This window comes from Streptomyces albus subsp. chlorinus, assembly GCF_013302895.1.
In the GTDB taxonomy this organism is placed as follows: domain Bacteria; phylum Actinomycetota; class Actinomycetes; order Streptomycetales; family Streptomycetaceae; genus Streptomyces; species Streptomyces chlorinus.
Genome location: NZ_VJOK01000001.1, coordinates 5830671 through 5946013, shown reverse-complemented (window position 1 = coordinate 5946013; position 115343 = coordinate 5830671). Strand labels below are relative to the sequence as shown.

At 73.9% G+C, this 115343-nt stretch carries 82 protein-coding genes and 2 pseudogenes (1 of these 84 only partly in view); 36 read left to right on the top strand and 48 right to left on the bottom strand.

What is annotated here, in order from left to right:
* Positions 1 to 301, bottom strand: partial view of an aconitate hydratase AcnA gene (gene acnA, locus FM076_RS25815; RefSeq protein WP_173873300.1) — the start only. Its footprint begins 2444 nt before the window's first position; 301 of the gene's 2745 nt are visible here — the first part of the coding sequence; the start codon lies at positions 299 to 301; the stop codon falls past the left edge of the window.
* A gap of 312 nt (positions 302 to 613) precedes the next feature.
* Positions 614 to 1141 (bottom strand): DNA-binding protein, encoded by a 528-nt coding sequence (locus FM076_RS25810; protein ID WP_173873299.1) that lies wholly within the window; start codon positions 1139 to 1141, stop codon positions 614 to 616.
* A 206-nt stretch (positions 1142 to 1347) separates the two neighbouring features.
* On the opposite strand from FM076_RS25810, the gene FM076_RS25805 reads away from it, so the two are divergent.
* Positions 1348 to 2877 (top strand): helix-turn-helix domain-containing protein, encoded by a 1530-nt coding sequence (locus FM076_RS25805; protein WP_173873298.1) that lies wholly within the window; start codon positions 1348 to 1350, stop codon positions 2875 to 2877.
* A 152-nt stretch (positions 2878 to 3029) separates the two neighbouring features.
* On the opposite strand, the gene FM076_RS25800 is transcribed toward FM076_RS25805, so the two are convergent.
* The 12 genes from FM076_RS25800 to FM076_RS25740 all read right to left on the bottom strand — a co-directional run bounded on the left by FM076_RS25800 (position 3030) and on the right by FM076_RS25740 (position 16816).
* Positions 3030 to 3917 (bottom strand): hypothetical protein, encoded by an 888-nt coding sequence (locus FM076_RS25800; protein ID WP_243274641.1) that lies wholly within the window; start codon positions 3915 to 3917, stop codon positions 3030 to 3032.
* A 245-nt stretch (positions 3918 to 4162) separates the two neighbouring features.
* Positions 4163 to 4435, bottom strand: a complete 273-nt coding sequence (locus FM076_RS25795; RefSeq protein WP_173873296.1) for a DNA-binding protein — start codon at positions 4433 to 4435, stop codon at positions 4163 to 4165.
* On the bottom strand, positions 4432 to 5160 hold the full coding sequence (locus tag FM076_RS25790; protein ID WP_173873295.1) for a hypothetical protein: 729 nt from the start codon (positions 5158 to 5160) through the stop codon (positions 4432 to 4434). Before FM076_RS25790 ends, FM076_RS25795 begins: the two co-directional genes overlap by 4 nt.
* 12 nt (positions 5161 to 5172) lie before the next feature.
* Positions 5173 to 7197, bottom strand: coding sequence for a hypothetical protein (locus tag FM076_RS25785; protein ID WP_345945229.1), 2025 nt, complete (start codon positions 7195 to 7197; stop codon positions 5173 to 5175).
* Positions 7187 to 7462 carry an S-type pyocin domain-containing protein gene (locus FM076_RS25780; protein WP_243274639.1) on the bottom strand — a complete coding sequence of 92 codons (276 nt, stop codon included), beginning with the start codon at positions 7460 to 7462 and terminating at the stop codon, positions 7187 to 7189. Before FM076_RS25780 ends, FM076_RS25785 begins: the two co-directional genes overlap by 11 nt.
* 217 nt (positions 7463 to 7679) lie before the next feature.
* Positions 7680 to 8309 (bottom strand): hypothetical protein, encoded by a 630-nt coding sequence (locus FM076_RS25775; protein ID WP_345945228.1) that lies wholly within the window; start codon positions 8307 to 8309, stop codon positions 7680 to 7682.
* A gap of 251 nt (positions 8310 to 8560) precedes the next feature.
* A complete protein-coding gene (locus tag FM076_RS25770; RefSeq protein WP_243274638.1) occupies positions 8561 to 10648 on the bottom strand; it encodes a hypothetical protein in 2088 nt (695 codons plus the stop codon).
* Positions 10649 to 10734: 86 nt separating this feature from the next.
* Positions 10735 to 11658 carry a hypothetical protein gene (locus FM076_RS25765; protein WP_173873292.1) on the bottom strand — a complete coding sequence of 308 codons (924 nt, stop codon included), beginning with the start codon at positions 11656 to 11658 and terminating at the stop codon, positions 10735 to 10737.
* 148 nt (positions 11659 to 11806) lie between these two features.
* Positions 11807 to 12463 (bottom strand): Crp/Fnr family transcriptional regulator, encoded by a 657-nt coding sequence (locus FM076_RS25760; protein WP_173873291.1) that lies wholly within the window; start codon positions 12461 to 12463, stop codon positions 11807 to 11809.
* A 173-nt stretch (positions 12464 to 12636) separates the two neighbouring features.
* The gene (locus FM076_RS25755; RefSeq protein ID WP_173873290.1) at positions 12637 to 13638 is read right to left on the bottom strand and encodes a Gfo/Idh/MocA family protein; all 1002 of its coding nucleotides are present in this window, start codon (positions 13636 to 13638) and stop codon (positions 12637 to 12639) included.
* Positions 13639 to 14098: 460 nt separating this feature from the next.
* Complete coding sequence (locus FM076_RS25745) at positions 14099 to 15019, bottom strand: sugar phosphate isomerase/epimerase family protein (RefSeq protein WP_173873289.1); 921 nt, start codon at positions 15017 to 15019, stop codon at positions 14099 to 14101.
* Positions 15020 to 15493: 474 nt separating this feature from the next.
* Positions 15494 to 16816 carry an FAD-dependent oxidoreductase gene (locus tag FM076_RS25740; protein ID WP_173873288.1) on the bottom strand — a complete coding sequence of 441 codons (1323 nt, stop codon included), beginning with the start codon at positions 16814 to 16816 and terminating at the stop codon, positions 15494 to 15496.
* A 417-nt stretch (positions 16817 to 17233) separates the two neighbouring features.
* On the opposite strand from FM076_RS25740, the gene FM076_RS34735 reads away from it, so the two are divergent.
* Positions 17234 to 18514 (top strand): cytochrome P450, encoded by a 1281-nt coding sequence (locus tag FM076_RS34735; protein ID WP_173873287.1) that lies wholly within the window; start codon positions 17234 to 17236, stop codon positions 18512 to 18514.
* Between the two features lie 121 nt (positions 18515 to 18635).
* Here the strand turns inward: FM076_RS34735 and FM076_RS25730 are convergent, their stop codons facing one another.
* Positions 18636 to 19907 (bottom strand): MFS transporter, encoded by a 1272-nt coding sequence (locus FM076_RS25730; RefSeq protein ID WP_173873286.1) that lies wholly within the window; start codon positions 19905 to 19907, stop codon positions 18636 to 18638.
* Positions 19908 to 19975: 68 nt separating this feature from the next.
* On the opposite strand from FM076_RS25730, the gene FM076_RS25725 reads away from it, so the two are divergent.
* Positions 19976 to 20542 carry a CGNR zinc finger domain-containing protein gene (locus tag FM076_RS25725; RefSeq protein WP_428815019.1) on the top strand — a complete coding sequence of 189 codons (567 nt, stop codon included), beginning with the start codon at positions 19976 to 19978 and terminating at the stop codon, positions 20540 to 20542.
* A gap of 57 nt (positions 20543 to 20599) precedes the next feature.
* On the opposite strand, the gene FM076_RS25720 is transcribed toward FM076_RS25725, so the two are convergent.
* From FM076_RS25720 to FM076_RS35380, 3 genes and pseudogenes are all read right to left on the bottom strand, one after another.
* Positions 20600 to 21010, bottom strand: a complete 411-nt coding sequence (locus FM076_RS25720) for a RidA family protein (RefSeq protein WP_345945226.1) — start codon at positions 21008 to 21010, stop codon at positions 20600 to 20602.
* A 269-nt stretch (positions 21011 to 21279) separates the two neighbouring features.
* The gene (locus tag FM076_RS25715; RefSeq protein ID WP_173873284.1) at positions 21280 to 22461 is read right to left on the bottom strand and encodes an acyl-CoA dehydrogenase family protein; all 1182 of its coding nucleotides are present in this window, start codon (positions 22459 to 22461) and stop codon (positions 21280 to 21282) included.
* Between the two features lie 42 nt (positions 22462 to 22503).
* Positions 22504 to 22621: pseudogene (locus tag FM076_RS35380) on the bottom strand (acyl-CoA dehydrogenase); the annotation flags it as partial.
* Positions 22622 to 22999: 378 nt separating this feature from the next.
* Between FM076_RS35380 and FM076_RS25710 the strand changes: the two are divergent.
* Both FM076_RS25710 and FM076_RS25705 read left to right on the top strand, forming a co-directional pair.
* Positions 23000 to 24742 carry an AMP-binding protein gene (locus FM076_RS25710; RefSeq protein ID WP_173873283.1) on the top strand — a complete coding sequence of 581 codons (1743 nt, stop codon included), beginning with the start codon at positions 23000 to 23002 and terminating at the stop codon, positions 24740 to 24742.
* Between the two features lie 5 nt (positions 24743 to 24747).
* Positions 24748 to 25632, top strand: a complete 885-nt coding sequence (locus FM076_RS25705; RefSeq protein ID WP_173873282.1) for a PaaX family transcriptional regulator C-terminal domain-containing protein — start codon at positions 24748 to 24750, stop codon at positions 25630 to 25632.
* 19 nt (positions 25633 to 25651) lie between these two features.
* On the opposite strand, the gene FM076_RS25700 is transcribed toward FM076_RS25705, so the two are convergent.
* The 3 genes from FM076_RS25700 to FM076_RS25690 form a co-directional block, all read right to left on the bottom strand.
* Complete coding sequence (locus FM076_RS25700; protein WP_243274637.1) at positions 25652 to 25927, bottom strand: DUF3099 domain-containing protein; 276 nt, start codon at positions 25925 to 25927, stop codon at positions 25652 to 25654.
* Positions 25928 to 26176: 249 nt separating this feature from the next.
* Positions 26177 to 28483 carry a bifunctional salicylyl-CoA 5-hydroxylase/oxidoreductase gene (locus FM076_RS25695; protein WP_345945445.1) on the bottom strand — a complete coding sequence of 769 codons (2307 nt, stop codon included), beginning with the start codon at positions 28481 to 28483 and terminating at the stop codon, positions 26177 to 26179.
* A gap of 55 nt (positions 28484 to 28538) precedes the next feature.
* Positions 28539 to 29366: an enoyl-CoA hydratase family protein gene (locus FM076_RS25690; RefSeq protein ID WP_173873281.1), complete on the bottom strand. Its 828-nt coding sequence runs from the start codon at positions 29364 to 29366 to the stop codon at positions 28539 to 28541.
* Between the two features lie 314 nt (positions 29367 to 29680).
* Here FM076_RS25690 and FM076_RS25685 point away from each other — a divergent pair, with 314 nt between their 5' ends.
* The 10 genes and pseudogenes from FM076_RS25685 (at position 29681) to FM076_RS25640 (ending at position 43240) form a co-directional block, all read left to right on the top strand.
* Entirely contained in the window at positions 29681 to 30883 is a 1203-nt protein-coding gene (locus FM076_RS25685) for an AAA family ATPase (RefSeq protein ID WP_173873280.1), read from the top strand.
* Between the two features lie 176 nt (positions 30884 to 31059).
* A complete protein-coding gene (locus tag FM076_RS25680) occupies positions 31060 to 31395 on the top strand; it encodes a nucleotide pyrophosphohydrolase (RefSeq protein ID WP_173875008.1) in 336 nt (111 codons plus the stop codon).
* Between the two features lie 104 nt (positions 31396 to 31499).
* Complete coding sequence (locus FM076_RS25675; RefSeq protein WP_173873279.1) at positions 31500 to 31958, top strand: DUF6099 family protein; 459 nt, start codon at positions 31500 to 31502, stop codon at positions 31956 to 31958.
* Positions 31959 to 32544: 586 nt separating this feature from the next.
* Positions 32545 to 35358: a hypothetical protein gene (locus tag FM076_RS25670; RefSeq protein WP_173873278.1), complete on the top strand. Its 2814-nt coding sequence runs from the start codon at positions 32545 to 32547 to the stop codon at positions 35356 to 35358.
* Positions 35355 to 37127, top strand: a complete 1773-nt coding sequence (locus FM076_RS25665; protein WP_173873277.1) for a hypothetical protein — start codon at positions 35355 to 35357, stop codon at positions 37125 to 37127. Before FM076_RS25670 ends, FM076_RS25665 begins: the two co-directional genes overlap by 4 nt.
* A 130-nt stretch (positions 37128 to 37257) precedes the next feature.
* Positions 37258 to 38181: an LLM class F420-dependent oxidoreductase gene (locus FM076_RS25660; protein WP_173873276.1), complete on the top strand. Its 924-nt coding sequence runs from the start codon at positions 37258 to 37260 to the stop codon at positions 38179 to 38181.
* A pseudogene (gene mmuM, locus FM076_RS25655) lies at positions 38178 to 39126 on the top strand (homocysteine S-methyltransferase). The gene FM076_RS25660 and the pseudogene mmuM overlap by 4 nt, the downstream one beginning before the upstream one ends.
* A gap of 39 nt (positions 39127 to 39165) precedes the next feature.
* On the top strand, positions 39166 to 40407 hold the full coding sequence (locus tag FM076_RS25650) for an arginine deiminase (protein ID WP_173873275.1): 1242 nt from the start codon (positions 39166 to 39168) through the stop codon (positions 40405 to 40407).
* 96 nt (positions 40408 to 40503) lie between these two features.
* On the top strand, positions 40504 to 41508 hold the full coding sequence (gene argF / locus FM076_RS25645) for an ornithine carbamoyltransferase (RefSeq protein ID WP_173873274.1): 1005 nt from the start codon (positions 40504 to 40506) through the stop codon (positions 41506 to 41508).
* Positions 41509 to 41761: 253 nt separating this feature from the next.
* On the top strand, positions 41762 to 43240 hold the full coding sequence (locus tag FM076_RS25640) for an amino acid permease (protein WP_173873273.1): 1479 nt from the start codon (positions 41762 to 41764) through the stop codon (positions 43238 to 43240).
* Between the two features lie 40 nt (positions 43241 to 43280).
* Here FM076_RS25640 and FM076_RS25635 read toward each other — a convergent pair whose 3' ends face one another.
* Entirely contained in the window at positions 43281 to 44390 is a 1110-nt protein-coding gene (locus FM076_RS25635) for a DUF5954 family protein (protein ID WP_173873272.1), read from the bottom strand.
* Between the two features lie 409 nt (positions 44391 to 44799).
* Here FM076_RS25635 and FM076_RS25630 point away from each other — a divergent pair, with 409 nt between their 5' ends.
* Positions 44800 to 45195 carry a hypothetical protein gene (locus FM076_RS25630; RefSeq protein ID WP_173873271.1) on the top strand — a complete coding sequence of 132 codons (396 nt, stop codon included), beginning with the start codon at positions 44800 to 44802 and terminating at the stop codon, positions 45193 to 45195.
* A 129-nt stretch (positions 45196 to 45324) separates the two neighbouring features.
* Here the strand turns inward: FM076_RS25630 and FM076_RS25625 are convergent, their stop codons facing one another.
* A complete protein-coding gene (locus FM076_RS25625; RefSeq protein WP_345945224.1) occupies positions 45325 to 45897 on the bottom strand; it encodes a VanZ family protein in 573 nt (190 codons plus the stop codon).
* Between the two features lie 72 nt (positions 45898 to 45969).
* Between FM076_RS25625 and FM076_RS25620 the strand changes: the two genes are divergently transcribed.
* Positions 45970 to 46842, top strand: a complete 873-nt coding sequence (locus FM076_RS25620; protein WP_173873269.1) for a PP2C family protein-serine/threonine phosphatase — start codon at positions 45970 to 45972, stop codon at positions 46840 to 46842.
* Positions 46843 to 46853: 11 nt separating this feature from the next.
* The gene (locus FM076_RS25615) at positions 46854 to 47921 is read left to right on the top strand and encodes an MASE1 domain-containing protein (RefSeq protein WP_173873268.1); all 1068 of its coding nucleotides are present in this window, start codon (positions 46854 to 46856) and stop codon (positions 47919 to 47921) included.
* A 462-nt stretch (positions 47922 to 48383) separates the two neighbouring features.
* Here FM076_RS25615 and FM076_RS25610 read toward each other — a convergent pair whose 3' ends face one another.
* From FM076_RS25610 to yhfZ, 8 genes are all read right to left on the bottom strand, one after another.
* Complete coding sequence (locus FM076_RS25610) at positions 48384 to 49697, bottom strand: phosphopentomutase (RefSeq protein WP_345945223.1); 1314 nt, start codon at positions 49695 to 49697, stop codon at positions 48384 to 48386.
* Entirely contained in the window at positions 49694 to 50857 is a 1164-nt protein-coding gene (locus FM076_RS25605; RefSeq protein ID WP_173873267.1) for an alanine racemase, read from the bottom strand. The genes FM076_RS25610 and FM076_RS25605 overlap by 4 nt, the downstream gene beginning before the upstream one ends.
* Before the next feature lies 1 nt (position 50858).
* Positions 50859 to 52106, bottom strand: a complete 1248-nt coding sequence (locus FM076_RS25600; protein WP_173873266.1) for an aminotransferase class V-fold PLP-dependent enzyme — start codon at positions 52104 to 52106, stop codon at positions 50859 to 50861.
* 1 nt (position 52107) lies between these two features.
* Entirely contained in the window at positions 52108 to 53079 is a 972-nt protein-coding gene (locus tag FM076_RS25595) for a phosphotriesterase family protein (protein ID WP_173873265.1), read from the bottom strand.
* Positions 53080 to 53108: 29 nt separating this feature from the next.
* The gene (locus tag FM076_RS25590) at positions 53109 to 54509 is read right to left on the bottom strand and encodes a YhfT family protein (RefSeq protein WP_345945222.1); all 1401 of its coding nucleotides are present in this window, start codon (positions 54507 to 54509) and stop codon (positions 53109 to 53111) included.
* A gap of 40 nt (positions 54510 to 54549) precedes the next feature.
* Positions 54550 to 54906 (bottom strand): DUF2620 domain-containing protein, encoded by a 357-nt coding sequence (locus FM076_RS25585; RefSeq protein WP_173873264.1) that lies wholly within the window; start codon positions 54904 to 54906, stop codon positions 54550 to 54552.
* 108 nt (positions 54907 to 55014) lie between these two features.
* Positions 55015 to 55389: a PRD domain-containing protein gene (locus tag FM076_RS25580; RefSeq protein ID WP_173873263.1), complete on the bottom strand. Its 375-nt coding sequence runs from the start codon at positions 55387 to 55389 to the stop codon at positions 55015 to 55017.
* Positions 55390 to 55639: 250 nt separating this feature from the next.
* Positions 55640 to 56584: a GntR family transcriptional regulator YhfZ gene (gene yhfZ / locus FM076_RS25575; protein ID WP_173873262.1), complete on the bottom strand. Its 945-nt coding sequence runs from the start codon at positions 56582 to 56584 to the stop codon at positions 55640 to 55642.
* A 94-nt stretch (positions 56585 to 56678) separates the two neighbouring features.
* Here yhfZ and FM076_RS25570 point away from each other — a divergent pair, with 94 nt between their 5' ends.
* The 8 genes from FM076_RS25570 to FM076_RS25535 all read left to right on the top strand — a co-directional run bounded on the left by FM076_RS25570 (position 56679) and on the right by FM076_RS25535 (position 68460).
* Positions 56679 to 59624, top strand: coding sequence for a SpoIIE family protein phosphatase (locus FM076_RS25570; RefSeq protein ID WP_428815016.1), 2946 nt, complete (start codon positions 56679 to 56681; stop codon positions 59622 to 59624).
* Positions 59625 to 59776: 152 nt separating this feature from the next.
* On the top strand, positions 59777 to 61678 hold the full coding sequence (locus tag FM076_RS25565; RefSeq protein WP_173873261.1) for a helix-turn-helix domain-containing protein: 1902 nt from the start codon (positions 59777 to 59779) through the stop codon (positions 61676 to 61678).
* Between the two features lie 231 nt (positions 61679 to 61909).
* Complete coding sequence (locus FM076_RS25560; protein WP_173873260.1) at positions 61910 to 63298, top strand: diaminopimelate decarboxylase; 1389 nt, start codon at positions 61910 to 61912, stop codon at positions 63296 to 63298.
* A gap of 242 nt (positions 63299 to 63540) precedes the next feature.
* Positions 63541 to 65073 (top strand): amino acid permease, encoded by a 1533-nt coding sequence (locus tag FM076_RS25555; protein WP_173873259.1) that lies wholly within the window; start codon positions 63541 to 63543, stop codon positions 65071 to 65073.
* A gap of 67 nt (positions 65074 to 65140) precedes the next feature.
* Positions 65141 to 65947, top strand: coding sequence for a DUF1266 domain-containing protein (locus tag FM076_RS25550; protein ID WP_173873258.1), 807 nt, complete (start codon positions 65141 to 65143; stop codon positions 65945 to 65947).
* 203 nt (positions 65948 to 66150) lie between these two features.
* Entirely contained in the window at positions 66151 to 66456 is a 306-nt protein-coding gene (locus FM076_RS25545; RefSeq protein WP_173873257.1) for a hypothetical protein, read from the top strand.
* Positions 66457 to 66503: 47 nt separating this feature from the next.
* Complete coding sequence (locus FM076_RS25540) at positions 66504 to 67763, top strand: nucleotide sugar dehydrogenase (RefSeq protein WP_173873256.1); 1260 nt, start codon at positions 66504 to 66506, stop codon at positions 67761 to 67763.
* 163 nt (positions 67764 to 67926) lie between these two features.
* Entirely contained in the window at positions 67927 to 68460 is a 534-nt protein-coding gene (locus FM076_RS25535) for an EF-hand domain-containing protein (RefSeq protein WP_173873255.1), read from the top strand.
* A gap of 84 nt (positions 68461 to 68544) precedes the next feature.
* On the opposite strand, the gene FM076_RS25530 is transcribed toward FM076_RS25535, so the two are convergent.
* The 7 genes from FM076_RS25530 to FM076_RS25500 all read right to left on the bottom strand — a co-directional run bounded on the left by FM076_RS25530 (position 68545) and on the right by FM076_RS25500 (position 76048).
* On the bottom strand, positions 68545 to 69441 hold the full coding sequence (locus tag FM076_RS25530) for an alpha/beta hydrolase (protein ID WP_173875004.1): 897 nt from the start codon (positions 69439 to 69441) through the stop codon (positions 68545 to 68547).
* Between the two features lie 235 nt (positions 69442 to 69676).
* Positions 69677 to 70378: a DUF6917 domain-containing protein gene (locus FM076_RS34180; protein ID WP_243274636.1), complete on the bottom strand. Its 702-nt coding sequence runs from the start codon at positions 70376 to 70378 to the stop codon at positions 69677 to 69679.
* Positions 70375 to 71319, bottom strand: coding sequence for a Gfo/Idh/MocA family protein (locus FM076_RS25520; protein ID WP_173873254.1), 945 nt, complete (start codon positions 71317 to 71319; stop codon positions 70375 to 70377). The genes FM076_RS34180 and FM076_RS25520 overlap by 4 nt, the downstream gene beginning before the upstream one ends.
* On the bottom strand, positions 71316 to 72506 hold the full coding sequence (locus FM076_RS25515) for an Ldh family oxidoreductase (RefSeq protein WP_345945220.1): 1191 nt from the start codon (positions 72504 to 72506) through the stop codon (positions 71316 to 71318). Before FM076_RS25515 ends, FM076_RS25520 begins: the two co-directional genes overlap by 4 nt.
* Positions 72503 to 73906, bottom strand: a complete 1404-nt coding sequence (locus FM076_RS25510) for a M20/M25/M40 family metallo-hydrolase (RefSeq protein WP_173873253.1) — start codon at positions 73904 to 73906, stop codon at positions 72503 to 72505. The genes FM076_RS25515 and FM076_RS25510 overlap by 4 nt, the downstream gene beginning before the upstream one ends.
* Positions 73903 to 74793, bottom strand: coding sequence for a sugar phosphate isomerase/epimerase family protein (locus tag FM076_RS25505; protein ID WP_345945219.1), 891 nt, complete (start codon positions 74791 to 74793; stop codon positions 73903 to 73905). Before FM076_RS25505 ends, FM076_RS25510 begins: the two co-directional genes overlap by 4 nt.
* A gap of 124 nt (positions 74794 to 74917) precedes the next feature.
* Positions 74918 to 76048 carry a Gfo/Idh/MocA family protein gene (locus tag FM076_RS25500; protein ID WP_173873252.1) on the bottom strand — a complete coding sequence of 377 codons (1131 nt, stop codon included), beginning with the start codon at positions 76046 to 76048 and terminating at the stop codon, positions 74918 to 74920.
* Positions 76049 to 76307: 259 nt separating this feature from the next.
* Between FM076_RS25500 and FM076_RS25495 the strand changes: the two genes are divergently transcribed.
* The 8 genes from FM076_RS25495 to FM076_RS25460 all read left to right on the top strand — a co-directional run bounded on the left by FM076_RS25495 (position 76308) and on the right by FM076_RS25460 (position 87637).
* Entirely contained in the window at positions 76308 to 77537 is a 1230-nt protein-coding gene (locus tag FM076_RS25495) for a DegT/DnrJ/EryC1/StrS family aminotransferase (protein WP_345945218.1), read from the top strand.
* A 59-nt stretch (positions 77538 to 77596) separates the two neighbouring features.
* On the top strand, positions 77597 to 78691 hold the full coding sequence (locus tag FM076_RS25490; protein ID WP_173874999.1) for a DegT/DnrJ/EryC1/StrS family aminotransferase: 1095 nt from the start codon (positions 77597 to 77599) through the stop codon (positions 78689 to 78691).
* A gap of 359 nt (positions 78692 to 79050) precedes the next feature.
* The gene (locus tag FM076_RS25485) at positions 79051 to 80046 is read left to right on the top strand and encodes a UbiA family prenyltransferase (RefSeq protein WP_173873251.1); all 996 of its coding nucleotides are present in this window, start codon (positions 79051 to 79053) and stop codon (positions 80044 to 80046) included.
* Positions 80043 to 81386: an FAD-dependent oxidoreductase gene (locus FM076_RS25480; protein ID WP_173873250.1), complete on the top strand. Its 1344-nt coding sequence runs from the start codon at positions 80043 to 80045 to the stop codon at positions 81384 to 81386. Before FM076_RS25485 ends, FM076_RS25480 begins: the two co-directional genes overlap by 4 nt.
* Before the next feature lie 11 nt (positions 81387 to 81397).
* On the top strand, positions 81398 to 82990 hold the full coding sequence (locus tag FM076_RS25475) for an AMP-binding protein (protein ID WP_173874998.1): 1593 nt from the start codon (positions 81398 to 81400) through the stop codon (positions 82988 to 82990).
* A 14-nt stretch (positions 82991 to 83004) separates the two neighbouring features.
* Positions 83005 to 83889, top strand: coding sequence for a class I SAM-dependent methyltransferase (locus FM076_RS25470; protein WP_173873249.1), 885 nt, complete (start codon positions 83005 to 83007; stop codon positions 83887 to 83889).
* On the top strand, positions 83886 to 85895 hold the full coding sequence (locus FM076_RS25465) for a CoA transferase (protein WP_173873248.1): 2010 nt from the start codon (positions 83886 to 83888) through the stop codon (positions 85893 to 85895). The genes FM076_RS25470 and FM076_RS25465 overlap by 4 nt, the downstream gene beginning before the upstream one ends.
* The gene (locus tag FM076_RS25460) at positions 85892 to 87637 is read left to right on the top strand and encodes an AMP-binding protein (RefSeq protein ID WP_173873247.1); all 1746 of its coding nucleotides are present in this window, start codon (positions 85892 to 85894) and stop codon (positions 87635 to 87637) included. Before FM076_RS25465 ends, FM076_RS25460 begins: the two co-directional genes overlap by 4 nt.
* Here FM076_RS25460 and FM076_RS25455 read toward each other — a convergent pair.
* The 4 genes from FM076_RS25455 to FM076_RS25440 form a co-directional block, all read right to left on the bottom strand.
* Positions 87616 to 88101, bottom strand: coding sequence for a peptidase inhibitor family I36 protein (locus FM076_RS25455; protein ID WP_173873246.1), 486 nt, complete (start codon positions 88099 to 88101; stop codon positions 87616 to 87618). The genes FM076_RS25460 and FM076_RS25455 overlap by 22 nt on opposite strands.
* Positions 88102 to 88272: 171 nt before the next feature.
* The gene (locus tag FM076_RS25450; protein ID WP_173873245.1) at positions 88273 to 88566 is read right to left on the bottom strand and encodes a DUF397 domain-containing protein; all 294 of its coding nucleotides are present in this window, start codon (positions 88564 to 88566) and stop codon (positions 88273 to 88275) included.
* 18 nt (positions 88567 to 88584) lie between these two features.
* On the bottom strand, positions 88585 to 88794 hold the full coding sequence (locus tag FM076_RS25445; RefSeq protein ID WP_173873244.1) for a DUF397 domain-containing protein: 210 nt from the start codon (positions 88792 to 88794) through the stop codon (positions 88585 to 88587).
* Entirely contained in the window at positions 88776 to 89618 is an 843-nt protein-coding gene (locus FM076_RS25440) for a helix-turn-helix domain-containing protein (RefSeq protein WP_173873243.1), read from the bottom strand. Before FM076_RS25440 ends, FM076_RS25445 begins: the two co-directional genes overlap by 19 nt.
* A gap of 188 nt (positions 89619 to 89806) precedes the next feature.
* Between FM076_RS25440 and FM076_RS25435 the strand changes: the two genes are divergently transcribed.
* Both FM076_RS25435 and FM076_RS25430 read left to right on the top strand, forming a co-directional pair.
* Complete coding sequence (locus FM076_RS25435) at positions 89807 to 90178, top strand: hypothetical protein (protein WP_243274635.1); 372 nt, start codon at positions 89807 to 89809, stop codon at positions 90176 to 90178.
* Positions 90179 to 90192: 14 nt separating this feature from the next.
* Positions 90193 to 90465 carry a hypothetical protein gene (locus FM076_RS25430; protein WP_173873242.1) on the top strand — a complete coding sequence of 91 codons (273 nt, stop codon included), beginning with the start codon at positions 90193 to 90195 and terminating at the stop codon, positions 90463 to 90465.
* Positions 90466 to 90688: 223 nt separating this feature from the next.
* Here FM076_RS25430 and FM076_RS25425 read toward each other — a convergent pair whose 3' ends face one another.
* The 6 genes from FM076_RS25425 to FM076_RS25400 all read right to left on the bottom strand — a co-directional run bounded on the left by FM076_RS25425 (position 90689) and on the right by FM076_RS25400 (position 115336).
* The gene (locus tag FM076_RS25425) at positions 90689 to 91213 is read right to left on the bottom strand and encodes a phospholipase (protein WP_173873241.1); all 525 of its coding nucleotides are present in this window, start codon (positions 91211 to 91213) and stop codon (positions 90689 to 90691) included.
* A gap of 377 nt (positions 91214 to 91590) precedes the next feature.
* Positions 91591 to 92418 (bottom strand): DUF1963 domain-containing protein, encoded by an 828-nt coding sequence (locus tag FM076_RS25420; protein ID WP_173873240.1) that lies wholly within the window; start codon positions 92416 to 92418, stop codon positions 91591 to 91593.
* Positions 92419 to 92624: 206 nt separating this feature from the next.
* Positions 92625 to 93185: a DUF664 domain-containing protein gene (locus FM076_RS25415; RefSeq protein ID WP_173873239.1), complete on the bottom strand. Its 561-nt coding sequence runs from the start codon at positions 93183 to 93185 to the stop codon at positions 92625 to 92627.
* Positions 93186 to 93454: 269 nt separating this feature from the next.
* Positions 93455 to 94462 (bottom strand): RICIN domain-containing protein, encoded by a 1008-nt coding sequence (locus tag FM076_RS35090; RefSeq protein ID WP_173873238.1) that lies wholly within the window; start codon positions 94460 to 94462, stop codon positions 93455 to 93457.
* Positions 94463 to 94955: 493 nt separating this feature from the next.
* Positions 94956 to 95669 carry a hypothetical protein gene (locus FM076_RS25405; protein WP_173873237.1) on the bottom strand — a complete coding sequence of 238 codons (714 nt, stop codon included), beginning with the start codon at positions 95667 to 95669 and terminating at the stop codon, positions 94956 to 94958.
* Positions 95670 to 99895: 4226 nt separating this feature from the next.
* On the bottom strand, positions 99896 to 115336 hold the full coding sequence (locus FM076_RS25400; RefSeq protein WP_207730275.1) for a type VII secretion system-associated protein: 15441 nt from the start codon (positions 115334 to 115336) through the stop codon (positions 99896 to 99898).
* Between the last annotated feature and the right edge of the window lie 7 nt (positions 115337 to 115343).

Here is a 115343-nt window from a genome sequence, read left to right as displayed (position 1 = left end):
CCTCGCGCATGGTGGCCAGGTCCACGACGCAGGGCACGCCGGTGAAGTCCTGCATGATCACCCGGGCCGGGGTGAACTGGATCTCCTGGCTCGGCTGCGCGTTCGGGTCCCAGTTGCCCAGCGCGCGGATGTGGTCGGCGGTGATGTTGGCGCCGTCTTCCGTGCGGAGCAGGTTCTCCAGCAGGACCTTCAGGCTGTACGGCAGCCGGGCGGAACCCTCTACTTTGTCCAGCTTGAAGATTTCGTACGACTCGTCGCCCACCTGCAGCGTGCTGCGGGCGTCGAAGCTGTTCGCCGACACGACAGTCTCCTTAGTGCCTTGTGTGCATCGGCCGCCGGTGCGCTATGGTGAGCGAGCCACGAAGTTAGGTAAGCCTTACCAGGCTTGCCCGTCCGTCCCGTACTCGCCCAGCGACAGCGACCGCGACGTATGCCGTCGCCAGTTATCTCGATGTCGAGATAACTCTAGTACACGACCGCCCGCCGGTCATGCCTGCCCCCGAGTGCCCCCGCCGGGGCCCACCGACACCACGACCGTCCGGTCATACGACCACCCGGCCACACGACCACCCAGCCGAAAGACCACCCGGCCGCGAGGACGCAAGGCGAGGCGTCACCCGTCCTCCCCGTCCGCGCGTGTCCGCTCGACGAGGCGTTCATAGCGCTGACGGGCCGCCTGAGGCGTGCCCAGTCCGAGACCGAAGGCGATCCGCGGCCAGGTCATACCGCGACCGCGCGCCATCCGCACCAGCCCCTCCTCCAGTTCGTCCAGCTCCCCCCGCACCCGGGGGACGAGGGTCAGCGCGGCGGTGATGTCCGCCTCGTCCACCTCCGGCTCCCCCTTCTCGGCACGCGCGGTACCACTGAGCAGGAACGCGACAAGCCGCACCGCCTCGTGCGCGGCGAGCACGGAGGGGTGCGCCTGCCGGGCCCGCTGCGCGTCCGTCGCCGCGTGCCGCTCCGCGATACGGAAGAGCGCGGCATGGGCGCGCCGGGCCCGCGCCTGTTCGGGACGGGGCGGGGAAAAGGGGTCGAGCGGACCCCCGTCCTGACCCTGCCCCTGATGCCGGCCCTGACTCTGGCCCCGGCCCTGCTTCCGATTCGGACGCCGGCTCCGGGGGCGCTGATTCGCAGTGGACATACGGGAAGCATGAAGGGGGCATGCACGGTTGTCAACACCAAGTTGTGAACGTTTCGTTTGCGCGGTTTCGTGCTCACTAACGCCCGTGCGCACACATCACCGCCACCCCGCAACCCGGACGCGGCATTCGGGCGGTTCCGCCCGGGTCCCGCGCGTCACAGCCACCCCGATGAGAAGCTATCTCACATCTGAGATAGTCTCCTCGCATGACCGACGACTACCTCGGCCGTATCGGCCAGTTGATCCGCGATGCCCGCCAGCACCGGGGCATGACGCAGTCACAACTCGCGGAAGCGCTCGGCACCAGCCAGAGCGCGGTCAACCGCATCGAGCGCGGGAACCAGAACATCAGCCTTGAGATGATCGCGCGCATCTCGGAAGCGCTGGACAGCGAGATCGTCTCCCTCGGCTACTCGGGCCCGATGCATCTGCGCGTCGTGGGCGGACGGCGGCTGGCCGGCAGCATCGACGTCAAGACGAGCAAGAACGCGTGCGTGGCGCTGCTGTGCGCCTCGCTGCTCAACTCGGGCCGTACGGTGCTGCGTCGGGTCGCGCGGATCGAGGAGGTCTACCGGATCCTGGAGGTCCTCTCCTCCATCGGGGTGCGGTGCCGGTGGATCAACGGCGGCGCCGACCTGGAGATCGTGCCGCCGGCCGAGCTGGACCTGGACTCCATCGACCAGGAGGCGGCGCGGCGTACGCGGAGCATCATCATGTTCCTCGGCCCGCTGCTGCACCGTATGGACCGCTTCCGCATCCCGTACGCGGGCGGCTGCGACCTGGGGACGCGGACGGTCGAGCCGCACATGAGCGCGCTGCGCCACTTCGGTCTCGCGGTCACCGCGACGGAGGGCGTCTACCACGCGGAGGTCGAGGCGGGTGTCGCACCCAAGCGGCCGATCGTGCTGACCGAACGCGGGGACACCGTCACCGAGAACGCTCTGCTGGCCGCGGCCCGGCACGACGGCGTGACCGTCATCCGCAACGCCTCGTCCAACTACATGGTCCAGGACCTGTGCTTCTTCCTGGAGCAGCTCGGCGTGCGCGTGGAGGGCATCGGTTCGACGACGCTGACCGTGCACGGCGTCCCGGTCATCGACACGGACGTGGACTACTCGCCGTCCGAGGACCCGGTCGAGGCCATGAGCCTGGTGGCCGCAGCCGTCGTCACCGAGTCGGAGCTGACGGTGCGCCGGGTGCCGGCCGAGTTCATGGAGATCGAGCTGGCCGTCCTGGAGGAGATGGGCCTCGACTTCGACCGCAGCGAGGAGTACGCCGCCGACAACGGGCGCACCCGGCTGACGGACCTGACGGTGCGGCCCTCCAAGCTGGAGGCACCCATCGACAAGATCCACCCGATGCCGTTCCCCGGCCTCAACATCGACAACGTCCCGTTCTTCGCGGCCATCGCCGCCTCGGCCCAGGGCAAGACCCTCATCCACGACTGGGTCTACGACAACCGCGCCATCTACCTCACCGACCTCAACCGGCTCGGCGGCAGGCTCCAGTTGCTCGACCCGCACCGGGTGCTGGTCGAGGGTCCGACCCGCTGGCGCGCGGCCGAGATGATGTGCCCCCCGGCGCTGCGCCCCGCCGTCGTCGTCCTGCTGGCCATGCTGGCCGCCGAGGGCACCTCCGTCCTCCGCAACGTCTACGTCATCAACCGCGGCTACGAGGACCTCGCGGAACGCCTCAACGAGGTGGGCGCCCAGATCGAGACGTTCCGGGACATCTGAGAGGCGGGTGCCGCCGCATCCCCTGTTGGCCTGCGCACCTGCGGGCCCGGGGCCGAGGGCCCGTGGGACGTCCGGTACTCCGGGCCAGGAGTGGGTCGAGGACCGCCAGGGTTGCCCTGGCGGTCCTCGACCCGACCCGGAGCCCTGACGGCTCAGGACTCCTTCAGGGCCAAAGCCTGCCTCTGCAACTCTTCCAGCACCGACACACTCTGGAAGAGGGTCTGGAGGGACGTGGTGATCAGGCGGGCGGGCCTGCGCAGCCGGCGGCTGGAGGCACCGAGCATGTTGATCAATGCCATCACCTCCTGGAACGAACCGTCCACGGCCTGCGCCTCCCAGGGGGCCATGACAACCTGCTCCAGCACCTCCTCCGCGTCCTGCGGCCATTCCGAGCGCGGCGTGCTCCCTGCCCATTCCAGAAACGCCCGGAACGCGACGGTGCTGGCACCCATGCGCTCCGCGAAGCGCTCGGTCGCTGCCGAAAGGTCGTCGGCCGGTCCCTCGATGGCTTTGGCCATGCGACTGACCACGACCATCTTGGTGCTCATCGAGGCCCCGGGATGACTGACCCGGGCCATGTCCTCGCCGATCAGAGCCATCATCTCCCCGATGTCCGTGACAGCGGTCTCCACGTCGGCCATGTCACCGGCGAGGGCTTCCAGTTGCGCCTCCGCTTCGACGACGAGATCGAACAGCCCGGGGGCGTTCTCGTCGTCCTCGGCGACAGCTTCCGCGCCGGGCCCGGGAACCGGTCCCGCAGGCAGCGAGGGGGCGGCGCACCCGCCCATCGCCTCCGCCAGTACGCTCGTCAGCTGCTGCCGGGCGAGGGCCGTCTCGGCGGGGTGCGACGGAAACGGGATACGAGGCTCCGCCGTTCCAGGGCCCGGGGGCCGGCCGGTTGCCTCCGTGACATGGACGGTGCACCGGCCAAGGGCGTGTCGCACTCCGAGCCCGAAGGACAGCTCCGCGTCGGATCCGCCCAGGTCCGCGACCACCACGTCCACCTCCGTGAGCATGCGCAGCAGCTGGTCCCTGGGCAAGCCGGCCTCCGCGAGGCTGTCAGCTCGCAGAAAGGTGAGCCCGAGCTGTTCACACGCGGGACGCACGAGGTCCTCATAGAGGATGGAGGACCGGTTTCGTTCGTCCGGGGGACGCTGTCCAGGCGGGTGGGCACTGTGCGTGGTGCAGAGGGCGAGGCAGGTGGGCACAACAAGCTCCTTCACATCTGGTCCGTGAAGCCCTGCAGCCGGACGGGCAGCCGGCAGGGCGAAGGGGGAACGGGTGGTCAGTCGAAGAGAGTGAGCGCCACCCCGTCGGCGATCTCGTCGGCGAAGACGGGACGCTCCTCGATGCCCAGCGCACACAGGAGATCAACCGTGAGCACCCGGTGGCGCCGGCCGACCCGGACCGTGGGGCAGGGGAAGGCGTCCTGCGCCACCAGCCGGTAGGCGGTACCCAGGCACATACCGAACGCCCTGGCCGCCGTCCGCAGGTCGACGCTGACCGGAAGGTTGAAGATCTCGCGGAAGGTGAGGGGTGTCCTGGGGCGGTCGGTCATCGGCTCCTCCCCACGCGCCGCAGGGAGACCTTGGCGACCTGGCGGCCCCGGCCCGCATACCCGACACTCGTGGCTGTGCCGGCCACGCCCCACTTCTGGGCAAGCGCGCCGAGCCGCACGCCCTCGACGCGATGGGCGGGGACGGTGATCCGCACGGTGGCCGAGAGCCCGGAACGGTGAGGGACTGGGTCGTAGTCCGCCTGCCAGTACCCTTCGGCGTCGATGTCGTGGAGAGCACCGTTGGCGCTCTCCACGTCGTCCACGGCCACTTCGCGCCGCGCCCGGTGCCACACAGTCCACGCACGCGAGCAGGCCGCACGCAGCACCGTTCCGCCGGGGTCGGGGTCCTCTGCTCCGGTCGCCGCCAGCTCTTCGAGGTAGCAGGTGACCAGCTCGGCCTCGACGTCTTCCCGTTCGGCGCGAAAGCTCCGGGTGATCTTGAAAGCGGTCCGGCGAAGCCCCGGGAGTCCCAGCCACACGACCGCCGTCGGCCAGTCGGATCCGTCGGCGTCGACGCGGAGGCGCTCCGCGATCTGACGCCACAGCGCCGCACGTGCCGGGGGGCACACGGAACGGTCGTACAGCAGACCGCGGGCCCGGGCCAGGGTCAGCGGGGTCCCGGCCCGTTCCGTCCCGTCGAAGAGGCGTAACGGGGGCGACGGATCGCTGCCGGCGCACTGCCGCTCGACGGCGGCGAAGATCCCGGAGTAAGGGGGAAGTGACATCGGTCCTCCTGCTCAATCGGTGTGCGTGGCCGGTGTTCTGCCGCGCCACGCGGCCAGTGCCCGGGCCGCCGGCTCCTTGCCGGGCATCGTGTCCGGACCCCTTTCGACGGACAGAAGCCAGCGCAGGAACCCGGGCTGCCGGGAAGCCACCAGGCCGTCGAGGAGTGCGCTCAGCGCCCGGGCCCGGTCCGCCCCCTGGTCCGCCTCCGCGCACCAGGCGAGAAGGACGTCCCGCATGTCCGCGAAGGTGACCGGCTCGTTGAGGGCGTGCCCTGCCAGCTGGACCGTGCTCGATGCCGACTCGGCGTCGGTGAGGATCCGGTCGCTCCACCAGGCCAGGTCCGTGCTCGCCATCACGGGAAAGGCGAGGGCCGCCAGCAGGCCGGGGACGCCGTCCGACTCCGTCCAGTCACGCATGCGGCACAGGACTCTCGTCCTGGCTCCGGAGTCGCCGGCTTCGAAGCGCTGCACCAGAGCTGCCGCGACCGTGCCGAAGACGGAGATGTCGTCCGTGTCGTCGCGCAGTGTCTCCATGAGTCGTTGCAGCAGTCGCAGCGCTTGCTCTTCCGTGATCCGTCCCCGCTCCGGGTGGCACGCGTAGGCCACTGCCTTGCGCAACGGTGCCTCGGCGGTGACACTCCACTGTTCGAGCAGGTCATCCGCTGTCCGTGCCGCCACCGGGTCATGGCCGGCGGTGGCCAGGCACCATGCGGCCACCTGGGGGGCGGAGAGGGACGGGGCCGAGGCCAAATCCTCCAGGAGTTCCATGGACCGGCCGCCTGTCGCCACCGCCATGGCGGCGACCGCACGGCCGGCCCGTTCGATCTGGTCTGCTTCATGGCTGGGACCGGCGAGCCAGGTGTGCGCGAGGGGCACGAGGTCCGTGTGATCGCGGCAGATGATCTCCCACACGGCTTCGCCCACGGCAGGCCGGATGAAGGACACCGTGTCCGTGACCCCCTCCTCGGCGTGCCGCACATGGTGCGCGCCCAGGAGCCGCAAGGTCTCGGACAAGGGCTGACGGGCAGCGCCGACGGTGTGGCCGTGCGCACACCGCGCGGCGGGGTCCTGCTCCTCTCGCTGCCCCCTCAGTCGCAGCAACTCCCCGGCCTGTTCCGTCACAACGCTGCGGTGAAGCCCCCCGTAGACGCTGAGGGAGAGCAGGTGGGCGAGGAGAGCGGGGTCCGCCTGGGCCCGGGCCACGAGGTCGGCGCCCTCCGCCTGGGCCACATGACGGAGGACCTCGGCGCCGGAGGCCCCGCCCTCGACGCCCATCCGCAGGACGGCTTCCGCTACCTGTGCCGCGTGGCGGGGTGGAAGCCCCTGGGGCAGCAGCTCGTCGAGTCGGCCCGGTTCCAGGGCGCGCAGCCACTGGTCACACGCCTTTTCGTCGGAACAGCCGTCCGAGAGATGTGCGGTGAAGACCTGCCGAGGGTCCGGCGGGTGGTGGCGTACCACCGGCACGCTCAGGTGGTCCGCCAAGGCGCCGGCCAGCCCTGGGGCATCCGCCAGGACGATGACCAGTCGCGCTGCCGCCTCGGCCAAGGGCGCCTCCAGCCGGGACAGGTCCCATGCCCGGAGCGCGAACGGGTCCGGGGGCTCCATCACCAGGTATCCGTGCACGCCTTGGGCCCTCGGCCCCCACCGGGAGAGGTTGACAGCCCCGTCCACCTGCACGAGCACGGGTTCCTCACTGCCGTGAGCCAGCAGGTTGAGGGCGTGCGTCTCCCGTCCGGTACCCGGCTCTCCGAGGAGCACCGCGATGCCGGAGTCGAGCGCGGCGAGTGCTTCGTCGAAGCAGGGCGGCCGCACGAAGCGCCGTCTCACCGACTTCAGATACGTGGCCCGGACAGGGCCTTGCCGCATCGGTCCCGTGGCCGCGCCACTCCTCGTCGCAGAGGACACGACCTGTCGTTGGCCGCCCGTCACGACGCCGGTGTTGACGGTGCCGTGCGGAGCGACGACCACCATCTCCCGGCCGGCCAGGGCCGCTACGAGGCCATCGAGGTCACCGGCCCGGGAGATCTCAGCCGTCACTGTCGGCTCCCTCGCCGAAGTGGCCGGGGAACCTGATGGCCGTGACATGCTGGCCACCGTGGACGGTGCCGGTGTTGATGATGCCGCGTTCGGCCTTCAACACCCTCGCAGGGGGAACTTCCGTTTCATGGCCGGTATCCGGTGCCGCGCGGTGCGCAGCCACCGCCTCGGCGGTCTCCTGCGGCTCGGCGGCCTCCTGCGGTCGACGGAACTCGATTACCTCGTCCGTACTCCGAATCTCTTCTGCTCGCATGTCGCCCTTCAATGCTTCGGACGCCCTGAAATCCGTTCGGGCGCCCCGCTTCCTGGACGAGTCGAGAATCCCGCATATCCGCCTGAGGCACCGCTCCTGAGGCCCAGAAAAACAGTGACCGCAGCCACACTTTGAAGAGCGTTGAGGGCCGCACATGAATGAGCGAGTGTGTTTCCCGCGGAAAGCACACTCGCTCATTGATTCGATTACAGAAGAATTGCCGTCGCCGTCAGGCGGTCTCGCCGGGTACCGGACGTCCGAGTGCGGAGAGCCGGTCGCGCAGGAGGCAGGAAATCTCTTTGCGCTCCTGGTCGGTCAGCGTGCCCAGCAGTACCGCCAGTTCCTCCTGCCAGTCGGTGCGCGGAGGGCTCAGCAGATCCTGGTGATCGACCGCCCAGCTCAGTACCTCGCGCACCTGGTCGGGATGCCTGAGCAGCCAGAGCGCCGCCAGTGAGGCCGGCCCGGCGTGCAGCGCCTGGAGGCAGAACTCGTACTCGCCGCGGCGGCTGGGCGTCCAGGAGTAGCGGACTCCCTCACCTTCCTCCTGGCCGAGGAGCAGTTCCTCGCCGGTCTCCCGGAGCCGGACGTCGAACACCCGGTAGCTCAGGCCCGTTTCCTCCAGGCGCTGCGGCATGCTGAGGTGCTGCATGATCTCCGGGGCCCCGAGTCCGCTCCCGGCCACCTCCTGCGCCTCGGCCAAGTGGCGCAGCGCGCTGGTGAGATGGGACCGCACGACGTGCCAGCCGTGCACGGTCTTCGCGCGCACGACGCGTACGGGATCGTGGACCCACCACGAGACCCACAGATCCACCGATTCCCTTCCGTACACCGTGGGCAGGCCGACCGCCTGTGTGTCCACGTGTTCGGTCGTGTCGACCCGGAAGACGTCCGTGTAGCCTCCGCGCAAGCCGGGCGCAGCGGCTTCGTCCGGCACGGGCACGTACGCACCGGTGTCCTCCGGGTCCCCGCGATGACCTAGGAAGAAGCAGTTCCCGGCCGCGTCTCTGAGCACGAGCGACCAATCCCTCGCCCCGGACCAGCGATGACCGAGGATTTCCCGCCAGGGCGGCCTGGTGGACCGGACGAAGAGACGCATCTGCGATTCGTCGCTCATACCGCCTCCCGGTGTCCGCCGGCGCGCCACCTGCTGAGCGAAGCCCGCGCCGTGCCCAGCCCGGCCCAGCCTTCCGTGCCCCTCTCCTCCATTTCCACGAACAACCGGAATTCGCCGGATCGCAGGGAACGAGCCAAAGCGGCACACAAGTTTTCCATCGCCCGGAACGGCATTTCGTCCCATCGGCCCTGCTCGGCCCAGCGCAGCAATGCCCGGCAGGTCGTGTCGAACGTGCTGTCCGCGTTCAAGGCGCGGCGGACGGTTTCCACTATCGACGCGGCGTCCGGGGTCTCCTCGGCGAGGTTCCGCATGAACCACTGGGGTGAGTGGAGCAACTGGGCGAACAGTGCGAGCACCTGCTCCGTGTCGCCCCGCTCCGCGTCCAGCCATTCGAGTAGCCGACCGAACACCTTCGCCTCGTTACCGGCCTGGAACAGGCTCGCCAGCGCCACCCGGACGGCCAGCAGGACTTTGTCGTCGTCCACGCGGTCCTCCTCACCCGGGCGGTCCCGCACCCCGAGGAGGAGGGTGTGCAGGAGTTGCAGTGCCAGGTCGGGACGTGAGAGCCCGAACTCCGCACCGCAGGCGTAGGCCACCGTGGTCCTCAGACGCACGTCGACCGCCATGCTCCACTCCTGCAGGCGGTAGCGCACCTCGGCGACCAGCACGGGGTCCTCGGCCGCGATTCCCAGCGCGTTCGCCGCGATGAGGCGGCTGGTCGTGCGCTCGGACTCGGCGAAAGCACGGATGTGCCGCAGTGCGCGCCGTCCGCCTCCCCACTTCGCCGCCCCGCCCACGAACTGGCCGACGGCGCGGGTGAGTTCACTGGAGCGGTCCACTTCCCGCAGCCACTCGATCAGGAGTTCCGACAACTGTCCGTACTCGCGCCACACATGCCTGAGGACCGCCTCGGCCTGCCGGTGCCTGACGAACACGACCGCTTCCACGCTGTGCGCATACGCTCCCTCCGTACGGATCTCGCGTTCCCGCGGGACGGCACGGACGGCATGCAGCAGTTCCGTCAGGGAACGCCGGAAGACGAAGCCGGGGTTGGGCCGGTCGGCCTTCTCGGCTCCTTGTGGGTCCGTCCCCGGCAGCACAGCCGTCAGACGGCCCTCGGACAGCTTCAGCAGCCGGTCGGCCTCCTCCCTGACAAGCCGGTGATCCAACCCCTCGTAGACACAAGCGGCCAGCAAGAAGGCCAGGGCGTCGGGATCATCGCGCAGCTTTTCCATGAGGGCCGGGACTTCCCGCTCGGCCCGGTAGCTCAGCCGCGCCCCCACGTCACCGAGCGCGTCCGCGTCGCCGTCGGCCGCGACGATGGCCGACACCAGTTCCACCACCTCGGCCGGCACCAGCTCCGGCACCAGCAGATCGCCCAGCTCGTGGCGCCCCTTCAACGCTGACAGCAGACGCTCCCGCTCCCGCTGGTCCGGGACCATCGCTTCGAAACAGCTGCCGAACACCCGGGAGGGCGGCGGCGGGACGCACACCGTGGGGCTGACGTGGAGGTCCTGCTCGATGCGGCGCAGCAGGGCCGCGTCGTCCGGCAGCACGATCACCATGTGCGCCCCGGCCTTCTTCAGCAGCGAGCGCACATGGCCCAGCACACCGGGGCCGAGGGGCCGGGACGGGAAGAGGCCGTCCATCAGATAGCCACGTGCCGACGCGTCGGTGGGCTGCCAGCGGTCCAGTTCGGTGACGCTGTCCAGTGCCCGCAGCGGAGCGGTTCCCCCACAGCTGGCCCGCAGGAGGTTGAGCGCCGCGGTGCGGCGGCCGGACCCCGGCCGCCCGGCCAGGAAGAGCGGCCCCTGCTTCAGCTTCTGCAGGGCCGTGCCGAACCAGTCGGGCTGCGCGAACCCGAAGGCGGCGGCCCGTACTTCCGCCTCCGGGATGGGGCCCTCGCGTACCCTGCCTTCCCGCGGTTTCCGCCCCTCAGCGGCGGACCCGTTGTGCACACGTTGACCGCCGTGGACGGAGCCCGCGTTGATGTTCCCGTGCGGGGCGTACACGAAGGGGCCTCTGGCCCCCGCGGAGCCTCTGATGGCGTCGAGCAGCTCGGAGACGTCGTGCTCCGTCTCCATGCGGAGCACTCCGTCGTCGGGCGGGGGTTCCGGCGCGGCCGACGGCGGGCCCGGCAGCTGAGCCGTGCCCGTCCCTTCCCCCGGGGTCACTGTCGCCCCTGGTACTTGTTGCCACGGACCTGGTCCCCCTGGAAGCCGCGGACACGGCCCGCCTTGTTGCCTTCGACGTGATCCCCGGCGACGTGGTAGTTGCCCACGCTCTGCCCACCGTGGACGGTGCCGGTGTTGAGGTTGCCGTTGGGGGCGCTGTTGCTCACCTGCGGAGTCGTCGCCGTGGCCTCCTCGGGCGGATGGACGGCTTCCCGGACGGGCTCCGGAGCGCTGACGCCGTCCGAAAGCTCTTCGTACAGGGGTCCGGACGGGTGGGGTACGTAGATCCAGGCCCGCTGGGAGAACGGCTTGCCGCTGACCGTCGCGGCCACCTCCACGAAGTGGTCGGGATGACGCCCGGTGTACCCGCTGGCGACCGCGTCTTCGTAGCAGCGGTCGGAGAGGATGGCCGCGACGTGGGTGATGTTCTCCTTGTGAGAGGCGAGCACAGCTTTGACCGGGTGCGAGTCGAGCAGCCGGTGCGTGTCGTTGCGCGCTGTCCCGTTGCCGCCGAACTCGTCCCCGGTCTCGGGCAGCGGACCGACGTGCAGACTGACCCGGAGCCGGATGGGCACCGCCCCGTGGGACAGGACGTTGAAGTCGGTCAGTACGTCCTGGAGCGTGTGCAGCAACGGGTGGATCACGAAGGGCATGCGCCTGGGGTCGAACCCGAAGACGTAACCGTCACCGGTCGAGGCGGGGAACGTGCGGCCGTCCCAGATGTCCCTCAGCTCCGCCCTGGACAGCGCGGTCTTGAGGAGTTCGGGTACGGCGCGGCTGACGGCTTCGTGCTCGATCGCCGGGCGTCCCGTGAAGTCCTTTGCGTCCACGGCCAGGATGCCCCGATAGGGAGGCAGCGCACGGCTGCGGGTGTACGGACCGGTGATCTGCTGGGGTAGCGCACTGTCGAACTCGCGCATGTCACTCCTCTGTGAAGCCTGCCCGGCCACGTGGAGACCGGGCGGGAACGCTCGTGCATGTGTCGTCGCGCATGTCGAGCTTCACAGCGGGTGCGGTGGCGTTCCGCTCCACAGGACCAGAAGAGGAGTGACGTGGGTCACTTCGCGCTCAGATGCCGACGCGACTGGCCACCGTCTGGCGCAGCCCTTCCACACTGACCACCTCGATCCGGCTCTTCCCGGCCGTCACCCGGTCCGGCCCGAGCCTTTCCAGTGCTTTGCTGACGGCCTTGCGGCCCACGGCGATGTGCTGGGCCAGTTCTTCCCTGGTGAGAGAGAAGGAGGTGTCTCCGCCGGAGACCTCGACAAGGCGGAGCAGCGCCATGGCGAGCCGTTCGTGTATGTCCCCGTCGTGGACCTCGGTCTGCTCCCGCAGGCGGTTGAAGGCCATCACGGCGAGCGGAAAGGCGAGCCGGTGTTCGTGGACGAAGCGCTGGAAATCCGCGGCGGGCACGATGGATGCTTGGCAATCGGTCATGGCCCACACGTCGGCCAGCCGCACACCGTCGTTCTGGAGCGCCATCTCGCCGAGGATCTCGCCCTCCCCGCGGAAGGCCAGCAACCGCTGCCGCCCGTCACGGTCGGTCCGGACCACCTTCACCAGACCGCGGACCAGCGCGAGCACATGAGTTCCCCTGCCTCCCTGCCGAAGCAGCGCCCGGCCCGACAGAAAGGTTTGCAGCGGATAGCGTGTCAGCCCTGCCCACTCCTTGTGCGGTACCAAGGCGCGAAGAGGTGACACCGAGAGGGAGCTTTCCTCGCTCATGCGGGTCACGCTAGAGGAGAAGCATGCGAGGTAAGCGCGGAACTCCGCATTCCGCGCTTACGCGACAGACGAAGAGGCCGGAATGCTTCCATCCGGCGAAAAGGCTTCCTCTCCGGTGGGAACCCTCACACCCGGCAACCCTGGCCACCAGCGACCCGGGCTGACGCCTGTGGTCAGCCCCTCACATCCGCCACCGCCACCGGCTCGCCCTTGCGGCGGGAGAGGTCGCAGGCCTCGGCGATGTAGAGGGCCTGGAGGGCCTCGCCGGGGGAGCAGGGGTTGGCGGTGCGGCCCGCGGCCAGTTCCACGAAGGCGCCGAGTTCAGCGACGTAGGCGTCGTGGAAGCGTTCCATGAACGTCGTGTAGGGCGTGCCCCGCTGCCACGTCAGGTGCGGCTCGGCGGTGGGCAGCGGGGCGCGGTCGTCGAGGCCGACGACGCGGGTGTCGTGCGAGCCGCACACCTCCAGGCGTACGTCGTAGCCGGCGCCGTTGTAGCGGGTGGCGGTGACGGTGGCCAGGGTGTCGTCGTCGAACCGCATCACCACGGCGCAGGTGTCCACGTCGTCGCCGGCCGCGAAGAAGTCCTCACCGCGGTTGGCGCCCAGCGCGTAGACCGAGACGACCTCGCGGCCGGTGACCCAGCGCAGGATGTCGAAGTCGTGGATGCCGCAGTCCCGGAAGAGCCCGCCGGAGGTCGGGATGTAGGCGGCGGGCGGCGGCGCCTGGTCACTGGTGCAGGCGCGCAGGGTGTGCAGCCGGCCCAGCGCGCCGGAGCGGACGGCTTCGCGGGCGGCCCGGTACCCGGCGTCGAACCGGCGCTGGAAGCCGACCTGGACGGGGACCGTGCCGCTCTCCGCGCGGTCGGCGACGGCGCGGGTGCCGCGGACGTCGAGTGCCACGGGCTTCTCGCAGAAGACCGGCACCTCGTGGTCGAGCGCCTGGTGGATGAGGTCGGCGTGGGCACTGGTCGCGGCGGCGATGACGACACCGTCCAGCCCCCCGGCGTACAGCTGGTCGATGGTGCGGGCGGCGTCCACCTCCAGGGAGGCGGCGAGTGCCTGGGCGCGGGCGGTGTCGACGTCGGCGACGGTGACAGCCGTGACGCCGGGGACGGTCTTGAGGGTCGCGGCATGGAAGGCGCCGATGCGTCCGGTGCCGATGAGGCCGATCTTCATCTCAGGTCCTTGCGGTTGTCTCGGCGGGGCGAGTCGGGGTCAGGTCGAGTCTTGACGAGTCGGGTCGGGTCGGGACGAGCCGGGTCGGGTCGGGTCGGATCTGGGGGGTGGCGGCGCGCCGATCGCCCGCGCACCGCGGTCGTGCTCCCGGCCCCCGGTCCTCCTGTGCCGGGTGCCCCGCGGCGGTGGTGCGTGAGGGCGGCGTCGGCGGGGAGGGGCGGGCCGACAGTCGGCCCCCGGCACCTCGTTCGGTCGGCTCGGTCCGTTCGGTGGCTCGGTCGGCCCGGTCCGCCCGGTCCGCCCGGTCCGCCCGGTCCGCCCGGTCCGCCCGGTCCGCCCGGTCCGCCCGGTCCGCCCGGCGGCGAGCGTCTCCGCCCGCTGACGATCATCATTCAGGTGGGGGGCGAGAGGGGCGTGGCGGCGCCGAGGGAGCGGGGGGCCGTGCCTGTCGTCATGGGCGTCAGGCGCCGCAGGAGCGCAGGAAGCGGCGGGTGCGTTCGGCGATGGGAAAGGGGCGGTCCGGCGGGCAGGGGTACATGTCCTGCTCGACGATGGCGAAGAGGTCCACGCCCAGTTCCTGGGCCGCCTCCAGTACGGGCGGCAGCTCCGGCACGCCGTGCGGCGGCTCGCACATCACGCCCTGCCGCACGGCCGGCCCGAACGGGGTGCCGTTGGCGTGGACCTCGGCCAGGATGTCGGGGTCCACCTGCTTGAGGTGCAGATAGCCGATGCGTTCGCCGTAGGTCCTGATGAGCTTGACGCTGTCGCCGCCGCAGTAGGCGTAGTGGCCGGTGTCCAGGCACAGCCGCACCAGGTCGCCGTCGGTGGCGTCCAGGAAGCGGGTGACGTTCTCCTCGGTGTCGATATGGGTGTCGGCGTGCGGGTGGACGACGATGCCGAGGCCGTACTCCTCGCGCACTTGCCGGGCGAGCCGTTCCATGCCGGCGGCCTGGTGCCGCCACTGCTCGGCGGTCAGCTCGTGCGGCTCCAACTCCTCGGCGGTCTTGTCGTCGCGCCAGAAGGAGGGGATGACGACGAGGTGGGAGGCGTCCATGGCACGGGCGAGCGCGGCCACTCGCGCCACGTGCTCCCAGGTGGCGTCCCAGACGGCCGGGCCGTGGTGCAGCGAGGTGAAGACGGTGCCGGCGGAGACCTGCAGCCCCCGCCGGGCGGTCTCCTCGCGGAGCACGGCCGGATCGGTGGGCAGATAGCCGTACGGACCCAGCTCGATCCACTCGTAACCGGCTTCGGCCACCTCGTCCATGAACCGCTGCCAGGGGACCTGCTGGTCGTCGTCGGGGAACCAGACGCCCCACGAGTCGGGTGCCGATCCGACGCGGAGCCTGTCGAGTACGGGGGTGGCCGGACGCGGTGCGGACATGGGTGCGGTTCTCCTCCCCCCGGCCGGCGGTGACCGGGAAGGCGCTGGTTAGCGATGTCGTCGGCTCAGCCTGCGGGGCCGCGGCGAGCACTGTCAAGACTTCGTCCTGACATAAGGACTTAAGGACTTTGTCAGGCGAACATGTGTACCCGGACCTGGACTTGCCCCCTGAGTTTGTCGGCCCGATCCTGCCGGGCCCGAGCTTGTCGAGCCTCGGCTTGCCCCGCCGAGCTTGCCCCGCCCGAGCTTGTCCCGCCCGGGTGCGTCTCATGGCTCGGGCGGACGTCACCCGTCGACGGCAGGCGTCCCCGTCACGTGAGCACCCGGCGGAGGGCTCCGCGGCTCGGAGCCGTTCGGCGGGAAGCGCGCGGCTCCGCGCGCCCGATCGCGGCGCAGCAAAACGGAGCGGGAGCAGCGGAGCAGCCGTTCGGAGCCGGAGCAGGGGCGCGGGTCGGGGGCGGCAGTTCCGGCGGTTCAGGTGGTCCGGGTGGTTCGCACCGCGTCCCGCAGCGGGTCGTACGGCGACAGGTCGAGGCCCGGTTCGCGGCCGAGGGCGAGGGCGGCGGCGACGGCACCCGCGTACGGGCCCGCCGTCAGCCCGGCCGGGCCCAGCCCGTTGGCGACGACCAGCCCGGCCGGCTCCGGCACCGTACCCAGCAGCGGCTGCCCGTCCGGGGCCGCGGGGCGGAACCCGACCCGGGTCTCCACGAGGGTGGCCGAGGCCAGGCCCGGCGCGACGGCGAGGGCCTGGTTCAGCACCTCGGCCAGGCCCTGCGCGGTGACCCGGTGGTCGAAGCCGGTGCCCTCCTCGCGGGTGGCGCCCGCGACGACGCGGGAGTCGTCGAACGTCAGCAGGTAATGGCCGGTACCCGGCAGGACCACCGGCCAGTGCGTGGTGTCGGCACCGGGCAGCCGCAGATGCGCGATCTGACCGCGCTGCGGGACGACAGGAACGCGGACCCCGACGGGCTCCAGCAGCGCGGGCGACCAGGCACCCGCCGCGGCCACCACCGCGTCGGCCGCAAGCGGTTCGCCGTCCACCCGCACGCCGCGCACCCGGCCGCCGCGGGTCTCGATACGGGCCGTGCCGCGGACCGTCCGCAGCCCGTACCGCTCCGCCGCCGCCACCAGTGCGGCGCACATCCGCCGCCCGTCCAGCCGGGCGGCGCCGGATATGTGCAGGGCGCGGCCGGTGAACCCGCCCCCGCCGGCTGGTGCCGCACCACCGCTCGATGCCATACCGCCGCTCGATGCCGCACCGTCGCTGGATGCCGCACCTCCGGCCGGTGCCCGACCGCCGCTCGGCATCGGGCCGCCGCTCGGCATCGGGCCGCCGCTCGGCATCGGGCCGCCGCTCGGTATCGGACCGCCGCTCGATTCCGTGCTGCCGGACGCGGGGGCGAGGGCGGGGAAGAGGCGGCGGGCCTCGGTGGCGTCCACGGTGGTGACCTCGCCCGCGTGCGGGTCGGCCGCCGCGCGGGCGGTGACCCGCGCGATTGTCCGTGCGGCCTCGTCCGGGTCCGGGGGCAGCAGGAGGAGCGCACCGACCCCGCGGTGGCCGACGTCGCCCTGACCGTCCTCGGCGAGCGCCGCCAGCAGTCGCGGGTAGTGCCCGGCTCCCGCGGTCGGCAGCGGTTCCTCGTCGCGGCCGGTCCAGGGGCAGATGATGCCGGCGCCCGCCGAGGTGGCCCGGCCCTCGCGTGCCGCGTCGACCAGCACGGTCTCCGCGCCCGCGCGCACCAGTTCGTACGCCGTGGCCGCACCGACGATCCCCGCTCCGACGACGACGATCCGCACCCTGCCTCCTCCGGTCTCCCGCGCTGGGCCCCCACACCACCACCCGCCGGTCCGGCCGTCAACGCCCCCGCTCCCGACGGGCCACCCGGCCGACCCGGGTGTAGACGCCCCGCCCCCGCCCCACCCGTTCACGGCCCCTTCCCTCCCCTCCCCTCCCCTGCCCGACCCCGTCCCTTGACGGATCACCCGGCCCACCGGCTCGTCCAGCCCCACCGTCCGGCAACACCCAACGGCAGGCCGCCGGTACGTCAGCCCGCACATCAGCGGCACGTCAGCCCGCGCGTCGGCCCGTGCGCCAGCGGGCACGTCAGCCCGCGCGTCCGCCCCATCCCTGCGGGCGAAGGTCGCGAGGAAGAGGGTTCGCTACGCAGAGTGCTGGAAAGTGACGCATGGTAACCCCTCGGAGGAGGTGGCTCCGTGATCACTGCCGGACCGGGCACGTCGCTCCTGATGGACGCGCGCGTGCGGCTCAGCCCCGCGGCGGAGGGCATCGACACCAGCGGTGAACCCCCGGTGTGGCGGACGGAGCTGCCGGACGGCTCCACGGCATGGGTGGCCACCGGGTACGCCGCCGTCCGGCAAGCCCTGACCGACCCCGTCCTCCGCAAGCCCGTCGCGTACGGCGGCGAACGCTGGCGGCGCCACCTCGCCTTCACCGGACCCCACGTCACCGACAGCATCGTCCGCAGCATGCTCAACGCGGACGGCGACCGGCACCGGCGACTGCGCGCGCTGGGCGCCGTGGCGCTGACCACCGAGCGGCTGCGGGCCGGCCTCGCCCGCGCGGCGCGGCTGGCCGAGGAGCGGCTCGACCGGATCACCGCACGCGACCACGCCGACCTGGTACGGGACTTCGCGCGCCCGTTCGCCGTCAGCACGGTCACCGAACTCTACGGATACCCGCCCGAGTTCGCCCGCCGGGTGCGGACACTGCCGCGCCTGACACCGTCACCCGTCTTCTCCCCCGCCGGTTCCCCCGAACGCCGCCGGTACGGCGCCGAGCGGGAGGCGGTGAGCGAGCTGCTGCACGACCTGGTGGCGGTCAAACGGCGCAGACCGGGCCCCGACGCGGTGAGCGACCTCATCGCCCGCGCCGACGCCGAGGGCTTCGACGACGGCGAACTCACCTCGACCCTCTTCCTGTTGCTGGTGGCCGCCTGCGAGCCGGTCAGCGACTTCCTGACCGCAAGTCTGTACAGCCTGTGGCAGCGGCCCACGCTGCTCGCCGACCACGACCTGGTCACCGCCGGCACCGACGAACTGCTGCGCTTCACCAGCCCCCTGGCCGCCACCATGCCGCGCTTCGCCACCCGGACGACGGAACTGGCCGGCATCGAACTTGAGGCGGGGGACGCCGTGCTCCTCCACCTGGCGCTCGCCAACCGGGACCCGGCACGCTTCGCCCGCCCCAACCGGCTGGAACTGTCCCGGGCCTACGAGCAGGACGTCGTGTTCGCCCACGGACCCCATTACTGCCTGGGCACCCACCTGGCCGTCCCGCTGTGCCGCACCGCGCTGGCCGCCGTACTGCGCCGCCTGCCCGGGCTGACCGCCGCCCGGCCGCTGGAGACCCTGCCCTGGCATCCCGGCTCCACCGGCACCCTCACCCACCTCCACGTCGCCGCGGGCCTCCAGGAACTCCCCGTCACCTTCGAGACCCGGCCGCCGCGCCGGCCGCACCGGGCGGCCTTCGTCTGAGGTCCGCGACATCGGTCCGGTACGTCACCGGTCCGGTACGTCAACCGGGCCGGTACCTCATGGATCCGGTACCTCATGGATCCGGTACCTCATGGATCCGGTACGTGACCGGTCCGGTGCGTCATCGGTCCGGCGTCCTGGCGAGCGTGCGCAGGAGCACTGCGGCGGCGAGTTGGAGGGCGGCGACCGCGAGGACGAGGGCACGGGGCGGCAGGGCGGAGAGGGTACCCACGAGGGCGGCACCGGCCGCGGCGGCCGTCAGCTTGAGTCCGGCGCCGAGGGTGAAGACCTGGGTGCGGACGGACTCGGGCGCGTGGTCCGCGCGGATGCGCAGGGTCGCGGTGAGCAGTGGCCCGTCACCCAGCCCGGCGACGGCGAACAGGACGACAGCCGCCCCGAACGCGGGCATCACCGCCGCTGCCGCCAGCGCGCACCCCGTCGTCAGCAGACCGCCCAGCGCGAGCCGCCCCGGTTCCGGTGCCCCGCGCCACCGGGCGGCCCCGAGCGACCCGGCCAGCCCGCCCACCGCGAACGCCGCCAGGAGCACCCCGCCTCCCTCGGCGTTCCCCTGTTCCACGGCGAGGAGTACGGCGACGACGGGGAGCCCGCCGAGTCCGAGGAAGGCGACACAGGTGGCCAGGGTGACGGCCCGCAGTTGCGGCACCCGCCCCAACGCCCGTACCCCGGCGGCGAGCCGGTGGCGGAAGGGGAGGGGCGGCCCGGAAACGGGTGCGGAAGCCGGTGTGGGGGCCGGCGCACCTGTCGCGGCGGGAGTGGTCGCGGGTCCGCGTGCGGGCGTGGGTGTGGGCGCGGGGGCGGACATGGGTGCGGGGGCGGACGTGGGTGCGGGGGCCGGAAGGAGCAGGGTCGCGGTCAGCGCTGCACCGGCCGCGGAGGCCGCCAGAAGCGCTGTGGCCAGGCCGGGAGAGGTGGCCGCCGCGGTGGCGGTGACGGCGGCCGGGGCCAGGACGGCGGCCGCGTTGTAGGTGGTGGCGTCCAGGGCGTAGGCGCGGGTGCGCGCGGGGCCCTCGGGGACGAGGCCGGCGACCAGGCTGGAGAGGCTCCCGGTGACGACGGGTCCGGCGCTGCCGCCGAGCAGCGCGGCGGCCAGGACGAGCGGCGTCGCGGCGCGGCCCACGGTCAGTCCGAGCACCGCGATGGCCGCCGCGAAGGCGGTCAGCGCGCAGCCGTGGAAGAGGCGCCGGTGGCGGGCGCGTTCGGCCAGGTCACCCACCAGTGGGGCCGCCAGGGCGTGCGGTGCCAGCCAGGCGGTGAGGACGAAGGCGCCCGGTGCGGGGCTGCCCGTGCGCGCCAGCGCCAGCAGGGCGAGCGCCACGCCCACCCCCTCGTCCGCCAGCCGCGCCAGGAAGGCCGTCGTCAGGTAGGCCCTCATCACCGTCCCTCCCGTCCGGCTCCCCGTCGGGCGTGCCGTCGTAACGCCTTATCCATATAATGCGTTACGTGAAGGAGGACGCACAGCCCCCAGGGGGGTTCCGGCCCGGTGAGCGGCTGATCGAGCTGGCGAACGCCGTACGGGACGATCCCGCGCTGTCCCGGGACGGGCTGGCCGCCGTACTGGCGCGGCACGGGGAGACCGAACGGGACCTGGCGAGCCTCACCGCCGCGGAGGCGGAGGCCCTGCGGAGTGCCGTCGTCGAACTGACCGACCGCGTACTTGCCGAGAGCGACACCGACCGGGCGGCCGGCGCGCTCAACGCGCTGCTGGAGCGCTGCGGCGCCCGCCCCCGGCTGAGCAGGCACGACGGCCACGCCTGGCATCTGCACGTGGACCGGGGCGACGACGCGGGCTGGGCCGACTGGTTCACGGCGGGCAGCGCGCTGGCCCTCGCCCGGCTGCTGAGCGAGCGCGGCGGTGTGGCCTGGGGCGTGTGCGCGGCCCCCGGCTGCCGCCGGCTCTATCTGGGCGGCGGCCCGGGAGCCGCACGGCGGTACTGCTCCCGGGCCTGCGCCACCCGCGCACGGGTCGCCGCCCACCGGCGCCGCCGTGCCGCACGGGAAGATCCCTGACGGGATCGGGGGGCGGCCGAGGACGGCCGAGGGACGCCGGGGGCCGAAGGCGGCCGTTCAGGGCAGCACCGCGATGCCGTCCAGTTCGATGCGGGCGTCCTCGTCCCACAGCCGTACCGCGCCGATGACCGCCATCGCCGGATAGTCGCGACCCGCCAGCTCCCGCCAGATCCGGCCGAGTTCGGGGGCGTGGTGGCGGTAGGCGGCGACATCGGTGGTGTAGACGGTGACACGCGCGAGGTCGGCCGGGGTGCCGCCGCAGTCGGTGAGGGCGGCCAGCAGATTGCCCAGGGCGAGGCGGAACTGACCGGGCAGCGTGTCCGCCGCCACCCGGCCCGCACCGTCCAGCGCCGTCTGCCCCGCGAGGAAGACCAGCCGGGAGCCGGCGGCGGCCGTCACCGCGTGCGAGAAGCCGCGCGGCGGGGAGAGCGCGGGCGGGTTGACGCGCCGCAGACGGCACCCGCTCACGGGAGCGCCGCCGTTGGGACGGGAGCCCTGCGAGCGGGCGTCTTGCGGACGAGCGCCCTGGGGACAGGTGCCTTGGGGACAGGTGCTGTCAGAACGGGAGGCGTCCGGACAGGTGCTGTCAGAACGGGAGTCGTCCGGACAGGTGCTGTCAGAACGGGAGTCGTCCGGACCGGAGTCGGCGGGACGGGAGGTTCGCGGACGGGGGCCGCCTGGCCGGGAGTCATCATGCGGCGGGTCCTCAGAGGGCGGGCCGTCGGGGGCGGAGGGTGTCATGCGGTGCTGCTCCCCTTCGTGCTGGGCGGGGGCGGTGTCCGCACGGCGGCCCGCTCCTCGTGGAGCTGCTTGAACAGCTCTCTCGCGATGAGCGACCGCTGCACTTCGCTCGCTCCCTCGTAGATGCGCGGCGCGCGCACCTCCCTGTAGAGGTGTTCGAGGAGATGCCCCCGGCGGAGGGCCGCCGCGCCGTGGATCTGGACGGCGGCGTCCACCACGTACTGCGCGGTCTCGGTGGCCAGCAGCTTGGCCATCGCGGCGCGGCGCGGGAGGTCGCGGCCCGTGCCGCCGCTGCCGTCGTACGCGCAGGCCGCCGCGTACACCAGCAGCCGCGCGGCCTCCGTACGGGTGGCCATCTCCGCCAACTGGTGGGAGACGGACTGGAGGTCGCGCAGGACGCCGCCGAAGGCGGGCCGCTCGGCGGCATGGGCGAGGGAGGCGTCCAGCGCCGCCTGCGCCATGCCGACGGCGAACGCCCCCACGCTGGGCCGGAAGAGGTTGAGGGTGCGCATGGCCACGCCGAAGCCGTGTCCGGGCTCGCCGAGCAGGTCGTCGCCGGTGACGGGTACGCCGTCGAAGGTGAGGGTTCCCAGGGCGTGCGGCGCGAGCATGTCGAGCGGTTCCCCGCTCAGGCCGGGGCGGTCGGCGGGGACGAGGAAGGCGGTGACGCCGCGCGGGCCGGGGTCCGGACCGGTGCGGGCGAACACGGTGTAGAAGTCGGCCCAGGGCGCGTTGGAGATCCACGTCTTGGTCCCGGTCAGCCGCCAGCGCCGGGCTCCGCCGCCGGCCTCCGGTTCGGCGCGCAGCGCGAGGGCGGCGGCGTCGCTGCCCGCTCCCGGCTCGCTCAGCGCGAAGGCCGCCACCGCGCGTCCGGCCGCGGCCTCGGGCAGCCAGCGGGCGCGCTGCCGCTCGGTACCGGCGTCCGCGACGGGCCCGGCGCCGAGCCCCTGGAGGGCGAGGGCGGTCTCGGCCTCCGGACAGGAGTAGGCCAACGACTCGCGCAGGAGGCACAGTTCGAGCGCACTCGTGCGCGGGGCGGGACGAGTGCGGCGGTCGGTCCCGTCCGGGGCGCCGGTGCGGACGGGGCGGTCCGGGTCGTTGTGGTCGTCCGGGCGGCGGGGGCGGCCTTGCTCGTCGGGGCGGCGGGAGCGGTCCGGGTGCGGGTCGGGGCGGTCCAAGCGATCCGGGTGCGGGTCGGGGCGGTCCGGGTGCGGGTCGGGGACCGCACGGGCGAGCAGGGCCCAGCTTGCCCAGCGCGCGCAGCAGGGGCCGGTTGACGCGTCCGGGCTCGCCCGACTCCGCGAGCGGGCGCAGCCGTTCGGCCCCCAGCGTCCGCAACCGGGCGCACCATTCCCGCTGTCCGGGGGTGAGCGCGAACGCCGGTTCCGGGGGCGGGGCGGCCGGCGGGGGCGAGGAGGTTCCCGGGGGTGAGGACGTCCACGGGGGTGGCGAGGTCCGCGGGGACGGTGGCGGCTTCGGTGCGGTGGCGGACATGGCGTCTCCCCTCGGCGCGGGCCGCGCACGGATCCGGTCCGCGGCGCGGACCGCGCTGTCCGGCGTGCTCCTGGAGTCGGTCTCGGCCTCTTGTCTATCGCGGACCATTGACTGCCGTCACCATGACGATACGCTCAACGCCACTCGCCACACCGGCGCCGCGACCGGTGCCGCACCGGCACCGCCGTCCTCCCATGCCGCCCGCGAGGGGGTAGACCGGTCATGAGCCCGACTCCATCCGCGTCATCGACTCCGTCGGCACACGGCGGCACCGCACACGTGGACACCTTCGCCCGGGACCACCTTCCGCCCCCGGACCAGTGGCCCGACATCCTCCTGGACGATCCCGCCCTGCACTACCCCCCGCGCCTCAACTGCGGCGTGGAACTCGTGGACCGCACGGCCGAACGGCTGGGCCCGGACCGCCCGGCCTTCCACTTCGGCGGCGTGCCCTCCACCACCGGTGCGCCGTCGCCGCGCGGCCTGTGGACCTACGGGCAACTGCGCTCCCAGGTGGACCGGCTGGCCCACGTCCTGCGGGACGAGATGGGTGTCGTCCCCGGCAACCGGGTCCTCCTGCGCGGGCCCACCAGCCCCCAGCTGGCCGCCTGCTGGCTCGCGGTGATGAAGGCGGGTGCCGTCGCGGTGACGGTGCTGGCGGCGCAGCGGGCCCGCGAACTGGCCGCCATCTGCCGCATCGCGCGGGTCTCCCACGCCCTGTGCGACGTCCGCTCGGCCGGCGAACTGGCCAGGGCCCGGGTGCCCGGACTGCGCACCGGGCTGTTCGGCGCGGGCGGCACGTCCGATGTGCTGCGGGTGGCCGAGGGCAAGCCGGACCGGTTCGCGGCGGTGCCGACGGCGGCGGACGACGTGGCGCTGATCGCGTTCACCTCGGGCACCACCGGAGCGCCCAAGGGCTGTGCGCACTTCCACCGCGACGTGCTGGCCGTCGCCGACACCTTCGCGGCCCGCGTGCTGCGCCCGCGCCGGGACGACGTGTTCGCGGGCACCCCGCCGCTGGGCTTCACCTTCGGCCTCGGCGGACTGGTGGTCTTCCCGCTGCGCGCGGGCGCCTCCGCGCTGCTGGAGCAGTGGAGCGGAGCGGAGCGGACCCTGGAGGTGATCGGCACCCACCGCGTCTCGGTGCTGTTCACGGCGCCCACCGCCTACCGGGCCATGCTGGCGCGGCTGGAGGACACCTCCTGCGACCTGTCGTCGCTGCGCCGCTGCGTCTCGGCCGGCGAGCACCTGCCCGCCGCGACCTGGCGGGCCTGGTTCGCGCGGACGGGGCTGCGGATCATCGACGGCATCGGCGCCACCGAGATGCTCCACATCTTCCTCTCCGCACCGGACGAGGCGGTCCGGCCCGGCCGCACCGGCGTGCCGGTCCCGGGCTACGAGGCGCGGATCGTCGCCGAGGACGACGCGGGGAGGCTGGTGCCGGTCCCGGACGGCACCCCGGGACTGCTGGCCGTCCGGGGCCCGGTCGGCTGCCGCTACCTGGCGGACGAGCGGCAGCGTGTCTACGTGCGCGAGGGCTGGAACCTGACCGGGGATACCTATGTGCGGGACGAGGAGGGCTACTTCCGTTACGTCGCACGCGCCGACGACATGATCGTCTCCGCGGGCTGCAACATCGCCGGTCCCGAGGTCGAGGAGGTGCTGCTGCGCCACCCGGACGTGGCGGAGGCGGCCGTGGTGGGCCGCCCCGACGAGCGGCGGGGCCAGGTGGTGGTGGCCCATGTGGTCCCGGCGCCAGGAGTGGCGGGGGGCGAGGAGTTGGGCGAGCGGCTGCGGAGGTTCGTCCGCGCCGAACTGGCCCCGTACAAGTGTCCGCGCGAGGTCGTCTTCGCGACCGCCCTGCCCCGCACCCCCACCGGCAAGCTCCAGCGCCACCGGCTGCGGGAGTCGTACGGATCACAGGCGGAATCCCCCCGGGCACGCCCCGAGGCGGATCTAGAGTGACGCACGTGGTACAGAACGCGTCGTCGCAGCTCGCCCGGGTCGTCGGGACCTCGGGGAGCCCGCAGCCCAGGTCCTCCCCCGGCTCCCTCATCCTCACCTTCTACGGCGCCTACGGGCGCGACGTGGAGGCCGCAGGCACCGTCCCCGTCGCGGCCCTCATCCGGCTGCTGAAGACCGTGGGGGTGGACGCCCCGTCGGTGCGCTCGGCCGTCTCCCGGCTCAAGCGGCGCGGGCTGCTGACCGCCGACCGGCCCGGGAGCAAGGTGGCCGCCTACCGCCCCTCGCCCGCCGCCGCGCAGCTCCTCGCGGACGGGGACCGGCGCATCTACACCCGCCCCGAGCCGGACGGCAGCTGGCTGCTGGCCGTCTTCTCCGTTCCCGAGAGCGAACGCGACCGGCGGCACGTGCTGCGGTCGCGGCTGAGCCGGCTCGGCTTCGGCAACGCCGCTCCCGGCGTCTGGATCGCCCCCTCCCATCTGGAGGAGGAGACCCGGCACACCCTGGACCGGCTCGGACTGGCCCCCTACGTCGACCTCTTCCGGGGCGAGCACACCGGGTTCGCCCCGACCGCGCGGACGGTGGCCCGCTGGTGGGACCTGGACGAACTCGCCGAACGGCACCGCGCTTTCCTGGCCGCGCACGATCCGGTGCTGCGCCGCTGGACGCGGCGGACCAGCACCCCGCCCGAGGCCGCCTACCGCGACTACCTGCCGGCCCTGGACGCCTGGCGCCGCCTCCCCTACGCGGATCCCGGGCTGCCGCCGGCTCTGCTGCCCAAGCGGTGGCCCGGCGAACGCGCGGCCAAGGTCTTCTTCGCCCTGCACGAGAGACTGCGCGACGCGGGGTTCGCCTATGTGCGCGAGGAGTGCACGCGCGCGCTGGGCCGGTGACGTCCCAGGCCGCGGCGGCTCAGCGGCGCCCGCGCTCCCGGTCCGCTCCCTCCCCGTCCGCTCCCTCGCCGGGGGTGCCGGCGGAGCGGTCCGGGGGCGGCTCGTCCCACCAGCGGTCGTCGGGCTCGCGGCGGTTGCCGATGATCGCGGCGAACGGCGGGATGACCATGGCCACCGCGCACATCCCGATGGCCGCGGGCACCGACCACAGCCGCACGAACGCCCAGGCGCTGACGAACAGCACCAGGCAGACCGCCATCAGCGCGAAGTACCGCCGCCGCCTGCGTGCGTACATGGTTCACCGTCCCGCCTTCCGTGCGGACACACTTCCACGGTACGGCGGACCGGGCGGCGCGTCAGGCGGGGCGGAGGGCGGGGCGGCACCTGCCCGGGGGCGCACCTGCCCGGGGGCACCTGGCCGGGGGGGCACCTGGCCGGGCGACGTACCGGGGCCCCGCATACCGGGTCGTCGCATACCGGGTGGTCGGCCCGTGCCGCGCCTGCGCCCCGGCCCCGTCCTCCGGCGGGGCCGGCCCGCGCCCGGTCAGAGGGCGAGGCGGGGCTTGGGCGCGTCCGTGCGGCCGGCCGGCGGCCGGCGGCTGCCCGCCCGGTACGGCTCGGGCCACGGTGCGCCCGGCCCCTCGTACCCCTGCTCGGCCGCCGCGTGCAGCGTCCAGTGCGGGTCGTACAGGTGCGGCCGGGCCAGGGCGCACAGGTCGGCGCGGCCGGCCAGCACGAGCGAGTTCACGTCGTCCCAGGAGGAGACGGCGCCGACCGCGATGACGGGGACGCCCAGGGCGTTGCGGATGCGATCGGCGTAGGGCGTCTGGTAGGAGCGGCCGACGTCGGGCCGCTCGTGGGCGACGACCTGGCCGGTGGACACGTCGAGGGCGTCCGCGCCGTGCTCGGCGAAGGCGGCGGCGATCCGCACCGCGTCCTCCCCGGTGGTGCCGCCCTCGGCCCAGTCGGTGGCCGATATCCGTACGGTCATGGGGCGCTCGGCGGGCCACGCCTCGCGTACCGCGTCGAAGACTTCGAGGGGGTAGCGCAGCCGGGCGGTCAGCGAGCCGCCGTAGGCGTCGGTGCGCCGGTTGGTCAGCGGGGAGAGGAACCCCGAGAGCAGATAGCCGTGGGCGCAGTGCAGCTCCAGCAGGTCGAAGCCCGCGCGGGCGGCACGGCGCGCGGCCTCGGTGAACTGGTCCCGGATCGCGGCCAGCTGCACCCGCGTCAGCTCGTGCGGTACCTGGCTGACCCCGGGGCGGTAGGGCAGCGGCGAGGCCGCGACCAGCGGCCAGTTCCCCTCCGGCAGCGGGTCGTCGATCCCCTCCCACATCAGCCTGGTGGACCCCTTGCGGCCGGAGTGGCCCAGCTGGAGGCCGATCGCGGCCGTCGGCGACTGGGCGTGCACGAACGCGGTGACGCGGCGCCACGCCGCCTCCTGCACGTCGTTCCACAGCCCCGCGCAGCCGGGCGTGATGCGGCCCCGCGCCGAGACGCACACCATCTCCGTCATGGTCAGCCCGGCGCCGCCCAGTGCCCGCGCGCCCAGGTGGACGAGGTGGAAGTCGCCGGGCACGCCGTCCCGCGACCTGTACATGTCCATCGGGGAGACCACGACCCGGTTGCGCAGCGTCAGCCGGCGCAGCCGGAAGGGGGTGAACATCGGCGGCGTACCGCCGGGTATCCCCGCCTCCCGCTCGGTCGCCGCGACGAAGCCCGGATCGCGCAGCCGCAGGTTGCCGTGGGTGACCCGGCGGCTGCGGGTCAGCAGATTGAAGGCGAACCGGTAGGGCGGCTGCCGGGTGTACCCGGCCAGCTCCTCGAACCAGGTCAGGCTCGCCCGCGCGGCCCGCTGGGTGGACTGGACGACGGGCCGCCGCTCCGCCTCGTACGCCTCCAGCGCACCGGGCACATCGGGCTGTTCGCGCAGGCACGCGGCGAGCGCGAGGGCGTCCTCGACGGCCAGCTTGGTGCCGGAGCCGATGGAGAAGTGCGCCGTGTGCGCGGCGTCTCCGAGCAGGACGACGCGACCGTGGGACCAGCGCGCGGTGGCGACCGTACGGAAAGCGGTCCACTGCGAGTTGTTGCCGCGCAGCGGACGGCCGCCCAGCGTCTCGTGGAAGAGCCCGGCGCACCACCGCGCGCAGGCCCTCTCGTCCATCCGGTCCAGCCCGGCGGCCCGCCACACCTCTTCGCGGGCCTCGACGACGGCGGTCGAGGCGCGGGGTGCGTACGGGTAGGCGTGCAACTGGAAGAGGCCGTGCCGGCTCTCGGCGATCTCGAACCGGAAGGCGTCCAGCGCGAAGTCGGCGGCCAGCCAGATGTAGCGGCACCGGTGGGCGGTGACGGTGGGGCGGAAGACCTCGGCGTGCGCGGTGCGGGTGGCGCTGTGCACACCGTCCGCGGCGACGACGAGATCGTGGTGGCGGGCCAGCCGGGCGGCGGGCGGCGCCTCGGTGCGGAACACCAGCCGCACGCCCAGCTCCCGGCACCTGGCGTGCAGTACGGACAGCAGGGTGCGGCGGCTCACGGCGGCGAACCCGTGGCCCGTGGAGCGCAGGGTGCGGCCCCGGTGGACGACGTCGATGGCGTCCCAGCGCACCATGTGCCGGCGGAGGGTCCCGTAGACGTCCGGGTCGGCGTTCTCGATGCCGCCGACGGTCTCGTCGGAGAGGACCACGCCGAATCCGAAGGTGTCCTCGGGCGCGTTCCGTTCGAAGACGGTGACCTCGCGGGCCGGGTCCAGCCGCTTGAGCAGCGCGGCGGCGTAGAGCCCCCCGGGACCGCCCCCGATGACGGCGACCCGCAGCGGCGCCCGGCCACCGGACGGCCCTCGGCCACCGGACGGCACGCTGCCGCCGGCCGACACCCCGCCGCTCACCGGCGCCCCTCCCCCCGCCGGTGCCTCACCGGCCCCGCCAGACGGGAGGCCGTTTCCCGGTGAAGGCGGCGTGGAACTCCTTGTAGTCCTCGCCGTGCATCAGCAACGCCTGGGTGGCGGCGTCCAGTTCGACAGCGCCGGACAGCGGGAGGTCCAGCTCCGCGGTGAGCAGCGCCTTGGTCTGCGCGTGGGCGAGCGCGGGGCCGTCCGCGAGTCGTACGGCCAGGTCCCGCGCGGCCCGCGCGGCCCGCCCCTCGTCCACCAACTGGCTGATCAGCCCGATGCGTTCGGCCTCGGCAGCGCGCACCGGCTCCCCCAGCATCAGGATGCGGGTGGCGTGGCCGAGCCCGACCACGCGCGGCAGCAGGTAGGCGGCGCCCATGTCGCCGCCGGAGAGACCGACCTTCGTGAAGAGGAAGGCGAACCGCGCCGTCGGGTCGGCCACCCGGAAGTCCGCCGCGAGCGCCAGCACCGCGCCCGCGCCCGCGGCGGCCCCGTGCACCGCGGCGACCACGGGGAAGGGCGCCTCCCGCAGGGCCCGCACCACCTGTCCCGTCATCCGGTTGAAGTCGAGGAGCCGTCCGGTGTCCATCCCGAGCGTGGCGCCGATGATCTCCTCCACGTCCCCGCCCGAGCAGAAGCCGCGCCCCTCCCCCGCGAGCACGAGGGCTCGGGGGCGGTCGCGGTGGGAGAGTTCGGCGAGCAGGTCGCGCAGGTCGGCGTACGCCTCGAACGTCAGCGCGTTCAGCTTCGCCGGGCGCGCGAGCGTGACGGTGGTGACCCCGCCCTCCTCGCGCACCTCCAGATGCCGCCATCGCGGAGTGCGCGGCGCGGATCCGGTGAACGGGCTCATGCGGGCCTCCGTCGCTCCGTCGGCGTTCCGCCCGCCCAGGACTCGCGGGCCGTCCCGCGCCGAACGTATCACTCCTTCGTGACCGCCGTCACGAGTGCGCGATGGACGGTGGGCAGGACGGGACGCGCCGTGCGGCCCGGTGCGGGGGTGCGCGCGTACGGACGCGGCGGGAGGCGCGTACGGGTGGGGCAGGGGGTGCGTGCACGGGCCGGGCGGCCTTCCCCGCCGAGGGGGCGCACCGCCCTCACCCGATCGGGCGAAGGCGGTGCTGGGGGAACGGTTCGCCACCCGGCGGCCTCCCTACGGTCGCGCACATGGGAGCGCCACAACGCAGCAGGGACACAGCCGGGTTCGACGGCCGGCTCCGGCAGGCCGCGCGGGCGCCGGTCGTCAGCGCGCTGCGCCTGTCGGCCTTCCGCTCGCTGTACGCGCGTACCGTCCCGGTCGGCGCCGTCACCGTGGTGACCGGACCGAGCGGCAGCGGCAAGTCCTCCGTCCTGGCCGCCTGCGAGGCCCTCGCCCGGCTCGGTGGCGGCGAGGCGCTCGAGGACGTGTTCGCGGACCGGGCGGGCGGCCACTCGCCGTACGTACCGCAGCGCGCGCGGCCCGACCCGCAGGGGCGGCGCGGGTTCCGCCTCGGCTGCGTGGTCGACGGCCCGGAGGGGACGCTGAGCTTCGACGTGGCCGTCCAGGCGGTGCCGGAACTGCGCGTGGTGGGCGAGCGGCTGGAGCGTCCGGGCGGCGGCACCCTGCTGACGACCGCGCTGCGGGACCCCTCCCGGCGCGTGCTGGAGGCCACCTGCCAGGCAGGCGGGGCGGCACGCGTGCTGCGCTCCCCCTTCCCCGACGACCGGCTCACGCTGCCCCTGCTGCCCCTGCGGGTGGCGGGGATCACCGAGGAGGAGCGGCTGCTGCTGGACGCCGCGGAACAGGTCGTCGTGGCGCTGCGTTCGGTCTTCGCCTGCGACCCCGACCCCGGTCTGATGCGCCGGCCGGTCGCCGTACGGGACGGACTGCTGCGCGGGGACTGCGCGAACCTCGCCGACGTGCTGCGGCGCACCCGGGCGGAGTGCTCGACCCGGCACGCGGCACTGCTCGCCGCGCTGCGGGAGGGCTGCGCGGGCCCGGTCCTCCAACTGCGGGCCCAGGAGAGCGCGGGCGGTCTGGTGCGGGGCCTGCTGGAGCGGGACGCCACCGGCGCGGCCACCCCGCTGGAGTGGCTGGGGGACGGAGAGCTGCGGTTCGCGGCGCTGGCACTGGTGCTGCTGACGGGACCCGGCGTGCTGTCGGTGGACACGGTGCACGAGGTGCCCGCCGCACGGCAGACGCTGACCGTGCTGGCGGACGGACTCGACCGGGGCCTGGACGGGCGGCAGACGGCCCAGTTGCTCACCTTGGCGCGCCGGATGGGCGAGCGGGGCCACGTCCGGCTGCTGGCGACCGGTTCGGCCGGCGGTCCGCTGGCCCGGGAGGCGTCGCGGGCGGCCGGGGTGCGCCTGGTAGACCTGGGAGCGTGAACGAGACGCACGACACCGGTCGCCACCGCACGCCCCCCACCGCCGAGGGACCCCACGACGCCGGAACCCCGGACACCGACGCCGGAACCCCGGACACCGGCGCCGGGGCCCGGGACACCGGCGCCGGGGCCCGGGACACCGGCGCCGGGACCCCGAACGCCGGCGGCGGAACCCCGCTGACCGTCGCCGGACTCCAGCGGCGGCTGGCGCGGTTCGCGGCCGAACGGGACTGGGGGCAGTACCACACCCCGAAGAACCTGGCGGCCGCGCTCAGCGTCGAGGCGTCCGAACTGGTGGAGATCTTCCAGTGGTTGACCCCCGAGCAGTCAGCCCGTGTGATGGCCGACGCGCAGACCGCCGGGCGGGTCGAGGACGAGGTCGCGGATGTCCTCGCCTACCTCCTCCAGTTCTGCCATGTGGTGGGGGTCGATCCCCTCTCCGCACTGGAAGCGAAGATCGAGAGGAACGAAACGCGTTTCCCGAAGCCCGGAACCGGTCACTCTATGGAGTGACGGAGTTCTCCTGACGAACCTTTTTATCCATAAATTCCCGAAACCCCCTGGCGGAGCTGGCCATTGACAGTCACGCTGGGTAGCGACGAGTAAGGGGGAAACCGATGGACGCAGTACGGCTGATCGCCGCTACCCGGCAAGCGCTCGCGCTCAGCGCGGACGTGGCCGACATCGTGACGGAGGCCTGGCAGGCCCAGGCGCTCGCCGTGGCGGTGGGCAGCCATCTCGCGGTCAGCGGGCCTCCGGCGGTGCGGTCCGAGGCCCTGGGCCTGAGCGAGGTGGGGGCCCGGGCGACCGGGTCCCGGCACCTCACGGCGCCGCGCGCCGGAGGAATGCGCGCCGCGCAGCTGTCGGCGATCGACGATCCCCGGCGCACGCTGGACGACCTGGGCGCGCTGCTGGGCGAGGCGGGGGTCGCCCTGGTGGGCGTCGCGGTGACCGCCGAGGACGAGGCACTGTACTGGCAGTGCATGGAGGCCATCGACGCGGCGGACGAGTCAGGCGACCGGGTCGCCGCGATCCTGCGGACCCTGTCGATGCGCGAACGCGGCAGCCTGGCCTAGCCGGCAGGCCAGGCGGCCCGCCCCGCGCGGGCCGGCGGCGGCGCACACGTGTTGCCCGTCGGCCGTGACCGCTACCGCCGACGGCCGCGCACCGCCGGAGTGGCGGCGGGCAGCTTCCGCCGCTCACGCCGTTTCGGGGCGCGCGGTGGTGAAGCGGGGGCGTGCGGGAGCGCACGTACCTCGCGCGGCATCCGACCGTGCCAGCATGACCGGTCCAAGCAGCGTTCGAGCAGCGGTCGGCCCTGTCCACGACGTTCATGGTGTCCATGACATCCGTTGCGTCGCCCACCTCCACCACGCCACCCTCGTCCCCCGCACTCCCGGCCCACGTCCGCCCCGCGCACCGCGCCGGGCCCCGGGGCCGCCGCCCCCCGGCACCCACCATCCGCGCCCGCCCCGACCACCCGCTGCCGCGAGCACCACCACCGCGCCTCCCCCTCCCCCGGCACACCGGCCCCGCGCCCGTGGCGGCCGTGCGGGCACGGAGGAGCACGCGGGCCCGCCCGAACGAGGCGCAGCCGCGCGGTCGCAGGGGACATGAGCACCCACGCGGCGCGCACGAGACATGGAGGGACGGCGAGCACACGTGACGCTGGTCGTGACATTCACCGGCAGGACCCCGCTGGGTACGGCGGGCACCGGCCTGCCGCACCAGATCTGGTCGTACTCCGTGCAACCGGGCTTCGGGAGCGAACTACGCCTCGGGCAGCGGGTCGCGCTGGCACTCCCGGCGGACGCCGACGTACGCGATCCCCGGCTGTTCCCCGGCGTTCCGGCGCTGGAGGGCATGTTCCTCGAACCCGACGGCGGCCTCAGCCGCGTCCACGCGGGGCGGGTGATCACCACCCCGGGCCCGCAGACCCTCGCGGTCGTCGCCCCGCCCGCCCAGCAGGCCCGCGAACTGTTCCTGGTGACCCGCTCGGGCTCGGCGCCGTGGACGGTGACGCCCTTCGCCACGGCACCCGGCGAGGACGCGGCGAACACGCAGACCCTGCCCGCCCCCGCGCCGGTGCCCCGGGTGCCGCACGGCCGGCCGGTCACCGACTTCGGCGGGACGCTGCCGTACGCCAGCGAGCTGTTCGGCGTCTACCAGCCGCTGCCCGGTTGGCTCGGCTACTCGGCGGGCAGCCGCCTCGCCGTGGCGGCGGGCGGCGCACGGCCCTCGCGGGAGCTGTTCACCGGCGAGGCGGCGCGCGCCCTGGACGCGGCCGGACTCGCGGGGCTCGCCGGCCTCCTCGGTTCCGCCGGTCTGCCGGGACTCGCGGCACCGCCCGGTCTCGCGGCCCTCGCGGCCACGTCCGGGCCCGACGGCGGTCCCGCCCCGCTCGCGCTGCCGCAGCCGCCCACCGAGGGCATCCTCAGCCCGGTCGGCCTGGTGGACCTCTTCCGCGAGTACTTCTTCGAGTTCGACACGTTCCTCGGCGCGCCCGTCGGCCATCTGTGGCTCAGCCCCGGCGGCACCGTCGAGGTGGTGGAGACCGCCACCCGGCGCACCCTCGTCGAGCGCACGGCCGAGCAGTCGGAGGAGAGCGTCAGCCGTGCGGAGGAGAACCTGACCGACCAGACCGATGTCGCGGACGCGGTCAAGGAGGACAACGCCAACGAGACCTCCCTCGGGGTCACCGCCAACGCCGGGGCCAGCTACGTCGGCATCGTGCACGGCGACGTGAGCACCAGCTACAGCACCAAGAACACCACCAACAAGTCCTCCGAGGTCACCCACAAACACAGCAGGACGCAGAGCACCAAGGTCAGCAGCGAGATCCACCGCAACTTCAAGACGACCTTCAAGACGGTGACGGAGACCACCGACACCTCCAGCCGCCGCTACGTCGTGCAGAACACCACCGACCGGCTCGTCAACTACGAGCTGCGCCGCAAGATGCGCAAGGTCGGCGTCCAAGTGCAGCACATCGGCACGCAGATGAGCTGGCAGGTCTTCGTCGGGGACCCGGGGCGCGGCCTCGGTCTCGGGGAGCTGCTGCACGTGGTGGAGGCGCCCGACCTGACGTCGCTGAAGAAGCCGGTGCCGCCGGAGCCGCTGGGCCTCACCCAGACCACCTACACCGACATCTACCCCGTGCAGCAGCACCCCGACAGCCGCAACGGGCCGCACCTGTCCGAGGACTGGACGCTGCAGCAGGGTTTCGACCGGCTCTGGCACGGCCACTCCGACGAGTACCTGGTCGCGCACTTCGACTACACACCGGTGGCGCCCGGCCCCGGGTACACCCTCAGCACGAAGGTGGAGAAGCCGGTCCGGCTGAAGGAGGCGAAGGCGGGCAACGGCAGCGGCACCAAGTTCCTCGCGGACTACGAGGTCGTCGACCACCGCTCGGGCCAGTTCCGGGTCAACTGCAAGCTCGTCAACTTCGCGAACAGCAACTACGTCAGCCTCACCTTCCTCGTCTACTGGGACCCTCCCGCCGAGAACCCGGCCCAGGACGCCTACGAGCGCGAGCTGGCCGAGTACCGCAAGGAGGTGGCCAAGCTCCAGCGCACCGCGTACACCAGGGCCGTGCGGGAGCGGGTCGAGCTGGTGAGCAAGGTGCGCAGGCGCCCGGCGGAGGAACTGCGCAAGGAGGAGCGGCAGTCCGTCTTCGCGAACCTGATCAGCCAGCTCGACCTCTTCCACGGCAGCAGCCCGCACCTCGGCTCCGAGCTGATCCGGCAGATGTTCGACGTCGACCGCATGCTGTACTTCGTCGCGCCGGACTTCTGGCGGCCCGGCGCCGCCTCCACGGCGGGCGAGCGCTCCCGGGGGCGGGTGCCCGTGGCGCCCTACGAGTGGGACCGCATCGACTCAGATCCGCTCGCCGGGGCGACGGTGCCCAGCCACTACTCGCACACCGCGGCCAACAATCCGCCGGAGGCCGCCCACCCGGTGAACCTCCGCAAGCCGGAGTGGCGCATCAACTACCCGCTCACCGAGAACGCCCAGACCGCGCCGATGGGCAGCTCGCTGGGCTGGCTGATCCAGGCCGACGGCGACGAGCGGCGCAACGAGTTCCTCAACTCCGCCTGGGTCAAGGCGGTCCTGCCCATCAGGCCCGGTCACGAGGTGGCGGCGCTCGGCTGGCTGATGGGCGCCCATGTCGAGGGCGAGGCCGCGCTGGGCAAGCCGTACACCTGGCAGACCGGCGACCCGGATGCCTACCGGGGCAAGACCATCGGGGAGGTCCTGGAGCTGCGCGCGCGGGAACTCCAGGAGAAGAACACCGATGTGGCCAACACCCTGCGGTCCGAGAGGGTCTTCGAGACCGGGTTCGACCCGCTGGACGGCGGCTTCCGCCCGGCCGAGCCGTACCAGGTCTTCGACCAGTGGGTGGAGGTGCTGCCCACCGACCAGGTGGTCGCGGTCGAGGTGGAGTACGACCCCAGGACCGGGCAGCAGCGGTGAGGCTGCACCTCTCCTGGGCCGACCAGCCGCACTTCCTGCTCAAGGACACGGTCGCGCAGATCCATCTGGACCCGCCCTTCCCCGAGTGGTGGGCGAGCGGCACGGGAAGGAGCGTGCCGCCCGTCTCGCGCACCCCGACCGGGGCCGTCTTCGAGGTCCCCGCGGGCACGCCGATGCGGCTGGAGGTGCGGGTCACGCCCTCGGCGGGGCGCCTCACCGGCCCCGTCGGCCTGGAGGTCGTCCAACTGCTGCGGCTCACCGGGCAGGGCGCCCCCGTGTACGACGGCCACGCCGTGGGCCGCACGGTCGTGGGGCTCCAGCCGACCAACGCCGGGCAGGACGTGGTGCCGGGGCGGAAGCCCGTCGTGGTCCCGGAGGGCGGCCCGGCCCAGGTCTTCACCGGGCCCCACCCGCTCCTCACCGCGGGGCCCCGCCCGGCGTCGCTGCGCGTCGCCGCGGACTTCGTCGACATCACCGGCCTGTGGTGGGACCTGCACCACCGGCCGACGCTCCGCGGGAACCTGCCGCGTTCGGACCCCGCCTTCAGCCAGTGGCAGTTCAACTCCTGGTATCTGGACCCGGAGTGCGCGGGGGAGCCGACCCGGTTGCGGGTACTGGCGAGCACCTGGGGCGTGCCCTTGCTCTGGTTCGCTGCCCTGCCGCCCACCGCCATGGCCCCGCTCCCAGCACACACCCGGATCGGCGGCGCGGTCTTCTTCCGGCCCGTCAACAGCGCGTACCCCTACGCGTCCGGGAGCGAGAAGGGGCTCACCGACCCGTTGCACGGGCTGGCGGGCATGGACCACCTGGCCCACTATCTGCTCCAGGGGCGCAACCGGAAACAGGCCCCGCGCATCAAGTACTACACCCCGTACGACACCCTGCTCCTGGACCACCTGCGCAGGCTGAAGGAGGACGGGAGGACGCCGGGTCGGCCGAGCGAGCGGATGAGGGGCCTGCCCGTCGCCCTGGAGCACCAGCTGGCGCGCTCCGCCGCCCGGCTGAGGGAAGCCGACGACTCCGAGCAGCGGGTGCTGTTCCTGCCCTGGCCCGCGGCGCGGGGCATCGACGGCGCCTACGACAACGCGATGCGCGCGGGGCTGGCCGGCCACATCACCCAGGCCCTGGCGCTGCTGTGGTCGAGCGGCGCGCTGGGCGGGCGTGGCCAGCCGCTGTCCCTGCGGGGAATCACCCCCCTCGCTTTCCGCGGCGGCCCGGCCGAACCCCTCCGGGTGGACCCGCTGCTGTGGATCGCCGGCTACAGCCGGGGCGGGGAGGCCGCCGACAAGGCCGTGGGGAACAACGCGACCGGTGTCGCCCGGCTGATCTCGGTCGACGACGGCCGTATCGACCGTTACCGGGACGGCCTCGTGCGGGCCGCCACGTCGGCGGCCCGCACGGGGCGGCGGCTGCGGGCGTTCGTGGTCAAGTCGCCGGCGACGGGCCCGGTGCCCCAGGCCCTCCTCGACGCGCTGACCCGCGCGGGGGCGGACGTCACGCTGCTGCCCAGGGGCGACTATGACGCCTTCTGGGCGCGTCCTCTCCAAGGGTCCCCCTGGCAGCGCTATGTCCTCGCGGACTGGGACGACCAGAACGAGGTGTCCGAGGACATGGCCGAGGAGGCCCGCACGGCGGCGCGGGACAAGACCTACGAGAACCAGTACGACGCGATGCGGCACATGCTGGCCGTGGTCGGCGGCCAGGTCTTCGACACCGAGCCGCAGAATCCCGGCAGCGTGGGCTTCCTGGAGGAGTGCTTCGGCCCCTGACCGCCGGGCCGCGCGCCCCGCCCCCTGCCCGTCCCGGTGAAGGGCCGGTGGAGGGGGGCCGGGCCCACTGGCGAGGGCCACTGGCGAGGGGAGCCGCCGGGTCGCCGCGGCCACCAGGCAAGATGGGGGCATGCGACTGCGAATCTTCACCGAACCCCAGCAGGGGGCCGACTACGACACGCTGCTGAAGGTGGCGAAGGCCACCGAGGACCTGGGCTTCGACGCCTTCTACCGCTCCGACCACTACCTGGCCATGGGGGACTCCGACGGTCTCCCCGGCCCGACCGACGCCTGGATCACCCTGGCCGGGCTCGCCCGGGAGACCAGCCGCATCCGGCTGGGCACGCTGATGACGGCGGGCACCTTCCGGCTGCCGGGCACGCTGGCCATCCAGGTCGCCCAGGTGGACGCCATGTCGGGCGGGAGGATCGACTTCGGGCTGGGCTCGGGGTGGTACGAGGAGGAGCACACTGCCTACGGCATCCCCTTCCCGAAGGAGAAGTTCGGGCGGCTGGAGGAGCAGCTGGCGATCATCACCGGCCTGTGGGAGACGCCGGTCGGTGAGAAGTTCGACTACGACGGCACCTACTACCAGCTCAAGGACTGCCCGGCGCTGCCCAAGCCGTACCAGGAGCGCATCCCGGTGCTGATCGGCGGCTTCGGCGCCAAGCGCACCCCGCGGCTGGCGGCCCGGTACGCGGACGAGTTCAATGTGCCGTTCGGCTCGCTGGAGGACAGCGAGCGGCAGTTCGGCCGGGTGCGGGCGGCGGCCGAGGAGCGGGGCCGCGACGCGGACGAGCTGGTGTACTCGAACGCGCTGGTCGCCTGCGTCGGCAGGAACGACGCCGAGGTGGCCCGCCGGGCGGCGGCCATCGGCCGCGAGGTGGACGAGCTGAAGCAGAACGGCCTGGCGGGCTCGCCCGAGGAGGTCGTCGACAAGATCGGCCGCTACGGGGAGCTGGGCAGCACCCGCATCTACCTCCAGATCCTCGACCTCGGCGACCTGGACCACCTGGCCCTGATCGCCGACCAGGTGCAGGCCAAGCTGGCATGACCGCTGCCCCGCCCGGAACGGGACCGCCCCCCGCGGAACCGCCTCCGCTCGCGGAAGCCCTCGCACGCGGCCCGGTGCTCCTCGACGGCGGGCTGTCCAACCAGCTGGAGGCCCAGGGGTGCGACCTGGCCGACGAGCTGTGGTCGGCCCGGCTGCTGGCCGAGGCGCCGGAGGAGATCGAGGCGGCGCACGCGGCGTACGTGCGTGCGGGGGCGCGGGTGCTGATCACGGCGAGCTACCAGGCGTCCTTCGAGGGTTTCGCCCGGCGCGGGATGACAGAAGCACAGGCCGGGGCGCTCTTCGCGCGCGGCGTGGAGCTGGCCCGCGCGGCGGCCCGCGAGGCCGCCGCCGGGCCGGTGTGGGTGGCGGCCTCCGTGGGGCCCCTACGGCGCGGTCCTCGCCGACGGGAGCGAGTACCGGGGCCGGTACGGGCTCGGCGTCGCGGAACTGGCCGCCTTCCACCGGCCGCGGATCGAGGCGGTGGCGCGGGCGCGGCCCGACGTCCTCGCGCTGGAGACGGTTCCCGACGCGGACGAGGCGGAGGCGCTGCTGCGGGCGGCGGCCGGCGCGGGCGTGCCGGTGTGGCTGAGCTACACCGTGGCGGACGGGCGCACCCGCGCCGGGCAGCCGCTCGCGGACGCCTTCGCCGTGGCCGCCGGGAACGACCAGGTGCTCGCGGTCGGTGTCAACTGCTGTGCGGCCGACGAGGTGGACGCCGCCCTGGAGGCCGCCGCGCGCGCCTGCCCGGGGCTGCCGCTCGTCGCCTATCCGAACAGCGGCGAGGGATGGGATGCCGCACGTTCCGTGTGGACGGGGGCGTCCTCCTTCGCGGCGGCGCGCGCGGCGGGATGGGTGGCGCGCGGCGCGCGGCTGGTCGGCGGCTGCTGCCGGGTGGGCCCGGCGGACATCGCGGCGGTCCGCGACGTCCTGGACGCCGCGGGCTGATTCCTCGCGGGCGGGTGGACGCTCCGTCAGGATGAGCCCATGGGATTCCATGTCGACTCCGAGACCGGGCGGCTGCGCCGTGTGATCGTGCACCGGCCGGGCCTAGAGATGAAGCGGCTCACCCCCACCAACAAGGACGACCTCCTCTTCGACGACGTGCTGTGGGTGCGCCGTGCCCGCCAGGAGCACGACGCGTTCGCCGACACGCTCCGCGAACTCGGTGTCGAGGTCCATCTGTTCGCGGAGCTGCTGGCGGAGGCCCTCGATGTGCCCGCCGCCCGAGCCCTGGTGCTGGACCGGGTCTTCGACGAGCGGGAGTACGGCCCGCTGGCCACCGAGCCGCTGCGCGCCTCCTTCGACCGGATGCCGACGGCCGAGCTGACCGAGGCGCTGATCGGCGGCATGACGAAGCGGGAGTACCTGGAGCGGTGCGCCGAGCCGGCCTCGGTGCGCTTCCACGTGATGGAGGAGGACGACTTCCTGCTCGCGCCGCTGCCCAACCACCTCTTCACCCGCGACACCTCGGCGTGGGTCTACGACGGGGTGTGCATCAACGCGATGCGGTGGCCCGCGCGCCAGCGGGAGACGGTCCATTTCGAGGCCGTCTACCGGCACCATCCGCTCTTCGCCGCCGAGGGGGAGTCCGGCGGCTTCCACACCTGGGCGGGGGGCGAGTCCGGGTACCCCTCGCCCTCGACCATCGAGGGCGGCGACGTGCTGGTGCTGGGCAACGGCGCCGTGCTGGTCGGGATGAGCGAGCGCACGACGCCGCAGGCCGTCGAGACGCTGGCCCGCGGGCTGTTCGCGCGGGGGTCGGCCCGTTCGATCGTGGCGCTCGACATGCCCAAGCGCCGGGCCTTCATGCATCTGGACACGGTGATGACGATGGTCGACGGGGAGACCTTCACCCAGTACGAGGGGCTGGGCATGCTCCGCTCGTACACGATCGAGCCGGGGGCGGGCGGCACGGAGCTGAAGGTCTCCGACCATCCGCCCGAGCACATGCACCGCGCCATCGCCGCGGCTCTCGGGCTGGACCGGATCCGCGTGCTGACGCCCACCCAGGACGTGCGTGCGGCCGAGCGGGAGCAGTGGGACGACGGCTGCAACGTGCTCGCCGTGCGGCCCGGGGTCGTCGTGGCGTACGAGCGGAACGTGACCACCAACACCCATCTGCGGAAGGAGGGCATCGAGGTGATCGAGATCCCGGGCAGTGAGCTGGGGCGGGGGCGCGGGGGGCCGCGCTGTATGAGCTGCCCGGTGGAGCGGGACGCGGTGTGACGCCGCGGAGGAAGCCGGGTTTGCATAGAGATTCGTAGGGCCGTATAGAATTACGGGATGACCGGACCGCCGCCGCGCACACGCCAGGGAGCCGACATGGCAGCAGACCTCGCAGGCCGCCACTTCCTCAAGGAACTGGACTTCACCCCGGAGGAGTTCCGCTCCCTGCTCTCCCTCGCGGCCGAGCTGAAGCGGGACAAGCGCGCCGGCTCGGAGCGCCCGCTGCTGCGGGGCCGCTCGGTCGCGCTGGTCTTCGAGAAGTCCTCCACCCGGACGCGCTGCGCTTTCGAGGTGGCGGCGGCCGACCAGGGTGCCCACACCACCTACCTGGACCCCGCGGGCTCGCACCTGGGACAGAAGGAGTCGGTGAAGGACACCGCCCGCGTCCTCGGGCGGATGTTCGACGCGATCCAGTACCGCGGCAGCGGGCAGGAGATCGTCGAGGAGCTGGCGGCCCACGCCGGCGTACCCGTCTACAACGGGCTCACCGACGAGTGGCACCCCACCCAGATGCTGGCGGACGTGCTGACGATGACCGAGCACGCTCCCCAGGGACGGGCCCTGGAGGAGATCTCGTACGCCTACCTGGGCGACGCGCGCAACAACATGGGCAACTCCTACCTGGTGACGGGGGCGCTGCTCGGCATGGACGTACGGATCGCGGCGCCGCGCCCGCTGTGGCCCGAGGAGTCGGTCACGGCGCGGGCGCGCGAACTGGCGGAGCGGACCGGCGCGCGGATCACGCTCACCGAGGACGTCGAGGAGGGCGTGCGCGGGGCGGACTTCCTCGCCACCGACGTATGGGTCTCGATGGGCGAGCCGAAACAGGTGTGGGACGAGCGGATCGCGCTGCTGCGCCCGTACGCGGTGACCATGGAGGTGCTGCGCGCCACCGGCAATCCCCAGGTCCGCTTCCTGCACTGCCTGCCCGCCTTCCACGACCTGGGCACGGCCGTGGGCCGGGAGATCCACGAGCGGCACGGGCTGACCTCGCTGGAGGTCACCGACGAGGTGTTCGAGTCGGAGCACTCCGTCGTCTTCGACGAGGCCGAGAACCGGCTGCACACGATCAAGGCCGTACTGGTCGCCACGCTGGGCTGAGGCGGCGGCCCCGCGCGGACGGCCGGCGGCGGCCGTGTGCGCGTGATCAACGCGGCACACATGTGTGCATAGTCATACGCCACAACGCGGGATCATGCAGGACCGGCCGTTACGATGGAGTCAGCCTCGAAGGGTCCGGGCCACCGCCCGGGCCCTTCCTTGTGGGCTCCTCACGGGCTCCTCGTGGGCCCGGCGGGCGTCCCCGCGCCCGCCCCCCCCGTGCACGACCCCCGCACCGCTTACGGAAGTCCCCATGCCCCGCACCGGCCTGCGCCTGAAGTCCCCCGATCAGATGGTCTCCGAGTCCGGCACCGACCTGGAAGGACACGGCCTCCAGCGCACGATCGGCCCGTTCCAGCTCGTGTGCTTCGGCATCGGCGCGATCGTGGGCACCGGCATCTTCGTCGGCCTGTCCGACACCGTGGCCGAAGCCGGACCCGGCGTCATCGTCTCGTTCGTCCTGGCCGCGCTGACCTGCGTCTTCACCGCGTTCTCGTTCGCCGAGCTGGGCGGCGCGATCCCGGTCTCCGGCAGCTCCTACTCCTACACCTACGCCTCCCTCGGCGAGCGCGCCGCCTTCCTCGTGGGCTGGTGCCTGCTGCTGGAGTACGGCGTCTCCGTCTCCGCCGTCGCCATCGGCTGGGGGCAGTACCTGAACGAGCTGCTGGGCAACACCGTCGGCTGGCGGATCCCCGCGGCCCTGGCCGACGCCCCCGGACACGGCGGCGTCGTCAACGTGCCCGCCGTGGTCGTGATGCTGCTGGCCGCCGTGCTGCTGGTGCGGGGCGTGCGGGAGAGCGCGCGGGCCACGGCCGCCATGGCGGTGATCAAGGTGGGCATCCTCGTGCTGTTCTGCGCCATCGCCTTCACCGCGTTCAAGGCGGGCAACCTGACGCCCTTCGCCCCCGAGGGCATCGGCGGCATCGGGGCCGGGGCCTCGCTGGCGTTCTTCTCCTTCATCGGCTTCGACGCCATCTCCACCGCCGGCGAGGAGGTCAGGAACCCGCGCCGGAACATCCCCTTGGCCATCCTGGTGACCATCGGCTGCGTGGCGCTGCTCTACTGCCTGGTGTCGGTGGCGGCACTCGGCGCGATGCCCTGGGAGCAGGTCGGCGGCAAGCCCGCGGCGCTCTCCCTCATCGTCAACCACGCCACCGGCTCCACCCTCGGCTCCACCGTCATCGCGCTGGGCGCCGTGGTGGCCATCGCCTCGGTGGTACTGGCCGTGATGTACGGGCAGACACGGATCCTGATGTCCATGTCCCGCGACGGGCTGATGCCCAAGGTGTTCGCGCGCGTCTCGCCGAAGACCTCCACCCCGGTGGCCAACACCTGGATCGTCGCCGTCGTCTTCGCCGTCCCCGCCGCCGTCGTCCCGCTGGACGTGGTGCTGGACATGACGGTCATCGGCACCCTGGCGATCATGGCCGTCGTCAACATCTGCGTGCTGGCGCTGCGCCGCTCCCACCCTTCACTCCAGCGCCGGTTCCGGGTGCCGTTCCACCCGGTGACCCCGCTGCTGGGCGTGGCCTTCAGCCTCTACCTGATGTACGGGCTTCCGCTCGTCACCTGGGTCCAGTTCGCGGTCTTCGTCGCCCTCGGACTGGTGCTGTACTCCTGCTACGGGCGGCGCCGCTCCCGCCTGGCGCACACCGGACCCCAGGAGACCACGCCGGAGCCCGCCGCCGCCCCCGCCACCCCTGCGGCGACCGGGGCGACCGGGGCGCGCTGAGCGTGGTGGTGGCGGCGGGCTGCGGCGGGCCGGGCCGCCGCTACTCCCCCGTCCCCCTGCGGCGGGCCAGTTCCTCCTGCGAGAGGCGCTGGAGCAGCTCCATCCGGGCCGTGAACTCGGGGTCGTCCTCCATGGCGTCCTCGTCGTCCGCGAGCCCGCCCTCGGCGCGCAGCCGCTCCTCCTGCACCATGACCGGCTCGTCCGGGTCGTAGTCGCTGGGACGCGGACCCTCGGGTCCGTCGGGGCCGATCCGGACGAAGCGTTCGACGCGGACGAGGCGCAGATGGCGTCCGGCGAAGCGCAGCTCGACGCCGCGCTCGGCGTCGAGCCGGTCGGCCGCCTCCTTGTAGACGGCCCGGGTGGCCTCGTCCAGCCCCTTCATCGCGGGGGCGAGGACGCGCAGCAGCATGGTGAGCGAGTCGCGCGCCTGCTGCGGCGTGCCGCCGTCGCCGGTCTCGGAGCGCCAGGCCCCGCCCTCCTCCTCGGCGAAGAGGAAGACGGGCGGCAGCAGGACGCCGCCCGGGTGGGTGACGGCGGCCCGCCGCGCGTCCTCCCTTACCTGCGGCGGGTCGCCCTCGCGGTGGGCGAGGGCGAGGAGTTCCGCCTTCAGGATGCCCTCGGAGGGCCCGGTGGGGATGACGGTGTCGAGGACGAAGCCCTCGGTGCGGTCGGGCAGCTTGCTCGCGTTGCCCGGCTCGGCCGGGTCCGGGTCCGAGGGGCGGGGCGGCTCGGGACCGTCCGGACCGGAGCGGATGACGTTCTCGGCGCGGACGACCCGGTAGCGCTCGCCCAGCACGGTCATCTCGTCGACGACCTCCCAGTCGAGGCGCTCGGCAGCGGCCTGGCAGGCGTCGCGGGTCTCCTCGTCGCCCGCCTCCTCCGCCTCGTGCGCGCGGCGCCGGAAGTGCGCCGCCAGCCCGTCGCGGGCGGTCTGCGGCGTCGGCGAGCCGCAGGAGGTCATCAGCTGCCAGCCGCCCTGCTCCCGTTCGCGGGCGACGCCGAAGACGGGGCGGAACCCCATCAGCACGGGGTAGCGGTCCCGCGCCAGCCACGCTTCCTCGTCCGCCAGCGCCGCCACGGGCTCCACGGCGGGCGCCACCCTGATCGTCCGGTAAGCCGGCACATCGTCACTGTCATGCTCACCATGCATGCCGCAAGTATGCGCACGACTACCGTACGTGCGGGGCGAGTTGGACACACTTCCCCGTTCCCTACAAATCGCGCATACGTGCGGACGCCTCCGACCGGGCGATGTAAGGGGTGCGGTGACTGTGATCCCCGTACACGGCCTGGGCTCCCGATGCCCGGGCAGGTGCGCGGTTCCGTGCGTGGAAGCGGTTCCGGACGGGAAGTTGGGGAGAGCCGGGTTTCGGTGCACGTACGCGTGTACGCGCGTGTACGGGTGTGTACGGGTGTACGCGTGCGTACGGGTGTACGCGAACTCCCGTGCGCCGGAATGCCTCGCGGGTCGCGTCGCACCGGGTCGCACAAGCCATACAGGGCCCCACGGGGCCGTACGACAGGGCCCCACGGGGCCGTACGGGAGAGCGGAGGGTGACATGCGAACAGGGCTGCTCCGGGCGGTCGGCGTGGCCACGGCCGTCTACGGGCTCGCCGTCACGGCCCGGCCGCAACTGCTGGCCGAACCCTCCGGGCTGGTCGACGCGGAAGGCCGCACGGCCGCCCACACCCGCACCTCCTTGCGCCCCCTGGGTCTGCGCGAGGCGGCGTGCGGGCTCGCCCTCGCCCTGGCCCCGGAGGGCGCCGCGCTGCGCACGGCCGCCTGGCTGCGCCTCGCGGCGGACCTCGGCGACGCGGTGCTCCTGGGTACCACCCTTCCCCGCGGACCCCGTGGCAAGGCCGTGGCCGTCTCCGTGGGCTGGGGCGCCCTTTCGGTGGTGGGGCTGTACGGCGGGGGCACGTCCGGGCGCCGCCCCCGACGATCCGGCGCCTGAGGCCGGCCGGGGTCCCCGGCGACCCGGTGCCGGGAACCGGGCACTGGAGACCGGTGCCGGGGGCCGGGGGGCGGGGGCCGGGCGTTGGAGATTCGGGGGCCGGGGACCCGGCATCCGGCCTCCAGGGCGTCAGCTCCCGACGCCGCGCGCGCCCGGCGCACTTCCCACGCCCCGCTCCCCTCGCGCGCCCCGCTCCCCTCGCACGCCCCGCTCCCCTCGCGCCCCGCGCGGCACGTGGACGGCGCGGCTGAGGCGCCGGCCCACGCACAGGTAGCCCAGGAGCGCGCCGGCCGCGTTGAGGAGCACGTCGTCCACGTCGAAGGCGCGCCCTGTCACCCACAGGCCCTGCACGGTCTCCACCAGCAGCATCACCAGCGCGGCGCAGACGGTGACCTTGGCGAAGCCCCGCATGTGCGGCGCCATCACCGGCAGGAGGACGCCGAACGGCACGCCCAGCAGGACGTTCCCGCCGAGCTGCTGGAGCACGGTGGCGGGCGAGGGCTGGCCGAGGTAGCCGCGGAGGGAGGCGCCGGGCCGCAGGTTGGTATGGGTGAGCCCCTCGGCGCCCGCCCGGGGCTCCAGCGTCGCGCGGGAGAGCAGCGCGGCGAACACCACCATCGCGGCGAAGGCGAGCACCACGGCCAGGACGCGTCCCAGTAGGCGGAGCGGGCCCTGGCGGGGACTTCGTCGACTGGTTGTCATGAGCATCACCTTCCGTCACCGAACGTACGCGCTCGCCGCGCACGGGTACCCGCTCGCGTCTAGGCTCGTCCCATGGGTGGCCGGCGTCGTCACGCCCGTCCGGCGAGTGCCGACGATCTGCTCTCGCAGCTCGGGCGGCTCACCGCCAGGGTCCGGGAGGAGATCGAGGTCCAACGGGCCCGCGTGGAGCTGGCCGAGGCCCTCCAGCGCGGCATGCTGCCCTCCACCCTGCCGACCGCGCCCGGGCTGCGGGTCGCGGCCCGCTACGCGCCGGCCCGCAGCGGCCTGGACATCGGCGGCGACTGGTACGACGGGTTCCGGCTCTCCGACGGGACCCTCGCCTTCTCGGTGGGGGACGTGCAGGGCCACGACGTCGAGGCAGCGGCCTACATGGGCCAGGTGCGGATCGTGCTGCGCGCGGTGGCCGCCATGGGCGCCGCCGACCCGGGCGAGATCCTGCGGACCACCAACGACCTGCTGGTCGCGACGGACAACCCGCTCTTCGCCACCTGCCTCTTCCTGCGCTTCGACCCCCGCACCTGGACCGTGCGCACCTCACGCGCCGGGCACACCGGTGCCGTGTGGGCCCGGGCCGACGGGATGTGCGGCGTCATCGAACACGCCGAGGAGGAGATCGGCCTGCCGCTGGCCGTCATGGCGGGCGAGGCGTACCCCGTCACCGAGTACCGGTTCACCCAGCCCGGCGCGCTGGCGCTGCTGACCGACGGGGTGGTGGAGGGGCCACGCTTCCCGCTGGAGGAGGGCCTGGCGGCGGTGGCCCGGGTCCTGCGGGACGGTGTGGCCGAGGAACCGGAGACGCTCGCCGACCGGGTCATGGAGGTCGCCGAGTGCACCGGGCACAGCGACGACGCCGCCGTCCTGGTGCTCAGCCACGACGGCCCGGAGGCGTGTCAGACGGCCGGTGCGGCGCCCGGCATTGTGTGATGAGCTGTGTGATGAGCGATGTGGCACGCAGCGAGACGACCGCGAACCAGACGCCCGCCCGCTCCCCCGCCCCGGCGGGCGGCGGCCCCGACGGGATCAGGACCAGGCTGCTCGCCGGCTACCTGCTGCGCGTCGTCCTGATCGCGCTGTGCTACTACGCGGGCGGGCTCCTCGGCCTGCTGCGGGAGGTGACCGTCGAGGGCGCCGTCGTCACCCCGTTCTGGCCGCCGACGGGGGTCGCCGTGGCAGGTCTGCTCACCTTCGGCCTGCGGATGTGGCCCGGCGTGACGCTCGGCGCCCTGCTGGTGGTCACCGACATGGGCCCGCTCAGCTGGACGGCGACCGGGTTCGTCGCGGGCAACACGCTCGCACCGGTGCTCTCGTGCCTGCTGCTGCGGCGTGCCGGATTCCGGCCGGAGCTGGACCGGCTCCGGGACGGCGTGAGCCTCGTCTTCCTCGGCGCGTTCCCCGGCATGCTCGTCAGCGCGACCGTGGGCACGATGATGACCGTCGCGGGCGACTATCTGACGCTGGACGACTTCTGGCCCGTCTGGTCGGCGTGGTGGGCGGGCGACGCGGTGGGCGTCCTGGTGGTCACACCGCTGCTGCTCGCGCTCCGCAAGCTGGGCCGACCGCGTGACGGGGCGCAGATCGCGGAGGCGGCGGCGCTGGGGGTGGCGACGGTCCTGCTGGCCGCCCTGGTCACCCGCAGCCCCGTCAGCCTGCTGTTCCTGGTGTACCCGCTGCTGGTGTGGGCGGCGCTGCGGTTCCAGCTGGCGGGCGCCGCGGTGTGCACGGCGATCCTGTCCGTCTCCGCGACGTGGGCGGCCACCGACCGCGTCGGGGTCTTCGCCCGGCAGAACCTCATCGAGGGCATGATCACCCTGCAGGCACTCAACGGCTCCGCGGCGCTGACCGCCCTGCTGCTGGCCGCCGTCACCGCGGAGAAGCGCAACACCCAGCGCAGGATCGCCGCCGCCTGCGAGGACCTCGCCGACATGGTGGACGTACTCGCCCCGCAGGGCCGCGGCCCCCGCTCCTTCCCGGCCGGCGGCCGCACGGGCCAGCGGCAGGGCTGACGGGCCTCGGATGGCCTTGGTTCCGGCCCCTGGGTCGGTCTTGGAACGGCTCTGGGTCGGCCTTGAGACGGCCCTGGATCGGCCTCGGATCGGCCCTGGATCGGCCTCGGGTCGGCCTTGGATCGGCCGTGGATCATCCTCGGACCGGCGTCAGACCATCGTCGGACCGCCGTCGCCCGAGCCGTTCGCCGGGAGGCCATGGGGCCAGGTGGGCGAGAGGCTCCCGGGCCGGCGGGGTACGGGACGCCCCGGCCGCAGCGGTACGTCATTCCGCAGGAACGAGGTTCGAACCATGTCGTCCGGTCCCGCTTCCCGGCAACGGAAACCGACAACGGAAACCGGCAGCGGAAATGCGCCGGTCGCGCGCCGCGGGCAGACCGGTCCGCCGGCGAACCAGCCCCTGCCGGGAGAGGCGAACCAGCCCCCGCTGGGAAAAGGGGCCCCTTCGCTAAAGCCCGTCCCTCACCCCACCGCGGCCTGCTCCGGTATCCGGGTGCCGTTGGCCAGGCCCGTCGGGTCCAGACCGAGGGCGGCGGCGGCCGTCGCGCCCACGTCGGCCAGGCTGTCCGCGTCGGGCAGCCGCTCGACGGCGGGGGCGCCGGGGCGGTGGATGAGCACCGGCACGTACTCGCGGGTGTGGTAGGCGTGGCCGATCGTGGGGTCGTTGCCGTGGTCGCCGGTGACCACCAGCCGGTCACCGGGCCGGTCCAGCAGCGCGACCAGTCCGGCCAGCCCGGCGTCCACCTGTTCGAGTATGCGCGCGTACCGCTCCGGGTCCTGCTGGTGGCCCGCCAGGTCGCTCTCCTGCACATTGGCGACGACCAGCGCCTCCCCGGGCGCGCGGACCGCCTCCAGCGTGTGGCCGAGGACGTCGGCCGTGGGCACGGCGGGATGCCGCACGGCGGACTCGCACGCCAGGATGTCCGCCGCCTTGCCGACGAGCGTCACCGGTATCCCGGCCCGCGCCGCCAGATCAGGCAGCTGGCGGGTGTGGTCGAGCCGCGCGCCCAGGTGCCGCACCTGGAGCCCGCCGTTGCGGTAGAAGCCGCTCGCCGGGGTGTCGAGGCCGACCGTCCCGCCGTCCCCGTCGCGGACGAAGGAGGGCAGCGGGCCGTCCGCGTGGCCGCCCACCGCGATGACCCGCGCCACGGGCGCCACTTCGCGCACCGTGCGGGCGACCGCGAGGATGCCGTCGAACGCGCAGTCGTCCAGCCGTGCGGAGGTGTTCCAGTTGATCCCCGGGTCGGCTTCGAGGTTGTCGTGCACCAGGACGCCGCCGTCGACGACCAGCAGCGGCCTGCCGTCCAGCAGCCCGACCCGGTGGCCGGCCGAGCGCAGCGCCGCGGTGACCTCCTCCAGGTGGTCGGCGAGCCGCGCCACCGTCACCCTGCTGAAGTCCGCCCCCATCATCGTCTGGTGCCCGGCGAAGGTGTCGGCGCCCGGATAGCCGAGCGCCGCCCTGCCGGCGGCGACGGGCTGCCGGGTGCGGCGGGCCAGGTCCGGGTGCGGATGGACCAGGCCGAGACCCAGCGCGCCCAGCACCGGCAGCCGCAGGGGCCGCCCGAACGCCTCGCGCGCGTGGTCGAGGACGTGCCCGCAGGTGTCGGCCCCGGCGTCGCCCGGCCGCAGCGCGCCCGCATCCGGCATGGCGCCGATCCCGAACCCGTCGATGACGACGACGACCGTCCGGCCCCGCCCCTCCCGGCCGCCGGTCCGGCCCGCGGTCCCGCTACCGGTCCCGCTCGCGCGGTCGTGCGCCACGGTGTTCCCGGTCACAGTGCCCTCCCGTGCGCGTCGTAGAGGCCCGTCAGGCGCGGTGTCCCCGCGGAGAGGCCGGCGACGACCGCGACCGTGGAGCGGGTGACGAAGATCTGTGTGCGGAACGCCAGCAGCGCCGTGTCACCGGCACGCACGTCCCCGCCCGGCTCGGGCGCTTCCAGAAGCCGGTAGTAGTCGATGTTCTCGGCGGGCGCGCCCCGGACCGGCAGCCGCAGCCCGGTGCGGGGCAGCAGGGCCGAGTCGATGTGCGAGCGCGGGTAGAAGCCGCCTCCGAACAGCGCCGGCCGCCCGTCGGCCAGCGTGTGGGCGACCTCGGTGACGTACACGTAGGCCGGCCGTTCGGGCTGGGTGGCGTCCCGCGCGTGCAGCGGCGTCGTGCCGGTCAGCGCGTGGCCGGGTTCGCCGTGGGTGGCGCCGAGCCGGGCGAGCAGCGGCAGCCCCGCGACGCAGGTGGCGCTGGGGGCGCTGAGCTTGAGGTCCCGGTGTCCGCGTGCGGCCAGCAGGTCCCGGGCCCGGACCGCGAGGTCGAAGTTGGGCGTGGGCGCCGGGACTCCGGTCTCGGGGTCGCACAGGACGCACGGGAACGCGGTCACCCCGGCGAGCCGGATGCCCGGCAGCCGTTCCGCCTCCTCGGCGAACTTGTCGAGCGCCGCGAGCGGCACGCCGCCCTCCTGCCCCGGGTAGACGCTGCCGGCCGCGCCTTCGAGCCGCACCAGGACGTCCTGGACGAGGCCGAGGCGCTGCGCGTGGGCGGAGACGGCCCGCGCGTTGGCCAGGTCGTAGACGGTGACCGTCTCCGGCCGCCAGGCGAGCATCTCGGGCAGCGCCCGGTGCGGGATCTGCACGAGGTGGCCCAGGTTTCCGGCGCGGGCGCCCGTGGCGTGCAGCAGGCGGGCCTCGCCCGCGTCGATGGCGGCGAACCGGGGGATGGAGCGGGCGACGGCCCGGATCAGCTCGGGGTTGCGGCCGAACTGCTTGGCGACGAACCACAGGGTGAGGCCGACCCGTTCGGCCTCGGCCGCGAGCAGGGCGGCGTTCTCCGCGACGGCGTCCAGGTCCATGACGTAGGTGTCGGGCGGGATCTCACCGCGCCGGTGGAGGTCGGCCGCGGCGTCGGCGAGCCCCGGGTTGCGGGTGAGAAGGCTGTCGAGGAACACGTCAGTCCTTTGTGCGGTGCGGCTGGGGGGCGGGCGCGGGTGCCGGGCGGCCGTCCGGCGCGGGGGTCCCGGGCGGTGGCGCGGGCTGCCGCGGGGTGCCGTCGCCGGAGCGCCCGGCCATGAGCACCTCCAGGGAGCGCCGCAGGATGTCCAGCACGAGATCGGCGCCCGCCCGCATCGGGTTGATCCGGACCACCCAGTCGGCCAGTTCCGGCGCGTCGTCCAGGGTGGAGCTGGACATGCGGTAGAAGAGCGGCGCCACCTCGTAGCGGGAGTTGGAGCCCACGGGGTAGGGCGCGGCACCGAACCGGGCCGCCACCTGCGGCAGTTCCCCGGCCACGGGCGCGGCGAGCCGCACGAGCAGGCACCGGTCCTGCGCGTTGGCGAGGCGTACCCCGGTGACACCGGGCACCTCTCCGGCGGAGAGACGGTCGGCGACCTCGGTGCCGACACGGGACTGCACCGCCCACATCACCGGTACGTGCGTCAGGGCGCGCAGCGCGTCGAGCGCCTGGTGGCCCTGGACCTGGCCGCCGCCGGAGTAGTTGTCGCGCCGCACACGGGCGATCAGGTCCCGGGCGCCGACGACGGCGCCGACACCCTCGGGGCCGTGCAGCTTGAACAGCGAGAAGCAGGAGGCGTCGCCGCCCAGTTCGACCCCGCAGGCGGGTACCCGGAAGACGGCGTAGTTGTCGTCGGTGAGCGTGCGGACGCCCGCGGCACGGCAGGCGGCCAGGACCTCACCGGGGTCGTAGGAGTCGGCGAGACGCTGCCGGGTGTGCTGGACGTACGCCCACCGGAACCGGCCGGAGCCCAGGGCCGCACGCAGCGCTGCGGGGTCGTTGAAGTCGGCCTCGACCGTCTCGGCGCCCAGTCCGCGCAGCGTCACCGCCGTGGTGCGGTAGACGGGCGCCCGGTGGATGAGCAGGGGCTCTCCCGGGCCGACGGCGGCGCTCAGCGCGGCCCGTATGGCACCGGTGCCCGCGCCCTGGACGAGCGCCGCGTCCTCGGCGCCGAAGTAGTCGGCCAGCACGGCCTCGACGCGCGCCGTGGCCCGCGGCCGTCCGAGTCCGGGCACCACGCCGGTGTCCGCGCCGAACAGCTCCTGCCCCTCGAAGTGCGCCGCGGTGGCCTCCAGCAGCCGGAACTGGCGCTGGACGGCGTCCTCCAGACAGACCGTGGCCAGCGGATACGTCTCGGGCAGCGGCGGGGGTGTCGTGCCGGAGGGCGCGGAAGGGGTTGCCGCCATCTCAGATCTCCTCCGGGCTCGCACCGGTCAGGAAGCGCAGGGGGTTGCGCCGGGTCATCAGGTCGATGAGGTCCTCGTCCACCCCCGCCGCGCGGAGGGCGGGGAGGAACGAGCGGAACAGATGGCCGTAGCCCTGCCCGCCCTCGCTCATCAGGTAGCCGTGGCGGGAGATGTCGCAGCTGAGCAGCACCCGGTCGGCGTACCCGGCCTCCAGCAGGGCGAGGAGGAGCCGCAGACGCACCTCGTCGCTCTGGTAGCTCTCCTTGCCGACGGTGTCGAAGGCGATGTACGCGCCCTCCTCGGCGAGCCGGCGGTGGAGGGCCGGCTCGGCGAGCAGGTCCTGGTGGCCGACGCAGATCCTTTGCGGGGCGAGCCCTTCCTTCGTCAGCAGGCCGAGCTGGGCGGCCCCGCCGTGCCCGAGCTGGGCGTGGGTGACCACGGACAGGTCACGGGCGACGGCGGCGCGGGCCGCCGCCCGCAGCGAACGGGCCTCCGGCTCGCTGGGCGTCTCGCCATGGCTGCCGATCTCGCCGAGCACGCCGGGACGGACACCGGTGCCGCCCAGCCCCTCGTCGATCTCCCGCACCAGGATGTCGGCGAGCTGCGCGACGGAGGCGTTCGCCAGGTCCTCGGCCGGGTGGAACGGCTCGTAGTACCACCCGGTGGCGGCGACCACGGCCACCCCCGTCTCCCGCGCGGCCCGCACGAGCGCGTCCGGATCGCGGCCCATGCCGCGGCACGTCAGCTCGATGACGAGCGCGAGGCCGAACGCGTCGCGCAGCCCGGCCAGTTCCGAGCGGATGGCCGGTCCGTGCCGGCGCGCGTCGAGGACGGCGGCCCCGTCGCCCTTGAGGTCCAGGTCCAGGACGAGGTGCTCGTGGGCGAGGGCGGGGCCGCGGACCGCTTCGACGGACAGCGGGCCGGTGACGGTGCGCAGCAGCCGCTCGGGGAGGGGGTGGGGGGTGGTGGCCATGGTGGGACCTTCCTGGTGGCGGCGCGGCCTCAGCCCTTGACGGGGGTGAACAGATCGAGCCAGTGGAGGAGGTTGAGCAGGATGCCGCCGACGAGTACCGCCGCGGGTGCCGCCGCCATCCGGACGACGGGGCGTCCCATCGCCTCGTTGAGCAGGTAGAGCCCGCCCACGACGAGGATGCCGAGCCCCGCCCCCATCGCGTTGGCCGCCATCAGCGAGCCGAACAGGATGGCCAGGTGGAGGCTGTCGGTGATGGCGTTGCGCAGGTACTCGGACGAGTCGCGGACGCTGGGCAGCTTGCCGAGGACCTTGCCGATGGAGGAGAGGGCCAGGACCTCGGCCGCGAAGACGGCGGCGCCGGCTATCACCGCGAGGACGGGGTTCGGCATCAGGTAGCCGATCGGGTAGACCAGGGTGAACCCGGCGATGCCGTAGGCCCCCGAGGCCAGTGCCGTCGTGGCGATCAGCGGGACGAAGCCGAAGACCCGGTAGAAGTCGACCTGTGCGGCCTCCGCGTAGTGCCCCTTGGCGATGAGGAAGCTGGTGGCCTCACCGCCGCCGAATATGTGCATCTGCGCCAGCAGGCACACACCGGCTCCCAGCACCATGAACAGCGGCAGATAGCGGCGCAGCCGGGTCGCGCTGGCGCTGAACAGCGAGGCCATGGGGTCGTCGGCCGCTTCCCGCGACGCGGCGCCGGGCGCCGGCGGGGCGGAGCCGTCCGCCGCGTCACCGGCGGCCTCGCGGTCGGCCCTGCGCTGGGTGAGGTCCCGCCGCACGGCGAGCCCGATCAGCAGCAGGACGCCGACGGCCATGGCGAGGGCACCCGCGAACATCTCGGGCCACAGCTTCATCGTCATGACGACCAGCGCCAGTTCGACGGCTCCGGCCGCCGCTCCCCAGGCCCGCCCGAACTGCTTGGCGATGGCCAGTACCGGGAAGAGCGTGAAGAGGAAGAGGATGGGCGTGGACATCTGCTGCATGGCGGTCAGGAAGTCCACCGGCAGGTCGTGCGCCACCTCGTTGGCGCCGTTGAGCCCGAAGACGACGACCGCTCCCCAGCCGGCGCCCAGCAGCGGCGCGAGCCATTTCCTGGGGGCCAGCAGGCCCAGCACGTCCGTCGGCAGGAAGAGCAGCCAGGGGTTGAGGACGCCGGAGGAGAGGGCCATCGGCGCGCCCAGGCCGAAGATGAAGCCGGCGGAGAGTCCGAAGGAGACCGCCGTGGTGGCGGACCGTGTGGTCCGCTCCTGGACGAAATCCAGCAGGAAGGGACGCACGCCGTCGTTGAAGACGGCCAGCGCCATGTGCGAGATGAACGCGGTCAGCGCGCACAGGAGGATGACGGTCAGCTGCTGGGGCAGCGAGAAGTGCAGTCCGCCTCCCGCGGCCAGCTGACCGGTGGCGCCCACTGCGCTTGCGAGGTCACTCACGGGGTCGCTCCTTCACGCCCGGGTTGTCCGTGCGGCCCGGTCAGGCGCGCGCGGCGACGGCGCGGGCGAGCAGCGGGACGAGGGCCTCGAGCTGGTCCATGGAGAATCCGAAGACCTTCTTGCCCTCGGCGAGCAGCGCCGTGACCTCCTCCTCGGTGGGCACGGACCGGCCGAAGGTGTGGCAGGCGGGCTGCCCCATCAGGCCGACGAGCACGCCGAGCGAGGCGCCGGCGCCGGTGTGGCAGGTTCCGAAGAAGTAGTCGGCCTGTCCGGAGCGGAGCTTCATCGCGGCGTCCATGTCGCTGGAGACGACGGCCTGGACGCCGTCGAGGCCGAGTGCCGTGACGGCCTTGGCGACCTCGTTCTTGCCGACTCCGCCGGTGAGGATGGTGGTCATGGCTGGTGCCTCTCGTGTGCGCCGGGCGGCCGGTGGGTCCGGGGCCTCGGCCGGTGGTGGGTGTGCGGGGACGGGGGACAGGAAAGTGCGGGGTGCGGCCGGCGCGGATCAGCCGGTGACGCGCTGGGCGAGGACCGCCAGGTGCATGGCCAGGAAGTTGACCTCGGATCCGGGCAGGGTGGCGCCGAGTTCGGCCTCGGCCCGCGCGGCGGTGCGGCGGGCCCGCTCGACGGCTGAGGGGTGGTCGGCCAGTTCGGCGGCGACCTGCTCGTCGGTGAGGAACTCCTCGATGGGCTCCCCGTCGAGCAGCCGGGTGAGCGCCATCATCAGATGGCTCGTCAGCATGCCGGCCGTCTCCTCGGTGACGGGCGCGCCCTCGCCGGCGAGCGCGGCCAGCTCGGTCTCGACGAAGTCGGCCACCTCCGGGCGGACCTGGCCGCCATCACGGAAGAGCTGGATGCGGAGTGCGAGCTGGTCGTCCACGGCCTTCCCTCCTCAACTTTCCACAGAACTCGGGATTCTGGATTCTCGGGGCGGACCCCACCCGGCGCGGCGGGTACCGTGCCGGTGCCGGCCCGTGCCGGGGGCGGGGGCGGCCGTCCGGTCGGTACGGCTCGGTGTCGGCGGCGGATCAGGAACGCCTGGGCGCCTGCCCGCTGACGGCGGGCCAGGGCGTACCCCCTGGGAGCGGCGGCCTCGTAGGAGCGAGCGGGCCTGCCGGCCGGCCGCCCGGTCAGTAGGAGGGCATGCGGTCTCCCCTGACGACCTCGGTCTGCAGCTCGGTGACCCGCCCCGGGTCGATGGCGTCCCGTATGGCGTGCAGGGCGGCGACGCTCTCGGCTCTGCCGATGACCGCCGCGCTCGAGTTGCGCAGGGCCAGGTCACGCGTGATCTCGTCGCCCAGCGGGAGCACGTCCACACCCTCCCTGATGCGTCCGTGCACCTCGTCCAGGCTCCAGACGGTGGCGTCCGCCTTGTTCTGCGCGAGGAGGTCGGGCAGCTGCATGTAGGAGCACTCGATCCACTCGATGTCGTCCCGCCCCGCGAACGCTCGTTCGGCGAGTATCCGCTGGTCCTCCGAGGCGTGGTCGACCGCGATGCGGAGGCCGGGCGCCTCCAGCGAGCCCCCCTCCCGCAGCAGCACCCCGTGGGCACCGACGTAGGTGGCCGGGCCGAGATCGACCACCAGGGCGAGGTCCTCGGGATGCTCCTCGATCAGCCGGTCGGCGGCGAGGCGGGAGAGCACCACCAGGTCGGCCTTGCCTTCCAGCAGCGCGGTGGCCCGGCTGCCCGCTCCCCGCATGAAGGTGATGGCGAAGGGGGTTCCGGCCTCCTCGAACGCCGCCCGCAGCCCTGTGGCCAGGCCCTCGTAGCGACGGGAGTAGGGCAGGGGCATGGCGGCGAGCAGGGTGCCGAGCCCGGAGAGCCGCCACAGCACGGAGCGGTCCGATTTCACGAGGAAGGTGCCCAGGTGGCCGCGCGCGGCGGTCTCGATGGCACCGGCCTCCTCCAGCAGCCGCAGCGCGGCCTGGACGGTGCCGTTGCCGCAGCCCAGCTCCTCCGCGAAGTCCCGTACCCGGGGCAGGCGCGTCTCCGGTTCGTACTCCAGCAGGAGGAGCGCGAGCTGGCGGGCCGCCAGGCCGTTGCGGGTCAGGAACCGCTCGTCGTAACCGTTCACGAGGGAACAGTAAACAGAATCCTGGATTCTTGACAAGACCCCTTCTCCGGATCACCAAGCGCCCAGGAGGCAAGAAACTGGTAGAAAAAGGGGCATGCGCGGATATTCTGGGCGCCGAGCGGCTCGGCGTGAACGCCCCCGCCGGGTGGCGCCCGCCTCCGCGCACCCCGAGGGGAAACCGGACCCGGCCACCGGCCGCCCGGACTCCGGCCCCGGCCGGGACTCCGGGGGCCGGCACACCGGCGGGAGCGCGCGGGCGTCCGGGGGCTCGCACGGTACCGGCCCGCCTCCGCCCCCTCCCCCGGAACGGACCCAGCCGCCCGACGAGCCCTCCCGTTTCCCGTTCGGTGCCCGCAGCGTCGCCGGTGAGGTCTTCATCCTCCAGGTGCTGGTGATCGTCGTTCTGATGATCGCGGTGGTGGTGGCATTCGTGCTGCACGCCCGCTGGGACAGCACCGAGCAGGCGCAGGAGGAGTCGCTCGCCGTCGCCAGGACCTTCGCCGAGTCCCCCGGTGTCCTGGAGGCGCTGGACGGCGCGGACCCCACCGCCGCGCTGCAGCCGCGCGCCGAGGCGGTGCGCAAGGCCACCGACGTCTCCTACGTGGTCGTCTGGAGGCCGAACGGGATCAGGGTGACCGCGCCGGAGCGGGAGCTGATCGGCAAGCGCGTCGTCCGCCCCTTCCGCAGCATCGTCGAACGGGCCCGGAAAGGCGACGCCACGACCTCCGAGATCGACGCGGCCACCGGCGGCCGCACCATGAACACCGCCGTCCCGCTCACCCGCCGGGACGGCTCCCTCGCCGGTCTGGTGTCGGTAGGGGTGACCGTCTCCCGGGTGAACCAGGGCGTCAAGAACCAGCTGCCCGTGCTGCTGATGTCGGCCGCCGGGGCGCTCGTCCTCGCCTCCGGCAGCTCCGCGCTGGTCAGCAGGCGGCTGCGACGGCAGACGCACGGCCTGGGCCCCACCCAGATGACCCGGATGTACGAGCACCACGACGCCGTGCTGCACGCCGTGCGCGAGGGTGTGCTCATCCTCGACGACGAGGGCCGGCTCATGCTCGCCAACAGCGAGGCGCGGCGGCTGCTGGAGCTGCCCGAGGACGCGGAGGGGCGCCCGGTCGACCGGCTGGGCCTGGACGCCGGCATGGCGGAGCTGCTGGCGTCGGGGCGTACCGCCTCGGACGAGGTGCACCTCGCGGGCGGCAGGCTGCTGGCGGTCAACGTCCGTGCCACCCGGCCGGGGGAGGGCGCGCCGGGGCGGGTGGCGACGCTGCGGGACACCACCGAGCTGCACGCGCTCGAAGGGCGCGCGGAAGTGGCGCGGGAGCGGCTGCGGCTGCTGTACGAGGCAGGCGTGCGGGTCGGTACGACGCTGGACGTGGTGCGCACCGCCGAGGAGCTCACCCAGGTGGCGGTGCCCCGGTTCGCCGACTACGCCACCGTCGAGCTGCTCGACCCGGTGCCGCGCGGCGAGGAGCCCACCGCGGCCCGTACGGACATGCGCCGCATCGCGGTCAGCGGTATCCGTGCGGACCCGCCGCTCCACCCGGTGGGCGAGGTCACCAGGACGGTGACCACGGCGCGCGGTGAGCCGGAGGAGGAGCGCGTCCACGGGGTACTGGAGGCGGACCTGCGGAAGGCCCGCCAGTGGTGGGAGCAGGACCCCGAACGGGCTCGGCGGATCCTCGGTTACGGCATCACCTCCCTGATCACCGTTCCGCTGCGTGCCCGGGGCGTGGTGCTGGGGGCCGTCGACTTCTGGCGCACCGAGGAGAGGGGGGCCTACAGCGAGGACGACCTGGCCATCGCGGAGGAGCTGGCCGCCCGCGCGGCCGTCAGCATCGACAACGCGCGCCGCTACACGCGCGAGAACGCGATGGCCGTCACGCTCCAGCGCAGTCTGCTGCCGCGCGGGCTGCCCGATCAGGACGCCCTGGAGGTGGCGACCCGCTACCGGCCCACCCGTGCCGGGGTGGGCGGTGACTGGTTCGACGTCATCCCGCTGCCCGGGGCCCGGGTCGCCCTGGTGGTCGGCGACGTGGTGGGCCACGGGCTGCACGCGGCGGCCACCATGGGGCGCCTGCGCACCGCGGTGCTCAACTTCTCCTCGCTCGACCTGGCGCCGGAAGAGCTGCTGGCACACCTGGACGAGCTGGTCGACAGGATCGACCAGGACCAGGCGATGGAGGGCAACGGGGAGGCCGTCACGGGAGCCACCTGCCTGTACGCCATCTACGACTCCGTCTCCGGCCGGTGCACGGTCGCCCGTGCCGGCCACCTCGGACCTGCGGTGGTGCGGCCCGACGGGACCGTCCAGTTCCCCGAGGTGCCCGTCGGGCTGCCCCTCGGGCTGGGGGGCGCGCCGTTCGAGACGGTGGAGCTGCGGCTGGAGAAGGACAGCAGGCTCGTCCTGTACACGGACGGGCTCGTCGAGGACCGCGACCGGGACATCGACGACGGGCTCGCGCAACTGGAAGAGGCCCTGTCCGGCCATCCTGGACGCTCCCCGGAGGTGACGTGCGGCGCGGTGCTGGACGCGCTGCTGCCCGCCGAGCCGAGCGACGATGTCGCCCTGCTGGTGGCCCGTACCCGGGTGCTGGATCCCGCGCGGGTCGCCCAGTGGGACGTGCCGCGCGACTCCGGCGCCGTGGCCCCGCTGCGCGCCCAGGTGACCCGGAAGCTGGCCGAGTGGGGACTGGAGGAGGTCGCGTTCACCACCGAGCTGATCCTCAGCGAGCTGGTGACCAACGCCATCCGCTACGGCAGCGAGCCGATCCGTGCCCGGCTGCTGTACGAGCGCCACCTCACCTGCGAGGTGTCCGACGGCAACAGCACCTCCCCGCATCTGCGCCGTGCCGCCGCGACGGAAGAGGGCGGGCGCGGCCTGTTCCTCGTCGCGCAGCTGGCCGAGCGCTGGGGCACCCGCTACACCACGCACGGCAAGGTGATGTGGACCGAACAGAACCTCCACAACGGGGCGTCCCCGCAGGACGAGGACGAGGAGAGCCTGCTGGACCAGTGGGACGACGAGCCGCTGTGAACCGGCGTAGGCCGAGTCTCACTTGTGCGTCCACGGGTGTGCGGGAGCGCGTAGGAAAAGTGCGTCCCTCCGGGCGCAGCAAAAAAGCCGTTCTTCCGGGCGTGGCAAAAGAGCCGTCCCTCCGGGCGCACGGCATGCGGGACACTTGAGCCATGCCCGGCAGCATCCCCTCGCACGAGCCGTCGCACGAGCCGCACATCCCCGCCGCCACGGCCCCGGAAGCGTGCCCGTCCGGAGCGCCGGACGGCGGGGAGGCCGCCCCTTCCCCCACCCTCGCGGGGCTGCTGGCGACGGGCGCGGGCGAGGTGCTGGAGCTGGTGCGCGCGCCCCTCGGCACCGGAGTCCCGGTCCGTGGGGTGGGTGTGTTCGACGCCGGGGAGACCTTCGCGGCGCGCGGCCAGGTGCTCATCGCCGCGGGCGTGGACGACTCCTCCGACGTCGCTCCCATGGTGCTGCGTTCCGCGGCGCGGGCGGGTGCCGTGGCCGTGATCACCCGGCGCGGCGCCCAGGGCCCCTCCCGGCGGCTGCTGGAGGTGGCCGACGAGACGTCCACGGCCCTGCTGACCAGGGCGCCGTGGGTCGAGTGGACCGAGCTGATCGGCATGCTGCGGGCCGGGCTCGCGCACCGGGGCGGCCCCGCCGGTGCGGAGGCGCCCACCGATGTGCCGCTGGGCGACCTGTCCGCGCTGGCCCGCGCCCTGGCCGAGCTGGTGGGCGGCGCCATCACCATCGAGGACCCGGACTCGCGGGTGCTGGCCTACTCCCCCACCGAGAACGGCGCCGACCCGCTGCGCCGGCTGACCATCCTCGGCCAGCAGGTCCCCCGCTGGCGGCTGGACGAGCTGAGTGCCAGCGGCTTCCTGCGCGCCCTGTGGTCGAGCGACGATGTGGTCCACCGTCCCGCCGAGGAGCGCTTCTCCGAGCGCCTGGCCATCGCCGTCCGCGCGGGCGAGGAGGTGCTGGGCTCCCTCTGGGCGGCGGCCGACGGCAGCCCGCTGCCACCGGACGCCCGGCAGGCCCTGCGGGAGGCCGCCCGGATGGCGGCCCCGCACCTGCTGCACCACCGGCTGCGCACCCAGGCCGGGTCGGCACGCCGCCGCCAGGCGGTGCGGGCGCTGCTGGACGGTGCCGGGGACCATCGCGCGGCGGCGGCGACGCTCGGGCTGGCTCTCCGTACACCGTGCGTGGTCCTGTCCGTCACCACCGACAGCGCGGCGGGGGACGACGACACGGCGCACGACCGGGCGCTGCGGCTGCTCTCGCTCCAGGTGACCGCACACCAGCCGCCCGGGTACGCGGTGCGGGTCGAGGACCGGCTCGATGTGCTGCTGCCGCTGCCCGACGAGTCCGCGCGGCATGTCGTCCGGTCGCGTGCGCGGCCGTCCGCGGAAGCCCCGGCGGACCCGTCCGAGGGCGCCGCCGTGCGGGCGCGGCGGCTGGCGGTCCAGCTGGCCGGTGCCGTGCGCGAAGCCGGTGCCCGTCCGCTGGTGGCCATCGGCACGGTGCGGCCCGGGCTCGCCGAGGCGTCCGCGTCGCGCGAGAGCGCCTGCCTGGTGCTCCAGGTGCTGCGGGAGCGGCGTCTGAGGGCCGCGCACGGGAGCGGGGCGGAGGGAGCCGCGCACGGCGGCGGGAGAGGCGGCGACGCGCACGGCGGCGGGCGGGGAGGCGGCGGCCCCGGGGAGCTTCAGGTGGCCGACGCCGCGGATGTGCGGGCCGCGCTGGACGCGCTGCGCGTCGTGCGGGCGGTGGCCGAGCTGACGCCCCCGGTGGACGGCCCGGTGCGGGAGCTGCTGGCGCACGACGCCGAGCACCGTACCGACCTGGCGCCGACGCTCGCCGCCTATCTGAGCCGGTTCGGCGATGTGGCGGGCACCGCGCGGCAGCTGGGCATCCATCCCAACACCCTGCGCTACCGGCTGCGCCGTCTGCGCACCCGTTTCGCGCTCGACCTGGACGACCCGGACGTACGGCTACTGGCCGAACTGGGGCTGCGCGCCGCGGGGCTGTACCCGGCGGCCGGTGCGGGCCCGGCGGCCCCCGCGCCCGCACCCTGAGTTGTGCGGGTGCACCATGCCGCGCCGCCGGTTGTGGTGCGCCCGCACAACACGCGCCCGGGTGCGCCCTCGGCGTTGTGCGGCACCACACCCGCGCGGCCGCGGCTTCGGCCCCTCCGCCGCAGACACGGCACGGCGGCACGGAGCAGAGTGGACGGGGTACGGGCGGCTCCGGCGCGTTCGGACGAGAGATGTCCCATACGAGGGAAGCACGAGGGAAGGGAGCCCGGCATGGTGCTGGACGCCGTGGCACGGAGACAGGACGCGATCGCCGCCGCGGTCCGTGACGGGCTGCTCGGCCGCGAGGCGCCGGTGATCGGGCTGCTGGACGTCCAGGGCATCCGGGAGACCGCGCGGGAGCTGCACGCCGCCTTCGCGGGCCCGGCCCCGGTGCTGCACACGTTCGCCGTCAAGGCGGCCTCCCTCGTGCCGGTGCTGGAGCTGCTGGGCGCGGAGGGCGTCGGCTGCGAGGTGGCCAGCCCCGGCGAGCTGGAGCTGGCGCGGGCCGCGGGCGTCCCCGCCGACCGCACCGTCTTCGACTCCCCCGCCAAGACGGTGGGCGAGCTGCGGGACGCGCTGGAGACCGGCGTCGCGGTGAACGCGGACAACCCGCAGGAGCTGGCCAGGCTGGACGCGCTGGTCGCCGAGCGCGCGGCTGCGGGGCTGTCCCCCGGAGCACCGCTGGGCCTCCGCATCAACCCGCAGGTGGGTACCGGCTCCATCGGCGCGATGAGCACCGCCACCGCCACCTCGAAGTTCGGGGTGGCGCTGCGCGACGAGGGCGCCGAGCAGTGGGTCGTCGACAGCTACCTCGCCCGCCCGTGGCTGACCCGGCTGCACACGCACACCGGCTCCCAGGGCGTGCCGCTGGAGCTGATGGCCGAATCCGTGCGGACCGTCTACGAGCTGGCGGAGCGGATCAACCGCCAGGCGGGCGAGCAGCGGATCGACACGATCGACATCGGCGGCGGCCTCCCGGTGAACTTCGGGGGCGACGAGACGGAGCCCTCTTTCGCCGCCTATGCCGGAGTGCTGCGCCGCACGGTGCCGGGGCTGTTCGACGGGCGCTATACGATCGTCACCGAGTTCGGCCGGTCCCTGCTCGCCAAGCAGGGGTTCATCGCCGCGCTGGTCGAGTACACCAAGACCGCGGGCGGCCGCCGGATCGCCGTCACCCACGCGGGCGCGCAGGTGGCGACGCGTACCGCGTTCGCTCCCGAGGCGTGGCCGCTGCGGGTCGGGGCCTTCGACGGGGAGGGCGCCCCCAAGCTCGCGCACGAGGTGGTGCAGGATGTAGCGGGGCCGTGCTGCTTCGCGGGGGACCTGGTCGCCCGGGGGACGGCACTGCCCGAGCTGGAGCCGGGAGACGTGGTGGCGCTGTGGGACACGGGTGCCTACTACTTCTCCACGCCGTTCCAGTACAACAGCCTGCCCCGCCCGGCCGTGCACGGTTTCTGGCGGGACGGCGACGGCCGTGTCCGCTTCGCGCTGGTGCGGCCGGCGCAGCGGATCGAGGAGGTGCTGGCGGACAGCGGTGCCGCGCAGAGCGGCGCGCTGACCGGCGCACCGGCCGGCCGGGCCGGTGGGCCCCACCGGCTCGCCTCCTCGTCCGCGTCCTGACCCGGACCGGGTCCTGAGTCCGCTCAGCCCGGCCCCCTGGTCTTCCCGGTCCCGGGCCCGCCCGGGACCGGTCGCGTCCGGCCCTGGGCCCGCCCGGGGCCGGTTCGCCGTCCTGACGTCGTCGGGACAGCCGGTACCGGCGTGTCCGGGCCGGCACTCTGCCCTGTCCGACAGGCACACCCTGTGCGCCGTCCGGCGTGCCGGGAAACCGGTGTGCCCCGATCCACGGAGAACCCAGACGTATGGCGAACGCAGCCGACACCCGCGGAGGCGGGGTGACCCCCGAGTCCCCCGACCGCCCCGCACCCCCCGCCGGCGCCCTGGTGCGTGAGGACGGCTACGCGTCGGGCCTGCGCAACCGGCAGGTCCAGATGATCGCCGTGGGTGGCGCGATCGGCACCGGACTGTTCCTCGGCGCCGGTGAACGGCTGCACTCCGCCGGCCCCTCGCTGGTGATCGTCTTCGCGGTGACCGGCCTGTTCGCCTTCTTCATCGCCCGGGCGATGGGCGAGCTGGTGATGCACCGGCCCACATCCGGCTCCTTCGTCTCCTACTCCCGGGAGCTGCTGGGCGGCGAGAAGGCCGCCTTCGTCGCGGGCTGGGTGTACTTCCTGCACTGGATCTGCAGCGGTATCGCGGAGATCACCGCCGTCGCCGTGTATCTGCACTACTGGAGCGCGCTGCGCGACATCCCCCAGTGGACGCTCGCCCTCTTCGCCCTCCTGGTGGTGCTGGGCGCGAACCTGATCTCGGTGCGCTGGTTCGGCGAGTTCGAGTTCTGGTTCGCCCTGATCAAGGTGGCCGCGATCATCGCGTTCCTGGCCATCGGCTGCTGGCTGCTGGCCACCCGGCACCCCATCCAGGACGGCGAGCCGGGCGGCCCGCAACTGATCACCGACCACGGCGGGATGCTGCCCCACGGCTTCCTCGCGGCCCTCATCATCGTCCAGGGCGTGGTGTTCTCCTACGCGGCGATCGAGATGGTCGGCATCACCGCGGGGGAGACCGAGAACCCCCGGCAGGTCATCCCCAAGGCCATCAACTCCGTCTCCTGGCGCATCGTGGTCTTCTACGTGGGCTCCGTGCTGCTGCTCGTCCTGCTGCTGCCCTGGACCGCCTACAGCGGCGACGAGTCGCCGTTCGTGACGCTGATGAGCCGCATCGGCATCCCCGGCGCCGACCAGATCATGAACTTCGTGGTGCTCACCGCCGCCCTCTCCAGCTGCAACTCGGGGCTCTACTCGACGGGCCGCACCCTGCGCTCGATGGGGCTGGCCGGTTCGGCGCCGCACTTCACGACGAAGATGAACCGCCGGCACGTGCCCTTCGGCGGCATCCTGCTGACCGCGTCGTTCTATCTGCTCGGCATCGTCTTGAACTACATCGTTCCGGAGCGTGCCTTCTCGATCGTCCTGAACTTCTCCGCCATCACCATGATCGGCACCTGGACGATGATCATCCTGTGCCAGCTGGCGCTGCGCCGCCGGGTGCGGGAGGGCCGCGCCGAGGACGGCGGCTTCCCCCTGCCCGGCGCACCCTTCACCTCGTACCTGACGCTCGCCTTCCTGCTCCTGGTCGTCGTCCTGATGGCCTGCGACGGCGACATCGGCACCTGGTCGGTGGCCTGCGTCCCGCTGATCGTCCTCGCCCTGTGGGCGGGGTGGTACGCCGTACGGCACCGGGTGCGGGCCATGGCGGAGGCCCGCGAGACGGAGGATGCGGCGGCCCTCGACCGGGCGGAAGCGGGCAAGGCGGACGGCGCCACGGGGGACTGATCACGCCCCCACCGTGCCGGGATAGGGTCCCGACTGTTTCGTGAACCATCCGGCACGGGGGCTGCGCGTGTTGTTCCAGTTTCTGAGGCGATCACCCCTCTTCCCCTGGGCGGGGAAGAGGCTGCGCTCGGCGCGGTCCGGTGGCGAGACGGATCCGGCGGTGCTGCGCGGCCTCGCCTGCGGCGCCCACCTGATGTACGCCAACGGCGCCCGCTGGAACCGGGTGGCCGACCCCCGCCCCGCGCCCGCGTGGGAGCGCACCCGGCTCAGGTCGTCATGGGGCGTCACCTCCCCCGACGAGTGGCAGGAGATGGTGCAGCGGCTCCTCGACGGCCAGGTCTCCACCCCCGGCTGGGACGCCGCCATGGGCGCCCGTGCCGCCCTCCTGGTCCACTCGCGGGGCGCCCCGGTCACCGAGCGGGCGTGGAACGACGCGGTCGGCCGGTGGCTGGTGGACCGGCTCGGCCCCCACCACCCCGAGCTGCCCGGCGCCACGGCGGACCTGCGCGAGGTCGTCCGCCGCGTCCCCCGCTACGAGGAGCGGTTCCGCGCCGACGGCCTGCTCGGCCCCACCGCCCACGTCCGCCGCACCCTCGCCTGGGACCTCGGCCGCGCCGCCAACATGGCCTGCTGGGGCGTCGACGCGGGCTTCGGCGACGCCGGCCGGGCGCGCGAGGCGCTCCGCGTCGTCGGCGAGGCGGCGGCCGAGGAGTACGCGTCCTGGGCGGACTTCTCCCTCGGCTACGTCCTGGGCCGCTGCCTCCATTTCGACGAGGACGGCTTCGGCTCCTGGTACCGCGAGGTCCGCGACTCCCACCGCCTGCTGACCACCCGCCCCGACAGCCCGTGGGCGAGGGTGCCGCTGCGGGGCTGAGCCCAGGGCCGGCGGCCACCGTCCCGCAGGAGCCCGGCCGAGCCTGCGGCGGCCCTCAGGAAGGTGCGCACCTGTCCCGTTCGGCACGCTCATACGCCTCGCGTCACCCATTAGGCGGAATACTTCCGTCTGGTCATTCAAATGGCCGCGGGGTGGACATGCTGGTGGAGGTCACTCATTTCCCAGCAGAGAGGCAGCACCCCATGCGCAAGCTCCGTCCCGCACTTACCGTCGCCGGGGCCGTCTTGACCGGTCTCGTTCTCAGCGGCGGAAGCGCCAGTGCGGCGAGCGGTGACGTCGTGGTGTTCCAGACGGAGTTGCAGAGGCTGACCCACTTCGAGAACCCGCGGGGATGCCACAAGCTTCCTGCCGGCGCACATGTGCTGACCAACCGCACAGACAAGCCCGTGACCATTTACGCCGACCCCTTCTGCGCCACGCCGGGGCTGACCGTCCAGCCCGATCACGGCTCCCACGTCGCTCCGGGAAGCGGCAGCTTCTCCGCCTGATCCCCGTTCCACCACCGCGCACAGGGAATTCGGGCAGAGAGGTCCACATGACATACGACCTGGCCGTCGTCGGCCTGGGATACATCGGGTTACCGCTGGCGCAACGGGCGTGCGCGGTGGGGTTGTCCGTCGTCGGCTGCGACACCTCCGGCCGGGTCGTCGCCGGCCTGAACGCGGGACGCTCGCACGTGGACGACGTGAGCGACGCGGACGTGTCCGCGATGAGGGAGGCGGGCTTCCTGGCCACCCGCGACCCGGCGGTGCTCGCGGACAGCGCGACGGTCGTCGTCTGCGTCCCCACGGGCCTCACCCCGGCCGGTGACCCCGATTTGGAGTCCCTGCGGGCGGCCGTGCGCGCCGTGGCCGCCCGTCTGCGGCCCGGGACGCTGGTGGTCGTCGAGTCCACCAGCCACCCGGGCACCACGGAGGAGGTCGTGCGGCCCCTGCTGGAGGAAGGCAGCGGACTGCGCGTGGGGGACGACTTCCATCTGGCCTATTCGCCGGAGCGCATCGACCCCGGCAACCCGTCCTTCACGATGCGCAACACCCCCCGGGTGGTGAGCGGCTGCACGCCCTTGTGCGCCAAATACGCGGTCGCTTTCTACAGCAAGCTGGTGGAGACCGTGGTCGTCGCCCGCGGCACCCGCGAAGCGGAGATGGCGAAACTCCTGGAAAACACCTACCGGTACGTCAATATCGCGCTCGTGGACGAAGTCGCGCTGTTCTGCGACCGGATGGGAATCGACATCTGGGACGTGCTGCACTGCGCCGCGACAAAACCGTTCGGATTCGCCGCGTTCAGTCCCGGCGCTGGTGTGGGCGGCCACTGCATTCCCGTCGATCCGCGGTATCTGGCGGTGAAGGCCGAGTCGGAGGGGTTCTCCTTCCGGATACTGTCCGCGGCCCGGGAAGTGCTGGGCCGGATGCCCGGACACGTCGTGGAACGGGCGGCCGGCCTGCTGGAGGAGCAGGGCCGCTCGCTGAACGGTGCCCGGGTGCTGCTCCTGGGCGTCACCTACAAGCCCGACATCGCCGACACCCGGGAGTCCCCCGCGTACGCCGTGGCCGCGCGCCTGCGGGCGCGCGGCGCCGATGTCGCCTACCACGATCCGTACGTGTCCGAGTTCACCGTCGGCACCGCACCGCTGAGGCGGCGCGAGGACCTGGCCGGCGCGCTGGCGGACGCGGACCTCACCGTGCTGCTCCAGGACCACTCCTGTTACGACAGCGCGCTGCTGGCACGGACGCGATGCCCCGTGCTCGACACGCGCGGAAGAACCGCCGGGGCCCGCGTCACCCTCCTGTGACGCCGCCCCCTCCCCCGGGCTGAGGCACCGCGCGCGCTCGCGCGCGAAAGCCCCGCCCCCCATGAACGTGCGTGCCTCCAGGCCGGAGCGCGCGCGAGCACGGCGCCGGCCGCACGGGTTCCGGCGCCGTCCTGCCACCGCACACAGTGAAAGGAACAACGGGATGACCACTGCCATCGCGAACGACCGTCTCCAGAAGCGCTTCGAGAAGTGGGACGCGGACGCCAACGGCGTGCTGGAGCGGGCCGACTTCCAGGAGGAGGCCGCCAAGATCGCCCACGGCTTCGGCAAGGCCCAGGAGTCGCGCGAGGTACAGGCGCTCAAGGACGCCTTCAACGGCCTGTTCGACTACCTCGCCCGGGAGGCGGGTGTCGGCCCGGAGGGGCAGCTCACCAAGGACCAGTTCCTCCAGGTCACCGGTGACCTGATCTTCCAGAGCGGCGAGGCCAACTTCAACCGGGTGCTGGGCCCCGTGGTCAAGGCCATCATCGGCATCTGCGACAAGAACGCCGACGGGCAGATCAACGCCGAGGAGTTCGAGGCCTGGCTGGGCGGCATCGGGGTGAACCGTGCCGAGGCCAAGGAGGCTTTCCAGCAGGTGGACACGGACAACGACGGTGAGCTGTCGCTGGAGGAGCTGCTCGCGGCGGTCCGCGAGTACCACTTCGGGCGGCTGGACGTCGAGCTGCTGGGCTGATCCCCAGCGGTGAACGCCACGGCCGGTGGCCCTCGTCGGGGCCACCGGCCTTCGCCTTCGTCCGGGGCCGGGTCACCAGCCCCTCTACGCCGCGAGCGTGTCCAGGACGTCCGCGACCGGGGTGGGGTCCAGAGGGCCGGCGTGTGACGCCCGGGGGAAATCGTGCACGCGGAAGCTGTTGCCGGGTGTGGACGCGTCGGCTTCCGCGATCATTCTGTCCTGGAGCGCGGTGGCGATCGTACGGTCCCTGCCGAAACGCAGGTATGTGCGGGGAATGCGTCCCCAGGTGCCGGCCCGGCCGACCGCTCGGCCCGCATAGGCGGCAACGGGCTCGTCGGTCTGCATGCCGGCCAGTATCCGGCGGAAGTCGGCGTCGGGGTGGTCCGCGCAGATCATCTCCTTCAGGAGGGCCAACTCACCGCTGGCGCCCGTGCGGAAGTTCAGCCGCAATACCCCGAGCCGGTCCGGGTCACCCACCGTCAGCTCCACCGGGCTGACGGCGTTCGCGTTCTCGGGCGCCGCCGTGCAGGCGTCCGCCGTGGGCAGGACGCGGCTGGGACAGAAGGCCGCCATATAGCAGATGTGGTGGAGCAGGTGCGGGACGGCGTCGCCGACACGGCTGACCGACACGCCACCCAGGCTGTGCCCGACCAGCACCACCGGGCCGTTCCGTGCGGCCTGCCGCACGATGCCCGTGACACGCGCCTCGTAGTCGTCCAGCCCGAGGCCCTTCAGCGGGGAGGGCTCGACCGCCATCGCTGCGAGGTCCTGCCGCTGGTACGACTCCGCCACGAAAGCCTCCGCGCCGTGCCGCGGCTGGTCCACCATGGCGACGCGGTGGCCGCGCAGCACCAGTTCCCGCGCGATCGGCATCCAGAACGCGCCGGCGCTGTGGGTACCGTGCACCAGCACGTACGTTACGGGCCCGCGTCGCGGGGCCGCCGCGGCCGGCGAGGTGCCGAGCCCGATGGCCGGCGCCATGCCCCCCACCGCGAGTCCCAGCCCGCGCAGCGCCGTCCGCCGGGTGGCGCCTTTTCGTTCTCCATTTGTGTCCTCCGTCATGAACGCAACGCTAGGAACGGCCCGTTCGGCCCACCAGCGGTCCAGCACCCCCACAGGGGGTGGACCCAGAACCACCCTGCCGTGCGCCTCGCCCGGCACAGTCACCGCGGCCGCGCTCCGCGCATGGCTCCGACCATGACCCGCCGGACAGGACCTAGGCGGACGGGACCTGGGCACCGGGGAGGAAGGAGACGGAGAACTCCGGGCGGAGCCGCAGGTCCCCTCCGGTGAGCAGCCGGTCGGTGCTCACGAGGATGTTGTAGTGGTTGGGGAAGTGGCAGGCGTCGAAGCCCAGGACGGTGCCGATGCGGGTGCCTTCGAGCCAGACCTCGTCGCCCCGGTCCAGTACGCCGCCGCACGCCAGCTCGACGAAGCCGAGGAAGCCGACCCGGTCGATGCGGGATCCCGGGGCGGTCTCCCGGTGGTCGGTGGTGACGAGTTCGTGGACCTCGCCGCGGCGGACGCAGCGGCTGGCGTACGGCTCCAGGACCATGCCGCGCTCGGTCCTGCTGTGGAGCAGCGCCTTGACCAGCGCGCCGTGCACGGAGCGTTTGGGCCCGTTCTCCCGCGACTGCGCGGTCCCCCTCGATTCCTCGGTCCCTCCCGGCTCCGCGTTGCCCGTCGTTTCCGCGACGGCCCGGGGCTCCGCGTTCCCTTCCGGTTCCGCGACGGCCCGGGGCCGCGCGGTTGCCCCCGGTTCCGGGACGGTCCCCGTCTCCCCGCTCTCCCCCGGCTGCCCGGGGGCGCGGGTCCGCCCGTCCGTCCAGGCCGTTCCCGCCCGCGTGTCCTGTGCCGTTTCCGTCCGCATGTGCTCTCCAGCCTGCTGGGTCGTCCCGTTGCCCTGTCGCGGTGTCATCGCGGCCGGCCTCCTTCCGCCGCCGGTACCGGGGGCTCCTCGCAGCGGTAGGCGGCGGCCACCAGTTCCAGGGCGGCGAGTCCGCCGTCGGTGCGGCTGCCCGTGCTGCCGGTCGCCGCCGCGAAGCCGGCGAGGATGCCGACGTACTCGTGCCACAGGGACGCCTTGAAACCGGCGTGCAGGGCGAGCATGTCGCAGCTCAGCACGGTGCCGTCCGTCAGCCGTACCTCGATGTCCTTCGTCTCCCCCGGGTGGCTCCAGTCCAGCTCCACCCTGGCCGTCGCCGCGCCGCTCCGTGCGCGCAGGCCGATCACCGCCTGCCGGTCCACGCCCCGCGCGTCCCGGGTGACGACGGACCGGGTGACGGCCACCTCGCCCAGCAGCAGCCGTACCAGGTCGAAGGCGTTGGGCCCGTTGTCGGCGACGCAGCCGCCGCCGCAGCGCGCCGGGTCCAGGTACCAGGTGTCCGCGCCGATGTGCTCCTCGATGCGTTCCAGGTAGCGCACGCGTACGGAGGCGATATGCCGGGTGGCGGGCAGTTGCCCGCGCAGGCGGTGGACCGCCTCGTTGTAGCGGCGGTGGAAGGCGGTGAACAGCGCGGTCTGCGTCCTGTGGGCAAGCGCGGCCAGTTCGCGGCCCTCCGCCACGGTGAGGGCCAGCGGCTTCTCGACGCAGACGGGCACCCCGGCGCGCAGCGCGTCACGGCACACCGGGGCGTGCGCGTGGTTGGGGACGGCGACGACGAGGGCGTCGAGTGCGGCCTCCGCCAGCATGACGCGGTGGTCGGTGAAACAGGGCACCCGGTCGCGGTGCGGTCGCAGTGCCGCGGCGTCCACGTCGCACAGGGCCGCCAGTTCCCAGTCCGGTGAGGTGTCGAGGGCGGCCAGGTAGTAGGCCGCGATGGAGCCGAGGCCGGCCAGGCCGATGCGGCGGGCTGTCATCGCTCGCCTCCCCGCGTGCGGCTGCGCGACTGCGCTCCGTCCCGCACGGGGAGCAGGCCGAGCCCCGCGAGTTCGTCGTACAGGTGCGCGGGCAGCGGGATGCCGTCGCGCCGCCGGGCGTGGGCGCGTTCGGCCTCCCACCATCCGGGGTAGCGGACCATGGTGCCGCCGTCGGACGAGGGGCACCGCGTCAGGGTGGTGAACAGGGCGCGGGCGTCCTCGCGGAAGTCCTCCGCGCCGCGCAGCGCGCCGGGGGCGACGGCGAGGGCGAGGAAGCCGACGCCGTCGTCGCGGCCGTGGGGGCGCCCGTCGCCGTCGAGGGCTTCTCGCGCCGGGCCCACCTGGGCGCCGGGCAGCAGAGCCGCCAGCACCTCGACGGCCAGTCCCAGGCCGTAGCCCTTGAAGGCGCCGGTCTCCGCGTCGCCGCCCAGCCAGCGCAGGTACGCCTCGCCCCGGTCGAAGGCGGCCGGATCGGTCACGGGAGCACCGTGCGCGTCCTCCAGCCAGCCCGCGGGGACGGATTCCCCGGCGCGGGCGGCGGTGCGGATCCGTCCGGTGGGCACGACCGTGGTGCTCATGTCCAGCACGAACGGGCGGTCGTCCAGGGCCGGGGCGGCCACGCTGAGCGGGTTGGTGCCGAGCATGGCGAGCAGGCCCCGCGGGGGGCGTGCGATGCGCTGGCCGCCGCAGTTGCCCGCCAGCACACCGATCATGCCCTGCCGTGCGGCACGTGCCGCGTGGTAGCCGGCGCAGCCGAAGTGCGTCGCGTTCCGTACGGACACCAGCCCGACGCCGTGCCGCCGGGCGCGCTCTGCGGCCAGGTCCATCGCTTCGGCCGCCGCCCACAGCCCCAGCGCCCGGCGGGAGTCGAGCAGGACGCAGGCGCCCAGGTCCGTGACCGTACGGGGTTCGGCGGCCGGGTCGGCGCGGCCGGAGGCCAGCAGCGGCAGGTAGAGGCGGGCGAGGTTGAAGGTGCCGTGGGAGCCGAGTCCGGCCAGGTCGCCGTAGCACAGCGCGTCGGCGGCGGTACGGGCCCGCCCGGCGGGGACGCCGCGGTCGGTGAGGGCCGTGGTGGCGGCCGCCAGCAGCTCGTCGTGGCCGACGGTGACGGTACCGGCGGGGGCCGGAGCCGGGGCGGGGGCCGAGGCCGGGGGCCGGCAGGGGATGTCCTGGTCCTGGAGTGTCACGTGGGTGTCCTCTTCTGGGCGTTCGGTTCGTACCGGTCGTCGGGTTGCCGGGTGCGCCGGTGGGTGGCGAAGGTGAGCAGCAGGCGGTGGATGTGGGCGGCGAAGTCCTCCAGGTCGGTGAGGTCGACGAACTCACCGGCGGCGTGGGCGTTGTTGGCGTCGAGCGAGCCGGGTCCCAGCACGGTGGTGTAGGTGCCGGGGACGCCGTGCATCCACACGGCGTCGCAGGTGAAGGAGGGCTCCCCGGCCGCCTTCCGGGGCACGCCCGCGGCGGCGAGCAGGGACTCGGCCCAGGGATCGCCGCCGTCGTCGGTCAGGCACGGCAGTCCGCGCTTGTCCCAGCCCAGCCTGGTGATCCGCTCGGCGTCGGCGGCGGTGCGCGCCAGGTCGGGGACGTGGCGGAAGCGGGCGGTGAACGCGCGCAGGCCGTCGGCGAGGCACTCGGCCAGCGCCCGTTCGGCGGCGGCGCCCTCCGCCGCGGTGGCGTAGGAGATGTTGAGCAGCAGGTGCCCGGTGCCGTGGACGCGGTTGTGGAGGTGGCCGGTGTGCAGCCCCGCGACGCAGGTCGCGCCCGCCGCGCCGCGGCGCGCCGGGTGGCGGTCGTACACGGCGGCCAGGTGCTGGGCGAGGAAGCCGAGGAGCACGGTCGCGTTGTGTCCGGCGCCGGGCCGGTCGTCGACGGCGTCCTCTCCCCGCACCGTCACACGTGCCGTCATGGAGGCCGTGGCCCGGGGCAGGTGGTGCAGCCCGGTCGGCTCGCAGAAGACGTTCAGGCGTCCGACGAAGCCCGCCTCCACCAGCGGCCTGGTGCCGAAGGTGCCCAGTGCGCCGCCCTCTTCGCCGGAGACGGCCTGGACGAGCACGGCCACCTCGCGGCCGAGGGCGGGTTCGGCGGCCACCGCGGCGCGCACCCCGGCCAGCAGTGCCACCGCGGGCCCCTTCGCGTCGACGGCTCCGCGGCCGGTGAAGCGTTCCCCGTCGAAGGAGACGGGTCCGGCCCCGGCGACGGTGTCGAGGTGGACGTTGAACATGACGGTGTCCCGTACCGGGCGGGCGGGTCCCAGACGCAGCACCAGGCTCGGCTGGGCGGCGAGGAAGGCGGGGTCGCGGGCGGCGTCGCGGACCGCGACGGGCACATCGGCACGGCACACGGTCCCCGGTTCGGCGGCGGCGTGGTGGACGACCCGCAGCCCGGCTGCCCGGGCCGCCTCGGCGTACACGCGCTGGGCCTGCCACAACTGGACGGGCGGGTCGCCCTCTTGCGCCTCCAGGGGGCCGACGGTGGGGGTGCGCAACAGCCGCAGGAGGAGGGTGTGGTCCTCGTGGGAGAGATACCGTCCGGTCGGTCTGTCCGCGCCCGGTGCCCCCGCCCCGCCCGGCAGCCTCGCGTCCGCCCTCATGACGCGCCCGCCGTGCGGAGCGTGGCTTCCCCGGCCTGTGCCAGCAGGGTGCCGAGCCGGCGGCCCGCGGCGACGAACAGCCGTGCCGCGTGGTCGTCGTCGCGCCTCCCGGTGTGCGGCTGGACGGCGAGGTGGGGTTCGAGCGAGAAGGCGCCGCGGTAACCGGTGTCCAGCAGCGTCCGCAGACAGTCGGCCACCCCCGCCCGGCCGTCCCCGGGCAGGACGTAGCGGACCCGTTCCCCCGTGGTGGGACCGCTCGGGCGCACGTCCTCGACCGCGTCCTTGATGTGGACGTGTTCCACGTAGGGCAGGGTCCGCTCCAGTACGGCACGGGCGTCGTAGCCGTAGGGGACGCCGTTGCCCGTGTCGAACAGCAGCCGCAGCGCGGGGCTGCCCACCTCGTCGAGCAACCGCAGCATGCGCGCGGGGCTCTCGCCCGCCCAGCCGGCGCAGTTCTCGTGCAGCAGGGTGACGCCCGCCTGTTCGGCGCGGCGGGCGAGCCGGGAGAGCCGGTCGATGACGGTCGCGGCCCACTCCACGCGCGGCAGTCCGTCGTTGGGGTACGACATGACACGCACGAACCGGCAGTCCAGCAGGGCGCACTGCTCCAGCAGGGTCTCCAGTTCGGCCACGTCGGCGTCGAACGGGGCGGTGACGGGCCGCGCCCAGTTGCCGATGCGGGAGTCGAGGCAGACCACGCCCAGCCCGGCCCCGGCCAGCCTGGAGGCGAGATCCCGGGTCCGCGCCGGGGACAGGTCGCCCAGCGCCACGCCGTCCACGGTGCGCAGTTCGATGCGGCGCCAGCCCAGTGCGCGTACCGCCGCGATCTGCCCTTCCAGGTCCGTCGCCGCCTCGTCCCCGATCCCGGCGCACCGGCTGCCGAGCACATCCGGTGCGCGACCGTTCCGCCCCGGGGTGTTCTGGACCGGGGTGCCACGGGCCGGGGTATCGCAACCCATGAGGCCCCGACCCGGTGCGTCCTGGTCCGAGGTGTCCTGGCCCCGGTTCCCGTCAGCCGGCATGTGCGTCCTTTCTCGGGGGGTGTGCTGCCGTGGTCCGGGGGGCCGCCGTGGTGCGGGCGTGCCCGTCGTCGCCGTGGCAGCGGGACTTGGCCTCGCACAGCAGCCGGGCGACGGTGTGGTGGAGGGCGAAGTCCGCGACGCGTCCCTGGGCGAACCGCCGGTAGGTGTCGTGCAGGAAGGCGGCCAGCGCGTCGTCGCGGAACGTGCGGTGGGCCTCCACGGCGCCGGTGAGGATCAGTTGGGCGTGGTCGTCGCGGTCGCTGACCGGGTAGTGGGCCGTCGCGGTGCCCTGGGTGAAGCGGAGGGTGAAGCTGCGCTGCCGCACCGGTGAGGTGAGGTCGGAGACGATCTCGGTGCGCACGCCGTTCTGGTGGCGCAGGGTGAGCGCCGCGCTGCCCATACGGGGGACGACGGTGCTGTCGCAGACCATGTCGCCGCAGTGCGCCGTCACCAGTTCGGCGGGTCCGGCCAGGTCCAGGACGACGCCGAGCGCGTGCGGCACCTCCACGTCGAACGCCGTGGGGTGTCCGTGGGTGGCCAGTGTGCGGCTGAAGCGGGGCTTGTGCTGGACGACGTCGATGGCGAGCAGCGTGCCGAGCCGCCGGCCGGCCACCAGGTGCCGCAGCTGCCGGGTGAGTCCGGCGGCGAGCCAGTGGGCGACCACCGTCAGATCGAGCCCGTGGGCCTCCCGCAGGCGCACGACGGCGTCGAGCTGGTCCACGTCGCCCGCGAGGGGTTTCTCCACCAGGACGCGGGTGAAACCCAGTTCGGCCAGTTCGGTGAGGACTCCGGTCCGGGTGGAGGGCGGGGTGCACAGGTGGACGACCGTGTCCCGCGGCTCCGTGAGCGACGCCGCGGCCTTCAGTGACGTGGTGACGGTGACACCGGTGAGGCCGCGGGCCGCCTCGGGGCGGGGGTCGCAGGCGAGCGGCGGCCAGGTGAGCGGCGGGGCACCGTCGCGCGGAGCACCGTCGCCCGGGGCGCCATCACGCGCGGCACCGTCACGCCGGGCGCCGTCACGCGCGGCGCCGTGGCGGGTGTGGAGGGTGTGGAGGGTGGTGAGGGCCTTGAGGTGCAGGCCGGCTCCGGAGCGGCCTAAACCGACGATGAGGGGGCGCATTGTCCTCCGCCAGACGGCATGGGTGACCCAGGCACCGGGAACGGGGGGGCACCGGTGGTCCGATGCCCCTGGCTCCTTGCAGGTGTAACGGGGTCGAAAGGTCGCGTCAGACTGTGACCGCCGGTATGAAGAGCGGTCAAGTCAGATCGGTGAAGTCATACCGGCACGAGTGAACGTGGGGGCGCCGGTGGTTGCCGCCGATGCGCCGGGGTATGCCTCGCATCGCTTGCAATCCGCCGTTCGCGTCAAGTTTTTTGGGGTGGCAGTGTCTTTCGGAGGAATCTCCGAAGTCACGGGGCGGCCTTCGGGTCCACGCAGCGATCCGGAAGCCGTCCCGTTCTTCTCCCAGGCAGCGACCTTCAAGGTGCTGTGGCCTCTCATCGAAGAGCGCGTCAATGAAGTGTTCGCGGCAGGGAAGTTCTCGCACGGCCGTCAGGTGGCGGCGTGGGAGCAGGAGTTGGCCGCCTGTACGGGCGCCCGGTTCGCCGTCGGGGTGAACAGCGGCACGGACGCGCTCATGCTGTTGTTACGCGCCTGCGGCCTCCAGCGCGGGGAGGGGGTGCTGGTGCCGGCCTACTCGTTCGTGGCCACCGCCTCGGCGGTCGTCCTGGCGGGCGGGCGCCCGGAGTTCGTGGACATCGACCCCGTCACGTACGCCATGGACGCGGCCTGCCTGGAGTCCGCCGTCACCCACGCGAGCCGCTTCGTGCTGCCCGCGCACCTGTTCCATCAGATGGCCGACATGGCCGCCCTCGGCGCGGTCGCCTCGCGGTGCGGGCTGACGCTGGTGGAGGACAGCGCCGAGGGGATCGGGATGCGGCAGAACGGACGGCACGCCGGTCTGCACGGCAAGGGCGGCGTCCTCTCCTTCTTCCCCAGCAAGACCCTGGGGGCGCTCGGTGACGCGGGCGCGGTGCTCACCGACGATCCCGAAGTGGCGGGAATAATCCGCGCGTTGCGGCACCACGGCCGCCTCGGGCCGACCCTCGGTGACTTCTCCGCCATCTCCACGGAGACCGACGTCCCGGGCTTCAACAGCAAGATGGACGACATCCAGGCGGCGGTCCTCTCCGCGAAGCTGACCCGCCTGGACGCCGACATCGAGCGCCGGGCCGAACTGGCCGCCGCGTACACCGAGCGGCTGCGCGGCGTCCCCGGAATCACCCGTCTCCCCCGGGTCGTGCCGCGCCCGACCGACGCCGGGGTGTCGACGGCGGTCTTCTACGTCTACCTGATCGAGGCCGACGACCGCGACCGGCTGGTGGAGCACCTGACCGGGCGCGGCGTGGGCACGGAGGTGTACTACCCGACGCCGCTGCACCTCCAGCCGTGCTTCGCCGATCTCGGGCACACGCGGGGCGACTTCCCGCGTGCCGAGGCCGCCAGCGCACGCGCCCTCGCCCTGCCGCTCTACCCGGACCTGGAGCCGCACCAGGTGGACCTGGTCTGCGACGCCATCCGCGAGTTCTACACGGGAAAGCCGACGTGACAGCACAGCAACCCCTGTCCTTCTTCCAGCCGGACGTGTTCGACGACGACCGCGCGGCCATGCTGGAGATCATCCGCGACGTCGGCACGGCACCCGAACAGCGTTTCATCCTGGGCGAGTACACCCGTGCGCTGGAGGAGGAGCTGGCCCGGTCGCTGGGCGCCGCCGACGTGGTCGCCTGCGGCAGCGGCACCTCCGGACTGGTGCTGGCGCTCACAGCGCTGGGCGTCGGGCCCGGCGACGAGGTGGTGGTGCCGGCGTTCGGCTGCGCACCGCTGGCGGCCTCGGTCGTGCACCTGGGGGCCAGACCGGTGTTCGCCGACATCGATCCGTGGACCATGGTCGCGGACCCGGCGGACGCGGCACGGCGCGTCACCCCGCGCACCAAGGCCCTCATGCCCGCGCACATGTTCTCCGTGATGGCGGACATGCCCGCCTTCACCGCACTGGCCCGGGAACACGGGGTGCGGCTGATGGAGGACTCGGCCGTCGCGCAGGGCGGGGTGCTGCGCGGGAAGGCGGCCGGGCTGTGGGGAGAGGCGGGCGTGTACTCCTTCGTCCAGGTCAAGACGTTCGGGATGCCCGGTGAGGGCGGCGTGGTGGTGACGCGGGACGCGGAGATCGGGCGCCGGGTGCGGATGCTGCGCAACCACGGGCAGGACGGCCGGCGCCGGTTCGTGCACCACATGATCGGCCACAACAGCAGGTTCGACGAGATCCAGGCCGCGTTCCAGCTGCGCCGGCTCCCCGGGCTGGCCGGGCGGCTGGAGCGGCGCGCCGCCATCGCCGCGTACTACACCGAGCGGTTCGCACCCCTGGTGGAGCGGGGCGTGGTGCCGCCGCCGCGCGGCCGGGAGGGCCGCTGCTTCTACGTCTACACGCTGCTGGCCGACCAGCGGGACGCGCTGCGCGGCTATCTGTCGGAGCGCGGCGTGGGCACGCATGTGTACTACCCGCTGCCGCTGCCGAGGCAGTCCGCGTTCGCGCCCTTCACCGAGCCCGGCGGACGCTGGCCGCACGCGGAACGGGCGAGCAAGCGCATCCTCTCGCTGCCGGTCCACCCCCATCTGACGGACGCACAGGTCGAGTTCGTCGCCGACACGGTCTGCGACTTCGCCCGGCGCGGCGCCGGAACGCCCGGCCGACGGCTCTGAGCGGCGGACCGCCGTTCCGAGGAGCCGGAACGGCGGTTCCGGGAGGCCCGGGGTCGAAACGGCGCCGGAGCGCAGGGGTGATGGGGCACAGGGGCCACCGGGCCGGCGACAGGCCGGCCCACTGCCGGGCCCACCGCCGTACCGCCGTCGCGCCCATACCACCCCGTACCACCGCGGCACCCGCCCCCGCCTCACCAGCACACGCCCTCAAGGAGCACACGCCCCTCAAGTACCGGCACCGGCCGACCCCGTACGGCCCGTACCGAGCACCGGACCGAGCCCCGACCGACCACCGACGACCGACCACCGACCAGAAACCCGCCGGCCCGTACCGGCCGCAACCCAAGGAGAGCGGAGCGATGACCACGCACGTCCAGTCCGGGTCCCTTCCGGCCACCGGGCCGCGCCCGGAGAGCAAGGCGCGCAGTTTCGCGCGGCTCGGCAAGCTCGATGTCTACGACTACTACCCCAGCATCGCGGTGGCGCTCTCGGCGGCGCTGCTGCCCCTGTCCCGGTTCGGCGCGGCGGCGGTCTGGACGCTGGCGCTGTTCCTCGTGGGCGAGGTGCTGGTGGTGATGGCGATGGTCGCCCTGGACGACGTCACGGGCTACCGGGACGGCAGTGACGCCGCCAACTACGGGCCGAACGACCCACTGCGCAGAAAGCTGCGCAAACCGCTGATCGCCGGAACGCTGTCGATGCGGGAGGCGCTCGCCTTCGCCTGGATCACCGCGGCGGGCGGTGCCGCGCTGTGGTCGGCCGCCGTCGTGGTCGCCCCGCACCGCCCCGGCTGGACGCTGGCGCTGGTGCCGGTGCTGTTCGTGACGGCGCTCCAGTACTCGTACGGCGTCAAGATCAGCTATCGCGGCTTCCAGGAGGTCTTCCTGGTCGCGCTGGGTGTCGCCCTGGTGCTGGCGCCCTACGGGCTGGCCGCGGGCCGCTTCTCGGGGTTCGTGCTGATCCTGGGGGTGCTGTTCGGGTTCGGGCCGCTGATGTTCGGCGTCTACTCCAACACCAACGACATCCCCGGGGACCGGGCGGTGGGACGGCCCACGGTGGCCTGTCTGGTCTCCGCGCGGGGCAACGCCGTCTTCATCGGGGCGCTGTCCGCCGCGGAGTTCCTGGTCGGCGCCGCGGGCAGTGCGACCGGGGTGGCGCCGTGGTGGTTCGTGGCGCTGATGCTGCCGGTGACCGCGTTGCGGGCCCGCCAGTACCTCACCGGGTTCGGCGGGGGCGGCGGATTCGGCGGGGGCGACATCATGCGCGCCCGCAGGCAGGGCTTCGTGGTGCACCGGGTCAGCACCGTACTGCTGATCTGCGCGGGGCTGCTGCACGGCGCGGAGGCGGCCGCGTGAGCGGGGCGGCGTGTGACCTGGACGCCGTGGTGGTCGGCGCGGGCGTGGCCGGTCTGACGGCCGCGCACGAACTGCGCCGGGCCGGGCTCCAGGTGCGGGTGTTCGAGCGGCGGGCGGAGGTGGGCGGCCGGATGCACAGCTTCCGGCACGCCGGCTACACCGTGGACGAGGGAGCCGAGCAGATTCCCCGGCACGGCTACCGGGCCACCTGGGAGCTGCTGCGCCGGCTGGGGGTGCGGGACGAGGACGTGCCGTCCATCGGCGCGTCCATCGGTGTGTGGCGCGCGGGCCGCGCCCGTCCCGGTGTGGCGTCGCGGTCCGCGCCGCTGACCGGTCCCGGGCTGTCCCCGCGCGCCCGCCTCGACCTGCTCCGGTTCACGGCGTGGGCCGGGCGCCGCCGCCGTGCCTTCGACGGCGACCGGCCCGAGCGGACCCCGGTGGGCGCGGCGACGGTACGGGAGTTCGCCCACCGCTACCATCCGGACCTGCACGACTACCTGTTCCAGCCGGTCGCCGGGAACTTCTTCGGCTGGAGCACCGAACGCGCGGCCGCCGCCCCACTGTTGAGTCTGCTGCTGTCGGTGGGCACCACGGAGAGCTGGGGCACCTACCGCGACGGCATGGACCTGCTGGCCCGAAGGCTGGCCAAGGACCTGGACGTGGTCACCGGCGCCGAGGTGCACGAGGTCGTCACCGAGCCGGAGTCGGCGCGGGTACGGCTGGCCGACGGCGAGGTGCGGGCGCGGGCGGTGGTGCTGTGCGTTCCGGCTCCCGAGGCGCTGCGGCTGCACGCCAACGCCCCCGAGGACGAGCTGCCGTTCCTGTCGTCGTGCACCTTCACGCCGGTGCTGAAGGTCAGTTGCCTGCTGGACAGGCCGCTGGCTCCGCCGTCCCGCAGGCCGGTGTACGTCCTGCTGACTCCGGCGGTGGAGGAGAGCGTGCTCTCGGGCATCGTCGTCGACCACGCCAAGCATCCCGGCAGGGCGCCGGCGGGCAAGGGGCTGCTGAGCCTGATGGCGGCCCCGGCGCGCGTCCCCGAGCTGCTCCGCGCGCCGGACGAGGAGGTGGCCGCCCGTCTGGTGGCCGCCGCCCGCCGGTACGTCCCCGGGCTGCGGAAGGCGTGCACGGACACCTTCGTGCACGCCTTCCCGCACGGCCTGCCGGAGGCCACTCCGCGCGCCCTGCACCACCGCCGGGCGTTCGCGCACCGTGCCGTGCGGCCGGTGGAGTACGCCGGTGACTGGATCACGCTGCGGCCCGCCAGTGAGGGCGCCGTCCGGGCGGGGGCGCTGGCCGCCTCCCGCGTGCTGTCCCGCTTCGGCCGGAAGGAGACCCGGTGAAACCGCACGACATGGGGGTGCTGTTCGAGGAGTGCGCCGCGCGGAGGGTGCGTACCCGCGTCCACCTCGACCGGCCCTTCGACATCGCCTCGGAAAGCGCCACCAGCTACACCGTTCCGGAACTCGCCGCACTGGTGCGGCGGGCGGCCGGGTGGTTCGCCGCCGCCGGGGCGGGGCCCTCGGACCGGGTGGCGGTCGTCAAGCCGAACCACTGGGACTACGACGTGCTCGCCTGCGCGGCCGTCCGTATCGGTGCCGTACCGGCGCAGCTGTCCGCCCAGTTGCCCCGCCAGTGGCTGCTCACGCTGCTGCGGCGGCTGTCACCGGCGCTGCTGGTCACCACCCGCCAGGTGTGGGAGGAGCTGGGTGCCGCGGACGCCCTGGAGGCGGCACCGGTCACGCTGCTGCTGGACGGCCGTGCCCCGGACGCCGACGGCCGTGCCCCGGGCGTCCTGGGCCTGGACGACGTGGCGGACGCACCGGCGCCGCCCCCGTACCGCCGGCACGACGACGAGCCGCTGGTCGTCAACCACACCTCCGGCACCACCGGGGTGCCGAAACTGGTCGCGCACTCGACGCGCACCCTCGTCGGGAAGCTGGCCAGGTTCGAGACGGTGCGCTACCCGCGCATCGGTGTGCGGCGCGACGACACGCTGGTCAACGCCAGCTCCTACGCGCACGGGAGGACGTTCTGCTGGACGGCGAGCGCGCTGTGCCTGGACCCGGCCGAGATCGCCATCGTCACCGGCCAGGATCCCGACCTGGCCGACCCGGTGCTGCGGGCGCACCCGCCCACGGTCATGGAGGCGCTTCCGGCGTCGTACGTGCGCTTCGAACCGCTGACCCGGCGGCTGGACAACCCCTTCCGCCGGGTGCGGCTGTTCATCAGCACCTATGACGCCGTGCACCCGCCGACCGTGCGCGCCTATCTGCGGGCGAGCGCGCGGCGCTCCCCGCTGTGGATGCAGGGCTGGGGCCAGACGGAGACGGGGCCGCTCACCTTCCGTTTCCACACCCGGCGGTCCGCCGCGGACGACGCCGTGGCGGGCGGCAGCCGCGACGTGGGGCGGCCGGTGCCGGGCAAGACGCGGCTGCGGGTGGTCGATCCGGACACCTTCCGGCCCCTGCCGCGCGGGCAGGCGGGGCTCGTCCTGGCGCGGACGGCGGCACTTGCCGCGGGGTACGTCGGGGAGAGCGACCGCTGGGCGGCCAAGCAGCTCGGCGCCTGGTGGAACACCGGTGACCTCGGGCTGCGGCGCGGGGACGGCACGGTGGAGCTGCTCGACCGCGAGGTGGACCGCACTCCCCTGCTGAGCTGCCTGCGCGCGGAGGACCTGCTGGAGGACCGGCTGCCCCAGATCGCGGAGTGCGTGCTGCTGAACCCGCCAGGGCGCCCGCCGCTGCCGGTCGTCGTCACGCAGGACGGCGTGCTGGACCGGGCCGCCTGGGACCTGGCCGTGCGGGACCTGCCGCCGCTGGGCGAGCCGGTGGCGCTCACCTGGGACGAGGTGCCGCGCACCGGTACGGGAAAGGTGAGGCGCACGGCGCTGCTGCGGCAGCTCACCGGCAGCGCACGGACGGCCGGCTCCGGCCGGTGGACGTAAGGAGACACACCCTCATGGGCAAGGCACCCTCGCACACCCCCTTGCAGACGCCCCCGCGCGCACCCGCACAGACGCCCCCGCAGACACCCGGTTACGCGTTCGGTACCGCTTCCGGTGCCGAGGCCGGGGCCGCGCACCGGAGCGAGCAGTACCGCTGGCTGGCGGCGGCCTACGACGCCGCGACGTTCGACCGCCTGGCCTCAGCCGGTGTCGGGCCGGGCTGGCGGTGCCTGGAGATCGGGGCCGGGGGCGGTACCGTGGCGCACTGGCTCGCCGAGCGCGCCGCCCCGGGCGGCCATGTCACCGCCACCGACCTTGCGCCCCAGCACATCGCCCCGCGCCCGGGGCTGACGACACTCACCCACGATGTGTCGCGGGACCCGCTCCCGGAGGCCGCCTACGACCTGATCGTGGCCCGCCTCGTCCTCCAGCACGTGCCGGACAGGGTCGAGGTGCTGGCCAAGCTGGTGCGGGCGCTGGCGCCCGGCGGGCTGCTCCACATCGAGGAGTTCGACACCTCCTACGAGCCGCCGCTGCTCACCCCGGACGAGGAGTCGGCGCGGGACTACGAGGCGTTCCTCGCCGCCAAGTGCGCCGTCTTCCGTGCCGCCGGAGGCGACCCGCACTGGGGCCGGCAGGTGCCGTCGGCGCTGCGCCACGCGGGGCTGACGGACATCGACGTACGCCCCCGCATCGAGCTGCGCACCGCCGACTCGCCGGGCCTGCGGCTCCAGCTGAACCACACCTACCAGCTGGAGGAGCGGCTGCTGGCCGAGGGGCTGACGCCGCGACAGCTCTCGCGGGTGCGGGACCTCATGCGCGATCCGTCGTTCCGTGCCGCCTCCAGTGTGCTCTACACCGTGCAGGGGCGGCGTCCGGGGCGGGGGGCCGCCGCGTGACCTCCAGCCCGCCGCGGGTCCGCCCGCTCCCGCAGGCCGCGCACCAGGTGGCCGCGCGCCTCCTCGCGCTCGTCGACGAGCCTGGCACGGCCGGCGTGCCGTACCGCATCGACTGGGCGGATCCGGTGGACCTGCCCCTGGCGGACGAGCGGTCCGTGCAGGCCGCCTGCGGCCTGATGGAGGTGCACGGCCGGGCCGCCGGGCGGCCCACCCCACTGGCCGTGGACTACGCCGCCACGGTGGCGGGCGTGCTCGCCGCGCAGGGCGTCTGCGCCGTGCTGCTGGGACGGCTCGCCGGCGGCGACCCGGCGCGGGTGCGCACCTCGGTGAGCCGTGCTGCGCTCTTCAGCGTCACGCAGTACCTGGCGGCGGCCACGGCCACCGGGGACGGCACGGAACAGGAGTGCGGACGGAAGCGCCGCTCCGCCGAGCACGGGGGCCACCGCGCGTTCGTGACCGCCGACGGTGTGGCCTTCGAGCTGGAAGCGCTCGACGCCGAACGCTGGCTGGGCTTCTGGCAGCGGCTCGGCGCCTCCCGCACCGCACTGCGCGACGGCTGGACCCCGTTCCAGCAGCGCTTCGCGACCGCCACCTGCCCGCTGCCCCAAGAACTCCACCGGCTCGTGGGCGGGTTGCCGTACGCGACGATCAGTGCCGCGGCGGCCCGGTCCGGCGCGGACGTGCTGCCCGTACGCCAGGATCCGGCACCCGGGGAGACGCCCCGGCCGTGGACGCTCGGTCCGGTGGGAGGCGGGACCGCGGGGCCGGGGCACGGCACCGCGTGGGCGGGGCCCGGCGGCAAACACGCCGGAGGCGGCGCCACTTGGGCCAAAGGCGGGATCACTCGGGCCGGGGACGGGATCGCCCGGGCCGGGGGCGGGCCGGCCGGTGCCGGTCCGCTTCCGCTCGCCGGGGTGCGGGTCGTGGAGTCGACGCGGCGGGTGCAGGGGCCGCTGGCCGGGCACGTGCTGCGGCTGCTGGGTGCCGAGGTCGTCCGCGTCGAGCCGCCGGGCGGCGACCCGATGCGGGGCATGCCGCCGCTGGCGGGGGCGTGTTCGGCCCGGTTCCGGGCGCTCAACGACGGCAAGACCGTCGTCGAGGCGGACATCACGACGGCGGCGGGGCGGCGCACCGTCCGCGAACTGACCGGTGACGCGGACGTGTTCCTGCACAACTGGGCGCCGGGGAAGGCCGCGCGGTTCCGCCTGGACGCCGAGGACCTGTGCGCCGGCCGGCCACGCCTGGTCCACGCGTGGGCCTCGGGCTGGGGCGACCTGCTGGGGCCCGCGCCGCCCGTGGGCACGGACTTCCTCGTGCAGGCGCACAGCGGGCTGGCCGCCGCCGTCCGGCCCGCCCACGAGACGCCGGTCCCCTCGCTGATGACGCTGACCGACGTGCTGGGCGGTCTGGTCTGCGCCCAGGCGGTGCTGGCCGCGCTGCTGGTGCGGGCCCGGACCGGCCGGGCCGTGCGGGTGGACTCCTCGCTGCTGTCCGCAGCCTCGGTGGTTCCCCGGCCCCGCACACGCGCCCACTGGGGTCCGTGGGACCGCCCCCTCGCCACCGCCGACGGCCATCTGTGGCTGGCGGACGCGGCGCGCCGGCTGCCGGACCGGGTCGCCGACGTGATCGGCGCGGACGCGGCCACGTGTGCGGACGCCCTCGCCACCCGGATGAGCGAGGCGACGACCGCGGAGTGGACGGCGCGGTTCGCCCGGGCCGGGCTGACGGCGGTACCCGTGTGCACCGACCTCGCCCGGCTGGCCACCGACCCGCGTTTCGAGGCCGCCGTGGAGCGCGGCGGGGCCGACCCCGGCGCCGCACCGGGAACGGCGGACCGGAATCCGGCCGGTCCCGGCACCGTAAACCCCGAAAGGCCAGGCCCCAGCACGGCGGCCTCCAGCACGGCGGCCCCCGGGGCGGCAGCCCCCGGGGCGGCCGAGCGCGGCAGCGGCAGCCCCGGCTCGAACGGATACGTCCGGCCCGTCACCCCCTGGGAGTTCCTGTGACCCGTACTCGTGTTCCGCACACCTCACACGCCCCGCGCACCGCACACCGCGCCTGGACCTCGAACGCGGGCGTCCGCGTCCCCGATCTCGTCCCGGAGGCGCTGCGCCGCGGCTGGGTCCGGGACGGCCACTGCCCGGGCCAGGACGTGTACGCCCTCTTCTCCGCGCGGGTGCGCGCCCACCCGCGCCGGGCGGCGGTGATCGATCCGGCGGGCACGGTGGACTACGCCGCCCTCGACGGCATGGTCCGCCGCTTCGCGGCCCGGCTCGCGGCGCACGGACTGGGCGAGGGCGACATCATCGCCGTACGGCTGCCCAACGGGCGGACGGCGGTGGCCGCCGAACTCGCCGTCGCGGCCGTCGGCGCGGTGGCGCTCCCCTACCCGCCGGGACCCGGCCACCGGGGACCGGCCGGGCTGCTGGCCCGCTCCCGGGCGCGGGCGCTGATCGTGGCCCGCGCCGAGGACGCGGTGCCCAGGGCCCGGCTGCCCCACCTGGAGACGGTCTTCACCTGCGACGACATGTCAGGGGCCGTGCCAGGGGCCGAGCCGGGGGCGGTCGCCGGGGCGGGGAGCGGCACGGTGCACTCCCTCACGGCACCGCTCCGGGTGGCGCCCTTCCGGCCCCGTTCCCTCGATCCGGAGGCACCGGTGCGCATCCTCGTCTCCTCCGGTTCCGAGGCCGAGCCGAAGATGGTCGCCTACTCCCACAACGCGATGGCGGGCGGCCGGGCCCGCTACGTCCGGGCCCTGCACGACGGGGACGGTCCGATGCGCAGCCTCGTGCTGGTCTCGCTGGCCTCCTCCTTCGGCTCGCTCGGCTCCTACGTCACCGTGGCCGCGCTGGGCGGCACGCTGCTGCTCCAGGACGCCTTCGACCCGGCCGCCGCCCTCCGCGCGCTGGTCGCGCACCGCCCCACCCATGTCTTCGGCGTGCCGGCCATGCTGCGCCGTCTCGCGGACCGCCCGCCGCTGCCGGGCGAGGACTTCACCGGGCTGCGGGCGCTGGTCTCCAGCGGGGCGGCCCTCCCCCGGACGACGGCCGAGGCGTGCCGCGCCCGCTTCGGACGCCCCGTCCGCACCGTCTACGGTTCCTCGGACGGCGTGAACTGCCATACGACGGCGGGCGACGGCACCTGCGCGGGCCGCCCCGATCCGAGGGTCGCGGACATCCGCATCGCGGACCCCGCCGCCCCCGACCGCGTCCTTCCGGCCGGGCAGACGGGCGAGATCCTCGCCCGGGGCCCGATGACCCCGCTCTCCTACGTCGCCGCCCCCGACCTGGACGCCCGCTACCGCACCCGGGACGGCTGGGTGCGCACCGGCGACCTCGGCCGGCTCGACGCGCACGGCCGCCTGCACGTCCTCGGACGTCTCAAGCAGATCGTCGTACGCGGCGGTTACAACATCTCCCCCGCCGAGGTCGAACGCGAACTGGGCACCCACCCGTCGGTGGCCGAGGCCGCCTGTGTCGGCGTCCCCGACCCCGACCTGGGCGAACGCCTCTGCGCCTGCGTCCGCCGGTCCCCGGGCGCCCCGCCGCTCACCCTGGAGGATCTCACCGCCTACCTGGAGACCGCCCGCGGCCTGGAGCGCCGCAAACTCCCCGAACACCTGCTCCAGGTCCCGCGGATGCCGCTGGGCCCGACGGGCAAGGTGTGCCGCACGACGCTGGCGGGGTGGGCGGCCCGGTCCGTCCGTGAGGGACGGGAGGGACTGTCCTACAGCCCCTTGGACGCGTAGTCGTAGCGGTCGTTGTAGCGGACGTACGCCATCTTGCCGTCGAAGTACTCGAACGGGTCGGGCCGGTACTTCTTCTGGTCCTTGAGGAAGTAGTTGCGGTCCTCGCAGCCACCGCGCGCCCAGAAGGACGAGACCTTGTTCTTCCAGTAGTTGGTGAACTTGAACTTTTTGCAGTGCGCGGCCGTGGTGCTCCACTTGGCCATGGCACCGCGCCAGTTGCTGTGCTCCCACACGCAGTACCAGCCGCTCGGGCACGACGCCCGGGTCGCGGACATCAGCACCCGGACCTTGCCGCCCTCGTACGCGACCTCGTTGTCGCTGACCTTCTTGCCGTTCGGCACCTCCGCCATGTAGGCGGCGACCTTGGCATCGCTGGGCGCGGCCTGCGCCGGCAGGGTGGTCAGCCCGCCGACGACCATGGCACCCGCGCCGAACGCGATGCCGGCCTTGTGCATGACCTTCATCAGATGTGTCCTCCCGTTTCCGCGCCGATTCCTCGGCACGCCCCACACGCTACGGAGCGCGGGGACGGTGGACATCCAGCACAGGTTGATTTCCGCGTCCACCCGACGCGGTAGCCCCCGGGGCACCTGTCCCCCGGGGGCTACCGCTGTGGTTGACGAGCCCGCTCCACGTCAGCGCCTGAGCGCGCCCCCCTTGAGGGCCGACACGAACGCATCCCACCCTGCGGTCGGGAACGTGAGCACGGGACCGTGCGGGTCCTTGCTGTCGCGGACAGGGACGACGACATCGAAGTCGTCCGAGACCTCGACACACTCGCCACCGTCCTGATTGCTGTAGCTGCTCTTGCGCCACGTCGCGCGGGGCACGGCTACCGGAGTGTCGGAGACCTCGACACACTGGCCGCCGTCGGAGTTGCTGTAACTGCTCTTGCGCCAGGCGAGAATGCTCGGGTCGGGAGAACGCATGACACGTCCTTTCCGCAGTCAGGCGTCGAGTTGGCCTTCCCTCAGGGCCGCCACGAAAGTGGCCCACCGGGTTGACGGGAACGTGAGCACGGGACCGTGCGGGTCCTTGCTGTCGCGGACGGGGACGACGGTGGCGAAGTCGTCGGAGACCTCCAAGCACTGGCCCCCGTCAGTGTTGCTGTAGCTGCTCTTGCGCCAGGTGATGCCGCTCAGGTCGAGGGGTCGCACGGTACTTCCTCCAAAACACGCAGTAGGGCCTTCCGCGACTCACTAGGACTCAAGGCCCTGTCGCGCAGGGCATCGTACTTGAGCTGCAAGCGATCAACGGCTGTCGTTTCTTCGACCAGTTCACCGCGATGGTCGTTCTCGACGTACCCCACAGTACGACCATCCACCAAGCGCAGGAACATCACGTCCACGTTCGTCAGGCCGTGAAATCCGGAGCTGAACGGCAACACGTGGAGGGTCACATTGCCTCGGTCGGCGGACTGGCACAGGTCTTCTAGCTGTGCCCGCCACTCGTCCCGGTCCTGTAGAGGAGTACGAAGTACTGCTTCCGAGAGGATGGTGCGGAATGGCGGCGCGTCGTCGCCCTCCAACAAGGAGCGCCGACTCATGCGTGCCTCCACCTGCTGCTCCAGCTCTTCGCCCTTGAAGCCACCCGCAACCAGCGCCTCCCGCGCGTAGCCCCGGGTCTGCAAGAGACCAGGCAGCAAACTCACCGCGAAGTGCCACAAGCTGGTGGCCTGCGCCTCCAGCGCCATGTAGCGGCGGTAGCGCTCACGGAACTGGGTCTGGTCGTTGATGGCCAGCTCCCACAGGGCCAGCAGCAGGCCGGGGGTGCCGTAGTAGGTGTCGAGGGCGGCGACGACCTCGGGCCCTCCCAGGGTCTCGCCCTTCTCCATCTTCCCGAAGAGGGACCAGTCCCAGCCGAGTCTCTCTCCGAGCTGGCGCAGGCTGTCGCCGCGCCGGGCTCGCAACGCGCGCAACTCCTCGGCGAACCGCGCTCGCGGCTCGCGGCTGCGGCCGGTGACCGCTCGTCTCGTCGGCATGGTGCCTCCGTGGAAGGTGTGGAACGTGTGCGGGCCTGCGAAGAACCACACCGGGCTGCTTCGGGCGCACGGCCGCACCGGGGCGCATTCTCGTAATACCCCAGTCACGCACGGTAGTTCACGCATGTGGCCCGGGTCAGCGAAACGGCAGAACGAACAGCGCGGAACGACCCGCGCAGGAGGCCCCCATGACACAGCACCACCCCCACGACCCGAGCCGCTTCTCGTCGTCCGACGGACTGCGGGAGTGGACGGAGGGCCGGACCCCGGCGGGCGCCGCGAAGGTCCGGGAGGCGGTCGAGGCCCGGGACGCCCTCGCCGACGCCCTCACCCGCGCGGGCATCCAGCTCCCCGCGATGGACGTCCGCACGCCGTGGCGGGACGCGGTGGAGGGTGCAGACGCGGACAGGGACGGGGAGGGAGCCGGGAACGGTCAGGGCGGCGACGCCGAGGCCGACGCCGCGAGGGCGACGCGGTACGCGCTCATCCACCTCGGCGTGTGCTCCGCGCCCGTGGCGTTCGCGCTGGCCGCCGTGATCGCGCGGGGCGCGGGCCGGTGACAGGTGGCGGTACGGTGCCCGCCGGTCCCACGGTGGGCTCCGCCGTACGCGATCCCGCCCGGGGCCGGGTGGGGCTCGTTGTCGGCCGGGACGGCTCACTGCTCCGGCTCCGCCCACTGGGCGGTGGCCCCGAGTGGGACGCCGAGCAGGGGGACGTCCAGCTGCTCACCCACGCCGAGCTGCTGAGCGCGCGGGTCGCGGAGGTGAACGCCCGCAGTTGGACGGGCGCGGAGGTCAGCGGATCGGGACCGGCCGCCTTCCAGGCGCGCCCACGACGCCGCACGTAGACGCCACACGTAGACACCGCCTGGCGTGATCGGACCCCGAGAAGAGGGGGGTTCGCCGCCCCGTCGCACTCCCCCGCACTCTTTCACACCCCCATCGCGCCCGTCGCGCCCGTCGCGCCCCGAGCCGATGTCCGGTTCGACGTGGGCGCGCGGCTCCGCCCCTGCGGCCGTGGCGTGGAGGGGCGGAGACGCGGAGGTGGGGCCGCAGGGCTGCGCTACCGGCTCAGGCGGCTTCGGCCGCGAACCCGCCCGCGGCCTTGTCGGCGGCCCTGTCGGCGCCCTTGAGGCCGAAGATGTCGACCGCGTGGTAGTACGTCCACGCGGTCGAGTCGCAGGCGGTTCTGGTCGCGCCCGAGTAGCGGCTGCACACCCGCTTGAGGTCTTCGTAGAGGGCGGAGTCGAGGCGCGCCTTGTTCGCCTCGAAGGCGCCCATCGCCTTGTAGTTGCGGTACCCGAAGTCGTGGCGGGCGCAGGCCGTCTGGAAGGGGAAGCCGAACGGGTTGTCGGGTGAGGAGCTGCAGTAGTCCGTGGACCAGTCGAAGCCGTAGGCCGACCACTGGCCCTGGTTCTGGCGGGCGGAGTACCAGGCCTGGTAACTCGTGACGCTGGTCTGCGTCCATGAGCTGAGGACCTGGAGCTTGTCGGCGGGCGCCGCCGAGGCCGCGTGCGCGGGGACCAGGGCGGCGGGGAGCGCCAGTGCTGCGGCGGCGAGCGGTGCGGCGAGCGGGAGGGCATGGCGACGACGCATGGGGGCCTCCGGGTGGGGGGACCGTGATGCCCGGCGGGATTCGCGGGCCGCTCCCAGCTTGACGGCCCCCCATGTCGTTGAACAGCTCACGACAATTGCGATTCGAGGACGACTTCGCCACGCCACCGGCCCGCCATGGGGCGGCAGTTGGGTCGTAACCGGTGGCGTCCGAGGTGACTCGCGCGGCCCGCGCACCCAGCTGGCGTGCTCGGCCACGCGCACGGCCCACGCGTACGGCCCACGCGTACGGCCCACGCCGGAGAGGGGCTCCCTCCCCTGGACGGGGCTCCGCTCCCCGGATGGGGTTCCGCGACGGAGAGGAGGCTCGGGGGCCGCTACGGCGTGGCCCGGCTACGGGGTGGCCGGTCGCCCAGGGGTCACCAGATGTCCGGGGTCGGTATCGCCTGGGTGAAGTCGCCGGCACGCAGCGCCCGGGTGGGGATGGACCAGTGCATCCAGCCGCCGTCGCCGCCGATGGACCACTCGTGCTTGTCGGAGAGCTGGAGCAGGTGGTGGTAGCTTTCGGCCTCCTCACCGTCGGGCAGCAAGGGAGCGCTCCCCGTGGGGAAGACCGGCCGGCCGAAGGCCAGATCCTCGCTGCGCGGCTCGCCGGGGACGGACAGCCCGTTGTGCAACTCGTACGTGAACGCCTGCACGGCGTCGTGGTCGGCCCCGAGACCGAGGCCGAGCGTGTCCCACGCGTCGTCGAAGAGGTCGGGGAGCACGAACCCGGGCTCGGCCTGCCAGGCGACGGGGGCGAAGACACTGGCCCCGGTGGGCGGCCCGGTCTCGACGGCGAGGCGGGAACGGGCCGCGACGACACATCCCGCCTCAGGGGCGCGGACGCCCAGCTCGCGCACCACGTCCCAGGCCGCGGGGTCGCTCTGCTCCGACTCCGTGTCGAGGTGGAAGAAGTTGAGCAGGCCGGTGCCGGGCGGGAGGAGGCCGTCGAGCCAGGGCGGCAGGGCGTCGGTGTCGAGGACCGCGAGCAGACTCATCGGGAGCCCCTCGCAGGTCGGCCACGGCACGCCGGGCTCCAGCAGCGGGTCGCCGCCGAAGCGGCTGTGGCCGGCGGCCTGGTCGGGCGCGGCCGGGGTGAGGGCGAAACCGGGCCGGGCCAGGCCCGCGACACGCTCGGCGAGGCCGGGGCCGAGGTGCTCCGCGCAGAAGTCGCGCAGCGCGGTCAGTGACGTTCTCGGGTCCATGCCCGGCAGTCAAGCATCCGCCACCGACAGGCAGCCGGGAGCCGGGCCCTCCCCGGGACCGTCCCCCCCGGGGCGCGTCCCCCGGGCCGTGTCGCGGGGTGCGCCCCCCGGGCCCTCTCCCGGGGCGCACCCCCCGGGCCGGCACCGGGCCGGCACCTCGCGCCGCAGGACCGCCAGCGGCGTCCGAGAGACCGCTCCCCTCCCCGCTACTGGCCCACCCTCCCATCAACGCACTCGCGCAGCAGATCGGCGTGCCCGCAGTGGCGGGCGTACTCGTCGATCCTGTGCACCAGCAGTTCCCGGATCGCGAACCCGTCCTCGCCCACGCGCTCACCCAGGTCCGCGTACGCGGCCAGCGCGGCGTCCGTCGCGGCCTGCTCGCGCTCCAGGTCGGCGAACGCGGCCTCCACCACGGCCGGATCGGCAACGGCTCCGTGGAAGTCCGCGTCCTTCTCGCCGTACAGCTTCGGGAGCGGGTCGCCGTCGGTGATCCAGTTGCGCCAGTCGCGCTCCACCTCGGCTAGGTGCCGGACCAGCCCGAGCAGCGACATCGTCGACGGCGGAACCGACCGCCGGGCCAGTTGCTCCGCGTCCAGTCCCTCGCACTTCATCCGCACGGTCAGGCGATGGTCCGTCAGCACGTCGTGCAGCGTGGCCCGCTCGCCCTCCGGACTGTCCCCGTTCTTGTTGCGGGGGTCGTCGTCCGGATCGGCCCACATGTCGGGGTAGACGGTCGCGGGGGTCCAGCGCGCGGGAAGCTCACTCATGCGTCGCATCATCGTCCTCGGCGGCCCTCGTCGGCCACCGGGTTTTCCCACCGGGGCGCCGCGGTGACACGCACGTACGGGCACCAGCCGGAGAGACCCGCCGCTCGTGCGGCGGAAGACATCCAGTGACGAGCGGGGCGACTCGTACGCGACCGGGCCCCCGATCTCCGGTCGGAGATCGGGGGCCCGGCGCCGGTCAGCCACGGCCAGCCATCAACTGTCGGCTGCCAATTGTCGACTGCCTGCTGTCAGCTGTCAGCTGTCAGCTGTCAGCTGAGCTTCCATGCGAAGCCGTCGCCCTTGCCGCACGGCTGGATGTTCAGCCGCGCGTCGACGGGCTTGTTACGGCGCACCACCGCGAGACACTGGTTGTTGCTCGCGTAATTGTGGATCCGGAATGTCTTCTTCCCCCGCCGCTCCAGCCACCACAGCTGGTTGTCAGCCGTGGTGCCGTCGCAGGGGTACTCCGAGACCCGCGTACCGCGCGGCTGGCCGCGGAAGTTCGGCAGATCCATGCACAACCGGTCCTTGCGGTTCCTGATCTGGAAGAGGTCGGTGGACCGGGGACCCTTGTTCTTGTAGCTCACCTCGAAGTCCCAGATCTGGTTGTCCCGGCTCGTGTCGGCGCAGTGGAACTGGTTCACCGGCCCGTCCGGCCGGCCCTTCCCGTAGTTCGGAATGTCCGCGCACAGATTCGAGGCGACATTCCTGAGAAGAACGTGCTTCTGGTTCGCGTAGTTGTGCGCAGCAGCTGCGCGAAGCATCACCCGCTTCTTCCTCTTCGGGTGCTTCTTCTCGCCTTTCTGCTTCTTGTGCCCCTGCTCGACCGACACGCTCTTCGCAGGCGCCTTCTCCTCCCCTCCCCCGTCCTCCTTCTGCCGCTTCTTCTTCTTCTTCTTCTGCTGCTGCTTTTTGTCCTTCTGCTTGCCGTCCTTCTTCCCGTCCCCCGCCTCCGGCGACTTGGGAGCGTAAGCCCCCGGCCGGACCTTCTCCTCGTCCAGCTGGAGAGTCCGGCCGGAACTGCCCTTGGACGCCGCCGCCGGCTCGGTCTTGTCGTGCTTCTGGGCACCCATGACCAGGAACGGCACCGCGATCAGCAGCGCGCCTCCCAAACCGGCCGCGGCGAGCAGCGCCTTGGTCGGGCGGCCGGACGGAGGCTCGTTCCCGTCCGCGCCCGTGTCCCCCCGGGTGGCGCCGGGCGGGCTGCCGCCCACAGCGGCGGTCAGGGACCCCACGGCCGCGCCGCCGTTCTCGTCCGCCTTCTTCGCCCCGGGCACCGACGCCCGGGAGGAGGCGTCGTCGGCTTCCGAGTCGGCCGAGGAAGTGCCGGCCGCTGGACTACCGGTGGCGGAAGTACCGGTGGCGGAAGTACCGGTTTGTGACGTGTCGGTTCGTGTCGTGCCGGTCTGCGACGTGTCGGTCGCTGAGGTGCCGGTCCGGGAAGCGCCAGGAGCGGAAGCACCGGTCCGGGAAGCGTCGTCGGGGTCGGACATGTCGGAAGCGTCCTCGGAGGAGGACGCGCTCGACACGGGCCGGGACGACGTCGCCACGACCGCCGGCGGCTCGTCGGCGCGTGCGCCACCGTGTGCGGAGGAGTCCGGCTCCTCCGCACGTCGCGCGGCCTCGTCACCGGCCGACCGCGGACGCAGCGAGTCGGACCCCGGCTGCGGCGCGGTCGTGCCGGGTATCGTGACGGCGCGGCGCACCTGGGGCGCCCTCGCCTGTTTCTTGTCCTCTTGCGGCATCAAGTCTCCGTTTCGTTGGGCCAGGTCAGTCGGAGGGCGGGCGGCCCACAGCCCACCCCGGGGGTCCCGCGCCGAGCCGCTGCCAGCCGGGCCCGCCCGGCTCCACGGGGCAAGCGCGCAGTGACGTCTCCAGCCGGTCGAGCACCGCCCGGTCATCGGCGTCGAGTTCCGCGCCGCCGTGGCGGACCGGGGCGTCCGGCCCGGCGACGGGCACCTCGCGCAGCAGGATCAGCGGCGCGCCGCCCTCCTCGCGCACACCCAGCACCCGCAGCAGGGTGCCCGGCGGGAACACGACCTCTTCCCCGGTCTGCGCGCCACCGGGCCGACCGGTGAGCTGGCGCACGCGGCGCCCGGTCACCGACCACACGACGTACTGCGCGCCACCCGGCCTCGATGCGCCCGCGCCGAGAAGCAGCGCGGGCACCGGAGCGGGATCACACACCAGTACGCCGGGTTCCAGAACGCCGGGGCCAGGCAGTCCCCCGCCCGGCCCGTCGGTACCGCCGGCACCCCGGAACGCGATCCCGCGGTACGAGGGCATACGGCGCAACCCGGAGGCCACACAGGCGCCGTACGGCACCATCCGCTGCTCCCCCTCGCGCAGCCCCCGCGCCAGCGCCTCCTGGCTCAGCGGGCCCTCGGAAGTGTGCAGATAGGCGTGGAGCGCGATCAGGTCCGCGCGGACGGCCTCCTGCTCCTCCCCACGCAGCGCGGGCATCCGCGTCAGCAGGCGCGCCACGGCCGTGCCGTGCCGGTCCCACGCACCGCCGGCCAACGCCCGAAAGCCCTCCCGCTCGGCCTCCGTACTGACATGCCCGGGGCGGAGCGGCACCGGCGGCAGCGGACCGGGCCGCGTCACGGGGCGACGCGGCCCGGAGCCTCCCTCCGGGCCGGCCGGCCCCCACGCGAGAGGCGCTCCCTCCGGGGCGGGAGGCTTCGCTGAAGCCAGTGGCTTTGCTGGGGCGGGTGGCGTCGGGGACGGCCCCTCGGCGGCGGGCGGTTTCGCTGGGGCGGGTGGCGTCGGGGACGACCCCTCCGCGGTGGGCGGTTTCGCTGGGGCAGGCGGCTTCGCTGAAGCCGGCGGTTCCGCTGAAGTGGATGGCGTCGCGGGGGCGGAGGGGTTCGCTGTAGCGGAAGGGTTCAGCGCGGTGGTCGGACGCGACGCGGCGGCCGGGCGCGGCGCAGCACCCTGCCCCGACGTAGCAGTCGGACGCGGCGCGGCGGTCGGGCGTGGCGCGGCAGTCGGACGCGGCGCAGGAGCCGGGCTCGACGTATCGGCCGGACCCGGCGCGGCGGTCGTACTCGACGCAGGGGCCGGACCCGACGCTGGGGCCGGGGTGATCCGCCGCGCCGAAGCGGCGGGGCTTCTCGGCGCGGAAGGCTCGGGTGAAGCGGGAGGCTTCCCCGGATCTGGTGACTTCCTCTCAGCGGGCGGGTTTTCGGTGTCCTTGGCCCCGGCCGGGACGGCTGGACCCACCCGGACAGCGGACTGTCCTGACCCCTCGGGCCGCCCCTGAACAGGCGAGGGCTCAGGCCGAGCAACGGCACGCGCCGGAGCGGCAGGTCGTGCCGGTTTCAGCGGATCGGCAGGGCCGGTGGACGCAGCGGGAGGCGAAGGGGCGGCGGACGTCCGGGGTGGGGTCCACGACAGCGCCGGATACTCCACCTCTCCGACCCCCTCGGGTACCGGGTCCTCCGCAGGCGGCACCGTCCCCTCCCTCGGGGACCCAGCAGGTGGTGAACCCTCCGACCGGGACCCGGCAGACCGCGAACCCTCCGCCCCGGACCCGGCAGACCGCGAACCCTTCGGCCCGGAGTCGGCAGGTACCGCCCCCGTCAGCGGGACCGAGTACTCAGGCCCCTCCGGCAGCCGCCATCTGGACACGCCGCCGAACGCGCGCGCACGCCTCGGAGCGGGGTTCGGCGCGGGGGCCTTGTCCCCCTCCGCAACCGGTGGGGTGCTCGTCGGCGGGGAAGCCGGCCGACGCCGGCCCTCCGGGGAGCGACTGCGGGCCGCCCCACGCTCGGCGTCCGGCGCGGACTTACGTCCGGCGTCCGGCGCGGTGTTGCGTTCGGCATCCGGCGCCACGTCGGGCACGGTGTCCCGTCCATCGCCGTCCCGCGCGAGGGCGGAGGGGGTCTGAGGTGCCGCGCCGGGTGCCGCGTCAGGCCTCGTCCCGCGCGCGCTTCTCCGGTGCGCGGTGTCGTTCCCGGGCCGCCTCGTGGACTCGGCGGGCGGTACGGACCCGCGCGTGTCCGGGTCCCCCGGCCCCGAGGACACGCTGGACATCGGCGGGCGGGGCGGAGCCGGCGGCGGGACCGGCGCGGAGCCGGCCGGGGCCGCCTCCCCGCCCACCGGCGCGGCCGGGCCGCTTCCCGGCACGGAAGGCTCGCGCAACGGCTTCGCGGAATGGTGCCGTCCCCCGGCAGGCCCTGCAGTCGAGTCCGTCCCCACCACGTCGGACCGCCGCGCCGTGACGGGGGTGCCGGGCTCCGCCGGGTGCCGTGGCACGGAGGAGACGGGAGCATCGGCACTTGGCGCAGCCGCCGCACCGGGCACCGGAGGACGGCCAGGAGACGGCGAACCCTCCACCCGCGAACCCTCCGGAACCTGACCCGGCCCTGGAGGGCGACCAGGGGAATCAGCACCCGACTCCCCCGAACGTCCAGAAACACGCTCACCGGGTACAGCCGGACGGCCCGGAACCCGGCCAGGCCCCGGAACACGACCAGGAGGGGGACCCCCCACCCCCGAACCCTCCGACACCCGACCAGCCACCGGAGGACGACCAGAAGACGGCGAACCCTCCACCCGCGAACCCTCCGACACCCGACCAGGCACCGGAGAGCGGCCGGGGACGGGGGGTGGGGGGGCGAACCTGTCCTGCCCGGGCGGGAGATGTGGGTCGGGGGCCGCGGGGTGACCGGTCGGGGCGGTCGAGGGGGGCGAGGGCGTCGCTCCGGTCGTCCCGGGTGCGGCATCGTGGGTCTGCCGGGCGTGGGACGCCGGGGGCCCACTCGGTGCGGCGGGCCTCGGGCCGGACATGGGCGCGGGCGGGGTGGCCCGCGCCGGGCGGGGCGTGAAGCGCAGGGTACGGACACCGTGCCGGGCCGCGAGAGCACGCAGCGCGCGGCCGTCGTCCGCTGTCCTGCCGTGGACGTACATCCGGGCCCGTCCGCGCACCTCGCGCTCCAAGCCGGAGAGGAGCCGGTCGAGTGCGGGCCACAGCGAGGGGTCGAGGATCTCGCCGGGGTGGCCCACCTCGATGGCCGGCCCTTCGGCGTTCACCTGGCGGGTCACCGGGGTCGGTATCCGAATGCCACCCCTCCCGGCCCCGGCACGCACCGCGTCACCCTTCCCCGCACCGGCGTTCGCCGCGCCACCCTGGCCCGCACCGGCGCGCACCGCGTCAACGCCCCTCCGGCCGGCGCCCACCGGGCCGGCCCCTCCCTCGCCGGTGCCCGCCCCGCCCGAACTCCTCGCGTCGACGGCCCTCGCGTCGGTACCTCTCGCATCGACAGCCCTCGCGTCGACGCCGCCCGCGTCGGTGCCCGTCCGGGCGCCGTCCGTGATCCACACACCGGCCCGGGTCACCGTGGCCCGCCACCGCGGGGAGAGCCACACCGTGCCCTGTGCGGGGTCGGCGCGGCCCGGCACCGGTGGCTTCCAGCGGAGGAGCCGCGGGGTGGGCGCCGGCTCGCCCTCGCGGGCGGGGGCGCACAGCACCGCGTCCACGAACGGCCGCCAGCGCGGGGCTCCGTCCGCGCCGACGAGTACGGAGCGCGCGGTGGCGCGCCTCGTGGGAGGGAGCAGCGGCGTGCCCGTCCAGACGGCGATCTCGCAGTTGAGCAGGTCGGCCACCGACTGGCCGATGCGCAGGATGTCGTGGTTGCCGCCGGGGGCGAGGCGGACACGGCTTCTCAGGGTGGCGGGCAGCGCGCCGAGCACCTCGCCGAGGTCGGACGGCAGGACGTCCCCGCTCTGCGGGGAGCCGACCAGGACGGTCGGGCCGCTGGGGTCCACCGGTACCGAGTAGCAGAGGTCCCCGGGCTCCGGTTCGCTCGCGTGCGGTGAGCGCGCCAGGAACCCGGCCGGGATCTGGTGGATCACGCACCCGTCCGCCGTGTGTCCGGGCACCCGCTCGATGGCGTCCTGCCACGCGGGCGCGGGCTGGCGCGTACCCAGCGCCGCCGACGGCTTCCCGGGCGAGAAGCTCCACCAGCCTCGGACCCGGGGCGGTTCGGGACGGACGAAGAGGGAGCCGCCGGGCACGATCAGGACCTCGCCGTCGGGAGCGAGCACCTCCAGTTTCCAGGCGTCGGCAACCCGCCGGGCCACGGACGGCCGGTCCGGCAGGTCCGTCGCCGCGCCGGACATGGCGAGCCGTACGGTGCGGACGTCGGCCTCGCGCACGAGGTCGAGCACTTCGCTCAGCCGTTCCCAGAACTCCTCCGCCGGGGCACCGTGAGGGCCCACCGTGCCGGTGAGGATGGTGGTGATGCCCGTCTCGGCGCCGAGCAGGCCGGACAGTTCGTCGAGGTCGGTCTGGCTGATGGTGGTGTCGTTGGGCGCGCGCAGCAGGACCAGTGACCCGTACTCCTCGGCCAGCAGCGGCTCGGCGTCCTCCGGTGCAGTGGCGTCGGTGCCCTGTCGCCGGATCGCCTCCGCTCCGGACCGGGGCCGCGCCGGCTCCCGCTCCGCCTTGCCCCGGCCACCGAACCACCTCGACCGGCCACCGCCGGAACGGCTCACGACGTCTCTCCTTCGCACACGGCCCGGCCGGTGCGGCGCACCCGCTCGGCCTCTCGCTTCATGACGTGGTCACCTGATCGGTGCTCCCGCGGCAGCGAAGTGACCTCCCGCTCCCGGGGTTTCGGAGTTTACGGAGTGCAAAGAACGGCCGGGTGACCGGTTCCCGCCTGCCACCGCACACTCGACGTCCACAGCGGGCCGAGCGCGGCCGTTCACCAGCTCTCCCTCTCCCCGGCGGCCGGGGCCTCCCAGGAGCCCGCCGTGCCGAGGGTGCCGAGGGCGTCCGGGAGCGGTGCGTCGGTGACGCCCCTGCGGGCCGCCCTCGTGCGCTGAGCCGCCCGGCCGTCCGCCGTCCCGGCGTCAGCGGCGTCCGGTTCGGCAGCGTCCAACTCCGTGGCGGGCTCGCCCGACACCGTGGGAGCGGGCGGGGGCGGGGGCACGGGGGCCGCCTGCCCGGCGGCTTCGTCGCGACGCCCCGAGGCGGACCCCACACCGCCGGGCTCCTCGTCCGACGCGCCCGCGGGCTGTGCGGCCGTCGCCTCGTTGGCGGGCTGTTCGGCCGCATTGGCCATGACGTCCGCGAGACCGTCCGTGGTCATCACCATGCTGACCGGCGCCGAGCTGTTGATGCAGAGGCTGTGGCCCTCCGGCAGGCGCTCCAACAGGTCCGGCACGCGCACCCGTTCGAAGCCCAGGCGCCCGGCCGCGTGCAGGTAGGAGGGCGAGGTGAAGACGGGGACCACCGCCGTGCCGTCCGGGGCCGACGCGCTGACGGGCTCGCCGCTCGCCGTGACCAGTACCGCCACCTCCGCCTTGGCCAGCGCGGCGGTGACGTCCTCCGCCGGGCCGTAGCCGGTGGTGGCGAGCTGGATCGCGGCGTCCACGTCGTCCTCGGGGTCGGGCCAGCCGAGTGCCTCCGGGGAGGGCTGGTAGTTCGGGTTGTCCTGCCATTCGACGATCTCGCCGTCGTCGTCGGACCGCCACTGGCCCACCACGGCCCAGTCCGGAGGCGGGCCCTCGCCCTGCCAGGCGGGGTCGGTCAGGTAGAGCCAGTGGTTCGGCGCGAGTCTGGCCGCCTTGACGAACTCCTCCGGCGGCTCCGGCAGCCCGCTGTCCTCGGGTATCCCGTCCGTCGCCCCGTCACCATCCGTCGCCCCGTCGCCGGCGGGCGGCGCGGACGCCGCGGCAGCGTCCGGGCCGGTCTCCGGGGAGGCGGGCGACGACTCGTCCGTTACGGGGGTGACCTCGCCGGCAGCGCCGTTGTCACTCATGCTGTCCTCGCTTACTGGGCCCACTGGCTCACTGCTGGAAATGCTCGGCATGGGTCGGTGATACGGGCGCGCCCCCGCGAGGCACCAGCGGTGCCCGCCGCGTCCTCCGAGGCGTCTCGGTCCCCGGTATGCCCGTGACCCGCTCACCGGGACGAGCCGGACCACCGGCGCGCGGCAGCCGGGCACGACCGGCTGCCGGACCTCGGGCAACTGAGCGAGGAGATCGGACACCCGCATCATCGCTGCGCAGGCGGCCCTCCGTCCACCGACCCGTCCACCAACTGAGGTGTTCTTGAGGGAAGAGCCACCTCCTCGCGACGCCCCCGCCCGCCCTTCCGCCACCGCTTCTGCTTCTGCTTCTGCTACCGCTTCTGCTTCTGCTACCGCTTCGGCTTCCGCTACCACTTCGTGCAGGCTTGGATGGTCGTGAGGCGGCCCGGGTTCTCCACCGGGGGCGGCGAATTTTCCGGGTACAGGGGGAGTTCCGCGGCGCGGCCACGGCACCGCCGCCCCGGACAGGACGCCAGTCATCGGTCCCGCCCTTCCCTCCGGGGGGCCGCACCGGGGCGCCGGATCCCGTCCTCGGCGTCGCGCAGCGCCGCCTCGAACGCCTCCACGGCCGCCTCGGCCTCGGCCAGCCTGGCGAAGAGGTCGTCCGACTGCGCCAGCCACGCGTGGTGCAGTTCCCTGATCTTCCCGGACACGTCGCGCAGCGAGGTGAGCGCGTCCCGCAGCGCGGAGGAGAAGGAGCCCTCCAGGACGGTTTCCACGTCCCGACGCAGGCCGGAGAGTCCGCGTCCCACCAACCACTGGGTCACGCCAGGGGGCTTGGCGCCGGCCCGGCGAACTCCGCCGGTCCCGGCGGTGAGTGGACCGAGCAGCCCTTCGAGCTCGGCGGCTTTCTGGACGGCCGGTGCGGCGGGCACCGCCGCCGCACCGGCCAGATACCGGTCGCCGTCCCGGACCAGCAGGACGGCCCGGCCGGCCTCGGGGCCGTGCCCGTACCCGTCCTGGTGTCCGTACCCGTCCTGGTGTCCGTGTCCGTCCCTGTGCCCGTGCCCGTCCCTGTGCCCCTGTCCGGCCACCGGTCCGTCCGGTCCGGCGACGGTGATGGCGACGCCGGACTCGCGGGCGACGACCGCCGCGAGAGCTGTGTCGAGAGCGAGCGCGGCGGCCGCACCGGGGGCACCGTCGCCGCTGAGGGCCGCCCGCAGGCGGAAGCGCTGGACCGGGGTGAGCGCGAGGTCGCGCGCCGGAAGCCGCTGGCCGCGCAGGACCGCCTCCGTCTCCTGTGCGGGCGTGAGCCGCACACCGACCGCGGTCAGTCGCGCGGTGCTGACCTCCGTGTCGTCGTCCAGCGGTGGCAGGTCCGGGAGGTCCGGCAGCTCGGCCTCGGTCAGCCGCTCGGCCGCCCAGCCACGCAACTCCCGTGCGGGAACCGGCGGTTCCGCCCCGGCTTCGCGCAGGGCGCGGACCAGCACCTCGCCGAAGGCGTCGCCGGGTCCGTCGGCCGCGTGCAGGTTGAAGGTGGTCGCTCCCAGCCGGGCGGTGGACGGCCCGGAGCGCTCGTAGGGGGCGCCCCGCCCGGCCGTGCCCCGTCCCGTCGCGACCGGGCTCCGCCTGGACCGCCCCTTCGCTGCCCGGCTCCCCGTTGCCCGGCTCCCCGTGGCCGGCCCCCACGTGGCCCGGCTCGTCGTCGCTCGTTTCCGTCTGCGGGGCGGGGGGCCGGGGCGGCAGGGTGGCGGTCTGCGCGGGTTCCGGCTGTGCCGAGGGGGTCGTGCCTATGTTGTCCGCACCGGAGGCGGGGTCGGTGGCCGCGAAGGACGGAGCGGGGGCCGGTGCTGTCACCGGTGCGGTGGGCACCGGCCCACCGGCCGTGGGCAGCGGTGCGAGGGGCCCGGGGTTCCCGAACGCGCCCCGGACGTTGGCCGGGACGACCACCCCGAGGTCGGTCACGGGGCGCGGCCGGCCGGAGTCGTCCGGCTCCAGGGCGACCGTGGTCTTCCCTGTCACGGGGTCGGTGTAGAGCGTCGGCTTCCCGTACGCGGACCAGACGTGGCGGCCCGCCAGCAGGGCGGCCTGGCCCGGCAGGCTGTCCGCGACCGGGGTGCCCGGGCGGGGCCGGGCGCCTTCCACGAGCAGGACGACCGGAGTGTTGAGCGGCAGGTCGGCCAGCCCGGGGTCGCGGTGGAACATCTCGCCGACCTCGGCGTGCTGCACCGGTGTGCCGATCACGGTCCTGCCCCGTACCTGGTGGGCCCGGTACAGCCAGGGCAGGGGTGCGTGGGGCTTCTGCGGGTCGTACCACGGTGCCCGGACCGTGGAGTCGGGCACGAGCCCGCCGTCCGGCTCGCGCCGCAGCAGCGTGACCGTGGCCGGGTCGAGGTCGAGGGGCCCGGCGGCCGGGTGGGCGCCGGTGTGGTCACGGCCGAGCACCGCGCCGCCCTTGGCGGTCATCAGCGACGTGGCCACCAGCGCGCCACGCAGCTCCAGGTGCAGCTGCGCGACCTCCCTGGCCTGCCCGAGGTCGCGTCCCAGGGCCGCCGCCCTCCGCAGGAGTTGGACGAGCTGCGGGCGCTGCACCGGGTCCGGGGCGGACAGATGGAGCACCGCGGCCCCGAACCCGTCCACCGCCTGTTCGCCGCTCTGCCCGAGCCGGGACAGCAGTTCCTGGACCTTCACCTCGGCCCACAGCATCCGCGACCGCTCCGCGTCGCCGACCTGCCGCTGCGCCGGGAGCTGGAGGATGTGCGCGGTGAGGGTGTCGAAGCCGGGGTCGGCGAGCAGGGCGGCGACCCGTACGACCAGAGGCAGCGGGACGAAGCCGGTGAGCGGGAGCCGCGGGTTCCGTTCCCGCGCCTCGCCCGCCAGTCTCAGCAGCGACGCCATGGCCTGCTGCGCGGTGGGGCGTTGGGCACCGGCCGGCTGCCGCGCCTGGAAGGCGGCCACCACGCGGTCGAACAGTTCCACAGTGAACAGGGGCACCCGGGCCAGCGCGGGGTCGTCGCGCAGCATCGCGTCCAGCGCGCCCGCGCCCCGCAGCAGCTCCGGGTACTTGGGCGCCTGGTCGATCCGGTCGCCGAACCGCATGCGCAGCAGCCGCACCAGACGCAGTGCCCGCTCCCGGACCGCCTCCGGCGCCGGACCGCTCCCGGTGTGCAGCCCGGCCGCGCGGGCCCGGCCGTCCAGCTCCGCGCCCCGCGGCAGCGGCATCCGCACCTGAGGGGCGTACACCCGCCCCCGGGCGTCGGTGCCCGCCCCGAGGTGCTCCCCGTCGGCCGACCTGATCCCCGCGTGCGCCCTGCGTGCGAACCCGTACACCGGGCGGCCGTTGTCGGTGGCCATCTGCTGCGCCTCGGAGTCGGCCGCCAGCGGGTCGGGCACGAAGGGCACCGGGCCGAATGTGCCGACGTAGCCGATGCCATCCGGCAGCGTGCTCAGGCACACCGGTCCCACGATCGGGGAGGTGGCGGGCAGCCGCTTCAGGCTCCGCCGCCGCTTCAGGGCGCCGGTCGTCCGCGTCCCGGCGGTGTGCAGAAAGCCCGGCCTGCCGTCCCCCGTGTCGGTGAGGGCCCATTGGGAGCTGCCGGGCCTGCCGTGCCGGGCCGCGAAGTACGGGCTGCGTTCGTTGGCCACCACCCACGGCAGGGGGACCGGCTGGCTGACCGCGCCGGTCGCCTCGTCGTAGTGGACGAAGTGCGTGGCCGTCGGCAGGTCCAGCAGCGTGCGGCTGCGGGCCCGGACGCCCGAGTCGCCGAGCGGGAAGGTCGCGTGCCCGGCGGAGCGGTGGTCGGGGCCGATGACGGGCAGCGAGAACACATGGCGCTCCCACTCCTCGCCCCGGTCCGCCTCCCCCGCCGGGGCGCCTGGCTCGCTGAGCAGCCAGCCGCCGGCGATCGCGTGCTCCTCGGAGACGTCGAGGCCGACCATGCCCCTCAGCACGAGGTAGGCGCTCGGGGACCATACGTTCCGGCGCAGCAGGTCGGCGCTGTCCTGGGTCAGCGCCTGTCCGCCCACGGCCGCCAGGGGGACGGCCATCAGCAGGGGGATGTCGTCCGGCAGCGCGTTCAGTACGTCGTCCAGGGCGAGGAGTTCGGCGACGACGTCCTTCGGGGCGTCGCGCCGGAAGCCGCCGCTGCCCCGCACGGTGACCGTGAGCGCCGATCCGCCCGCGACCACCGCGTAGGGAGCGGGGCCCCATGGTGCCGGCTTCGGCGCGGTGGTGGCGGTGCCGTGGTCGAAGGTGGTGGTGCGGCCCAGGTCGAAGGCGGGGTCGAGGGGCGAGCCGGTCCAGTTCAGGCCGCGCGCGCCGTTGATCCCGGTGAAGCGGAGCTCGTCGGACAGCGCGCCGTTCCGCTTCAGGTACTGGGCGGAGAGCCGGGCGAGGCTCGGGGCGTTCGCCATGGCCGGGTCCCCCGCGAGCCGTACCAGGGTTCGCCGGTCGTCCATGGTGACGGGCGTGTCCGGGCCCAGCATGAGCACGTGGCGGGTGAGCGCGTCCAGGTCGAGCGGCCCGCCGCGCAGCGCCGGGACGCCCGCCCGCAGGGCGTTGAGCCGCCGCAGGGCCTCCCGCGCCCCGGGCTGCGACTGCGACGGCGACTGCGTCCGCGACTGCCCGAAGAGGCTCCGCTCGATCGCGGCGTAGTGGGCTTCGGCGTCGTAGGGAGCCGGGGGTGTCGCGGGCGCGGCGGGCGGTTCGGCCCAGGGACCGCGAGCGCCGTGCCCGGTGGAGGCGAAGGACGCCGGGGCGTCGCTCATCCAGCCGCGCACCGTCAGACCGCCGGGGCCCTGGGCGGCAAGGGCCTGGCCGGACGGGCCGTAGGCACCCCGCTCCCAGGCGCGCAGGGCGGCGAACCTCTGGGACAGGGTGTATCCGGACAGCTCCACGTGGGTGCCCAGTTGGCCGGCGGCGGCGACAATGGCGAACGGCAACGCCTGCGTGAAGGGCGTCCCGGCCGGCCCGGTGTACGAGGCGACCACGGTGCGCAGGCCCTCCCACGTCAGCGGGGTACGGTCGCCGTGGGCCGCCCGTACCTCGTCGAGGATGTGGAACCCGCGCAGCAGCGCCTCGAAGGCGGCGGTGTCGTCCTCCAGCAGCGGCCCGTAGACGAGTCGGACGGCCCGCACCCAGCGCAGCACGTCCGGGCCCCGGCGCCGGTCGCCGGTGACCCTGCGGGCCAGCCGGGCGAGCTGGGGGGAGGTCGGTTCGGGGCGGAACCCGGCCCACCAGTCGCCCTCGGCCAGCCCGAACCGCGGTCCGGCGTGGTCGTCGCCGGGCAGGAGGGACGGCTCCTGCCCCAGGCCGGAGGTCCACACCCAGCGGTCCCAGGCATTGGCCATCAGCTGGCCGGCGACCGGGTGCTCCAGTGGGTCGTGCGGGGGCGGTCCCGCCACATCCGCACCCAGGACGACGGCGGCGGTCCTTCTGCCGAGGGCGGTCAGGTCGGGGTCGGCGGCGAAGAGGTAGTCCAGGGCGGCGGAGTAGCCGAACGCCTTGTCCGAGCCGTCCAGCAGTCCGAGCCGGACCGCAGCGGCGTTCCCGCTGAGGCCCACCAGGTACGCCTTCTTGAACGGCAGGGCGAGGGGCGGGGTCTCCGGCACCGCCAGCCCTGCGGGGCTGCGGTACCGCTGGGACCACAGCAGGTTGGTGTACACGGTGAGCTTGGGCAGCAGACCGTAGGAGGCCTGCCGGCCGTCCCGGTCCCGGACCGGGCGCGAGGAGAAACCCACCGGGTCGCCCTCCTCGGGCTCCGTGTGCTTCACCCGGCTCACCTGGTCCACCCGCACCAAGGTTCCGTCCAGGGCGGGGATGTCCCTGTTCCAGCGGACTCGCGACGGCAGTTGTGCGGGATCGGCGAGAACGCGCAGGGCGCGGCGCGCGGCCTCCACGGTCTGCCGGGCACGCGTGCGCTCTCCCCGCGGCACCTCGGGGAGGAGGTCCTTGGCCCGGCGGACCGCCCCGTCGAGCTTCCGGTGGAGGCCGTCGGGCAGCGGGGTGCCGAGCGCGTAGGCGCCCAATGCCTCGGCGAGGTCGTGCGCGTCGTACGCGGACAGCAGGTGCTCGGCCTGCCGGCCGGCACCCCGCATGCCGTTCAGCGCCATCGCCAGGAACGGGGCGAGATCCCGTACGGCGGTGTTGTCCACGATGCGCCGCACGGCGCGGCGCAGCACCTCGTCGGAGAGCGGCACCGCGGACTCCACGGCCCGCCGGTATGCCTCCCGGCTGAAGTCCGCGAGTTCGGTGAAGGTTTCGCGGATGTCCTCGTCGGTCATCAACTTGTCGGAGATGCCGTAGTGCCGCAGCTCCTCCAGGAGCAGGGGGACCGCCAGGCGTCCCTGGTCGGTGTCCAGCCGGTGGTAGTCCTCCATGCCGACGGTCTCGTACTGGCCGACTGCGCGCCCTCGCGACGTCCGGCCGGTCAGGCCGGCGGTCAGCTGCTCGCGCGCCGACGGTGCGCCCTCGTGGGCAGCGTCGAAGAAGTCCGCGGAGAACTGCGTGCCGAAGAAGTCCTGGTAGCGGGTCAGCAACTGGGTCAGCATGGTGACCGCCATGTCGGTGATCTCGTCGTGGTGCCAGTCGAGGAACGCGCGGATGCGCCTCCCCATGCTCAGCAGCGTCCGGTCGAACGGGTGCCGGGACGCCACCGTCAGCATGTTCTTGGCCAGTGGCTGCGCCTGCGACGCGCTGTCGGCCGCCTCCAGCTCGTGGACCGGCAAGGCGGCGACGTGGCAGAACAGCAGCCAGCCGTAGCCCCACACCTTGTCGGCGTCCGGGACGGCCGAGAGGAACGGCAACAGCTCCGCGGACGCTTCGTAGCCGGTGGTGCGAAGGACGAAGTCCCGGGTGAGCCAGCGGCCGAACGCCTTCCCTGCGCTGAGGATCAGCACGTTCGCCGGCAGCATCAGCCGCCGTGCGGCGAGGTCCTGGAGCTTTCGCAGGCCGACGGCGGGAACGCCGTCGGTGGGCTGCACGTAGACGCGGCCGTTGTAACCGGGGCGATGGGGGTAGACCCTGGTGCGTTTGCCGCCCTCGGTCACTTCCCAGCCGGGGAGGTCCGCCAGGAGGGACTCCAGCGGCACCCCGCCCGGGTAGTTGTTCGCGAGACTCAGCCGGTGCCGCAGCCGTGCGAGCCGGGCCATTCCCTCTTCCGGCGACTGCCGCTGCTCGCCCGGGAGGACGGCCATCGCGTCGACGACGATCTCGCCGATGGCGAACACTGACAGGACGGGCTGGCGCGCACCCCGCGGCACCTCGGGCCTGCTGGTGACGTCGAAGAGTTCCTTGGTGTCGGGGACGAGCCAGAAGTGCGTCTTGTCGGCCACCAGCGACAGGCCGGGGCCCCACCCCAGCACCATCGCCTCGCGCCCCTCGCCGCGAATGGCGAACAGGTACCGCTCCTCGGCCTCCAGCCCGATGGCGCCGTAGTCGCGACCGGTCGGCCGCTCGGCCACCGCGTGGGCCGGGGACGCGGACTCGGGGACCGGGGGCAGCGCGTCCGCCAGGACGCGTCCGGCCCGGTCGACCACCACGGCCCGCGCCTCGACGGGCGCCAGGTAGGGCGGGGACGCCGACACCCGGCGGCCCTCGGGCGCCGACGGGTCCACCGTCACCACACCGGTCCGCCCGCCCAGGTGGTAGGCGGCCCACGCGTGCCCCAGCTCGCCGCCCTGGCGCCGCGCCAGCACGAACGCCGCCGCGCCCGGCCCGGCGTCCGCCACCGCGCGGGCCACCGCCTCCCAGTCGCGCACCGGACGCCAGCCCGGCCCGGCCACCAGACCCGTGGCCGCCTCGTCGGGGCCCGCGGCGACCACCGAGTCGTCCACGGTGCCCGCGGCGCGCACCCCGCCCGGATACAGCGCGTCCCGCAGTCCGGCCACCAGGGTCAGGCACCGCCGCACCGTCAGCGCGCTCACCGGCAGGGTCCGCGCCAGACGGCGTGCCACACCCTCCAGCTGACGGCGGGTCAGCACCGGGCGGGGCGCCACCGGGGCGGTCAGGCGCCGGGCCGCGGCCGTCCGCTCCCTGGGGGCCGCGTCCTGCGCGGTCCCCTCCTGCGGCACGGCGACGGCGGTCGCCGGTGCGGGCGGGGTCACCTCGACGGACGGCACCGGCATCTCGGACGCCCAGCCGTGCGCCGGGCCGGGGGCGAAGGGCAGGTGGACCGTACCGTCCACGGTGCGCAGGACGAGTTCGACGGGCCGCCGCGCGCGGTCGGTGGCGCGGGCCGCCGCGTCCAGGGCGAGGCGGATGTCGGCGGGGAGCGTGGCTGCCCGGGCGTCGAGAGCCTGCCCGGGCCCGGCGCCGTCGAGCAGGTCCCGGCGGACGGCCTCCAGCGTCCGCCCGGTCTCCGGCGCCACCTCGCCCGCGTCCAACCACACCTGGGCACGCGTGTCCTGCTCGGCGAACGCCTCGGCCAGCCGGTCGCCGAACTCCTCGGGGCGCAGCGCCCGCCAGTCGTGCAGGCCGTGCCCGGCGAGGGCGGCCGGGGCGTCGTAGACCCCCTTCAACGGGCGGGCCGGGCCGAGGCCGAGGCCCAGCACGTCTTCCAGGGTGGGGCGCAGCACCACGTTGCCGGTGACCCAGCGGGTGCCGTCGGGGCCGCTGACCTCCAGTACGGCGTGGGCGGTGAGCGTGAAGCCCAGGAAGCCGCTGTCGTCGGGCTCGCCCTCGGCGTTCTCGGAGGTGGGCAGGCCGAACTTGAGGACCTCGCGGCGGAAGCTGGTGCCCCCGGTGGCCTGGCCGACGCCGGTGTTCTCGCCCGCCACCGGGACGGTCCCGGAGAGGGTGTCGGTGTCGCCGTCGGACAGCCCGCCCTTGACCGGCACGGCCACCGACGGGGCGAGGGTGCGGCTGCCGCTCGTGGCGTAGCTGCTGACGGTGGTGCGCATCCGCATGAGCATCACCTGCCGGCTGACGGTCTCCGCCTGCGGGCGGTAGAGCGCGACGCCGACGCGCGCGGAACCGCCGGAGGGCTCCTCGCCGGTGTAGCGGGACGCCTGGGCGGGCGTGAGCGTGACCCTGCCGCGCCGGATGAGGTCGCCGAGCCGGCGCATGGTGGCCTCTGCGGAGGTGGAGGTCTTGGGCAGGTCCTTGCCGCGCAGCTCCGGGTCGACCTGGCGCAGCGCGTCGGCGAGCTGGTCCATGGCGTCGAAGTCGTAGACGGTGACCGGCCCGGCCGGGTTCCACCGCCCGGTGCCACGCAGCCGCTCCCGTTCCGTTCCGGTGGCCGGGGTGCCGTGCCCGCCGGTGGCCGGGGCGGGGGCGGGGGCCGTCGGGACGGCGGGGCGCCGGGGGTCGGCCCGGTGCACGCCCGGTGTGATGAGGACCGGCGGCGGGGCGGGCAGGTGCGGGGTTCCGTCCTCGCCGAGCCGCGGGGTCTCGCTGTCGGGGAACCGCAGCGTGACGGTGACGGGTGTGACGGGGTCGGCCGCCGGGGCGGGAGCGGGGGTGCCCGGTGTCCCGGAGGCCGCGTTCCGGCCGAGGACCTGGTCCATCCAGCGGGCCAGCCCGGCGGTGTCGGCCGCCGGCAGTGCACCGCCCAGCATCCGCCGCGCCAACTCGCCCAGCGAGGCGACCCGGTTGCTCAGGAAGCCCAGCGCCGACTCGTCCAGCCTCCTGGAGGTGACCTCGGCCCGGTACGCGTACGCCACCTGGAAGTGGACGGCGGGCCGGTAGGTACGCGCCCACTCCTGGTGGTTGTGGGTGACCGTGCGGGAGACGCCGCGGCTGCCCGTGCTGGTGAAGGAGGCGGTGGCCCCGGCGCTCCCGCTGCGCTTGGTGCCCGGCAGCAGGGTGTAGCCGCCCGTCCCGCTGAGCGTGAGCGCGAACCCGGTGCTGCGGGAGAGGCTGTGGGTGAGCGCGGTCGCCGCCGCGGAGTTGATGTTGTCCAGCCCCGCGTAGGGCTGAGGCGTGCCGCGCAGCGCGGTCAGGTCGGTGCCCGGTGCCGGGCGGGCGTTGAGCGCCACCTCCACCAGGTGCAGCCCGGTGCGGCCCCGGTAGGGGAAGTGGAAGCGCTGCCAGTGGCCGGACCCGCCGGACGCCAGCGCCCGCAGACCGGTCACGCCGCCCGCCTCCGCGATGCGCGCGGCGAGCCCGCGGACGTGACGGCCGCTCCCCGGCGTAAGGGAGCCGGGCGCCTCGCGTTCGACGGCGGCGCGGATCGCCTCGGTGAAGCCGTCCAGCGAGCCGGCCGGCAGCGCCTCCGGAACGGTGGCGAACCCCAGCGACCGGCCGCCGGAGCGGGCGAAGTACCGCGGCAGGAGCCGGTCCATGGGCAGGCTCGACGGTTCCAGGCCGGCCAGCCGGGCCAGTCGCGGATCCCGCCTGACCACGCTCTCGGCCACCCAGAACACCACACCGCCGGGGACCGTCACGGCGTACGCCACCGAACTGTGCGGGCCCACGCCCACGGCGTTCGCGACCGCGTTGCGGTGCCCCTTGCGCAGCAGGACGATGTAGGTGGCGTCCGCCCGGAAGATGTGGAACGGGTCCTTGGCGTGTGCCGTGGAGGAGACACGGTCGGTGAAGGCCGAGTCGGTGTCGGTCCGGCCGCGGGCGACGGCCAGGTTGCGGCCGCCGCCGCCCGATCCGCTGGCGGGGTGCTCGCCGGTGTGCGAGGCGGTCAGGCCCGTGGCGGTCTGCTCGGAGTGGCCGGTGGTGGTGCCGCGCCAGGCCGAGTCGGTGGTGGTGACGTCGTTCTCGGCCCAGGTGGAGCCGTCGGGGTTCGCGTCCAGGTATCCGGTGCCCCCGTGGACCGCGTTGTGGAGGAAGCCGCGGATCTCGCCCTGGATCTCGGTGCCCACCAGCGAGCCCGAGGTGCCGGCGTCGATGACGTGGACGCCACGGAAGATCTGGAGCGCCCGGGCAAGGAGAACGGTCGGGGACGACGCGGCCCGCAGCACCTCCTGGACCGGGCTCTCCACGTCCGCGACGGACTGGCCGACGGTCATGTCCTTGATCCAGCGGGCGGGTTCGGCCAAGGCGGTGAGGGCCGAGGGCAGGTGCGCGAGAAGGTCGGAGCCCTGCGCGGCGGCCCAGCGCAGGACCCGGGCCAGCGGACCGGGTCCGCCGCTGCCGTCGGCCACCGGGTCGATGCCGCCCAGCAACTGCCGGAAGGTCCGGTTCAGCGCGCCGCTGCCCATCGCCAGGTCGATGTGGGCGCCTCCGGGGAGCAGCACCGCGTCCCGCGGGCGTTGCCCGGAGGCGCCGGGGGCCATCCGCGATCTGCGGAAGTCCTCGTCCGTGGCCCGCCGTACGGTGACCGGGCCCAGAGGAGCCGACGGGGCGGCGAGCGTACGGGTCAGCGGGACGGCGAGGGAGACGGTGCCGTCCTGGGGGCCGAACGTGGCCAGCGGGGTGTCGCCGTTCGCCGAGAAAACCTTCATGGTGAAGGTGCCGGGGAGGTGGAAGACGCCGAGCCCGCTCTGCGCGTAGGTGATCATGTCGAGGCTGTGGGAAGCGGCAGTCCCGGAGGTGTCGCCGGTGATCTGGCGGGTGGCCGAGGCGCTGGTGGGGGTGCCGCCCGCCACCGTCCAGTGGTGCGGGGCCGGGCCGCCGGTCTCGGCGGAGAAGTTACCGAACAGCGACTGGCTGGAGCTGCGGGACTCGCTGCCGACGGTTCCCATGCCGCTGGCGTTCAGCACCGACCAGCCCGGCAGGTTCTTCGCGTGCCGGGGGGAGGTGCCCTCCGTCGGCGCCACGGACAGGTCGGCGCCGACCCGCCAGACGCCGTGGGCGAGGGGCAGGTCGAAGAAGAGGGCATGGCCGCCGTCCATGATCGCGCCGAGCGCGCCGCGCAGGCCGACCTGGGACCGCGCGAGGGTCAGCTTGCGGGAGTTGGCCAGCCACGCCATGAGGACGGCGGTGTCGTCGTCCAGCCACTCCAGGCGCTGCCGCTGGGAGGGCGGCAGGAAGCCCAGCGTGCGCAGCAGCGCCTCCAGCCGGTCGAAGAGCGGCCCGGTGCCGGTGACCTTCAAAGGGGTGGCGTTGACCCCGAGGGAACGCATGGAGGCCAGCTCCGGCGGCAGGTACCGCTCCTGGCCGGGTTCGACGGGGATGCCGGCGGCGTCGGCCAGGGTCGGCACCCGCATGGACTGGCCCGCGGGGCTGTGCAGGGTGAAGGGCTCGGTCCGGCCGCCCTTGGGGAGCACCAGCACGGCGGTGTAGGTGAGGTCCGCGTCCGTCAGCAGGTGCGGGTTCTCGCTGACGAGACTGAACCAGTCGTAGGCGGTGCCGCCGGAGTCGAGGGTGCGGGACCGCTGGTGCTTGTAGCCGCCGCCGAAGGCGAAGCTGCCGCTCGCGTGGGGCCCCTGGAGGGCGGTGCTGAGGGTGAACTCGGCCTTCTCGGAGTTGGTCACCGTCAGCGCGGTCCTGGCGCCGACCGTGTGCAGCAGGTCGGTCTCCAGGACGCCCTTCGTGCTGCTGCGCGCCAGCGCGTCGGGGCTGAGCGCGTTGATGCGGACGGAGACCTCCAGGTAGCCCAGCGGCTCCCCGCCGCGGTCCAGGAGGATCGGCGAGGGGTAGGCCGAGGACAGCATGAGCAGGATGCCGGAGCGCTGGTTGTTCTCGTCCAGGAACGTGCGCAGCTCCTCGGCGGACTCGTCCGACATCCGGCGCAGATGCGGGCGCAGTTGGTCGGCGGCGACGAACGCGTCGAACAGTCCGGACGGGTCGCGGACGGTGTCCACCCGGTACAGCGGCAGCTCGTCGGTGAGGGTCCGCGGGTCCGCCGGGATGTCGTGCGGGGAGACCGGGCCGAACGGGCGCGGCGGCATGCCCTGCGTGAGGTAGTGCGGGAACCACGCGGTGAAGCGGCCGGGCGAGGTCTCGGCGGCGCTCCAGTCCTCTTCCCTGTGCGGAGACGGCGCGGCGGGGCCCGGGGCGGGCACCGCCGTGAACTGCCAGCGCATCCCGTACTCGAAGGGGTGCGAGGGCTCCGAGGAGAACGCCAGCGCCGACATCGCGGTGTAGTTCTCCGGGACGGTCACCACGACGGCCTGCTGATTGTGCGTCAGCGTGAACTTCGGGGTGAACGTCTGCGAGGCGACCGCCGGGTTGCGGCCGTCGTGGACCGGCCAGGTACGGCCGTAGGACAGCGGCAGGCTCCGGACGTTCCCGGTGATGAGGGTGTCGCTGGTATCGACCGCCGTCCGGTTGCGCTCCTCGACGCTGACCTGCCGGCCCTCGTCCGTCTCGTCGGTCATCGTGGGAGAGGGCCGGTGGCCGAAGAACTCCACCCGCGCCGACACCTGGTAGCGGCGGCCCCCGTAGGTGACCGTGCGGGACATGCCCTTGGGCCCCAGCAGGTGCGGCAGCGCGTCCAGCAGCTCGTCGCCGTCGTACTGGCCGGCGATGTCCTGGCCGAGCGCCTCGGCGGCACCCGCGTCGTCCTGGGCCTCCGGGTCGCGGGGCGGCTCCTCGCCCGCGGCCCGGGCGCGCACCGTCCGGGCCAGCCGCTCGTGCAGCCAGCGCACGGCGTCCTTGGGGAACGGCATGACGTACACCGCCCCCTGCAGCCCCCGGTGGCCGCGGCCGAAACCGGCGACGAGGGCGGAGTCGGCCGGGTCGGTGGGGGCCGGCTCCCCGGCGGGGCCGGTGACCGGGCCCCCGTCCGGGTCCGGCTCCTGGCCCGGGTCCGGCTGCTGGTCCGACGGTGGCTCCTGGCCCGGCGGCGGCTCCTGGCCGGAGTCCGGGGAGGCGAGCGCCGGGGGCGGGGCGGGGAGCGGGGCCGCTGTCGGGTTCCGGGGATCGACGGGGCGCCTGCTGCTCCAGCGCGGGACGCGACCGCCCACCGGGTGGGTGGTGAGGACGGGGTGCCCCGCCGTCCCCGTGCCGGTCAGGTCCGTGTCCGCCTCGGTGTACCAGGCCCTGCGGCCGGTTCCCTGGGAGAGGGTTTCCGCCAGGTACTCCCCGTAGCCGCTGGGAAGCCCCGCGACGTCCAGCACCAGGGGGGTCTTCAGCGTGCGCCCGAGCAACCGGGGATCGGTGCCCAGCAGGTGTTCCAGTTCCTCGTGGCTCACCCGCAGCAGGCCCGTGCCGAAGTCCATCAGCAGGACGTCCGGGTCGGCCGGGTCGGCGACGGCACGGACCACATACGGGGCCGGGCGCTTGGTGCCGTCGCTGTGCTGGACGTTCCAGGGCGCGTTCTCCAGCCGGGTGCCGGACCGGATCTGCGTGGTGTCCAGGACACCGGACCGGGCGCCCGGCGAGAAGTCGCGCCCGGTGCTGAGACCTTGCGGGTCGGTCAGTTCCGTCGCGGCTGAGAAGGCGCCGAGGGTCTCCAGGTGGAAGGCGGCCAGCGCGTGGACGTCGCGGGCGTCCCGGCCGCGCGCGAACGCGGCGGTGGCCAGCGTGCGCAGCTCCTCGCGCCGGGCGTCGTCCACCGTGGCG

Excerpts from the sequence above, each read along its gene's own strand:
- FM076_RS25810 (WP_173873299.1), bottom strand. The coding sequence starts at position 1,141 with ATGTCCACTGCGAATCAGCGCCCCCGGAGCCGGCGTCCGAATCGGAAG.
- FM076_RS25805 (WP_173873298.1), top strand. The coding sequence starts at position 1,348 with ATGACCGACGACTACCTCGGCCGTATCGGCCAGTTGATCCGCGATGCC.
- FM076_RS25795 (WP_173873296.1), bottom strand. The coding sequence starts at position 4,435 with ATGACCGACCGCCCCAGGACACCCCTCACCTTCCGCGAGATCTTCAAC.
- FM076_RS25790 (WP_173873295.1), bottom strand. The coding sequence starts at position 5,160 with ATGTCACTTCCCCCTTACTCCGGGATCTTCGCCGCCGTCGAGCGGCAG.
- FM076_RS25770 (WP_243274638.1), bottom strand. The coding sequence starts at position 10,648 with ATGGAGACGGAGCACGACGTCTCCGAGCTGCTCGACGCCATCAGAGGC.
- FM076_RS25765 (WP_173873292.1), bottom strand. The coding sequence starts at position 11,658 with ATGCGCGAGTTCGACAGTGCGCTACCCCAGCAGATCACCGGTCCGTAC.
- FM076_RS25760 (WP_173873291.1), bottom strand. The coding sequence starts at position 12,463 with ATGAGCGAGGAAAGCTCCCTCTCGGTGTCACCTCTTCGCGCCTTGGTA.
- FM076_RS25755 (WP_173873290.1), bottom strand. The coding sequence starts at position 13,638 with ATGAAGATCGGCCTCATCGGCACCGGACGCATCGGCGCCTTCCATGCC.
- FM076_RS25745 (WP_173873289.1), bottom strand. The coding sequence starts at position 15,019 with ATGTCCGCACCGCGTCCGGCCACCCCCGTACTCGACAGGCTCCGCGTC.
- FM076_RS25730 (WP_173873286.1), bottom strand. The coding sequence starts at position 19,907 with ATGAGGGCCTACCTGACGACGGCCTTCCTGGCGCGGCTGGCGGACGAG.
- FM076_RS25710 (WP_173873283.1), top strand. The coding sequence starts at position 23,000 with ATGAGCCCGACTCCATCCGCGTCATCGACTCCGTCGGCACACGGCGGC.
- FM076_RS25700 (WP_243274637.1), bottom strand. The coding sequence starts at position 25,927 with ATGTACGCACGCAGGCGGCGGCGGTACTTCGCGCTGATGGCGGTCTGC.
- FM076_RS25690 (WP_173873281.1), bottom strand. The coding sequence starts at position 29,366 with ATGAGCCCGTTCACCGGATCCGCGCCGCGCACTCCGCGATGGCGGCAT.
- FM076_RS25685 (WP_173873280.1), top strand. The coding sequence starts at position 29,681 with ATGGGAGCGCCACAACGCAGCAGGGACACAGCCGGGTTCGACGGCCGG.
- FM076_RS25675 (WP_173873279.1), top strand. The coding sequence starts at position 31,500 with ATGGACGCAGTACGGCTGATCGCCGCTACCCGGCAAGCGCTCGCGCTC.
- FM076_RS25660 (WP_173873276.1), top strand. The coding sequence starts at position 37,258 with ATGCGACTGCGAATCTTCACCGAACCCCAGCAGGGGGCCGACTACGAC.
- FM076_RS25650 (WP_173873275.1), top strand. The coding sequence starts at position 39,166 with ATGGGATTCCATGTCGACTCCGAGACCGGGCGGCTGCGCCGTGTGATC.
- argF (WP_173873274.1), top strand. The coding sequence starts at position 40,504 with ATGGCAGCAGACCTCGCAGGCCGCCACTTCCTCAAGGAACTGGACTTC.
- FM076_RS25640 (WP_173873273.1), top strand. The coding sequence starts at position 41,762 with ATGCCCCGCACCGGCCTGCGCCTGAAGTCCCCCGATCAGATGGTCTCC.
- FM076_RS25635 (WP_173873272.1), bottom strand. The coding sequence starts at position 44,390 with ATGCATGGTGAGCATGACAGTGACGATGTGCCGGCTTACCGGACGATC.
- FM076_RS25630 (WP_173873271.1), top strand. The coding sequence starts at position 44,800 with ATGCGAACAGGGCTGCTCCGGGCGGTCGGCGTGGCCACGGCCGTCTAC.
- FM076_RS25625 (WP_345945224.1), bottom strand. The coding sequence starts at position 45,897 with ATGACAACCAGTCGACGAAGTCCCCGCCAGGGCCCGCTCCGCCTACTG.
- FM076_RS25620 (WP_173873269.1), top strand. The coding sequence starts at position 45,970 with ATGGGTGGCCGGCGTCGTCACGCCCGTCCGGCGAGTGCCGACGATCTG.
- FM076_RS25615 (WP_173873268.1), top strand. The coding sequence starts at position 46,854 with ATGAGCGATGTGGCACGCAGCGAGACGACCGCGAACCAGACGCCCGCC.
- FM076_RS25600 (WP_173873266.1), bottom strand. The coding sequence starts at position 52,106 with ATGGCGGCAACCCCTTCCGCGCCCTCCGGCACGACACCCCCGCCGCTG.
- FM076_RS25595 (WP_173873265.1), bottom strand. The coding sequence starts at position 53,079 with ATGGCCACCACCCCCCACCCCCTCCCCGAGCGGCTGCTGCGCACCGTC.
- FM076_RS25585 (WP_173873264.1), bottom strand. The coding sequence starts at position 54,906 with ATGACCACCATCCTCACCGGCGGAGTCGGCAAGAACGAGGTCGCCAAG.
- FM076_RS25570 (WP_428815016.1), top strand. The coding sequence starts at position 56,679 with ATGCGCGGATATTCTGGGCGCCGAGCGGCTCGGCGTGAACGCCCCCGC.
- FM076_RS25565 (WP_173873261.1), top strand. The coding sequence starts at position 59,777 with ATGCCCGGCAGCATCCCCTCGCACGAGCCGTCGCACGAGCCGCACATC.
- FM076_RS25560 (WP_173873260.1), top strand. The coding sequence starts at position 61,910 with ATGGTGCTGGACGCCGTGGCACGGAGACAGGACGCGATCGCCGCCGCG.
- FM076_RS25555 (WP_173873259.1), top strand. The coding sequence starts at position 63,541 with ATGGCGAACGCAGCCGACACCCGCGGAGGCGGGGTGACCCCCGAGTCC.
- FM076_RS25545 (WP_173873257.1), top strand. The coding sequence starts at position 66,151 with ATGCGCAAGCTCCGTCCCGCACTTACCGTCGCCGGGGCCGTCTTGACC.
- FM076_RS25540 (WP_173873256.1), top strand. The coding sequence starts at position 66,504 with ATGACATACGACCTGGCCGTCGTCGGCCTGGGATACATCGGGTTACCG.
- FM076_RS25535 (WP_173873255.1), top strand. The coding sequence starts at position 67,927 with ATGACCACTGCCATCGCGAACGACCGTCTCCAGAAGCGCTTCGAGAAG.
- FM076_RS25530 (WP_173875004.1), bottom strand. The coding sequence starts at position 69,441 with ATGGCGCCGGCCATCGGGCTCGGCACCTCGCCGGCCGCGGCGGCCCCG.
- FM076_RS34180 (WP_243274636.1), bottom strand. The coding sequence starts at position 70,378 with ATGACACCGCGACAGGGCAACGGGACGACCCAGCAGGCTGGAGAGCAC.
- FM076_RS25520 (WP_173873254.1), bottom strand. The coding sequence starts at position 71,319 with ATGACAGCCCGCCGCATCGGCCTGGCCGGCCTCGGCTCCATCGCGGCC.
- FM076_RS25510 (WP_173873253.1), bottom strand. The coding sequence starts at position 73,906 with ATGAGGGCGGACGCGAGGCTGCCGGGCGGGGCGGGGGCACCGGGCGCG.
- FM076_RS25500 (WP_173873252.1), bottom strand. The coding sequence starts at position 76,048 with ATGCGCCCCCTCATCGTCGGTTTAGGCCGCTCCGGAGCCGGCCTGCAC.
- FM076_RS25490 (WP_173874999.1), top strand. The coding sequence starts at position 77,597 with ATGCTGGAGATCATCCGCGACGTCGGCACGGCACCCGAACAGCGTTTC.
- FM076_RS25485 (WP_173873251.1), top strand. The coding sequence starts at position 79,051 with ATGACCACGCACGTCCAGTCCGGGTCCCTTCCGGCCACCGGGCCGCGC.
- FM076_RS25475 (WP_173874998.1), top strand. The coding sequence starts at position 81,398 with ATGGGGGTGCTGTTCGAGGAGTGCGCCGCGCGGAGGGTGCGTACCCGC.
- FM076_RS25470 (WP_173873249.1), top strand. The coding sequence starts at position 83,005 with ATGGGCAAGGCACCCTCGCACACCCCCTTGCAGACGCCCCCGCGCGCA.
- FM076_RS25455 (WP_173873246.1), bottom strand. The coding sequence starts at position 88,101 with ATGAAGGTCATGCACAAGGCCGGCATCGCGTTCGGCGCGGGTGCCATG.
- FM076_RS25450 (WP_173873245.1), bottom strand. The coding sequence starts at position 88,566 with ATGCGTTCTCCCGACCCGAGCATTCTCGCCTGGCGCAAGAGCAGTTAC.
- FM076_RS25440 (WP_173873243.1), bottom strand. The coding sequence starts at position 89,618 with ATGCCGACGAGACGAGCGGTCACCGGCCGCAGCCGCGAGCCGCGAGCG.
- FM076_RS25435 (WP_243274635.1), top strand. The coding sequence starts at position 89,807 with ATGACACAGCACCACCCCCACGACCCGAGCCGCTTCTCGTCGTCCGAC.
- FM076_RS25425 (WP_173873241.1), bottom strand. The coding sequence starts at position 91,213 with ATGCGTCGTCGCCATGCCCTCCCGCTCGCCGCACCGCTCGCCGCCGCA.
- FM076_RS25420 (WP_173873240.1), bottom strand. The coding sequence starts at position 92,418 with ATGGACCCGAGAACGTCACTGACCGCGCTGCGCGACTTCTGCGCGGAG.
- FM076_RS25415 (WP_173873239.1), bottom strand. The coding sequence starts at position 93,185 with ATGAGTGAGCTTCCCGCGCGCTGGACCCCCGCGACCGTCTACCCCGAC.